This window comes from Sinorhizobium sp. BJ1, assembly GCF_002531555.1.
In the GTDB taxonomy this organism is placed as follows: Bacteria; Pseudomonadota; Alphaproteobacteria; order Rhizobiales; family Rhizobiaceae; genus Sinorhizobium; species Sinorhizobium fredii_B.
The window spans coordinates 56,155-168,841 of the sequence record NZ_NWTH01000004.1 but is presented as its reverse complement, the minus strand read 5'-3'; the positions used below and the strand labels follow the sequence as shown (position 1 = coordinate 168,841).

General features: G+C 62.9%; 107 protein-coding genes, 1 tRNA gene and 2 pseudogenes (1 of these 110 cut by a window edge). 47 read left to right on the top strand and 63 right to left on the bottom strand.

What is annotated here, in order from left to right:
• Positions 1–111: 111 nt before the first annotated feature.
• Both trpLE and CO676_RS06895 read right to left on the bottom strand, forming a co-directional pair.
• Entirely contained in the window at positions 112–156 is a 45-nt protein-coding gene (gene trpLE, locus CO676_RS35685; protein ID WP_178385068.1) for a trpE operon leader peptide TrpLE, read from the bottom strand.
• 124 nt (positions 157–280) lie between these two features.
• Positions 281–2,392: a TonB-dependent receptor gene (locus CO676_RS06895; protein WP_097520060.1), complete on the bottom strand. Its 2,112-nt coding sequence runs from the start codon at positions 2,390–2,392 to the stop codon at positions 281–283.
• A gap of 266 nt (positions 2,393–2,658) precedes the next feature.
• Between CO676_RS06895 and CO676_RS06890 the strand changes: the two genes are divergently transcribed.
• Positions 2,659–3,483, top strand: coding sequence for an extensin family protein (locus CO676_RS06890; RefSeq protein ID WP_097520059.1), 825 nt, complete (start codon positions 2,659–2,661; stop codon positions 3,481–3,483).
• Between the two features lie 5 nt (positions 3,484–3,488).
• On the opposite strand, the gene CO676_RS35140 is transcribed toward CO676_RS06890, so the two are convergent.
• Complete coding sequence (locus CO676_RS35140; RefSeq protein WP_245424271.1) at positions 3,489–3,947, bottom strand: YiiD C-terminal domain-containing protein; 459 nt, start codon at positions 3,945–3,947, stop codon at positions 3,489–3,491.
• Between the two features lie 164 nt (positions 3,948–4,111).
• Here CO676_RS35140 and CO676_RS35135 point away from each other — a divergent pair, with 164 nt between their 5' ends.
• On the top strand, positions 4,112–4,621 hold the full coding sequence (locus tag CO676_RS35135; protein ID WP_179875422.1) for a DUF1993 domain-containing protein: 510 nt from the start codon (positions 4,112–4,114) through the stop codon (positions 4,619–4,621).
• A 16-nt stretch (positions 4,622–4,637) separates the two neighbouring features.
• Here the strand turns inward: CO676_RS35135 and CO676_RS06880 are convergent, their stop codons facing one another.
• The 7 genes from CO676_RS06880 to CO676_RS06850 all read right to left on the bottom strand — a co-directional run bounded on the left by CO676_RS06880 (position 4,638) and on the right by CO676_RS06850 (position 13,955).
• Positions 4,638–6,317: a formate--tetrahydrofolate ligase gene (locus tag CO676_RS06880; protein ID WP_097520058.1), complete on the bottom strand. Its 1,680-nt coding sequence runs from the start codon at positions 6,315–6,317 to the stop codon at positions 4,638–4,640.
• An 87-nt stretch (positions 6,318–6,404) separates the two neighbouring features.
• Entirely contained in the window at positions 6,405–7,622 is a 1,218-nt protein-coding gene (locus CO676_RS06875) for a DUF2333 family protein (RefSeq protein WP_097520057.1), read from the bottom strand.
• Positions 7,623–7,625: 3 nt separating this feature from the next.
• Positions 7,626–8,915, bottom strand: coding sequence for a DUF6638 family protein (locus CO676_RS06870; RefSeq protein WP_097520056.1), 1,290 nt, complete (start codon positions 8,913–8,915; stop codon positions 7,626–7,628).
• Between the two features lie 19 nt (positions 8,916–8,934).
• A complete protein-coding gene (locus CO676_RS06865; RefSeq protein ID WP_097520055.1) occupies positions 8,935–10,851 on the bottom strand; it encodes an AAA family ATPase in 1,917 nt (638 codons plus the stop codon).
• A gap of 3 nt (positions 10,852–10,854) precedes the next feature.
• On the bottom strand, positions 10,855–12,003 hold the full coding sequence (locus tag CO676_RS06860) for a hypothetical protein (RefSeq protein WP_097520054.1): 1,149 nt from the start codon (positions 12,001–12,003) through the stop codon (positions 10,855–10,857).
• A 61-nt stretch (positions 12,004–12,064) separates the two neighbouring features.
• On the bottom strand, positions 12,065–13,153 hold the full coding sequence (locus tag CO676_RS06855) for a hypothetical protein (RefSeq protein ID WP_097520053.1): 1,089 nt from the start codon (positions 13,151–13,153) through the stop codon (positions 12,065–12,067).
• A gap of 214 nt (positions 13,154–13,367) precedes the next feature.
• Positions 13,368–13,955: a thymidine kinase gene (locus tag CO676_RS06850; RefSeq protein ID WP_097520052.1), complete on the bottom strand. Its 588-nt coding sequence runs from the start codon at positions 13,953–13,955 to the stop codon at positions 13,368–13,370.
• Positions 13,956–14,248: 293 nt separating this feature from the next.
• Between CO676_RS06850 and CO676_RS06840 the strand changes: the two genes are divergently transcribed.
• The 7 genes from CO676_RS06840 to ade all read left to right on the top strand — a co-directional run bounded on the left by CO676_RS06840 (position 14,249) and on the right by ade (position 21,912).
• Positions 14,249–15,205 (top strand): choline ABC transporter substrate-binding protein, encoded by a 957-nt coding sequence (locus CO676_RS06840; protein WP_097520050.1) that lies wholly within the window; start codon positions 14,249–14,251, stop codon positions 15,203–15,205.
• A gap of 182 nt (positions 15,206–15,387) precedes the next feature.
• Positions 15,388–16,233, top strand: coding sequence for a choline ABC transporter permease subunit (gene choW / locus CO676_RS06835; protein ID WP_014765389.1), 846 nt, complete (start codon positions 15,388–15,390; stop codon positions 16,231–16,233).
• Positions 16,230–17,279: a choline ABC transporter ATP-binding protein gene (gene choV, locus CO676_RS06830; protein ID WP_014765390.1), complete on the top strand. Its 1,050-nt coding sequence runs from the start codon at positions 16,230–16,232 to the stop codon at positions 17,277–17,279. The genes choW and choV overlap by 4 nt, the downstream gene beginning before the upstream one ends.
• A gap of 82 nt (positions 17,280–17,361) precedes the next feature.
• A complete protein-coding gene (locus tag CO676_RS06825) occupies positions 17,362–18,105 on the top strand; it encodes a HugZ family protein (protein WP_097520049.1) in 744 nt (247 codons plus the stop codon).
• Positions 18,106–18,224: 119 nt separating this feature from the next.
• The gene (locus CO676_RS06820; RefSeq protein ID WP_014765392.1) at positions 18,225–18,569 is read left to right on the top strand and encodes a metalloregulator ArsR/SmtB family transcription factor; all 345 of its coding nucleotides are present in this window, start codon (positions 18,225–18,227) and stop codon (positions 18,567–18,569) included.
• Positions 18,570–18,796: 227 nt separating this feature from the next.
• On the top strand, positions 18,797–20,125 hold the full coding sequence (locus tag CO676_RS06815) for an aspartate aminotransferase family protein (RefSeq protein ID WP_097520048.1): 1,329 nt from the start codon (positions 18,797–18,799) through the stop codon (positions 20,123–20,125).
• Positions 20,126–20,214: 89 nt separating this feature from the next.
• Positions 20,215–21,912: an adenine deaminase gene (gene ade / locus CO676_RS06810; protein ID WP_097520047.1), complete on the top strand. Its 1,698-nt coding sequence runs from the start codon at positions 20,215–20,217 to the stop codon at positions 21,910–21,912.
• 119 nt (positions 21,913–22,031) lie between these two features.
• On the opposite strand, the gene CO676_RS06805 is transcribed toward ade, so the two are convergent.
• The gene (locus CO676_RS06805; protein ID WP_097520324.1) at positions 22,032–23,678 is read right to left on the bottom strand and encodes an alpha-glucosidase family protein; all 1,647 of its coding nucleotides are present in this window, start codon (positions 23,676–23,678) and stop codon (positions 22,032–22,034) included.
• 145 nt (positions 23,679–23,823) lie between these two features.
• Between CO676_RS06805 and CO676_RS06800 the strand changes: the two genes are divergently transcribed.
• Positions 23,824–24,744 carry a sugar kinase gene (locus CO676_RS06800; RefSeq protein ID WP_097520046.1) on the top strand — a complete coding sequence of 307 codons (921 nt, stop codon included), beginning with the start codon at positions 23,824–23,826 and terminating at the stop codon, positions 24,742–24,744.
• Between the two features lie 136 nt (positions 24,745–24,880).
• Here the strand turns inward: CO676_RS06800 and der are convergent, their stop codons facing one another.
• From der to CO676_RS06785, 3 genes are all read right to left on the bottom strand, one after another.
• A complete protein-coding gene (gene der / locus CO676_RS06795) occupies positions 24,881–26,311 on the bottom strand; it encodes a ribosome biogenesis GTPase Der (RefSeq protein ID WP_097520045.1) in 1,431 nt (476 codons plus the stop codon).
• A gap of 10 nt (positions 26,312–26,321) precedes the next feature.
• Positions 26,322–26,990 (bottom strand): tetratricopeptide repeat protein, encoded by a 669-nt coding sequence (locus tag CO676_RS06790; protein ID WP_014765398.1) that lies wholly within the window; start codon positions 26,988–26,990, stop codon positions 26,322–26,324.
• A 185-nt stretch (positions 26,991–27,175) separates the two neighbouring features.
• Positions 27,176–27,763 carry an NnrU family protein gene (locus CO676_RS06785; protein WP_097520044.1) on the bottom strand — a complete coding sequence of 196 codons (588 nt, stop codon included), beginning with the start codon at positions 27,761–27,763 and terminating at the stop codon, positions 27,176–27,178.
• A 201-nt stretch (positions 27,764–27,964) separates the two neighbouring features.
• Here CO676_RS06785 and CO676_RS06780 point away from each other — a divergent pair, with 201 nt between their 5' ends.
• Positions 27,965–28,969 (top strand): hypothetical protein, encoded by a 1,005-nt coding sequence (locus CO676_RS06780; RefSeq protein WP_014765400.1) that lies wholly within the window; start codon positions 27,965–27,967, stop codon positions 28,967–28,969.
• 9 nt (positions 28,970–28,978) lie between these two features.
• Here the strand turns inward: CO676_RS06780 and sbmA are convergent, their stop codons facing one another.
• From sbmA to glpK, 5 genes are all read right to left on the bottom strand, one after another.
• Positions 28,979–30,241 carry a peptide antibiotic transporter SbmA gene (gene sbmA / locus CO676_RS06775; RefSeq protein WP_041415541.1) on the bottom strand — a complete coding sequence of 421 codons (1,263 nt, stop codon included), beginning with the start codon at positions 30,239–30,241 and terminating at the stop codon, positions 28,979–28,981.
• Positions 30,242–30,402: 161 nt separating this feature from the next.
• Positions 30,403–31,710, bottom strand: a complete 1,308-nt coding sequence (locus CO676_RS06770; protein ID WP_179875421.1) for an MFS transporter — start codon at positions 31,708–31,710, stop codon at positions 30,403–30,405.
• 108 nt (positions 31,711–31,818) lie between these two features.
• Positions 31,819–32,568 (bottom strand): type I methionyl aminopeptidase, encoded by a 750-nt coding sequence (gene map, locus CO676_RS06765; RefSeq protein WP_097520043.1) that lies wholly within the window; start codon positions 32,566–32,568, stop codon positions 31,819–31,821.
• Between the two features lie 72 nt (positions 32,569–32,640).
• Entirely contained in the window at positions 32,641–33,681 is a 1,041-nt protein-coding gene (locus CO676_RS06760) for an LLM class flavin-dependent oxidoreductase (protein WP_097520042.1), read from the bottom strand.
• 102 nt (positions 33,682–33,783) lie between these two features.
• On the bottom strand, positions 33,784–35,277 hold the full coding sequence (gene glpK / locus CO676_RS06755; protein WP_097520041.1) for a glycerol kinase GlpK: 1,494 nt from the start codon (positions 35,275–35,277) through the stop codon (positions 33,784–33,786).
• 304 nt (positions 35,278–35,581) lie between these two features.
• On the opposite strand from glpK, the gene CO676_RS06750 reads away from it, so the two are divergent.
• The 7 genes from CO676_RS06750 to CO676_RS06715 all read left to right on the top strand — a co-directional run bounded on the left by CO676_RS06750 (position 35,582) and on the right by CO676_RS06715 (position 45,669).
• Entirely contained in the window at positions 35,582–36,358 is a 777-nt protein-coding gene (locus tag CO676_RS06750; protein WP_097520040.1) for a 3-hydroxybutyrate dehydrogenase, read from the top strand.
• 20 nt (positions 36,359–36,378) lie between these two features.
• Positions 36,379–37,857: a xanthine dehydrogenase small subunit gene (xdhA, locus tag CO676_RS06745; protein ID WP_097520039.1), complete on the top strand. Its 1,479-nt coding sequence runs from the start codon at positions 36,379–36,381 to the stop codon at positions 37,855–37,857.
• A 170-nt stretch (positions 37,858–38,027) separates the two neighbouring features.
• Positions 38,028–40,364 carry a xanthine dehydrogenase molybdopterin binding subunit gene (xdhB, locus tag CO676_RS06740; RefSeq protein ID WP_097520038.1) on the top strand — a complete coding sequence of 779 codons (2,337 nt, stop codon included), beginning with the start codon at positions 38,028–38,030 and terminating at the stop codon, positions 40,362–40,364.
• Between the two features lie 445 nt (positions 40,365–40,809).
• Positions 40,810–41,769 carry a LysR substrate-binding domain-containing protein gene (locus tag CO676_RS06730; protein WP_245424269.1) on the top strand — a complete coding sequence of 320 codons (960 nt, stop codon included), beginning with the start codon at positions 40,810–40,812 and terminating at the stop codon, positions 41,767–41,769.
• A gap of 104 nt (positions 41,770–41,873) precedes the next feature.
• Complete coding sequence (gene puuD / locus CO676_RS06725) at positions 41,874–43,106, top strand: urate hydroxylase PuuD (protein WP_097520036.1); 1,233 nt, start codon at positions 41,874–41,876, stop codon at positions 43,104–43,106.
• Positions 43,103–44,419, top strand: a complete 1,317-nt coding sequence (gene guaD, locus CO676_RS06720; RefSeq protein WP_097520035.1) for a guanine deaminase — start codon at positions 43,103–43,105, stop codon at positions 44,417–44,419. The genes puuD and guaD overlap by 4 nt, the downstream gene beginning before the upstream one ends.
• Positions 44,420–44,523: 104 nt before the next feature.
• A complete protein-coding gene (locus CO676_RS06715) occupies positions 44,524–45,669 on the top strand; it encodes an alpha-hydroxy acid oxidase (protein WP_014765412.1) in 1,146 nt (381 codons plus the stop codon).
• A gap of 15 nt (positions 45,670–45,684) precedes the next feature.
• Here CO676_RS06715 and uraH read toward each other — a convergent pair whose 3' ends face one another.
• The 6 genes from uraH to CO676_RS06685 form a co-directional block, all read right to left on the bottom strand.
• Positions 45,685–46,047, bottom strand: coding sequence for a hydroxyisourate hydrolase (gene uraH, locus CO676_RS06710; protein ID WP_014765413.1), 363 nt, complete (start codon positions 46,045–46,047; stop codon positions 45,685–45,687).
• On the bottom strand, positions 46,044–46,553 hold the full coding sequence (locus tag CO676_RS06705) for an ureidoglycolate lyase (protein ID WP_014765414.1): 510 nt from the start codon (positions 46,551–46,553) through the stop codon (positions 46,044–46,046). Before CO676_RS06705 ends, uraH begins: the two co-directional genes overlap by 4 nt.
• Before the next feature lie 78 nt (positions 46,554–46,631).
• A complete protein-coding gene (uraD, locus tag CO676_RS06700) occupies positions 46,632–47,135 on the bottom strand; it encodes a 2-oxo-4-hydroxy-4-carboxy-5-ureidoimidazoline decarboxylase (RefSeq protein ID WP_014765415.1) in 504 nt (167 codons plus the stop codon).
• Entirely contained in the window at positions 47,135–48,064 is a 930-nt protein-coding gene (puuE, locus tag CO676_RS06695; RefSeq protein ID WP_097520034.1) for an allantoinase PuuE, read from the bottom strand. The genes uraD and puuE overlap by 1 nt, the downstream gene beginning before the upstream one ends.
• 78 nt (positions 48,065–48,142) lie before the next feature.
• On the bottom strand, positions 48,143–48,943 hold the full coding sequence (locus CO676_RS06690; RefSeq protein ID WP_097520033.1) for a DUF1045 domain-containing protein: 801 nt from the start codon (positions 48,941–48,943) through the stop codon (positions 48,143–48,145).
• A gap of 75 nt (positions 48,944–49,018) precedes the next feature.
• Positions 49,019–50,149 carry an FAD-binding oxidoreductase gene (locus tag CO676_RS06685; RefSeq protein WP_097520032.1) on the bottom strand — a complete coding sequence of 377 codons (1,131 nt, stop codon included), beginning with the start codon at positions 50,147–50,149 and terminating at the stop codon, positions 49,019–49,021.
• Between the two features lie 39 nt (positions 50,150–50,188).
• Here CO676_RS06685 and mnmD point away from each other — a divergent pair, with 39 nt between their 5' ends.
• Complete coding sequence (gene mnmD / locus CO676_RS06680) at positions 50,189–50,905, top strand: tRNA (5-methylaminomethyl-2-thiouridine)(34)-methyltransferase MnmD (protein WP_097520031.1); 717 nt, start codon at positions 50,189–50,191, stop codon at positions 50,903–50,905.
• A 6-nt stretch (positions 50,906–50,911) separates the two neighbouring features.
• On the opposite strand, the gene CO676_RS06675 is transcribed toward mnmD, so the two are convergent.
• Complete coding sequence (locus CO676_RS06675) at positions 50,912–51,364, bottom strand: host attachment protein (protein WP_014765420.1); 453 nt, start codon at positions 51,362–51,364, stop codon at positions 50,912–50,914.
• Between the two features lie 674 nt (positions 51,365–52,038).
• Between CO676_RS06675 and CO676_RS06670 the strand changes: the two genes are divergently transcribed.
• Positions 52,039–53,580: a DEAD/DEAH box helicase gene (locus CO676_RS06670; protein WP_014765421.1), complete on the top strand. Its 1,542-nt coding sequence runs from the start codon at positions 52,039–52,041 to the stop codon at positions 53,578–53,580.
• A 147-nt stretch (positions 53,581–53,727) separates the two neighbouring features.
• On the opposite strand, the gene CO676_RS06665 is transcribed toward CO676_RS06670, so the two are convergent.
• The 3 genes from CO676_RS06665 to CO676_RS06655 all read right to left on the bottom strand — a co-directional run bounded on the left by CO676_RS06665 (position 53,728) and on the right by CO676_RS06655 (position 55,824).
• Complete coding sequence (locus tag CO676_RS06665; RefSeq protein ID WP_097520030.1) at positions 53,728–54,291, bottom strand: cysteine hydrolase family protein; 564 nt, start codon at positions 54,289–54,291, stop codon at positions 53,728–53,730.
• Between the two features lie 10 nt (positions 54,292–54,301).
• Positions 54,302–55,231, bottom strand: a complete 930-nt coding sequence (locus tag CO676_RS06660) for a DMT family transporter (RefSeq protein ID WP_245424280.1) — start codon at positions 55,229–55,231, stop codon at positions 54,302–54,304.
• Positions 55,232–55,368: 137 nt separating this feature from the next.
• The gene (locus CO676_RS06655) at positions 55,369–55,824 is read right to left on the bottom strand and encodes an AraC family transcriptional regulator (RefSeq protein WP_245424267.1); all 456 of its coding nucleotides are present in this window, start codon (positions 55,822–55,824) and stop codon (positions 55,369–55,371) included.
• A gap of 324 nt (positions 55,825–56,148) precedes the next feature.
• Between CO676_RS06655 and CO676_RS06650 the strand changes: the two genes are divergently transcribed.
• The 3 genes from CO676_RS06650 to CO676_RS06640 are packed head-to-tail and all read left to right on the top strand — an operon-like array spanning position 56,149 to position 59,351.
• Positions 56,149–57,543, top strand: a complete 1,395-nt coding sequence (locus tag CO676_RS06650) for a circularly permuted type 2 ATP-grasp protein (RefSeq protein ID WP_041415548.1) — start codon at positions 56,149–56,151, stop codon at positions 57,541–57,543.
• 4 nt (positions 57,544–57,547) lie between these two features.
• Positions 57,548–58,489 (top strand): alpha-E domain-containing protein, encoded by a 942-nt coding sequence (locus tag CO676_RS06645; RefSeq protein ID WP_014765426.1) that lies wholly within the window; start codon positions 57,548–57,550, stop codon positions 58,487–58,489.
• Positions 58,490–58,505: 16 nt separating this feature from the next.
• A complete protein-coding gene (locus CO676_RS06640) occupies positions 58,506–59,351 on the top strand; it encodes a transglutaminase family protein (RefSeq protein WP_097520028.1) in 846 nt (281 codons plus the stop codon).
• A gap of 235 nt (positions 59,352–59,586) precedes the next feature.
• On the opposite strand, the gene araD is transcribed toward CO676_RS06640, so the two are convergent.
• The 6 genes from araD to chvE form a co-directional block, all read right to left on the bottom strand.
• On the bottom strand, positions 59,587–61,332 hold the full coding sequence (gene araD, locus CO676_RS06635) for an L-arabinonate dehydratase (RefSeq protein WP_097520027.1): 1,746 nt from the start codon (positions 61,330–61,332) through the stop codon (positions 59,587–59,589).
• A 96-nt stretch (positions 61,333–61,428) separates the two neighbouring features.
• Positions 61,429–62,862 carry an aldehyde dehydrogenase family protein gene (locus tag CO676_RS06630; RefSeq protein WP_097520026.1) on the bottom strand — a complete coding sequence of 478 codons (1,434 nt, stop codon included), beginning with the start codon at positions 62,860–62,862 and terminating at the stop codon, positions 61,429–61,431.
• Positions 62,863–62,933: 71 nt separating this feature from the next.
• Positions 62,934–63,929 carry an AraD1 family protein gene (gene araD1, locus CO676_RS06625; protein WP_179875420.1) on the bottom strand — a complete coding sequence of 332 codons (996 nt, stop codon included), beginning with the start codon at positions 63,927–63,929 and terminating at the stop codon, positions 62,934–62,936.
• A gap of 155 nt (positions 63,930–64,084) precedes the next feature.
• Complete coding sequence (gene mmsB, locus CO676_RS06620) at positions 64,085–65,299, bottom strand: multiple monosaccharide ABC transporter permease (RefSeq protein ID WP_014765431.1); 1,215 nt, start codon at positions 65,297–65,299, stop codon at positions 64,085–64,087.
• Positions 65,299–66,834: a multiple monosaccharide ABC transporter ATP-binding protein gene (mmsA, locus tag CO676_RS06615; protein WP_097520320.1), complete on the bottom strand. Its 1,536-nt coding sequence runs from the start codon at positions 66,832–66,834 to the stop codon at positions 65,299–65,301. The genes mmsB and mmsA overlap by 1 nt, the downstream gene beginning before the upstream one ends.
• Before the next feature lie 197 nt (positions 66,835–67,031).
• Positions 67,032–68,099: a multiple monosaccharide ABC transporter substrate-binding protein gene (gene chvE, locus CO676_RS06610; RefSeq protein ID WP_014765433.1), complete on the bottom strand. Its 1,068-nt coding sequence runs from the start codon at positions 68,097–68,099 to the stop codon at positions 67,032–67,034.
• Positions 68,100–68,374: 275 nt separating this feature from the next.
• Here chvE and CO676_RS06605 point away from each other — a divergent pair, with 275 nt between their 5' ends.
• Entirely contained in the window at positions 68,375–69,358 is a 984-nt protein-coding gene (locus CO676_RS06605) for a LysR family transcriptional regulator (RefSeq protein ID WP_014765434.1), read from the top strand.
• Positions 69,359–69,447: 89 nt separating this feature from the next.
• A complete protein-coding gene (locus tag CO676_RS06600; protein ID WP_014765435.1) occupies positions 69,448–69,912 on the top strand; it encodes a hypothetical protein in 465 nt (154 codons plus the stop codon).
• Positions 69,913–69,915: 3 nt separating this feature from the next.
• Here CO676_RS06600 and CO676_RS06595 read toward each other — a convergent pair whose 3' ends face one another.
• On the bottom strand, positions 69,916–70,146 hold the full coding sequence (locus CO676_RS06595; RefSeq protein WP_014765436.1) for a hypothetical protein: 231 nt from the start codon (positions 70,144–70,146) through the stop codon (positions 69,916–69,918).
• A gap of 425 nt (positions 70,147–70,571) precedes the next feature.
• On the opposite strand from CO676_RS06595, the gene iolG reads away from it, so the two are divergent.
• Positions 70,572–71,564, top strand: coding sequence for an inositol 2-dehydrogenase (gene iolG, locus CO676_RS06590; protein WP_097520024.1), 993 nt, complete (start codon positions 70,572–70,574; stop codon positions 71,562–71,564).
• Positions 71,565–71,629: 65 nt separating this feature from the next.
• Here the strand turns inward: iolG and CO676_RS06585 are convergent, their stop codons facing one another.
• Positions 71,630–73,993 carry an EAL domain-containing protein gene (locus CO676_RS06585; RefSeq protein ID WP_097520023.1) on the bottom strand — a complete coding sequence of 788 codons (2,364 nt, stop codon included), beginning with the start codon at positions 73,991–73,993 and terminating at the stop codon, positions 71,630–71,632.
• A 106-nt stretch (positions 73,994–74,099) separates the two neighbouring features.
• Positions 74,100–75,311: an ROK family protein gene (locus CO676_RS06580; protein ID WP_097520022.1), complete on the bottom strand. Its 1,212-nt coding sequence runs from the start codon at positions 75,309–75,311 to the stop codon at positions 74,100–74,102.
• Between the two features lie 233 nt (positions 75,312–75,544).
• Here CO676_RS06580 and xylF point away from each other — a divergent pair, with 233 nt between their 5' ends.
• From xylF to CO676_RS35940, 5 genes and pseudogenes are all read left to right on the top strand, one after another.
• Positions 75,545–76,582, top strand: coding sequence for a D-xylose ABC transporter substrate-binding protein (gene xylF, locus CO676_RS06575; protein ID WP_097520021.1), 1,038 nt, complete (start codon positions 75,545–75,547; stop codon positions 76,580–76,582).
• A 215-nt stretch (positions 76,583–76,797) separates the two neighbouring features.
• On the top strand, positions 76,798–78,141 hold the full coding sequence (locus CO676_RS06570) for a sugar ABC transporter permease (RefSeq protein WP_179875419.1): 1,344 nt from the start codon (positions 76,798–76,800) through the stop codon (positions 78,139–78,141).
• A gap of 15 nt (positions 78,142–78,156) precedes the next feature.
• Positions 78,157–78,942, top strand: coding sequence for an ATP-binding cassette domain-containing protein (locus CO676_RS06565; protein WP_097520019.1), 786 nt, complete (start codon positions 78,157–78,159; stop codon positions 78,940–78,942).
• 203 nt (positions 78,943–79,145) lie between these two features.
• Positions 79,146–79,222: transfer RNA gene (locus tag CO676_RS06560), tRNA-Arg, on the top strand.
• Positions 79,223–79,265: 43 nt separating this feature from the next.
• Positions 79,266–79,373: pseudogene (locus tag CO676_RS35940) on the top strand (DUF718 domain-containing protein); the annotation flags it as partial.
• A gap of 69 nt (positions 79,374–79,442) precedes the next feature.
• Here CO676_RS35940 and CO676_RS06550 read toward each other — a convergent pair.
• The 5 genes from CO676_RS06550 to CO676_RS06530 form a co-directional block, all read right to left on the bottom strand.
• Positions 79,443–80,186 carry an adenylate/guanylate cyclase domain-containing protein gene (locus CO676_RS06550; RefSeq protein WP_097520018.1) on the bottom strand — a complete coding sequence of 248 codons (744 nt, stop codon included), beginning with the start codon at positions 80,184–80,186 and terminating at the stop codon, positions 79,443–79,445.
• Between the two features lie 84 nt (positions 80,187–80,270).
• A complete protein-coding gene (locus CO676_RS06545) occupies positions 80,271–80,648 on the bottom strand; it encodes a DUF488 domain-containing protein (RefSeq protein ID WP_097520017.1) in 378 nt (125 codons plus the stop codon).
• A gap of 69 nt (positions 80,649–80,717) precedes the next feature.
• Complete coding sequence (locus tag CO676_RS06540; protein WP_097520016.1) at positions 80,718–81,122, bottom strand: EF-hand domain-containing protein; 405 nt, start codon at positions 81,120–81,122, stop codon at positions 80,718–80,720.
• 34 nt (positions 81,123–81,156) lie between these two features.
• The gene (locus CO676_RS06535; protein WP_097520015.1) at positions 81,157–82,602 is read right to left on the bottom strand and encodes an aspartate aminotransferase family protein; all 1,446 of its coding nucleotides are present in this window, start codon (positions 82,600–82,602) and stop codon (positions 81,157–81,159) included.
• Between the two features lie 74 nt (positions 82,603–82,676).
• Positions 82,677–84,116: an FAD-binding oxidoreductase gene (locus CO676_RS06530; RefSeq protein ID WP_097520014.1), complete on the bottom strand. Its 1,440-nt coding sequence runs from the start codon at positions 84,114–84,116 to the stop codon at positions 82,677–82,679.
• A gap of 227 nt (positions 84,117–84,343) precedes the next feature.
• Between CO676_RS06530 and rfbF the strand changes: the two genes are divergently transcribed.
• The 3 genes from rfbF to CO676_RS06515 are packed head-to-tail and all read left to right on the top strand — an operon-like array spanning position 84,344 to position 87,416.
• Positions 84,344–85,111 carry a glucose-1-phosphate cytidylyltransferase gene (rfbF, locus tag CO676_RS06525; RefSeq protein ID WP_041414584.1) on the top strand — a complete coding sequence of 256 codons (768 nt, stop codon included), beginning with the start codon at positions 84,344–84,346 and terminating at the stop codon, positions 85,109–85,111.
• On the top strand, positions 85,108–86,178 hold the full coding sequence (rfbG, locus tag CO676_RS06520) for a CDP-glucose 4,6-dehydratase (protein ID WP_097520013.1): 1,071 nt from the start codon (positions 85,108–85,110) through the stop codon (positions 86,176–86,178). The genes rfbF and rfbG overlap by 4 nt, the downstream gene beginning before the upstream one ends.
• Before the next feature lie 5 nt (positions 86,179–86,183).
• Positions 86,184–87,416, top strand: a complete 1,233-nt coding sequence (locus CO676_RS06515; RefSeq protein ID WP_097520012.1) for a class I SAM-dependent methyltransferase — start codon at positions 86,184–86,186, stop codon at positions 87,414–87,416.
• Between the two features lie 78 nt (positions 87,417–87,494).
• On the opposite strand, the gene CO676_RS06510 is transcribed toward CO676_RS06515, so the two are convergent.
• Genes CO676_RS06510 through CO676_RS06500 form a run of 3 tightly spaced genes read right to left on the bottom strand, consistent with a single transcriptional unit; the run spans position 87,495 to position 89,610 of the window.
• Positions 87,495–88,277, bottom strand: coding sequence for a cephalosporin hydroxylase family protein (locus CO676_RS06510; protein WP_097520011.1), 783 nt, complete (start codon positions 88,275–88,277; stop codon positions 87,495–87,497).
• A gap of 14 nt (positions 88,278–88,291) precedes the next feature.
• Positions 88,292–89,122: an SDR family oxidoreductase gene (locus CO676_RS06505; protein WP_097520010.1), complete on the bottom strand. Its 831-nt coding sequence runs from the start codon at positions 89,120–89,122 to the stop codon at positions 88,292–88,294.
• Complete coding sequence (locus CO676_RS06500; RefSeq protein ID WP_097520318.1) at positions 89,122–89,610, bottom strand: acyltransferase; 489 nt, start codon at positions 89,608–89,610, stop codon at positions 89,122–89,124. Before CO676_RS06500 ends, CO676_RS06505 begins: the two co-directional genes overlap by 1 nt.
• 104 nt (positions 89,611–89,714) lie before the next feature.
• On the opposite strand from CO676_RS06500, the gene rfbC reads away from it, so the two are divergent.
• Positions 89,715–90,248: a dTDP-4-dehydrorhamnose 3,5-epimerase gene (gene rfbC / locus CO676_RS06495; protein WP_041414585.1), complete on the top strand. Its 534-nt coding sequence runs from the start codon at positions 89,715–89,717 to the stop codon at positions 90,246–90,248.
• 75 nt (positions 90,249–90,323) lie between these two features.
• Here rfbC and CO676_RS06490 read toward each other — a convergent pair whose 3' ends face one another.
• Genes CO676_RS06490 through CO676_RS06465 form a run of 6 tightly spaced genes read right to left on the bottom strand, consistent with a single transcriptional unit; the run spans position 90,324 to position 96,665 of the window.
• Positions 90,324–91,079, bottom strand: a complete 756-nt coding sequence (locus CO676_RS06490) for an ABC transporter ATP-binding protein (protein WP_097520009.1) — start codon at positions 91,077–91,079, stop codon at positions 90,324–90,326.
• The gene (locus tag CO676_RS06485) at positions 91,076–91,909 is read right to left on the bottom strand and encodes an ABC transporter ATP-binding protein (protein WP_097520008.1); all 834 of its coding nucleotides are present in this window, start codon (positions 91,907–91,909) and stop codon (positions 91,076–91,078) included. Before CO676_RS06485 ends, CO676_RS06490 begins: the two co-directional genes overlap by 4 nt.
• Positions 91,906–92,838, bottom strand: a complete 933-nt coding sequence (gene nikC / locus CO676_RS06480) for a nickel transporter permease (RefSeq protein ID WP_097520007.1) — start codon at positions 92,836–92,838, stop codon at positions 91,906–91,908. Before nikC ends, CO676_RS06485 begins: the two co-directional genes overlap by 4 nt.
• Positions 92,835–93,878, bottom strand: a complete 1,044-nt coding sequence (locus CO676_RS06475) for an ABC transporter permease (RefSeq protein ID WP_097520006.1) — start codon at positions 93,876–93,878, stop codon at positions 92,835–92,837. The genes nikC and CO676_RS06475 overlap by 4 nt, the downstream gene beginning before the upstream one ends.
• 41 nt (positions 93,879–93,919) lie before the next feature.
• On the bottom strand, positions 93,920–95,560 hold the full coding sequence (locus tag CO676_RS06470; RefSeq protein WP_097520005.1) for an ABC transporter substrate-binding protein: 1,641 nt from the start codon (positions 95,558–95,560) through the stop codon (positions 93,920–93,922).
• 49 nt (positions 95,561–95,609) lie between these two features.
• Positions 95,610–96,665 (bottom strand): dipeptidase, encoded by a 1,056-nt coding sequence (locus CO676_RS06465; protein ID WP_097520004.1) that lies wholly within the window; start codon positions 96,663–96,665, stop codon positions 95,610–95,612.
• Positions 96,666–96,698: 33 nt separating this feature from the next.
• Between CO676_RS06465 and CO676_RS06460 the strand changes: the two genes are divergently transcribed.
• Both CO676_RS06460 and CO676_RS06455 read left to right on the top strand, forming a co-directional pair.
• Positions 96,699–96,950, top strand: coding sequence for a hypothetical protein (locus CO676_RS06460; protein WP_097520003.1), 252 nt, complete (start codon positions 96,699–96,701; stop codon positions 96,948–96,950).
• 72 nt (positions 96,951–97,022) lie between these two features.
• Entirely contained in the window at positions 97,023–98,246 is a 1,224-nt protein-coding gene (locus CO676_RS06455) for an alpha/beta hydrolase (protein ID WP_041414589.1), read from the top strand.
• 34 nt (positions 98,247–98,280) lie between these two features.
• On the opposite strand, the gene CO676_RS06450 is transcribed toward CO676_RS06455, so the two are convergent.
• Positions 98,281–98,622, bottom strand: a complete 342-nt coding sequence (locus CO676_RS06450) for an SMR family transporter (protein WP_280952000.1) — start codon at positions 98,620–98,622, stop codon at positions 98,281–98,283.
• Between the two features lie 50 nt (positions 98,623–98,672).
• The gene (locus CO676_RS06445; protein WP_097520001.1) at positions 98,673–99,233 is read right to left on the bottom strand and encodes a TetR family transcriptional regulator; all 561 of its coding nucleotides are present in this window, start codon (positions 99,231–99,233) and stop codon (positions 98,673–98,675) included.
• Between the two features lie 140 nt (positions 99,234–99,373).
• Between CO676_RS06445 and CO676_RS06440 the strand changes: the two genes are divergently transcribed.
• Positions 99,374–99,766: a globin gene (locus CO676_RS06440; RefSeq protein WP_097520000.1), complete on the top strand. Its 393-nt coding sequence runs from the start codon at positions 99,374–99,376 to the stop codon at positions 99,764–99,766.
• Between the two features lie 7 nt (positions 99,767–99,773).
• A complete protein-coding gene (locus CO676_RS06435) occupies positions 99,774–100,142 on the top strand; it encodes a DUF423 domain-containing protein (protein ID WP_097519999.1) in 369 nt (122 codons plus the stop codon).
• 21 nt (positions 100,143–100,163) lie between these two features.
• Here CO676_RS06435 and CO676_RS06430 read toward each other — a convergent pair.
• From CO676_RS06430 to CO676_RS06410, 5 genes and pseudogenes are all read right to left on the bottom strand, one after another.
• Positions 100,164–100,463 (bottom strand): annotated as a pseudogene (locus CO676_RS06430) (antibiotic biosynthesis monooxygenase); the annotation flags it as partial.
• A gap of 5 nt (positions 100,464–100,468) precedes the next feature.
• A complete protein-coding gene (locus CO676_RS06425; RefSeq protein WP_097520316.1) occupies positions 100,469–100,741 on the bottom strand; it encodes a hypothetical protein in 273 nt (90 codons plus the stop codon).
• Between the two features lie 58 nt (positions 100,742–100,799).
• Positions 100,800–101,219, bottom strand: coding sequence for a DUF2325 domain-containing protein (locus CO676_RS06420; protein ID WP_097519998.1), 420 nt, complete (start codon positions 101,217–101,219; stop codon positions 100,800–100,802).
• Between the two features lie 223 nt (positions 101,220–101,442).
• Positions 101,443–102,354, bottom strand: a complete 912-nt coding sequence (locus tag CO676_RS06415; protein WP_097519997.1) for an energy transducer TonB — start codon at positions 102,352–102,354, stop codon at positions 101,443–101,445.
• A 41-nt stretch (positions 102,355–102,395) separates the two neighbouring features.
• Positions 102,396–102,827, bottom strand: coding sequence for a hypothetical protein (locus CO676_RS06410; RefSeq protein ID WP_041415577.1), 432 nt, complete (start codon positions 102,825–102,827; stop codon positions 102,396–102,398).
• A gap of 255 nt (positions 102,828–103,082) precedes the next feature.
• Here CO676_RS06410 and CO676_RS36970 point away from each other — a divergent pair, with 255 nt between their 5' ends.
• The 7 genes from CO676_RS36970 (at position 103,083) to CO676_RS06375 (ending at position 108,185) form a co-directional block, all read left to right on the top strand.
• Complete coding sequence (locus tag CO676_RS36970) at positions 103,083–103,196, top strand: hemin uptake protein HemP (protein WP_026186841.1); 114 nt, start codon at positions 103,083–103,085, stop codon at positions 103,194–103,196.
• An 11-nt stretch (positions 103,197–103,207) separates the two neighbouring features.
• On the top strand, positions 103,208–104,269 hold the full coding sequence (locus CO676_RS06400) for a ChuX/HutX family heme-like substrate-binding protein (RefSeq protein WP_097519996.1): 1,062 nt from the start codon (positions 103,208–103,210) through the stop codon (positions 104,267–104,269).
• Between the two features lie 11 nt (positions 104,270–104,280).
• Positions 104,281–105,228, top strand: a complete 948-nt coding sequence (locus CO676_RS06395; RefSeq protein ID WP_097519995.1) for a hemin ABC transporter substrate-binding protein — start codon at positions 104,281–104,283, stop codon at positions 105,226–105,228.
• The gene (locus CO676_RS06390) at positions 105,215–106,336 is read left to right on the top strand and encodes an iron ABC transporter permease (RefSeq protein WP_097519994.1); all 1,122 of its coding nucleotides are present in this window, start codon (positions 105,215–105,217) and stop codon (positions 106,334–106,336) included. Before CO676_RS06395 ends, CO676_RS06390 begins: the two co-directional genes overlap by 14 nt.
• Position 106,337: 1 nt before the next feature.
• The gene (locus tag CO676_RS06385) at positions 106,338–107,126 is read left to right on the top strand and encodes a heme ABC transporter ATP-binding protein (protein ID WP_097519993.1); all 789 of its coding nucleotides are present in this window, start codon (positions 106,338–106,340) and stop codon (positions 107,124–107,126) included.
• Positions 107,127–107,274: 148 nt separating this feature from the next.
• Positions 107,275–107,637, top strand: coding sequence for a DUF883 family protein (locus CO676_RS06380; RefSeq protein WP_097519992.1), 363 nt, complete (start codon positions 107,275–107,277; stop codon positions 107,635–107,637).
• A 116-nt stretch (positions 107,638–107,753) separates the two neighbouring features.
• Positions 107,754–108,185, top strand: a complete 432-nt coding sequence (locus CO676_RS06375) for a hypothetical protein (protein ID WP_097519991.1) — start codon at positions 107,754–107,756, stop codon at positions 108,183–108,185.
• Between the two features lie 13 nt (positions 108,186–108,198).
• On the opposite strand, the gene CO676_RS06370 is transcribed toward CO676_RS06375, so the two are convergent.
• The 3 genes from CO676_RS06370 to CO676_RS06360 form a co-directional block, all read right to left on the bottom strand.
• On the bottom strand, positions 108,199–109,698 hold the full coding sequence (locus CO676_RS06370) for an HWE histidine kinase domain-containing protein (RefSeq protein WP_014765549.1): 1,500 nt from the start codon (positions 109,696–109,698) through the stop codon (positions 108,199–108,201).
• Positions 109,699–109,844: 146 nt separating this feature from the next.
• Positions 109,845–110,396 (bottom strand): RNA polymerase sigma factor, encoded by a 552-nt coding sequence (locus tag CO676_RS06365; RefSeq protein ID WP_014765550.1) that lies wholly within the window; start codon positions 110,394–110,396, stop codon positions 109,845–109,847.
• Positions 110,397–110,404: 8 nt separating this feature from the next.
• Positions 110,405–110,563 carry a NepR family anti-sigma factor gene (locus tag CO676_RS06360; protein WP_014765551.1) on the bottom strand — a complete coding sequence of 53 codons (159 nt, stop codon included), beginning with the start codon at positions 110,561–110,563 and terminating at the stop codon, positions 110,405–110,407.
• Between the two features lie 176 nt (positions 110,564–110,739).
• On the opposite strand from CO676_RS06360, the gene rsiB1 reads away from it, so the two are divergent.
• Complete coding sequence (rsiB1, locus tag CO676_RS06355; protein WP_014765552.1) at positions 110,740–111,534, top strand: PhyR-type response regulator RsiB1; 795 nt, start codon at positions 110,740–110,742, stop codon at positions 111,532–111,534.
• Between the two features lie 298 nt (positions 111,535–111,832).
• On the opposite strand, the gene CO676_RS06350 is transcribed toward rsiB1, so the two are convergent.
• A protein-coding gene (locus CO676_RS06350) for an FGGY-family carbohydrate kinase (RefSeq protein WP_097519990.1) crosses the window boundary here: on the bottom strand, positions 111,833–112,687 show its 3' portion. Its footprint extends 729 nt past the window's final position; the window shows 855 of its 1,584 coding nt (coding positions 730–1,584); its start codon lies beyond the right edge, outside the window; its stop codon occupies positions 111,833–111,835.

The window sequence follows — 112,687 nt, the reverse complement described above, 5'->3', positions numbered from 1 at the left end:
CTCGCTCCGTAAATAGCCCGGTCATTCCACGCGGCCCGAATACGAAAAAAGCCGCCTCGAAATCTCCGGGCGGCTTCATGTCTCAATCACGCATGACTGGTCAAGGCCGCCTCAGCGAGCCCACCACCAGATTGAAATGTTCTGCGTGTTTGCCATGAGCGAAGTGTTAGCCTGCCTTTCGGCGGCACGCAAGCGGGAAAAACGACACCAAATGCTCGCCGAAAGAAGAGAGGCGGCCCTTTCGAACCGCCCCCTATGCAGTCGTCGAGGCAACGAAAGCTTAGAACTTCGCCTTCGCCGTGACGAGGAACGTCCGGCCCCGGCCAGTGTCGACCGTGCTGCCGGCGATCGTGCTCGACGCCGGCGTGTAGGTCTTGTCGAAGACGTTCGTCACGCTGCCGGTCAGTTCGAGACCGTTCTCGAACTTGTAGTTCGCGAAGAGATCGACAAGGCCGTAACCGGGCACGGTGGCGGATCCGCTTGCCCCCGCGTTCTCCTCGCCGATGAAGGCGTTGGAAACGGCATAGATACGCGTGCCTACCGTCAGGCGCTGTTCCTCGAGAAAACGCGCCCCGAGGGTCGCACTTACGATGTCGTCGGGAAGGAAGCTCTGTACGCCAAAGCCGTTGACCTGGGACGGTAGGTCGCTCTCCGTATGCGTGTAGGCAAGGTCGCCGAACACGTAGCCGGCATCATAGGCTGCCTGCAGTTCAAAGCCCTGAACCGTGGATATTCCGGGATTGTTGACAAAGAATATTTGCATCCCGCCGTTGGCCAAAGCCGCAGTGATATAATTGTCCACCCTGTTGTGGAAATAGTTCGCCTTCAGGCGGAAGCTGTCTCCCGTAGCGATGAGGTCATCCAGATTGATGTTCGCGCCGATTTCCCAACCCTTGGATATTTCCGGCTGGAGGAACGGGTTGGGGAAGAACATTTGGAATCCACCGGGATGCGAACCGCCGACGAAGATTTCGTTGACCGTCGGAGCGCGCAAGGTCTCCGCATAAGTCACGTAGGGCTGCAGCCATTCGGTGGCATTGACGGCGAGCGTGACACTCGGATTGAGGCGGCCGTCCGATTCGTCGACGCTATAGGCGCCCGCGGGCATGCCAAGCGGATTGCCGGCGCTCACCGAGCCGGAGCCGTCGATGTTGAAGTGGTCGTAGCGCAGGCCGGCGGTCAGGTCGACGATGCCATAAGTGAAGGTCGTTGAATTGAAGATGCCGGTCGTCGCATTCTTGCCGCTGCCGTTGACGCCGCCGGTCGGCTGCGCCGCGCTGTTGATGACATCGTAGTCATCCTGGAAATATTCGACGCCATAATTGGAGCGCATGGCAACCTCGCCGAGGTCGATTGTCGAGGTGTTCGAAATGTCGAACCCGATGCCGGTGTCGGTAATGCGCCGTCCCTTGGCCGAACCGGCGCCGCTGACATTGCCGTCATATTTCATCTTCACGCGGTTGTAATAGGCGTTCGCGCGCAGATCGATCAGTTCGTTGTCGGGCGTGTAGGCATAGTTCGCGCTGACCGTCTGGTTCGTCACGTTCTGGAAATAGGAGTTCGCGAAGAAGTCATTGTCGTAGGACATCGCGCTGAACTTGAACGAATGGTCCTTGTCCGGCGTGATCTTGGCCTTCAGGAGGCCGGAGAGCAGATCCTCCTCGGTGAATGGAACTTCGACACCGTCGCCATTGTCGTAATTGCCCGGATCGCTCTTGCTGATACCGCCCAGCACCGAGACGACGTCGTTGAAGCGATAGGCGCCGAGCAGCGATTCCGACCAGCCACCGCCGTTCGTGCCGTAGGTGGCGACGGCCTGGCCGCCATAGGTCTTGCCGTCCTGGATCAGGTCCTCGATGTCATAGGTCTTGAAATTGACCGAGCCGGCCAACGCGCCGCCGCCGACGCCGGTGACGGCGCCGCGGGTCAGGTCGATCTCGGAAAGGAAGGCGGGATCGACATAGGCGAAGCCTTGGGCCTCGTGGCCGGTGAAGCGGAAATTCTGACGCACGCCGTCGATCATCATGTTGACGCGGCCGGAGCCTTCGAAACCGCGAATGTTGACGGCAACGCCGGGGTTTTGCGGGTTGTTGGCCGTCGAGGTGCCAGGCACGCTGCGGAAGAGATCGTCGGTCTCCTGGCCGGCCTGGAGTTCGATTTCATCCGTGCTGACGACGCTCGAAGGACCGGGCTTCGCATAGGGATCGGCTTCGCGCCCGCCCTTGACGACAATCGGCGAGAGATAGGTCTCACCCTTCTTTGCAGCTTCCGCTTCTTCGGCCTCCGTCTGCTGAGATGCTGTCGCGCTTTGCGCGAAGCTGTCGGAAGCGACTGACAAGGCGATTGTCGCAGTGCATGCGAGAAGAGCCAGGCGATGATGCCGGTTGAGCATGGACCAGTCCTTTGAAATTGTTGGCCGGGCTTGCTGTTGAGCGGCAACTCAAGGGCTGGCTGGGCAGGTGTCGGAATGGGCGAGACGGACACGTCATCGCCTTGTTTAGGCCACATAAAAAACATGAGTAAAAAAGTCAATATAAATATAGGGGCACCCGCGAGCACACTCTGTGCCGCGACCCAAGCCTCTCCTCAGTTTCAGCATAATTTGAAACAGGATTGCCTCTCGTGCGTTTCGCCACAACGGAAACGGGAAGGACCTGCATGCGCGCTTTCGGAATGATTCTGGTGTCTGCCTTGGTGCTTTCCGGGGCGACGCTTCCAAAAAAAGGGCCGCTGCCGGTGGCGAGGCCCGCAAGTCAGGGCGAACAGCCTACGCCCACGCCGAAACCCGCACCGCAGAGTGGAGGTCAAGCGACCGACAAAGAAAAATCGGACGCCCAGCCCCGGCAAGCCTTACCGCCGGGCTGGAAAGACGATGCTCTCCGTCCCGGTGCGGCGGAAGCGATCCTTGAGATCGAAAAAGAGGACCCGAAAGCCTACGCCTCCTGCCTCGCCGCACTGAAGGACATTGGCAGCACCTTTGCGGAAACCGCCCGCGTCGATGACGGCAAGGGCTGCGGGATCGACAAGCCGATCGGGGTAAGTGCGGTATTGCCGGGCGTCACCCTCAAGCCGGAAGGCGTGATGCGCTGCGAAACGGCCCTGGCGCTCGCCCGCTGGGTAAAGGAGACCGCGACCCCGGCGGCAAAGGCCTCTTTCGGGCCCGACGTCCGCATCTCAGCCCTGAATCAGGCTTCGACCTATGTCTGTCGGCTACGGAACAATGCAAGCACCGGCAAGATTTCCGAACACGCGCGCGGCAACGCGGTGGACGTCGCCTCCTTCAGCCTCGCCGACGGCAAGACCATCGAGATCCAGCCGCGCGACGACGACGGCACCCTGACCGGCGCCTTCCAGCGCGCTGTGACGGCGTCCGCCTGTCTTTATTTCAGGACCGTGCTCGATCCGGGCAGCGATGCGGCGCATGAAGACCACCTGCATCTCGATGTCATCGAACGAAAGAACGGTTATCGCTACTGCCGCTAGCCGCTTCAGCCGTCCTGCGCCGTCTTATATCCAAGCGCGACGAATTCGCCGGAGAAAAGACCGGCGACCTCACCCTCGGCCATGAGTTCGGCCGTCACCGTCAGACGCGCCCTGCCCCGCCGTGCGAGCAAACGCATGAAGCCTGGCCATTGATCAGCGTCTACGAGACTCGAACGGGCCGAGAAGGAACCGACCATCGGTCTCAGATAATCCATGCGGTTGCTTTGGATCACCAGTCGGCTGGCGACGCCGCTCGAGCGAAGCCGGACATGCAACAGCGACCAGGCGGCGAGAATCGAAAGTGCCGAAGCGCTCCCCCCGAAAACCGTTTCGCGATGATTGATGTTCGGCGCCAGTGGTGCCTGAAGGAGGACATGTTCCCACTCCACCGACGCCACCTCCACCTGCATGGCAGCGGACAGAGGGATATGCGCATGAAGGTAGGCCTGCAATTCAGAAGACATCATTGTGATTCCAAGGTAGTGCGCCGGGGGCCAATCAAGCAAGCTCAGTACGAATTCTCTTTCGGATCGGCAAAGATATCCGCTGACGATTGAACCTATCGCCAATCGATACGATCTATCAGCGGCACTGTCCGCAATCACCGCCTTAAGCGAGGAACAATTCCATGCCTTTGACAATGTATACGCTCTCCATCCCCGTCTTCGCGCGCGGCTTTTACGCGCTCGGCGGGCTCCTCGACAAGGCCGAGGCTTTTGCCGTGGAATCGGGCACGCCGCTCGACGACTTCTTCAATGCGCGGCTCGCGCCGGACATGCTGCCGCTGTCGGGCCAGATCCAGCGGGCGAGCGACACCAGCAAGAACGCGATCGCCCGGCTGACGACGCTCGAAGTGCCGCGTTTTCCCGATGACGAGCAGAGCTTCGCCGATCTGCGCAAGCGGATCGCCAAGACGGTGGCATTCTTCGACACGGTTACCCCGGAACACCTCGAGGGCAGTGAGAAGCGCGAAGTAACCCTCAGCTTCCCGAATCTGAAGGTGACCTTCAGCGGCGACGACTACCTCTTGAAGTTCGTGTTGCCGAATTTCTATTTCCATCTGACCACCGCCTACGACATCCTGCGCCACAGGGGCGTGCCGATTGGCAAGACGGACTATATCGTCGGGCTCGATTGACGAGGGTGCGGTTGCTTCAGAACAAGCCCTCTATATAGCCCGCTTCGTTGAGGCGAATCTTCTCCGAGGAGGGTACCTTCGGCAGGCCCGGCATCGTCATGATCTCGCCCGTGATGACGACGACGAAGCCGGCGCCGGCCGCAAGGCGGACTTCGCGGATCGGCACCGCGTGGCCGCTCGGAGCGCCGCGCAGATTGGGGTCGGTGGAGAAGGAATATTGCGTCTTCGCCATGCAGATCGGCAGGTGCCCGTAACCCTGGTCTTCCCAGGTCCTGAGCTGATCGCGCACCACCTTGTCGGCAATGACCTCACTGGCGTGATAGATGTCCTTGGCGATCGCCTCGATCTTGTGGAAAAGCGGCATGTCGTCCGGATAAAGCGGCGAGAACTGTGAGTGTCCGGCATTGGCGAGATCGACGACCTTGTGCGCAAGTTCCTCGATGCCGGCCGACCCCTCGGACCAGTGCCGGCAGAGGACGGCCTCGGAACCAAGCGTTCGGACATAGTCCTTGATCGCCTCCACCTCGGCCTCCGTATCGGACGTGAAGTGATTGATCGCGACAAGCACCGGCACGCCGAATTTCTTGACGTTCTGCACATGGCGCCCGAGATTCGCGCATCCCTTCCGGAGCGCCTCGAGGTTTTCTTTGCCGAGGTCATCCTTCTTCACGCCGCCATTCATCTTGATTGCCCGGACGGAAGCAACGACGACGGCGGCATCCGGCTTCAGGCCGGCCTTGCGGCACTTGATATCGAAGAATTTTTCGGCGCCGAGATCCGCGCCGAAACCGGCTTCGGTGACGACGTAATCGGCAAGCTTCAGCGCCGTCGTCGTCGCCACGACCGAATTGCAGCCATGCGCGATATTGGCGAAGGGCCCGCCATGAACGAAGGCCGGGTTGTTCTCGAGCGTCTGCACGAGATTCGGCTGCATCGCGTCCCTGAGCAGGACAGCCATCGCCCCGTCCGCCCTGATGTCCCGCGCGTAGACCGGGCTCTTGTCGCGCCGATAGCCGATGATGATATCGCCGAGACGCTTTTCCAGGTCCTTTATATCGGCGGCAAGGCACAGGATCGCCATGACCTCCGATGCGACGGTGATGTCGAACCCCGTCTCGCGCGGATACCCGTTCGCGACGCCGCCGAGCGATCCGATGATCTGGCGCAGTGCCCGGTCGTTCATGTCCATCACCCGCCGCCAGGCGATGCGGCGGATATCGATTGCCTGTTCGTTGCCCCAATAAATGTGATTGTCGATCAGCGCGGCGAGCAGGTTATGCGCCGAGGTGATGGCGTGGAAGTCACCGGTGAAATGAAGGTTGATGTCCTCCATCGGCACCACCTGGGCGTACCCGCCGCCGGCAGCACCCCCTTTGATGCCGAAGCAGGGGCCGAGCGAGGCTTCGCGGATGCAGACGATCGTCTTCTTGCCGATGCGATTGAGGCCGTCGCCGAGGCCCACCGTCGTCGTTGTCTTGCCCTCGCCGGCCGGCGTCGGATTGATCGCCGTCACCAGGATCAGCCGGCCGTTTCTCTTCTCCTTCTGCGCCGCTATGAATTCGGCGCTCACCTTCGCTTTGTCATGGCCGTAAGGAAGCAGATGTTCCGGCGGAATGCCGAGCTTCGCGCCGATCTCCAGGATCGGTTTCTTCCGCGCTGCGCGCGCGATCTCGATATCGGGCTTGACCTCCGGCATGCTGCTCCCCCCTTCAAGCCCGCGCCTTCGCCTCCTCCGCGAAATGCGCCGCTCTGTTTCTTTTTGCTTACGCTGACACGGCCGCCGTCAACGGGCAAGGATATCGCGCATCTCCACGAGGTTGGACCGCACGCGAAGAATATAGAAGCCCATCGTCGCCAGATGCGTCGGCATGATCCAGCCGTCCTCGCGGCCGTTCGAGATGATGAGCGGCTGGATGCGCAGCGCCGAGCGAAGCTGCTTCATCGTTTCCGTGTAGATCGGCGTCAGCCCGCGCTGCGCGACGACGTTCTGGAAATCCGCCCCGGCCGCCGAGAGGATGCCGTAATAGCCGTAGAGCTGGCCGAAGGCGAACCAGAAGCGGTCGTCGGCGCGGGTATCGAACCAGCCGCCATTGTGGAATTCCGAGCGCTCGCGAATGATCGCCGACGTGTTGCCGAGGTCATTGGCGATGCGGTCGAGGAACTCCACCATGTTGTCGGACCGGCCGTCGAAGATCGCCTCGCACTTGCCGAGCGAAACATTGAATTTCCTGAGATCGCGCATGGCGGCGCGATAGAAGCTCGGGGTCGGGGTCTTCGGGCCGAAAGGATTGATGCCGAAATACCAGGTTTCCTCGTCGAACTGGATATTGCCGCGGGCGCTCTGCAGGTCGTTGTTGACGCCGGACGTGCCGCGCACGCGTCCGAGTGAGTCGACCAACTCAACGGTGGTGCGCCGGATTGCCTGGTTGATGCCGCGCTGGAACGACGCCTTGTTGTCGAGCCAGGGCGTGTCGTCCCAGTCGAGCCCGAACAACCCGAGCTTGTAGGCGATCATCGAGGAGATCCAGGCATTCTGATTGACGTTGAGGTCGATGAGATCGGCCGCCACGTCGACCACCGCCGAGGTCTGGCAGACGGTACCGGCCGGCAGTTGCGCCATGTCGAGCGCTTCGGTCGTCGATGCGTCCGAGGGGACGACGGCAGCCTGGCTCGTGGTCGGCGCGCTGCCGGATTGTCCCGTCGTGGCGCCGGGGCCGCTGATCGGCGAACCGGCCGGCACCTTGCGCTGGGAAAGCTTGTAACGGTCGACATAATCCGGATCGAAATTGGTCCAGGCCTGCGTTTGCCAGATGAAATAGCCGTAGAAGAAGATCAGGCCGAGCAGCACCAGACCGATCGGGCCCTTGATGATCCAGCTCCTTCCTCGATACCAGTTGGCGAGCGCCACGAATGGCCAGAGGAGCCAGGAAACCGCCAGGCCAATGCCGCGGCCGATCGCCGTGAACACACGCTGAAAAAACACAACGATCGGATCGAGCATGTCCTATTCCTCTTTGAGACCGTAGAGCTTGTGGCGGAAGCCGGCCTTGTCTTTCAGATATGTGCCCGTCAACGTCGCCACAACGTATTCGCGGAACTTTTCGCCGTAGCGCTCGTAGGCACCATAGAAGCCTTGCTTGTCGAACACGAAGCGCGAGACGAAGTCGCGCGGAACGAGCTGCGAGATGAGCTGGTTGACCAGCCATTTGTCCGGATGGTCGGGGGTTGCCCTGATCAGCAGGAAGCGGCTTTCCGGCGCGACCTCCTGCATCTTGATCGTGCCCGTCGCGGCGATCGCGCGCGACATTTCCTGAAGGAAGGGATAGCTCCCGTCGCGTGCGACGAGAGCGGCATTGCGATGGATCCAGGTCTGCAGCCAGATCCGGTCGGTACTGAGGAGATCCGCATCCGGTTCAGCCTCGTTGATTAGCCCGCGGATAGCCATGTCGGCCCGGTGCTGGAACAGCCCCGACTCCTGCACCCAGGAGGCCTGCGGCAGCTGCAGCCGGTTCGTCGTCGCCAGGAAATCGTAGATGCGCGCATGATCGGTTATGGCGATGTAGCTCACCTGCCATGGCCGCGAGCGGCGGAAGCCGGGTACCGAGGGATCGCAGATCACCGTCGTTGTCTTCTGGTCGAGGAAGACATAGACGCCGCCGAAGTGATTGGCCCAGAAGGCCTCGTGCCGGAAGACCAGCTCCTCGGGAACCAGTGCATTCTGCCGAATGTCACCTGTCAGCTTGGCGAGTTCCACCATCCGGTTCAGCATGGCGTCGTCGGACCATGCGTTCGGCACCTTCTTCAGACGGTCGACGAGTTCCCGGAGCTCCGCCGCCTTGCCGAGCATATCCTCGGCGGAGAGCACCCGGAAGCGTACCTCGTTGATCGACAGGAGATCGTCGATGTCCTCGACCACCGAGACCGAATCCTCGATCTCGCCGTAGAGCGCATCCTTGATGGTGACGGCGTTGATCGCGCGGCTGTTGGCATTGAAGAACTCATGCATCAGCGCCGCGGTGTTGGAAAAGCTCGTGTGGACGACCGGCAGTTCCGCCTGGGCGGGCGTCAGGACGATGAAACGCCGGTTGACCCGGTTCGGGTCGAGGTAGTCGCGGTCGCCCAATTCCTGCGCGATCTCCGGCGAGAAGCCGGTCATATCGATGCTGAAGCGCTCCAGCGCCGTCGGCTTCAGCCCGAAGCCTTCGAGCGCCTTGTTGTAGCGCGCGACGAGGTGTGGCTCGGAAATGTCGAGCAGCCGTCCATAGATGAGTTCGGCTTCGAGAAGGCGTTTCATGCGGCAGTGTTCTCTTCGCTCATCCCTGCCACCGGCCGTCGCGCTTCATCGTCTCGATCTCGCGGATCGCCTTCTCGCGCTGGCGCTCGCGGCGGATGATGTCGGCAATGGCGGCGTCGTCCGATTTGTCGGTGTAGCGGAATTCGCTGTCGGCGTAACGGTTGATTTCCTGCAGCGCCATGTCGAGGGTGATCGGGCCGCGCAGTTCCTCGATCATCGCCTTCTTCTCGTCGTAGGACTTGTGCATGAAGGAGGCCGCGTCCTTGAACCAGTCGTCCGGCAATTCGACGTCCATCGCCCGCATCTTGATCGCATCGGTGATGTTCCTGATCGCCCGGCCGGTGAAGCGCGGCTCCGCCTCCTTGATCATGTGCAGATAGGCGCCAACATCGGCGAGCGTGGCGATCTTGCCCTTCTCCTTCTCGTAGCGCTCCCAGACGGCGGCGAGCCCCTCCTCCTGCGGCTGCGCGTGCGCCGCATAGGATTGCGAAACGGCGCGCTTGATCTCCTGGCCGGCATAAAGCTCGTGCTGGCCGAGCGGGATCTTGTGGTTCTTGCCGACGAGCAGCGCGAAGATGTCGATGTAGTCGCCTTGCGTCTGCGGCCCGTCGACTAGCCAGCGCGCGCCGGCTCGCTGGCGCAGCGCATCGTCGACATTCTCCGGATAGTTTGAGAACATGCCGAAGGTGCAATTGCCGCGTACCACCGTCGAGGCGCCCGCAAAACTCTCCATCAGCACCGCCGTCACCTCGTGCTGGCCGGCCGAGGCGCGGTCGTCGGAGCGCTTCGCCGCCACTTGGTCGACGTCGTCGATCGTGCCGAAGCCGATAGCCCGCGGGTTGATGACGTTGTTGACGAACTCCTTGCAGTTCTGGCCGGATTTGCCCTGGTAGGAGGAGATCTGGTCGACGCCGAAATTCTCGTAGTGGAAGGCATAGCCGGCCACGCCGCAATAGTCGTGCAGCATGCCGGCAAGCATCTGGATCAATATCGTCTTGCCGGTGCCCGGCATGCCGTCGCCGATGAAGGTGAAGAGGAAGCCGCCAAGCTCGACAAACGGATTCATCTGCCGGTCGAAGTCGTAGGCCATCAGCATCTTGGCGAGTTTCAGCGCCTGATACTTGGCGATGTGATTGCCGATGATTTCGTCCGGCTTCTTGAAGGTCATGACCAAGGGCTTGCGCTTCTGCCCGGGCGCAACATCGAAGCCGTTCAGCGTGAAGTCATCCTGGTCGAGCCGGATGTGAATATTCTCGAAGTTCTGCAGCCCGGTGAAGCGCGCCTTGCGGGCGAGCAATCCCTCGATCGCGACGCGGGAGAACGCACGGCTGCGTGCAGTCAAGGCCAGATCGTCCGGGGCGCCGGTGATGCTGCGATCGAGTGCGGCGATCATGCTCTTCAGCGCGTCCTGAGAGGTATCGAAGAGGAAATCCGGTTCGGCGGCATCGTCCACCGGCTCCCCCTCGCCCTGCAGCGTCGCGCCGAGATAGGCGGCAAGCGTGAAGGCGGCGATATAGGCGGCTGCTGAAAGCAGCGCCTTGAAATGGCTCGCCTCCTCGCCGGCAAGCGGGGTGCCGGCGTTGCGCGCCTGCAATTGTTCGAGGTTCGTCTGCCGCGCGAACACGTCAGAAACCGCCAGCGCCACCTGGATACCGCGCCGCGCGCGGTAGAGGACGCCATGCTGTGCCGGCGAAAGCAGAGGATCGGCGCCACGCACCGACTGGATGGTGCGGGCGAGTTCGACCTCGCGCGTCCGCCGCTGGCCGCCGGTCGAGACGGTCGAGACGAAGCGGCGGCCGGTGCCTGCAAGCGGCGTGCCCGCCGTGGCCTCGTCGCGCTCAAGAATGACAAGCTTGGTTACCAGGCTTTGCGCGACCGCCTGATGCTTGGCGATGTCATCCTCGTGCAGCGTCGTCAGGCCCGTATTCAGCGTCATCGCTCAAACCTCGCTCACCACCTGATTGCCGGAGATCACATGCACCTTGTAGTCGCCGAAAACCTGCGCCGCCTCGCCGGCCGCGTAGAGCGCCTGATAGGCGTCGTGCGGCACCAGCGCATGTTTCTCATAGGCGCTCACACCCATGCGCGCGGCTTCGAGATTGTCGGTATCGATATGAAATTCCTCCTGCGCCGGCGTCGAGGACCAGAAGCCGCGCTCCGCGGGCCGCTCGGCCTTGGAGAAGACCTCCTGCACCGTCCAGGTCAGGAGCCAGGCATTCTCCGTCTTGCGCACCTTCGAGAGGATGTCGTTGATCCGGGCATTGTTCTCGGTGATTCCGGCCGAATAGAATGGCCCGAGCACGATGCGCCTCAGCTGCTTCGGATGCAGTTCCGGAAAATCCTTGTCGAGATTGGTGGCGATCGTCACCGGCGTCAGCGAATAGGCGCTGTTTTTCGAGGCGAAGTCGTCGAAACGGCTGGCCAGTTCCGGATTGAGCAGCCCGCCGACCGGCAATGGGATATCGATCTCCGGATTGAGCTTGCCGTCTTTGGTCACCAGCATCTCGACGACATTCTCCGAGGAATCCTCGACCGTCGCCATGTAAATCATCGGAAGCGTCTGCGTGCCATCGAAGGCGCCCCAGGCGACGACGTAATAGGGCCGCATCGTCTTCGGATTGACGGCAACCCGGATCGTCTCCGGCAGGATGAACGGGGAGAATATCTCACCCTTGCCGATCTGCTCGAGATAGAGCCGCTCTGCCGTGCGGGCCTGCAGCGCCTCCGGAAACGCCTTCTGCCGCAGGATGAAATCGACCATCTCCTCCCGCAGCGCATCGGCGGATGGGATGCTCGCCAGCCGCTTCTCCGCGCTCTGCCGGTCGTTTTCGAGCTCCAACACATTCTGGAAGACCGGAAATCCGCTCTCGGCGCGCGAGATCCGGAAGTGCTCGACGAAGCCGATGCGGTTTTCCCAACAGGCAACCGATGCCTTGAGCCGCGCCAGATAGGGAACGATGACTTCGCCGACGACCGTGTTGCGATAAAGCGGCGAATTGCGATCGCCGAGAAACAGTTCGAGCCCGGCCAGAGCGGACCGGATCGAGGTGAAATATTGCCTGACGGCAGGAGATACACCGGTATTCATCAATATCCCTCCGGCAATTGCCGAAAGGCGGTCGGAAAGCTGGTCATTGCCGCTTTGCCGATCACTGCTTCACGTAGTTTGCGGCATTGTGCTTGTCCATCACCGTCTGGAAGCGACGGGCGAAGGCGTCGTCGGCCAGTTTCTTGCGCCGCTGGATATCCTGCGTCGCGAGCATGTTCTTTTCATGCATTTCGAGCAGGTCGCCAATATGGCGCTGGGCGGCGGCGCCAATTCCAGCCATCGTCTCCTCGGCGGCGGTGTCGACCTGGCTGCCGAGCGTGTTGATCTTGTGCGCCACATCCTGCTGCGCCGCCGTCTTCAACGAATCCTCGAGCGACTTGTAGAGCACGATGCGCTGTTCCGTATCGATCGTCAGCTTGTTGATCAGCGTGTTCTGCGCGGCGATCTGGTTGTTGAGCGAATCGACAAAGGTCTGGAACATCGCGGTGTAGCGCTCGAGCGTCTGGCTCTCGGCGAGCAGTTCCTGTTCCTTGGCCTGCTTCTCGTTGTATTCAGTGGCGAGCCGCGAGCGCTCGGCCTCGAGGTCGGTGCGGGTCGTCTGATCCGTGGAAGCCGCGATCCGGTTCTCGATGTCGAGCAGCAGCGGATTGAGCTCCTCGATCCGCTTCTGGGTCTCCACGAGCGCGGCCATCGTGCCCTTGCGGCGCTCGATCACCTGGATGAGGCTCTGCTCGGAAGTCTTGTAGCGCTGGTCGAGGATCGCCTTCTGCTCCTTGAGGATACCGACGATGGTGTCGGACTTGACGAGCAGTTCCTGGAGGTTGCCGGCGAGCGACATGTTGCGCACCCGGTCGGTGCGCAGGCGCTGCATCGACTGCTTGGAGAAGATGCCGATGAACTTCTCGTAGCCGGTATAGCTCTTCATGCTCTCGAATTCGGCACCGAAGACGTTTGTCGCGTCTTCCAGCCCGATAATCAGATCGGCGATATTGGCTTCCATCGCCTTCTGCTGCTTGAGGACGTCCTGGATGCGGGCGTTCTCGATATCGAAATTGACGTCGCCGAGCTTGGTGTCAGCCTTGGCGAACTGCTCGAGGACGACGCCGGACTGCTCGAGCTTGCCGCGCATCTCGTCAACGACGCTGCGCGTCTTCGCGATCTCGGCGTCAAAGTTCTGAAGAGTCGCCATTTCCTTATCCCCTCCGTCCATCCGGGCAGCCGTGGCCACGAACCGAATTGTTCAGCCCTTAATTGCACTTATATAAAGGGTGTTTAGCAAGTCAGGACAAGAGACGCCGACCGGCTTTTTTTGGCCGACCGGCGAGATCGGGCGGCTCTTGCATGGTCCGGCAGCGGGATGCTCGATTCACGGCGCTTGCAACGAATGCATTGCGAGACGGTCGTCAGCCGTCGCGCATTTTGTCTTCCCAATGGCGGCGGCAGTAGGAGACGTATTTCTCGTTGCCCCCGACATCGACCTGCGCACCCTCGCGCACCACATTGCCCTCGCCATCGAGGCGCACGACCATCGTCGCCTTGCGTCCGCAATGGCAGATCGTCCTGACCTCGCGCAGCTCGTCGGCAATCGCCAGCAGCGCCATGGAACCCGGAAAGAGCTTCCCCTGGAAGTCCGTTCTCAGGCCATAGGCCATGACCGGAATGCCGAGGCGATCGGCGACGCGTGCGAGCTGCCACACCTGATCCTCGCCGAGGAACTGCGCCTCGTCGACGAAGACGCAGGCGATCTCGCCGGAGCCGTCGCCGTTCAGCCGCTCGACGAGTTTGAAAAGATCGTCCTTCCCATGGAACGGGATCCCCTCCGATTGGAGCCCGATGCGCGATGCGATGCGCCCCGTGCCGGCCCGATCGTCGAAGGCGGCGATCAGCATCACGACGCGCATGCCGCGCTCCTGATAGTTGTAAGCTGCTTGCAGGAGCAGCGTGCTCTTGCCCGCATTCATCGTCGCGTAGCTGAAGTAGAGTTTGGCCATAATCAGGGTTCCCGGGCGTCGTCTGCGCTAAATGACCGTGCGAACGGCCGATGACCAGAGCGCGTCGGCGCGACCCACAGATTTTCGCCCTCGCCGAAATTGGTCCGGCCCGCGTCGCGCGTGAGCCTATCGCTGTTTTTGGAGCGCCATTTCGCAGGCATTGCGACATTCAGCGTCGTTTTGTGCATCCCCTTAATGGAATGAGACAATACACTTCCCTCGACGCCAAGGCCTTGAATTCGGGGCGCATTGGTGTTTGGCTAAAAAAGAACACAGGCAGGGGAACGATAACGATGACAAGGACATTCTCGCTCAAATTCATGCTGGCGGGTGCCATCTGCATGGCGGCCTTGACCGCCGGCAATGCGGCCGCGGCTGAGGCGGAAAGCTGCGGCACTGTCCGCTTCTCCGACGTCGGCTGGACGGACATCACCGCAACGACGGCGACGGCAACCACCCTTCTCAAGGCGCTCGGCTACGAGACGGACGTCAAGGTGCTTTCGGTCCCCGTTACCTACACGTCCTTGAAGAACAAGGATATCGACGTCTTCCTCGGCAACTGGATGCCGACGATGGAAGCCGACATCAAGCCGTACCGCGAAGACAAGTCGGTCGAGACCGTCCGCCAAAATCTCGAAGGTGCCAAATACACGCTGGCGACCAACGCCAAGGGCGCTGAGCTCGGCATCAAGGACTTCAAGGACATTGCCGCCCAGAAGGATGCGCTCGATGGCAAGATCTATGGCATCGAGCCGGGCAACGACGGCAACCGCCTGATCATCGACATGGTCGAGAAGGGTACGTTCGATCTCAAGGGCTTCGAGGTCGTCGAATCCTCCGAGCAGGGCATGCTGGCGCAGGTGGCACGCGCCGAGAAGGATGGCGAACCGATCGTCTTCCTCGGCTGGGAGCCGCATCCGATGAACGCCAACTTCAAGCTCACCTATCTCTCCGGTGGCGATGATATCTTCGGCCCGAACTTCGGCGGCGCCACCGTGCACACCAACGTGCGTGCCGGCTACACGACCGAATGCCCGAATGTCGGCGCCTTGCTCAAGAACATGAACTTTTCGCTCCAGATGGAGAACGAGATCATGGGCAAGATCCTGAACGACGGCGAAGATCCGGAAAAGGCCGCTGCCGCCTGGCTCAAGGACAACCCCTCTGCCATCGAGCCGTGGCTTGCCGGCGTGACCACGAAGGATGGTAGCGACGGACTGGCTGCGGTGAAGTCCGCGCTCGGTCTCTGATTGCCGTAGCGCCGCGCGTTCATCGAGACGCGCAAAGATCGCTGCGGCACTTCGAATTGCTGCGTGCTTCCATCCTGAATCGGCACTGATTCAAGGAACATGCGGTCGGGCGGGGAAACTCCCCGCCTTTCCCACCGCTTCATGCGATCCAGTGTTTGACCCTGACAAGAGGGATCCAGTTCGTGGAATTTCTGACTGAAAATCGCATCCCGGTTGGCGGCTGGGCCAAGGCGTTCGTCGATTGGCTGACAACGAATTTCGAGCTGTTCTTCGACCAGCTCGCAAATCTGCTCTCGGGGATTATCTCCGTTCTGCTCTACATTCTCCAGACGCCGCACCCGCTTATCGTCATCGCGATCGTGACCGCCCTTGCGTGGTGGTTCCGCCGTTCGATCGGCATCGCCGCCTTCACCTGTCTTGGGCTGCTCTTGATTGTCAATCAGGGCTACTGGCAGGAAACCACGGAGACGCTGGCACTGGTGCTCGCGGCGAGCTTCGTCAGCATGGCCGTCGGCGTGCCCCTCGGCATAGTGGCTGCGCGGCGTGCCTGGGTTTACTCGATCATGCGCCCGATTCTCGATCTGATGCAGACGATCCCGACCTTCGTCTATCTCATTCCGGCGCTGATCCTTTTCGGTCTCGGCATGGTGCCCGGTCTGATCGCCACCGTCATTTTTGCTATCCCCGCGCCGATTCGCCTGACGCGTCTCGGCATCATCTCGACGCCGCCGTCGCTGGTCGAGGCGGCCGAATCCTTCGGCGCTACGCCATGGCAGGTGCTGCGCAAGGTGGAGATTCCCTTCGCCATGCCGCAGATCATGGCCGGGCTGACGCAGACCATCATGCTGTCCCTGTCGATGGTGGTCATCGCCGCGCTCGTCGGTGCCGACGGCCTCGGGGTGCCCGTCCTTCGGGCGCTGAACACGGTGAATATCGCCAGGGGGTTCGAGTCCGGGCTCTGTATCGTCATCCTCGCCATCGTCCTTGACCGTCTTTTCCGCTCGTCCGATGAAGGAGAAGGCGCATGACCGAAGCCGTCCTTTTCAAGAATGTCGATATCATCTTCGGCAAGAACCCCCAGCCTGCCCTGCAGATGGTCGACCAGGGCAAGACCCGCGACGAGATCGGCGCGGCCACGGGCCACGTGCTCGGCGTTGCCGGTGCCTCGCTGGCGATCCACGAAGGCGAGATCCTCGTGCTGATGGGCCTGTCCGGCTCCGGCAAGTCGACGCTGCTCCGAGCCGTCAACGGCCTGGCCCCGGTCGTGCGCGGCGAGGTCGAGGTAAAGACCCCGGGCGGATCGCTGAACCCATATCGGTGCAATGCCAAGGCCTTGCGCGACTTCCGCATGCACATTGTGTCGATGGTCTTCCAGCAATTCGCCCTGCTTCCCTGGCGCACGGTGGCCGACAATGTCGGCTTCGGCCTCGAACTGGCCGGCGTTGCCGACGCCGAGCGAAAGAAGCGCGTCGGCGAGCAGCTTGAACTCGTCAATCTGGCCAAATGGGCAGACCGCAAGGTGAACGAGCTTTCGGGCGGCATGCAGCAGCGCGTCGGCCTGGCGCGGGCTTTCGCCACCGGCGCCCCCATCCTGTTGATGGACGAGCCGTTCTCGGCCCTCGACCCGCTGATCCGCACGCGCCTGCAGGACGAGTTGCTCGAGTTCCAGCGGCGACTGAAGAAGACGATCATCTTCGTCAGCCACGACCTCGACGAGGCCTTCCGCATCGGCAATCGCATCGCCATCATGGAGGGTGGCCGGATCATCCAGTGCGGCACGCCGCAAGAGATCGTCAAGAACCCCGCCAATCAGTACGTGGCCGACTTCGTCCAGCATATGAACCCGATCACCATGCTGACGGCGAAAGACGTGATGCAGACCGGCGTCGAGCGGACCGCTGCCAATACCGGCGTGACGGCAACGGCCAAACCCTCGACGCCGCTGGTCGACATCCTCGACGCCATGTCCCGCCAGCCGGGCAGCATCGGCGTCGTCGATAACGGCGCGGTGGTCGGGACCATCGACGCGCAGAACATCGTCGAAGGCCTGACGCGCCACCGCAGCAAAGATTGACGCGAGAAACCGAGCGGTTCAAAAGAAGCCTGGAGCAGCCGCTCCGGGCTTTTTTGATACGGCTTGCGGCGAGGAACGCATCATGAGCGACAAACCGAATGTCTTGCGTGACACCGACGACGACGCGCGCAAGCTTGCCCGCGTGTTGCTCCGATCGGCACGCAGCGGCGCGCTCGCAGTGCTCGAGCCTGAAGGCAATGGCTTCCCCTTCGTCAGCCGCGCGTTGATCGGCATCGACATCGACGGAACGCCGGTCATCCTCGTCTCGCGGCTTTCGACCCATACCCAGGCGCTGCTTGCCGACCGGCGCGCATCTCTGCTGACGGGTGAGCCCGGCAAGGGCGATCCCCTCGCCCATCCGCGCCTCACCGTCCAATGCGAGGCCGAGGAGGTTCAGCGCGACAGCGCCGCGCATGGCCGCATCCGCGAACGTTTTCTTCGCCGCCATCCCAAGGCTCGGCTCTATGTGGATTTTCCGGATTTCGGCTTTTTCCGCCTGGTGCCGCTGCGCGCCAGCCTCAATGGCGGCTTCGGCCGCGCCTATGTGCTGACCGACGAGGATCTCGCCATCGCTTCGCCCGCGATCGCCGCGCTCGCCGAGATGGAGGGCAGCGCCATCGAACATATGAATGCCGATCACCGAGACGCCGTGAAGCATTATGCGACAGTCCACTGCCGTGCGGGGGACGGCGACTGGAGGATCGTCGGAATCGATGCGGCCGGTCTCGACCTTTCCGACGGAGAAAGATTGCGACGTCTCGAATTTGAGGCGCCTATCGAAGACACGGTGCAGTTGCGGCCAATTTTGAAAAAACTTAACGGTTAATCGGCACTTAGCTACCCCCAATTCTTGCAGTGGGTGGTTGCCCTTTTATGCATCACGGCTAATTATCGTGCTTCGTAAAACATAACTACGTGTGATGTAATTCTCGCATGGAGCACGCAATGCAGCCTCTTTCGCCTGAAAAACATGAGGAAGCCGAAATAGCAGCCGGTTTCCTCTCGGCCATGGCAAATCCAAAACGCCTGCTCATTCTCGACTCTCTGGTCAAGGAAGAAATGGCGGTAGGCGCATTGGCCAACAAGGTCGGGCTGAGCCAGTCGGCTCTTTCCCAGCACCTCTCGAAGTTGCGTGCCCAGAATCTGGTTAGCACCCGTCGCGACGCGCAGACGATCTACTATTCGAGTTCGTCGGATGCCGTCATGAAGATTTTGGGCGCACTCTCGGAGATTTACGGCGCGGCCACGAGCGTCGTGATAGAAAAGCCCCTCGTGCGCAAGTCGGCCTGACTCCCAAGACGCCGACAAGAGCTGCAAGTCCAAAGCCCCGCCGAGCAATCGCGGGGCTTGTTTTTTGCGCAGAAGCGAAAAGCCTTAAGACGCCGGCAGACTTGACGCTCACATCGGCAGGCTTGACGCTCACAGGGGCGCTGATAATTTGACCAACGGGTAAAAGAATGCGGATCCGGTGAGTTGCTCGCGTCGCCGGCAACAAGATTCGCCGAGGAGAACAGGACATGTCGAACCGTCTTAACACCACCCCGAACGATCTGCGCGCCTTCTGGATGCCGTTTACCGCCAATCGGCAGTTCAAGAAGGAGCCGCGCCTCTTCGTCGGCGCCAAGGACATGTATTACACCACCCATGACGGGCGCACCGTGCTCGATGGAACGGCGGGGCTGTGGTGCGTCAATGCCGGCCACTGTCGGCCGAAGATCACCGAGGCGATTCGCGAACAGGCGGGCGAACTCGACTATGCGCCGGCCTTTCAGCTTGGCCATCCAAAGGCGTTCGAACTTGCCAACCGGCTGGTCGATATCGCGCCGGAGGGCCTGAACCATGTCCTCTACACCAATTCCGGCTCGGAATCGGTCGATACCGCTCTAAAGGTGGCGCTCGCATATCACCGCGCCAAGGGTAACGGCTCGCGCTTCCGCCTGATCGGCCGCGAACGCGGCTATCATGGTGTCAATTTCGGCGGCATTTCGGTCGGCGGCATCGTCTCCAACCGCAAGATGTTCGGCACGCTGCTGACCGGCGTCGATCATCTGTCCCACACCCACCTCCCGGGGAAAAATGCGTTTACCCGTGGCGAACCCGAGCATGGCGCCGATCTCGCGAGCGAACTGGAGCGGATCGTCACCCTCCACGACGCCTCGACGATCGCCGCCGTCATCGTCGAGCCGGTCGCCGGCTCCACCGGGGTACTTATCCCGCCGAAGGGCTATCTCCAGAAGCTGCGCGAAATCTGCACCAAGCACGGCATCCTGTTGATCTTCGACGAAGTCATCACCGGCTACGGCCGCCTCGGCACGCCCTTTGCCGCGCAATATTTCGACGTCAAGCCGGATATCATCACCACCGCCAAGGGCCTGACCAACGGCGTGATCCCGATGGGGGCGGTGTTCGTCACCTCGGAGATCCACGACGCCTTCATGACCGGGCCGGAGCATCTCATCGAGTTCTTCCACGGCTATACCTATTCCGGCAATCCGATCGCCTCGGCCGCCGCACTCGGAACGCTCGACACCTACAAGGAAGAAGGGCTGCTGACGCGCGCCGCCGAGCTCGCCCCCTATTGGGAGGAGGGGCTGCATTCGCTGAAGGACTGCCCACATGTGATCGACATCCGCAACATCGGGCTGATCGGCGCGGTCGAACTCGAGCCGATCGCCGGCGAGGCGACGAAGCGCGCCTTCTCCGCCTTCCTGAAGGCCTACGAGAAAGGGCTGTTGATCCGCACGACCGGCGATATCATCGCGCTGTCACCGCCGCTGATTATCGAGAAACACCAGATCGACGAACTCTTCGACAAGCTGCGCGACGTTCTGAAGAACAATATCTGAGAATTCTGCCTCGCGTTTCTCGAACCCTTTCCCCGCGCGCGGGGAAAGGGTTATTCTCATCAGCAAAGCAGCAGGGGCGAGGTGCAGGCATGTCCGAGGCGCTGGAACGTTTGATCGATCAGGGCGTCGGCCGAAAGCCGGCCGACATCGTGCTCAAGGGCGGGCGGTTCTTCGATCTCGTCACCGGCGAACTCGTCGCGTCCGACATTGCCGTATCCGGCGACAGGATCGTCGGCACCTGCGGCGACTACGAGGGACGCGAGGAGGTCGACGTCTCTGGCCGCATCGTCGTCCCCGGCTTCATCGATACGCATCTGCACATCGAATCCTCGCTCGTCACGCCGCACGAATTCGACCGTTGCGTGCTGCCGCTCGGGATCACGACGGCGATCTGCGATCCGCACGAAATCGCCAACGTGCTCGGCACCGAAGGTATCCAGTTCTTCCTGGATTCGGCGATGGAAACGATCATGGACATCCGCGTCCAGCTGTCCTCCTGCGTGCCGGCAACGCATCTCGAGACGGCGGGTGCCGATCTGCCGATCGAGCGGCTCACGCCCTTTCGCCATCACCCCAAGGTGATCGGCCTTGCCGAGTTCATGAATTTCCCCGGCGTCATCCACAAGGACCCCGTCTGCCTCGCCAAGCTCGAAGCCTTCCAGGGCGGCCACATCGACGGCCATGCACCGCTCTTGCGCGGCAAGGAACTGAACGGTTACCTCGCGACCGGCATCCGCACCGACCACGAATGCACGAGCGCCGAGGAAGCGCTCGAAAAGATCCGCAAGGGCATGCACATCCTCGTGCGCGAAGGCTCGGTGTCGAAGGACTTGCATGCATTGATGCCAATCATCACCGAGCGGCTGTCACCCTATCTGGCGCTCTGCACGGACGATCGCAATCCGCTCGATATCGCCGAACAGGGCCATCTCGACCATATGATCCGCACAGCGATCGCCGCAGGCGTCGAGCCCCTGGCGATCTATCGCGCCGCCTCGATCTCGGCGGCGCGTGCATTCGGGCTCCGCGACCGCGGCCTTGTGGCGCCCGGCTGGCGTGCCGACCTCGTCGTCGTCGACAGCCTGGAGAACTGCAAGGCGGAGATGGTCTTTTCGGGCGGGAGACGCGTGACCGACGCGCTCTTTGCCCTGCGCAAGTCGATCGATCCGGTGGGGCTCGACAGCGTCAAGGCCGGTGAGATCAAGGCCGCCGATTTCGGCGTGCCCTATGCGGAGGGCGAAACGTCCGTGATCGGCGTGCTGCCGGGCAAGATCATCACCGAGCACCGCCGCTTTCGCCTTCCCGCAGAAGGCAACCAGACTGGAGTCGATCTCGGTCGCGACATCATCAAGGTCGCCGTTATCGAGCGCCACGGCATCAACGGCAACCATGCCAACGGCTTCGTCCAGGGCTTTGGCCTGAAGAAGGGCGCGATCGCCTCCACCGTCGGCCATGACAGCCACAATATCTGCGTCGTCGGCGTCAACGAGGAAGACATGGCGATTGCCGCAAATCGCCTCGGTGCGATCAGAGGCGGCTTCGTCGTCGTCGAGGACGGCAAGGTGACCGGGGAGATCGCATTGCCGATCGCCGGGCTGATGAGCCTCGAACCTTACGAGCGGGTGCGCGACATCCTCCACCATCTGCGCCAGGCCGCCTTCGCCCTTGGCGCGACGCTGGAGGAGCCCTTCCTGCAGCTTGCCTTCCTGCCGCTACCGGTCATTCCGCACCTGAAGATTTCCGATCGCGGCTTGGTCGACGTGGACAAGTTCGCGCTGATCGGGTGAGTTGCTGACCGTGCGACCGGCGAGCATCCCGCTACCGTCGTCATCCTCGGGCTTGACCCTGGGCTTGACCGAGGATCCACTCACAAGCCGCTAAGGGCAGAGCAGGCAGCCTAACCTCCTCACCGCAACCTTCCGCAGAAGGCGTCGTAGCCGGCAAACGTGATCGCGTTGTCGGCAAAGGCGGGCGCGAATCCGGGCATCGGCAGAACCTGGGCGACGGCCATGTCGGCGGCAATCTGAACCGTCTGCGGCTCCCCTGTCAGGTTGAAGACGAAAAGCAGCGTCTCGCCGCCTTTCTTCCTGGTGAAGGCCAGCAGATCCTGATTGGTCGCGAGGAACGCCATGTCGCCATCGACGAGCGGCGCATGCGCGCGGCGGAAAGCGAGCGTCTGGCGGTAATGCTCGAGCACCGAGCCGGCGACACCCTCCTGCGCATCGACCGCCAAGGCGCGCTGTTCCTCGCGCACCGGCAGCCAGGGAAAGCCGGTGGAGAAGCCTGCATTCGCCTCGTCTCGTTCCCAGACCATCGGCGTCCGGCAGCCATCGCGACCCTTGAAGGCCGGCCAGAAGCGGATGCCGTAAGGGTCGCGCAACTCCTCATAGGTCAGTTCCGCCTCCGCCAGACCCAGTTCCTCGCCCTGGTAGAGGCAGATCGAGCCGCGCAGGCTGGCAAGCAGCGAGACCGCGAGCTTCGCGACCCGTTCCCTGTCGGCCTGGCGCAGCGCAAAGCGGCTGACATGGCGCATGACGTCATGGTTGGAGAAAGCCCAGCACACCCAGCCGTCTGTGACGATCGCCTGGAAATTTTCGACGCATCGGCGGATGTGGCGTGCCGAGAATTCCGGGCCGAGCAGGTCGAAGGTGTAGCACATGTGGAGCTTGTCGGCGCCGCTCGTATAGGCAGCAACGGTTTTCAGCGACCGGGCGCCGTCGCCGACCTCGCCCACGGTCGTGCGGCCGCCATATTCGTCGAGCAAGGCCCGCAAGCGGCGCAGGAAATCGACGTTCTCCGGCTGGGTCTTGTCGTAGAGATGGTCCTGCATACCATAGGGGTTGACCTCGGGGGCATCGCTGCTCGTCGCGTCCGGATCCGGAATGAGCGGCGGGTTGTCCCGCAAGTGCCGGTCGTGGAAATAGAAATTGACGGTGTCGAGCCGGAAGCCGTCGACGCCTCGATCCAGCCAGAAGCGCACCGTAGCCAGCAGCGCCTCCTGGACCCCGGGATCATGAAAATTGAGGTCCGGCTGCGACGTCAGGAAATTGTGCATGAAATATTGCCTGCGCACCCCGTCCCACTCCCAGGCCGGGCCGCCAAAGATCGAAAGCCAGTTGTTCGGCGCCGTGCCGTCCGGCTTCGGATCGGCCCAGACATACCAATCCGCCTTGGCATTGGTTCGGCTCGAACGGCTCTCGACGAACCAGGGGTGCCGGTCGGAGGTGTGCGAGATCACCTGGTCGATGATCACCTTGAGCCCCAGCCGATGCGCCTCCGCCATCATCGCATCGAAATCGGCAAGCGTGCCGAACATCGGATCTACGTCGCAATAGTCGGAGACGTCGTAACCCATGTCCGCTTGCGGCGATTTGAAGAAGGGTGACAGCCAGATGGCGTCGACCCCGAGCGAGCCGATATGCGAAAGACGTTCGGTGACACCGCGCAGGTCGCCGATGCCGTCGCCATCCGTATCCTGGAAGGAACGCGGATAGACCTGATAGATCACCGCGCCGCGCCACCAATCGTCGCCAAATCCCGAACCGCTCGCCATCCGCATACCCCGCCGTTCCAACTGCTGCCCGAAAGATGTATCGCTGCAAATTCACCGAGTAAACGGCACGCGCAACATTCGCTTGCTGCGAAGTCGACAGATCGCTAACCCATTGGCGGCGACACGGATGGAGGAGGAAGAGCGAATGGCAGGCAGCATGCTTTCAATCGGCGAATGCATGGTCGAACTGATGCAGGCGGAAGGAGGCATGCTGCGCAAGGGCTATGCGGGCGATACGTTCAACACCGCCTATTATGCGCGCCTGTTCGTGCCGGCCGGATGGAACGTCGACTATCTGACCGCCGTTGGAACCGACGTGGTATCGGAGGAGATGCTCGCCTTCATCGAGGACACCGGGGTCGGTACGGCGCATGTCGCCAGAATCGAGGGCCGCATGCCGGGGCTCTACATGATCCATCTCAAGGACGGTGAGCGCAGCTTCTCCTACTGGCGCTCCACCTCGGCCGCGAAGCTGCTCGCCGACGACCCGGATCGACTGCGGGCAGCGATCGAGTCGGTAGACCTCGTCTTCTTCTCCGGGATCACGCTCGCAATCCTTGCTCCAGATGCGGCGGAAACCCTGCTGGCGGAACTGCGGCGGGCAAAGGCGGGCGGCAAGCGCGTCGTGTTCGATCCGAATATCCGCCCGCGCCTTTGGGACGACGCCGCACGGATGCGGGCGACGCTGGAAGCCGGCGCGCGGGGAGCGACGATGCTGCTGCCAAGCTATGACGACGAGGCAACGCACTTCGGCGATGCGTCGGTCGGCGCGACGATAGAACGCTATCGCGGCCTCGGCGTCGAAGAGATAGCGGTCAAGGACGGCGCCAATGGCGTCACGCTCCAGTTCGGCGAAGGGGAGCGCCTGCATGTCCCGGCCGCCCCTGTGTCTCGTATCGTCGACACTACCAGCGCCGGGGACAGCTTCAATGGCTCGTTCCTCGCGCGCCTGGCCGCCGGCGACAATCCGGCCGATGCAGCCGCCTTCGCCGCACGCGTCGCCGCAGCCGTGATCGGCCATAATGGCGCGCTGGTGGAACGGGAGAAGTTGCCAGCGGCTCGATAGATGGACTTTTCAGCACATCGACGGGCGCCGCTCGAACCCTTCTACCTCGCCGCCACTGTTCTCCCCTCATTCCTCTGCTCGTAACAGGAATCCAGCCACGGCGCGTCCGTGCCGTGAAAGACACTCGAGGGTCAGATCACCGCCTCTTGCGCGCCTTCGATTCGAAAGGATTGTCCGAAGCGCGGAAATGGATGCGGATCGGCACGCCCGGCATGTCGAAATCGTGGCGCAGGCCGTTGATCAGGTAGCGGACATAGGATTCCGGCACCGCCTCGGGGCGGGTGCAGGAAATCATGAAGCCGGGCGGGCGGGCCTTCACCTGGGTCATGTATTTGAGCTTTAGGCGACGGCCGGAGACGGCTGGCGGCGGGTGCTGCACCTGCTGCGATTCCAGCCAGCGATTGAGGCGTGCCGTCGAGATGCGCCGGTTCCAGACCCTGTCCGTCTCGATGATCGCCTGCATCAGCCGGTCGAGGCCATAGCCCGTATGGCCGGAAATCGGCACCGCGCGGATGCCGCGGGCCTGCGGCAGCAGCCGTTCGGTCTTCTCGCGTAGATCCGCAAGCACCGCCTGCCAGTCCTCCACCAGATCCCATTTGTTGAAGGCCAGGACCGCCGCACGGCCTTCGCGCAGCACCAGATCGACGATCTGCAGGTCCTGTTTCTCGAAGGGGATCGTGGCGTCGAAGATGATGACAACCGTCTCGGCAAAGCGAATCGCTCGGAGCGCGTCGGCAACCGAAAGTTTTTCCAGTTTCTGCTGCACCTTGGCCTTGCGGCGCATGCCGGCCGTGTCGAACATCTTGATCGCGCGACCGCGCCAGTCCCATTCGACCGAGATGGAATCGCGGGTGATGCCGGCTTCGGGACCGGTCAGCAGCCGGTCTTCGCCGAGGAAGCGGTTGATCAGCGTCGACTTGCCGGCATTCGGCCGGCCGACAATTGCGACGCGCAGGGGCTTCGTTTCGTCATAGGCAGGCTCGGCCTCTTCGTCGTCCCCCTCGTCTGCACCGGTCGGACGGATATCGACATCGGTCTCGGCGACGTCTTCCGCTGGTGGGAAGGCCCTTTCCTCGCCGAGTGCGGCGACGATCGCGTCGCGCAGGTCGAGCATTCCCTGGCCGTGCTCGGCCGAGATCGGGCACGGCTCGCCAAGCCCGAGCGTGAAGGCGTCGTAAAAGCCGCCGTCCGAGCCGCGCGCCTCTGACTTGTTGGCGACGACGATGACGGGTTTGCCGCGCCGGCGCAGCATTTCGGCAAGGGTTTCGTCGGCCGGCGTCAGGCCGGCTTTGGCGTCGATGACGAACAGTGACAGATCCGCCTCGTCGATAGCCTGTTCGGTCTGCGCCCACATCCGCCCCTGCAGGCTGTCGGGTGCCGATTGCTCGAGACCGGCCGTATCGATGATGCGAAATTTCAGGTCGACGAGCTTCGCGTCGCCGGGGCGGCGGTCGCGCGTGACCCCGGGCGTGTCATCGACGAGCGCCAGCTTCTTGCCAACCAGACGGTTGAACAAGGTCGACTTGCCGACATTGGGACGCCCGACGATGGCGACGGTGAAACTCATATCAAAGGCCTCAGGCTTTGCCGCTCGCTGCAATCACATCAAGCAGCATCTGTGCCCGGTTGACGACGCCGCGCGGGCTTTCGGTATCTTCGGCGATCTGCTGAAACCAGCCCTTCGCCTTGGTGAAATCACCCGCCTTGTAGGCGGCAAGGCCGAGCGCCTCGCGAGCCGAATGGCGCATGGCATTCTGCGGCACCGCCAGTTGTTCGACCTCGGCCGAGACCTGATCGTAGGTGCCGGCATCGATGAGCAGGTAAGCGGCGCGCAACCGCGCCGCATCGCGCAGCGCCGCCGGAATGCGGGTGTCCTTGCCGATCTCGGAGAACGCCGCGACGGCCGCTTCGGTTTCGCCCTTCTGCGCGTTCAGCGTCGCCGCGCGCAGCCGCGCGAGAACCGGATAGGAACCGTAACCCTCCTGTTCCAGCTTCGTGAGTGCGGCGAGAGCCTCCTCCGGCTTGTTTTCCTTGGCGAGATCGAGAGCCACGAGAAAGGCGTCCCCCGACTGCGACGAGGAACTCTCCTGCCAATAGTCATAGCCGACCTTGCCGACGGTGCCGAGAACGATGAGCGCCGCAATCCCGATGATGATGCCGCCAAACCGCGTCCAGATGGCCTTCATCTGGTCCGAGCGGAGTTCTTCGTTGACCTCGCGGATAAAGCTGTCGTCCTGGTTTGCCATCTATCGCCCCGGCCTTCTGCACGCTGGCGCGTAGCCCCGACAATCAACACCGATGTCCGGAGGGGATACGCGCAATCTCAAACTGTTCGAGCACCCGTTGCGCGTCCGACGGGACGCGCAACGCTCTTTGTGGATTTTGCGCCTTCTACCCGATTTTGCGCCGCTTGTAAGGGGGCCGGCGAGATTTAGCCCATAACGACGGGCGCGACGCCGATCAGCCAATCGTGCAGCTTCCAGATAAAGAGCACAAAGACCACGAGCCCGAGGACGATCGCTAGCGCGTCGTTGCCCGCCGACTTGAACACCGGCAGCACGGCTTCGCCGGCACGCTCGCGGCGCTTCAGCGAGATGCGCAGGATCACCGCCCAGGCGAGAAAGGAACCGAAGAGCAGGACCGAGGACGTCTCGCCATTCGCAAGCAGGTGTGCCAGCGCCCAGATCTTGATCGAAAGGATCTGCGGATGCTTGACCGCGACGGCGATGCGCCCCGCCGGCAGGAAGCCTGCAGCAAGGAAGACGAAGGCAAAGAGCATCAGCAGAAGGGCGATATGGCGCAGGAACACCGGTGGGTTGTAGAGGATTCCCGTTTCGCCGCGCGCCTGGCCGAAGCCGTAGATGATGAGACAGAGACCGACGAGGCTGACGAGGGCATAGAGCCCCATCCATGTGCCCATGCCGCGGCTCTCGATGACGCCGGCACGAATACCGGGCGCAACCACACGGACGAGGTGCATGCCGAGAAAGATCACGATACCCAGAAGCAGAAGCGCCATATCACACCCGATCTTGAAACGTTGCCCGTCTAAAGCGAGCGCAAGAGCTGCACGCTCGTCCCGCTTTAATACTTTGTTCACCATCGCATAACGGTATCCCCCGCGAATTTCCAGTCAGATCAAAGGATTGCCGCATTGTTGAAGAAGGGACGACGCGAACAATTCGTCGCAGTTCCTCCGATTCTCCCAAGAAGTTATTGAATGACCCGCAATATTCTCGCGCTCTCGCTTTGTCTTTTGCCCACGCTCGCGCTTGCCGATCCGCCGTCGGCACCCGCGACCGCAAGGAATAAGCAACTCGTCATCGTCTCCTTCGACGGTGCGCACGACAATGCGCTTTGGGAGAAGAGCCTCGCCATGGCAAAGCGCACCGGCGCGCACTTCACCTATTTCCTTTCCTGCACCTTCCTGATGACGAAGACAGACGGCAAAGAGAGCTACAGGGCGCCGGGCCAGAAGTCCGGCCGCTCGAATGTCGGCTTCGCCCAGAGCCGCGAGGAGATCGCCATTCGCGCCGGCCATATCTGGGAGGCGCATCTCGAAGACCACGATATCGGCAGCCATGCCTGCGGCCATTTCGACGGCAAGGGCTGGAGCAAGGCGGCCTGGGAGAGCGAATTCGCTGCCTTCCGCACGGCACTCGTCGACGCCTGGAAAAAGGCAGGGAAGCCGGAGGCCGAACCGCAGGGCTGGGCGGAGTTCGCCCGCAGCGGCATCAAGGGTTTCCGCGCGCCCTACCTGTCGGTGAGCGAAGGACTCATGCCGGCGCTCGAAGTCTATGGTTTCAGCTATGATGCGAGCCTCGTCACCAAAGGTCCCGGCTGGCCGATCGCGCCGGACGGAATGCCGCGCTTCGGCCTGCCGCTCATCCCGGAAGGCCCCTCGCACCGGCCGGTGATCGGCATGGACTACAACCTCTTCATCCGCCACTCGATGGGCGTCGAAAACCGGAAGGACAGCGCCCGCTTCGAGGAACGAACGCTTTCGGCCTATCGCGAGGCATTCCGCAAGGAATATGACGGCGAGCGCATCCCGCTGCAACTCGGCTTTCACTTCGTCGAGATGAATGGCGGCGCCTATTGGCGGGCGCTCGACCGCTTCCTGACGGAAACCTGCGGCAAGCCGGACGTCGCCTGCGTCAGCTATGCGGACGCCTTGCCGATGATAGAGGACGCCAGAAAGAAGGCGGATCGCTCCGCCTTCTGATTGCTGCCGTCACAGAGCGAGTTCTTCCTTGCCGCCTGCCTCGATGAACTGCCGGTCGATGTCGGGCAGCGGCGCTTCGTCGAGCACGGACTCGAAAGCGCGGAGACGTTTGTAGATAGAAAGAAGCTCGACGATCGTCGGCCAGGAATTGACCAGATATTGGAAAGACGAGCTCACCTGGCCAAACGCACCGGAAATCTGGTTTAGCGCACCAAGCGAAATCTTACCCGCGATAATCGACGGCGCGAGGATTAGCAGCGAGAAGATGTTGTTGATCTGCAGATAGAAAATGCGGGCGATATTGAAGTACAGATAGTGGAAATACAGCCGGAAATAGTTCATGCGCACGTTGCTGAAAAGCTCCGTAACGGTTTCCGGCTGGGCGCGATCGATGTGATCCTCGCCGTAAACCAGCTCCTTGCGATAGGCGGCTTCCACACGCTGGTTGCGAAATTCCAGTCCCGGCAGCTTGATCCCGACCAGGGCGAGGAACACGGTACCGAAAAGCGACCACAGGACGGCTGCCGTGACCAACGGGTAGGGAATGCTGCCGACGATCGGTAGTTCGGTGACGTTCTCCGAAAGCCTGATCAGAACAGGCGTGAAGGCGATCAAAGTCATGACACTGTCAATTAGGCTGACGCCGAGCCCTTCGACCGTCGAGGAGAAGCGCATCGTATCTTCCTGTACGCGCTGCGATGCACCCTCGATGTGACGCAGTTTGCCCCAGTTTTCCATATAGTATTCGTTCATCGCCGTACGCCAACGGAAGATGTAATGGCTGACGAAGAAACGCGTCATGACCGCGACTGCCACGGCGACCATGGCGATTCCGAGGAAGGTGCCGATCTGTGCGTAGAACTCTTCCGCCGTGACAACAGCCGCCTTGGAAACCGCGGCCTGGATCAAGTCCCAGAAGGGTCCATACCAGTTGTTGATCGCCACGCTCACCTGCACTTGGAAGTAGGTGACGAAAAGGATGAGAGCGGATCCCCAGATAGACCAGCTCTGCCAGCGATGCGGAGCGTAGACCTGCCAGAAGGTGGCGAAAATTCCCACCACCAAAGCAAAGTAGATATAGAACCAGAGGAAGGCAGGCGACCAGAAGGCCGAGATACCGACGATCGGCGGGGCATCGGCCGGCACGGGCGGCAGGCCAACGAAAGCGCCGAAGCTTTCACCCCAGCCGTACCAAAAGCCAACTGCAACCAGCGACCAGATAATGACGGAGATGAAAAACTGCTTCGGCTTGGGGAAGAAGGATTGGAACAAGGGACGGCACTCGCGTTTCTTGGAGGTCAACGACTTGCCTCCTGATGCGGCCGAAACTAGGGCAAATTGCGTGCGGCAACAATTACGCAATCTGAATGTTACTGTTATTTCATGAATCTCTGGCGCGGAAACGCCGTCCCGGGCGCCCGAAAAGCTGCGCTTCACCGATCCAGCGCGACCCTGATCCTGCGCAGTTCCAGGACCACCACCATCCCGCAGCAGAACAGGACGACGGCGGCCACCAGCGTCGGCAACGCGAAACTTCCGGTCCGCTCAGCAAGCCAGCCGGCGACGAGCGGCCCGACGATCTGGCCGATGCCGAAGGCGGCGGTCATCAAGGCGAGTGCCCGGCGCGGGCTTTCGGGTGCGAGCTGGCGGCCGATCTGCACGCCGTAGGCGGTGACCATCATGAAGGTGGCGCCGAGCATCAGCCCGCCGACGAGAGGGGCCACGGCCACTGGCAGCGAAACGGTCAGCACGAGCCCGACGGCCTCGACCAGAAGCCCCGCGGCATAGACGCCGGTCAGGCCGAGGTGCGGCACGGCGAAACGCCACAGATAGACGGAGAGCGCACCGCTGACGCCGGTGATCAGCCAGGCGAGGAACTCGACGCTGTGGCCGCCGCTGGCATCGCGCGCCATGGCGACCAGGAAGGTCGCTGTGATCACGTAGCCGAAGCCGAAGAAGCCATAGGTGAGCGTGACCGCGGTCAGCGGCCGGGTCCAGGTAAGCGGCGCCTCCCGCTCAGCCCCGTTCCCCACGTGATGGCTCGCCGGCAGGAGCGCGGCAACAAGAGCCGTCCCCAGCAGCGCCACAATCGCGCCGGTGAACCAATCCGCCTGCGAGGCCGAAAGGCCGGTGACGCCCGCGAGCGGTGCCGCCCAGACGCAGATCGACGAAAGCGCGATGCCGAAGCCGACGCCGCCGAAATGCACCGAGGGCACGTGTTCGGATGTCGCGCGCAACCCCTGCCCCAGCACGATCCCTGATACGAAGATCATCGCGAAGGCGCTCGCCAGACCGGCAAGGAAACGAATGATGCAATAGACGAGAACGGACGACGTGAGCCCCATAGCCGCCAGCAACAGCGTCGTTGCGAAAAGTGCCGCAAGGCCGATCCGCCGCTCGTGCCCGTGCGCCCAGCCATAGGCGGCGAGCACGGCGCCCGCGAGATAGCCGACGAAATTGGCCGAGGCGATCAGCCCGGCATCCGCCGGCGAAAGCCCCGCATCCGCCATCATCGCCGGCAGGATGGGCGTGTAGGAGAAGCGGCCGAAGCCCATCGCGACGGCCATGGCGACGGCCCCGGCAATCGCCGTCGCGGCGAGGCTGCTGCCTGCGGCCACGTCGAGCGTAGAAGACGAAATCTTTGCTGCTTGTCCCTTGCGAGATGGATCAGCGCCGTCGCTCTTCTCGGCTTGCCTCGTGTGGCTGTCCTCGCGATCCGGCAATCTGTGGAGCGTGCTCATGTCTCCTTTATTGCATCGCAGCAAGAAGGCGACAAATCATAATAATTGAAGCTTCGATTGATGGAATCGAACGATCGCGGCCGTGGCCGCACGACCCGACGCACTTGCTCAGCCCGGCAGGGTCACGACCAGCGGCCCGCCGCGCGTCACGACGACCGTGTGTTCGTACTGCACGGTCGGGGCACGCGGCTCGCTGTAGAGCGTCCAGTCATCCTCGCCGCCTTCGGCCCAGTGCGCGCCCATCGATAGGAACGGCTCGACGGTGAAGACCATGCCCTCCTTCATCCGCCGACGCTCGGATGGATCCGGCCAGGTGGCGATCTCGGCCGGCTCCTCGTGCAGCGACCGGCCGATGCCGTGGCTCGCCAGGTTGGTGACGAGCGAATAGCGGTTCCTGCGGGCAAATTCGCCGATGGCGTTGCCGATCGCCGCCAGCGTCTGGTCCGGCCGCACTTGCTTCAAGCCCACCCACATGGCCCGCTTGCCGTCGCGGCAGAGCCGGTCGATCGCCGCGGTCACCGGCGGGACCGGGAAGGAAGCGCCCGTATCGGCAAAGAGACCGTCCTTTTCGGCGGAAACGTCGATATTGACGAGATCGCCGGCGCGGATCACCCGGTTTCCGGGGATACCATGGGCGATTTCCTCGTTGACGCTGATGCAGGTCGCACCGGGAAACTTGTAGCAGAGCTCCGGTGCCGAACGGGCGCCCGCCTCCCCGAGCACCTTGCGGCCGATCGCGTCGAGTTCCGCCGTGGTGATGCCCGGTTCAAGCGCCGCGCCCATCGCCTGCAGCGCATTGGCGCAGATGCGGCCGATTTCCTTCAGCCGCTCAAGATCTTCGTCGTTGTTGAGGGTCATGGTGTCTCGCTTTCGCAGCCACATGTAGCGTGCCGGCGCGGGCGATGCCAGTGCCGCAGGTCGCTGCAGCCCCTACTGACGCTCTGCCGCCAGCATCTCGCGCACCATCGGCGCGACCTTGGTGCCGTAGAGTTCGATGCCGCGCATGATCTCACCGTGCGGCATCGGACCGATCGCCATCTGCAGCAGGAAACGGTCGTTCCGGAAGAGCTTCTGGTGGGCGACGATTTTTTGAGCGACAGTCTCGGGATCGCCGATGAACAGGTTGCCGCTCGGGCTACGCGCCTGGTCGTAATGGGCGCGGTTCGTCGGCCCCCAGCCGCGCTCGCGGCCGATACGGTTCATCACCTCCGCCTGCGGCCCGTAGAATTGATCGGCGGCCTCATCCGTCGTGTCGGCGATGAGGCCGTGCACATTGATGCTCGTCTTCAGCTTCAGAGGATCTTGCCCGGCGCGCCGCGCCGCTTCGCGATAGAGGTCGAAGAGCGGCGCGAACCGCCGCAGTTCGCCGCCGATGATCGCAAGCGCCATCGGCAGGCCGAGCGCGCCGGCACGCGCGACCGACTGCGGCGTACCGCCGACGGCGATCCAGAGCGGCAGCGGGCTCTGCAGCGGCCGCGGATAGACGCCGCGATCGTTGATCGGCGGCCGCATTTCACCGGACCAGGTGACCTTCTCGCTGTCGCGGATTGCCAGCAACAGGTCCAGCTTCTCGGCGAAAAGCCGGTCGTAGTCCTCGAGAGACTGGCCGAAGAGCGGGAAGGATTCGATGAAGGAGCCGCGCCCGGCCATGATCTCGGCACGGCCGTTGGAGATGAGATCGAGCGTCGCGAACTGCTGGAAGACCCGCACCGGATCGTCAGAGCTCAGCACCGTCACCGCACTCGTCAGCCGAATGTGACTGGTGCGCGCCGCGGCGGCCGCGAGGATCACCGCCGGTGTGGAGGCCGCATAGTCGGGCCGGTGATGCTCTCCGAGCCCGAAGACATCGAGGCCGACCTGATCGGCAAGCTCGATCTCCTCGAGCAGATTGGCAAGGCGGCGCCGACCTTCCGCACCCTTGTCGGCCGCATCCGGATCCACATCCGCAAAAGTATAAAGCCCGAGCTCCATGACGCCATCCTGTTGTCGATCGCCCAGAGATAATTGGCGGTCGACCGGTCCGCAAATGCGGGTTCGGAAACACACCGTTTCCTATCGCGGAGAAACGGCGACCTAAGCCGCCATCAGCGTCCGCTTCACCGCGCTGCGCCAGCCTTTGAGTTTCCCCTTGCGGGTCGTCCCATCCATCTGCGGCTCGAAGCGCCGGTCGCGGGCCCAGGACTTGGAGAATTCCTCCTGGTTGGGCCAGACGCCGGCACGGCTGCCGGCAAGCCAGGCGACCCCGAGCGCTGTCGTCTCGAGGATAACCGGGCGATCGACGGGGGCATCGAGAAGATCGGAGAGCCTCTGCATCGTCCAGTCGGATGCGACCATGCCGCCGTCGACGCGGAGCACCGTATCCTTGCCGTTGCTGCGCCAGTCCCTGTGCATGGCGTCGAGCAGATCGCGTGTCTGGTAGCAGACAGATTCCAGAGCGGCGCGGGCGAACTCGGCCGGACCGGTGTTGCGCGTCATCCCATAGATCGCGCCGCGGGCATCCGGATCCCAATGCGGCGCGCCGAGCCCGGTAAAGGCCGGCACGAGATAGACCTCCTGCGTCGGATCGGCGCTCTCGGCAAGCGTGCCGGTGTCGGGCGCCGCCTTGATGACCTTGAGCCCGTCGCGCAGCCATTGGACGGCAGCGCCCGCAACGAAGATCGAGCCTTCGAGCGCGTAGGTCGTTTTGCCATTGAGACGATAGGCGATGGTGGTCAGCAGTCGGTTCTTGGAGCGAACGATATCCTTGCCGGTGTTGAGCAGCGCGAAGCAACCGGTGCCATAGGTCGATTTCAGCATGCCAGGCTTGAAGCAGGCCTGGCCGATCGTCGCCGCCTGCTGGTCGCCGGCAACTCCGAGGATCGGGATCGCCGCCCCGAGGAGGGACGCCTCCGTGATGCCGAAGTCGGCGGCGCAATCCTTCACCTCCGGCAGCATCGCCCGCGGAATGCGCAGGATTTCGAGGAGCTGGTCGTCCCAGCTATTGTCGACGATACTGTAGATCAACGTGCGGGAAGCATTGGTCGCATCGGTCGCGAAGGATTTGCCGCCGGTGAGCCGCCAGATGAGGAACGTGTCGATGGTGCCGAAGCACAGCTCGCCCTTTGCGGCGCGCGCCTGCGCTCCCTTCACATTGGTAAGCAGCCAGTTGAGCTTCGTGCCGGAAAAATACGGATCGAGCAGAAGTCCCGTTTTTTTGGTGAAGGTCTTTTCGAGACCTTTCTTCTTGAGCTTGTCGCAGAACGAGGCGGTGCGGCGATCCTGCCAGACGATCGCGTTGTGGATCGGCTTGCCGGTCTCGCGATCCCAAACGACCACCGTCTCGCGCTGATTGGTGATGCCGATCGCCGCTAGATCGCTTGCGGCAATGCCGGCTTTCTCGATCGCCTGCCGAACGGTGAAGAGGACCGTTTCCCAGATTTCCTCCGGGTCGTGCTCGACCCAGCCCGATTTCGGAAAATATTGCCTGAATTCTTTCTGGCTGGCGCCCGCGACCTGCTGCTTGCCGTCGAAAACGATCGCCCGCGTGGACGTCGTACCCTGATCGATTGCAAGAATATATCCGCCCATATGCCCCTCCTCGGCAAGCAACAGAGGCTGCCCTTCCTCTACAGGCAGTCTTCGAAAGACTTCAATACGATGGGAAAACGAATGTCAAACGAAAACAAAACGCTACTCTTCCGCCCGTCGAAGCATGCCACCAACTCTGCGTCGCCGGCCGGAAAAACACAATTGTCACCGCCGCGCTTTTGCGCGTAGGCTGAGGCTGTTGCGTCGCAATACGAGCGCGCGCGACGAGTAAGAATGCGGCATGGTCTTGCGCCTTGTCCCAACGCATGATGGGACGGGATCTGCGGCCGAGGAGAGATCGAGAATGACGAAGACAGCGGTCATAACGGGTTCGACGAGCGGCATCGGGCTGGCCATCGCCAAGGCCTTTGCGAAGAGGGGCGCCAATATCGTGCTGAACGGTTTCGGTTCGGCTGACGAGATCAGGACGGTGACGGACGAGGTCGCAGGCCTCGGTTCCGGCACGGTGCTCTATCACCCCGCCGATATGACGAAACCGGCAGAAATCGCCGACCTGATGGCAACCGCCGTCTCGCGCTTCGGCGGAGCCGACATCCTCGTCAACAATGCCGGTGTCCAATTCGTCGAAAAAGTCGAGGATTTCCCCGTCGAGCAATGGGACCGGATCATCGCCATCAATCTCTCCTCCTCCTTCCACACGATCCGGGCGGCGATTCCTGCCATGAAACAGAACGGCTGGGGCCGCATCGTCAATATCGCCTCGGCGCACGGCCTCGTCGCCTCGCCCTTCAAGTCCGCCTATGTGGCAGCCAAGCATGGTATCATGGGTCTCACGAAGACCGTGGCGCTCGAGGTGGCGGAAAACGGCATCACCGTGAACTCGATCTGCCCCGGCTATGTGCTGACGCCGCTTGTTGAAAAGCAGATACCGGACCAGGCGAGAACGCGCGGCATCACCGAGGAGCAGGTGATCAACGAGGTGATGCTCAAGGGCCAGCCGACGAAGAAGTTCATTACTGTCGAGCAGGTCGCCTCGCTGGCGCTCTATCTTGCCAGCGACGAGGCAGCCCAGATCACCGGCACGCATGTCTCGATGGACGGCGGCTGGACGGCGCAATAGAGCGGGATCAAGAAGGACGCATGGCACAAGCATCCGATAGCATCCGCTTCATTCTGAACGACACGGAGGTCGCTCTTTCGGACGTCGCGCCGGCCGCCACGCTCCTCGACTATCTGCGGCTTGAACGCGGCCTCACCGGCACCAAGGAAGGCTGCGCCGAGGGCGACTGCGGCGCCTGCACGGTGCTCGTCGGCAGGCTCGCCGGCGACAGCGAAAACCTCGTTTACGAAACCGTCAATTCCTGCATCCGCTTTGTCGGCTCGCTGAACGCGACGCATATCGTCACCGTCGAGCATCTGGCAGCAAGCGACGGGACGCTGCATCCGGTGCAGCAGGCGATGGTGGATTATCACGGCTCGCAATGCGGCTTCTGCACGCCCGGCATCGTCATGTCGCTCTATGCGCTGTGGCTGACGAACGACAATCCGAGCCGCGCCGCGATCGAAAAGGCGCTGCAAGGCAATCTCTGTCGCTGCACCGGCTACGAGCCGATCGTGCGCGCGGCCGAGGCCGCGGCAAGGGAACGGCCCGCCGCCCTCTTCGACCCCATCACGCGGACACGCGAAACGGTAACGACCCAGCTCAAGGCGTTACGGCCGAGGCAAACGATTGTCATCGGCAAAGGCGAGGACTGTCTTATCGTCCCGGCGGATGCTGCCGGTCTCGCGACGGTGCTTGCAGAACGTCCCGCGGCCACGATCGTTGCCGGTGCGACCGACGTCGGGCTGTGGGTGACGAAGCAGATGCGCTCGATCAATCCGGCCGTGTTCATCAGCGGCATCGCCGAACTGCAGCGCATCGAAAGCTCTGGAGCGGGCCTGACCCTCGGTGCCGGCGTCAGCTATACATCAGCCTTCGAAGCCCTTTCCTCGGCCTACCCAAGCTTCGGCGGGCTTCTCGACCGCCTCGGCGGCGAGCAGGTGCGCAACATGGGCACGATCGGTGGGAACATCGCCAATGGCTCGCCGATCGGCGACAGCCCGCCGCCGCTGATCGCCCTCGGCGCAACGGTGAAGCTGCGTTCGACGGACGGTACGCGGTCGCTGCCGCTCGAGGATTTCTTCATCGCCTATGGCAAGCAGGATCGACGCCCGGGCGAATTCGTCGAGAGCATTTTCGTTCCGGCGCTGCCGGCAGGCGACCGCTTTGCCGCGTACAAGGTCACAAAACGCCGCGACGAGGATATTTCTGCGCTGCTCGGCGCCTTTTGTTTGTCGCTCGAGGGCGGCCGGGTGAAATCCGCCCGCATCGCCTTTGGCGGCATGGCCGCAACGCCGAAGCGAGCGAAGGCGGTCGAAGCCGCGCTGCTCGGACAGCCCTGGACCGAGGACACGGTGCGCGCAGCGCAGGCTGCCTTCGAGACGGATTTCCAACCGATCACCGACTGGCGGGCCACTGGCGCCTACCGCATGCTGGCGGCAAAGAACCTGCTGATGCGTTTGTTCCTGGAGAGCATCGGCGAGAAGGCCCAGCTCGAGCGCTTCGAGGATGTAGCATGAGCGCTGGCATTGAAGTTTGCGCCTTGAGACTGCCCCTCACCCGTCCCCTCTCCCGGCTGGCGGGGAGAGGGAACGGAGGCGGCGTGGCATATCCCTTCTCCCCGCCCGCGGGGAGAAGGTGGCCGGCAGGCCGGATGAAGGGCAGTTCCTTCGGCAGGAGGCACTAAGCGATGGATAAGTCCAGCTTCGGCGAGCCCACGACCATCGCCGGTCCCATGCACGCCGAACTCCGCCACGACAGCGCCCACAAGCACGTGGCCGGGACCGCCGACTATATCGACGACATGCCGGAACCCGCCGGCACTCTGCACGGCGCACTGGGACTGACCGACCGGGCCCATGCAGAAATCCTTGACTTGGACCTCTCCGCGGTCGCCGCCCTTCCCGGCGTCGTCCTGGTGCTGACCGCCAAGGACATGCCGCATTCGAACGACATCAGCCCCACCCACCTGCACGACGAGCCGGTGCTTGCCGACGGTCGCGTGCAGTTCCATGGCCAGCCGGCCTTTGCGGTGATTGCCGAGACGCGCGACACTGCCCGCCGTGCCGCGCGGCTTGCGAAGATCACCTATCGCGACCTGCCCCACATGATCGATGTCGCCGATGCAATGGCCGGAGGCGGCGAGCTCGTCACCCCGCCGCTGACGCTGCAGCGCGGCGATGCGGAGGGCGAACTGGAGCGCGCACCACGCCGGCTGAAGGGCCGGATGCGGATCGGCGGCCAGGAGCACTTCTACCTGGAGGGACATGTCGCCCTGGCGGTGCCTGGCGAAGACGACGATATCACCGTCTGGTCCTCCACCCAGCATCCAAGCGAGATCCAGCGCATGGTCGCGCATGTGCTCGGCGTCCCGGCGAATGCCGTCACCGTCAATGTCCGCCGTATGGGCGGCGGCTTCGGCGGCAAGGAAACACAGGGCAATCAGTTTGCCGCACTCGCTGCAGTTGCCGCGCGCAAGCTGCGCCGTGCCGTGAAGTTCCGGCCCGACCGCGACGACGACATGATCGCCACGGGGAAGCGGCACGACTTCCTCGTCGACTATGATGTCGGCTTCGACGATGACGGTCAGATCCTGGCGGTCCAGGCGACTTATGCCGCGCGCTGCGGTTTTTCTGCCGATCTTTCCGGACCGGTGACCGACCGGGCTCTCTTCCATGCCGACAACGCTTACTTCTATCCGCATGTGAAGCTGACCTCGCAACCGCTGAAAACCAATACGATTTCCAACACCGCCTTCCGCGGTTTCGGTGGGCCGCAGGGCATGGTCGGCGGCGAGCGGATCATCGAGGAGATCGCCTATGCGCTCGGCAAGGACCCGCTCGAAATCCGCAAACTGAACTTCTACGGCGACAAGGGCTCGGGGCGCGACATCACGCCCTACCACCAGAAGATCGAAGACAACATCATCCGGCAGATCGTCGAGGAACTGGAGGCGAGCGCCGAGTATCAGGCGCGGCGTACCGCGATCATCGACTTCAACAGGTCGAGCCGGGTGATCCGCAAGGGCATTGCGCTGACACCGGTGAAGTTCGGCATCTCCTTCACCCTCACCCATCTCAATCAGGCGGGTGCGCTCGTTCACATCTACACGGACGGTTCGGTCCATCTCAATCACGGCGGCGCGGAGATGGGTCAGGGCCTCTACACCAAGGTGGCCCAGGTACTCGCCGATAGTTTCCAGATCGATATCGATCAGGTGAAGATCACCGCGACGACGACCGGCAAGGTGCCGAACACGTCTGCGACCGCCGCCTCTTCGGGTTCCGACCTCAACGGCATGGCCGCCTTCGACGCCGCCCGCCAGATCAAGGAACGCCTCGTCGCCTTCGCCGCCGAGCGCTGGCAGACGACCGCCGAAAATGTGACTTTCGTGCCGAACCACGTGAAGATCGGCGAAGAGCTCGTGCCCTTCGCCGAGTTCATCGGACAAGCCTATGCGGCGCGGGTGCAGCTTTCCTCGGCCGGCTTCTACAAGACGCCGAAAATCCACTGGGACCGCGCCGCCGGCCGAGGCACGCCCTTCTATTATTTCGCCTACGGCGCTGCGGTCTCCGAAGTGTCGATCGACACGCTGACCGGCGAATATCTGGTCGACCGGGTCGACGTGCTGCACGACGTCGGTCGCTCTCTCAATCCGGCGATCGACCTCGGCCAGATCGAGGGCGGTTTCGTGCAGGGCATGGGCTGGCTGACGACGGAGGAACTCTGGTGGGATGAGAAAGGGCGGCTCAGGACCCATGCCCCCTCTACCTACAAGATTCCCCTCGCCTCCGACCGGCCGAAAATCTTCAACGTGCGCCTCGCCGAGTGGTCGGAAAACGCGGAAAAAACCATCGGCCGTTCGAAGGCGGTAGGCGAGCCACCCTTGATGCTGCCGATCTCGGTGCTGGAGGCCCTATCGATGGCGGTCGCCAGCGTCGCCGGCTATCGCGAGTGCCCTCGCCTTGATGCACCGGCGACGCCGGAGCGCGTCTTGATGTCGGTGGAGCGTCTCAGAGGACTCTAAGAGCTGACTTGTCGAAGATAGCCCTCCCCATTCTGACATGGAGAGGGAGGCAGTGCGGCACGTCCGCTTCGCCCCGCTCGCGGGGAGAAGGTGGCCGGCAGGCCGGATGAGGGACAACCGCAACACCAGAAGCCGCCATCTATCGCAGCATCTGATCGTCGCAGCGAGGCATGCGCCCATCGAGGAATCCCAGGTCCTTTTTCATGTAGTCGGACGTGGATTCGAGGTCGAGTTTCAAGTTCCGGCCTCTCATGCGGCGAACCGCGAACGCGGCGAACCGGATTGCGCCGCCGAACGACAGAAGCGGCTTTCCTTCAGCATATTCCAATACATCGCAAGACATCTGAACACCTTTCGGATGCGGTGAAGTTGACTTGCAGCGTGCCGCCGAACGTGCTCGAATTCCAATCGAACATCCGTCTGCATGCATCAAGAGAGCTTATCCATGAAGATGTCGAAGCAGTTCCCCCTGAATGCGCTGAGGGTTTTCGAGGCGGCCGCCCGGCTCGGCAGCTTCACCAAGGCGGGCGAGGAGCTCGGCATGACCCAGACGGCGGTCAGCTACCAAATCAAGCTCATTGAACAGAATGTCGGCGAGCCGCTGTTCCTGAGGCGTCCCCGCCAGGTGACCTTGACGGAAGTGGGCCAGCGGCTGGCGCCGAAGGTGACGGAAGGCTTCGCGATGCTGCAGGACGCAGTCGCCTCGGCACGCGACGACGCGCAGACGGCCCTTCTCATCAGTTCGACTGCGACCTTTGCGTCGCAATGGTTCGCCCGCAATATCGGCACGTTCCAGCTCGCCCACCCCAACATTGCCGTTCGCCTCGCGGCAAGCGACTCGATGGTCGATTACAGCAAGGAGGGGGTGGACGTGGGGATCCGGTCGGGCACGGGTTCCTGGCCGGGTCTCGTCAGTCATCGGCTGATGACGGTCGAATTTACGCCCATGCTCAGTCCGGCGCTCGCTGCGACGATCGGCGGAGTGAATGAACCGCGCGACCTTCTGAAGCTGCGTATCATCGGTCCCCAAGATCCCTGGTGGCCTTTGTGGTTCCGAGCGGCGGGCGTCGAGGATCCGGACCTCGACGGTCGGCCGGCTACCCGGCTTGGTGCACAGTCCTTCGAAGCGGGTGCCGCAATTGCGGGGCAAGGCGTGGCGATCCTGACGCCGGACTTTTATGCAGACGACGTCGCGCTGGGCCGGCTCTATCAACCCTTCGACCTGCGCTGCAGCGATGGACACGATTACTGGCTCGTCTACCCGCACGCGCGCCGCAACGTCGCGAAGATCCGCAGCTTCCGCGACTGGATCCTCGGAGAGTTCGAACGGCGCAATGGCATTGGAGCCGCGGCAATGACCAGCCCGGTGGCCGGCGAGGCTTACCCTTTGGATTCAACGGATTAAGATCCGTGTCGCCGCGCGTGGAAATGCATTCTAACGTATAAAACGCCTCTTCCCCCCTCTCCTTTTTTCTCGCAAGGTGAGCGAACGGAGAAAAGGGGACCTGAATGTACGAATTCGCCATCGCCTGGGAATGGCTGGCCTTTGCCGTCCGCTGGCTGCATGTCGTCACCGCCATCGCCTGGATCGGCTCGTCCTTCTATTTCGTCGCGCTCGACCTTGGCCTGGTGAAGCGCGAGCATCTGCCCCCGGGCGCCTATGGCGAGGAATGGCAGGTGCATGGCGGCGGTTTCTACCATATCCAGAAATATCTGGTGGCGCCGGCCATGATGCCGGAGCATCTCACCTGGTTTAAATGGGAGTCCTATTCGACATGGCTCTCGGGCTTTGCGATGCTCTGCATCGTCTATTACGGCGGCGCCGATCTCTTCCTGATCGACCGGCATGTGCTGGATATCTCCGCCACGACGGCGATCCTGATCTCGCTTGCTTCGCTCGGCGTCGGCTGGATCCTCTATGACCTTCTCTGCAAGTCGCCGATCGGCAAGAACACCTGGGGCCTGATGGCCCTCCTCTATGTCGTGCTGGTCGCGATGGCCTGGGGCTACACACAGGTCTTCACCGGCCGTGCCGCCTTCCTGCATCTCGGCGCCTTCACGGCGACGATCATGTCCGCCAACGTCTTCTTCATCATCATCCCCAACCAGAAGATCGTCGTCGCCGACCTGATCGCCGGGAAGACACCCGATCCGAGGCTCGGCGCTCAAGCCAAGCAGCGTTCGCTGCACAACAACTATCTGACGCTGCCGGTCATCTTCTTCATGCTGTCTAACCATTACCCGCTCGCCTTCGCGACAGCCTTCAACTGGATCATCGCGGCATTGGTGTTCCTGATGGGCGTGACGATCCGCCACTGGTTCAACACGACGCATGCCCGCAAGGGCAAGCCGACCTGGACCTGGCTGGCGACCGCGATCCTCTTCATCCTGATCATGTGGCTGTCGACCGCGCCGAAAATCCTGACCGGACAAGAGCGGGCCGAGGCTGCGCCGGCTTTCAAGCGCTTTGCCGAGAATGCGCATTTCCCGGCAGTCAAGGACACAATCGCGACCCGCTGCAGCATGTGCCACGCAGCCGAGCCCGTCTACGAGGGCATTGCCCGCGCCCCGAACGGCGTCATACTCGAGAGCGACGCCGAGATTGCCGCCCTGGCACGCGAAATCTATATCCAGGCGGGGCGCAGCCACGCCATGCCGCCTGGCAACATAACCGACATGACGGCGGACGAACGCAGGCTGCTGACGGCCTGGTTCGAGAGCGCCGTCGGGGAGACAAGATGACAGCCACCCTGATCCGCGGCCGCACGCTAAGCTTCAACCGTGCTCCGCAGAGCATCGACGACAGCGCCGCCTACACCTATGAGAGTGACGGCGCGCTGCTCGTCGAGGATGGCGTGATCAAGGCTTCCGGTCCCTATGCGACCGTCAAGGCTGTAGCGCCGGAAGGAGTGGAGGAGACCGACCATCGGCCGCACCTCATCCTGCCGGGCTTCATCGACACGCATCTGCACTTCCCGCAGATGCAGGTCATGGCCTCCTATGCGGCCAACCTGCTCGAGTGGCTGAATACCTATACCTTTCCCGAGGAGTGCCGCTTCGTCGAGACGGCGCATGCGGAGCGCATCGCCGCCCGCTTCTTCGACGAAATGGTTCGCCACGGCACGACGACGGCAACGGCCTATTGCTCGGTGCACAAGGCGTCCGCCGACGCCTTCTTCGCCGAGAGCCTGAGGCGCGGCATGTGCATGGTCGCCGGCAAGGTGATGATGGACCGCAACGCCCCACAGGGCCTGCTCGACACGCCCGAGATGAGCTATGACGAGACGCGCGCGGTTATTGCCGACTGGCACGGCAAGGGCCGCAACCATGTCGCCATCACGCCGCGCTTCGCCATCACCTCGACGCCGGAGCAGATGGAGATGGCGAAATCGCTCGTCCGGGAGTTTCCGGACCTCCACGTGCAGACGCATCTTTCGGAAAACCGCGACGAGATCGCGTTTACCTGCGAACTCTATCCGGAGGCGAAGGACTATACCGACGTCTACGCCCGCTATGGCCTGCTCGGTCCGAAAAGCCTGTTCGGTCATTGCATCCATCTCTCGGAGCGCGAGGCCGATGCGATGAGCGAGACCGGCTCGGTCGCGGTCTTCTGCCCGACATCGAACCTCTTCCTCGGTTCCGGCCTGTTTCCGCTCCGCACGCTGACGCGGCGCGAGAAGCCGGTGCGCGTCTCGGTCGCTTCCGACATCGGCGGCGGCACCAGCTATTCGATGCTGAAGACGCTCGACGAGGCCTACAAGATCCTGCAGTTGCAGGGCGAGCGGCTGAACCCCTTCGACAGCTTCTACATGATGACCCGCGGCAATGCCGAGGCGCTCTCGCTTTCCGACCGCATCGGCACGCTGGAGCCCGGCACCGATGCCGATCTCACAGTGCTCGATATGGCGGCCACACCCGCCATGGCGCTCAGGGCCGAAGTGGTCAATTCGCTCGCCGACGAGCTCTTCCTGCTGCAGACCATGGGCGACGACCGGTCGATCATCGAGACCTATGTAGCGGGCACGCCAGCGAAATCGGCGCTCGTAGCCGCCTGAGCGAAAAGAGGTCAATTTTTTTGACCTCTTGCCTTCCGCGACTATTACACCCCCTTTGAAAACGTGATAAGGCGTCCGTAATCTCCATTCGATGAGGGCGATCCATGACGCAAATCCTCGACATCCGCGACCTGAAGGCGCTCGCCAAGCGGCGGGTTCCGAAGCTCTTCTTCGACTACGCCGATAGCGGCGCCTGGACGGAGGGTACTTATCGGGCGAATGAGGAGGATTTCGCGAAGATCAAGCTGCGCCAGCGGGTGCTGGTCGACATGACCAATCGCTCGCTCGAAACGACGATGATCGGCCAGAAGGTGTCGATGCCGGTCGCCCTTGCCCCGACCGGCTTGACCGGCATGCAGCATGCCGACGGCGAAATGCTGGCGGCCCAGGCGGCCGAGGCCTATGGCGTTCCGTTCACGCTCTCGACCATGAGCATCTGCTCGATCGAGGACGTCGCATCCGTCACGACGAAACCCTTCTGGTTTCAGCTCTACGTCATGCGCGAGCGCGAGTTCGTGCTCAACCTCATCGACCGCGCCAAGGCTGCTAAATGCTCGGCCCTCGTCCTGACGCTCGATCTGCAGATTCTCGGCCAGCGCCACAAGGATCTTCGCAACGGGCTATCGGCACCGCCGCGCATGACGCCAAAACATCTCTGGATGATGGCGACCCGGCCCCGCTGGTGCATGAAGATGCTCGGCACGAACCGGCGCACCTTCCGCAACATCGTCGGGCACGCCAAGAGCGTCACCGACCTCTCCTCTCTTCATGCATGGACTGCGGAGCAGTTCGATCCGCAGCTCTCCTGGAAAGACGTCGAGTGGATCAAGGAGCGCTGGGGCGGCCCGCTCATCCTGAAGGGTATTCTCGATCCGGAAGACGCGAAAATGGCCGCAAAGACCGGGGCCGACGCGATCATCGTATCGAACCATGGCGGCCGCCAGCTCGACGGAGCGTCGTCTTCGATCAGCATGTTGCCGCGCATTATCGATGCCGTCGGCGATCAGATCGAGGTTCATCTCGATGGCGGCATCCGCTCCGGCCAGGACGTGCTGAAAGCCATCGCGCTTGGTGCCAAGGGCACCTTCATCGGCCGCCCGTTCCTTTACGGCCTCGGTGCGATGGGCAAAGACGGCGTGACCCTCGCCCTCGACATTATCCGCAAGGAGATGGACACCACCATGGCGCTTTGCGGCAAGCGCAACATCAACGACGTGGGTCGCGACGTCATCGACGATTACGCGATCTAGCGCGCGCCCGTCGGCTCAACTGCCGCGATAGGTGGAATAGCCGTAAGGCGAGAGCAGCAGCGGCACGTGGTAATGGCTGGTGGGGTCGGCGATGCCGAACCGCAGCGGGACAAGGTCGAGGAAGGCTGGTTCCGAAATCGCCACCCCGGCTGCGCGCAAATAGTCGCCCGCGTGAAAGACCAGCTCGTATTGCCCCGCCTTGAAGAGCTCGCCCTCCGCGAGCGGCCCGTCGACGCGGCCGTCGCTGTTTGTGCGAACCGTCACGACCAACTGTCGCTCCTCGCCGTCCAGCCGATAGAGGTCGATGCGCAGCCCTTCGGCCGGCTTGCCGAGTGCGGTGTCGAGAACATGGGTCGTCAGGCGGCCGCTCTTGCTCATCGGACGCTCTCCTTCAAACCGGGAATGACGAAAGGCTTTTCGTAGAAGAATTCCTCGAGATTGTTGCCCGGTCCGCCGCGATCGACGACGATGAAATCGCTGGCGTCATCGATCGCCATCAGCGGATGATGCCAGACATTGCGACCATAATTGACCCCCTGCCGGCCGCTTGCCAGAAAGACCCGCGGCCTGCCCGGCCGACCGCCTTCGTCCGCGGCGACAACCGCCAGCCAGGGCCGATCGTCAAGTGGCGAGAAACTCTGGCTGCCGAGCGGATGACGCTCCATCATGGCAAGGCTGTAGGGAAAGGCTCGCGGCTGGCCGCGAAAGATGTTGATGATCACCCGAGCGCCCTCCCCAACGACCTCGACTTCAGCAAGCGCATGAAACCGCTCGGTATTGCCGCCATTGATGAGGCGCGCCGACGCCGGGTCGGGCTCGATGACGCTGCCGAACGGGGCGAAAGCCTCCTTCGTCAGAGGCTCGATTGAAATGAGATGCGACATCAGGCCTGGGTCCCGGCTCTCCGGCCATTGAGACCAGGGCGCGAAACGGCGCCGGCGGGCAGTTCGGGAACTGTATTGTCAGGCATTATCTTCTCCCGGAAGCATGGAACCGAGCCGCAGCCGGGCGATCTGCTCCACCTGCGCGCAGGCGGTTTCAAATTCCTCTTCCACGGAATTGTCAATCCGTTGCTCGAAGGCCGCGAGGATCTCCTCCTTCGACAGCCCCTTCACCGCGATGATGAAAGGAAAGCCGAACTTCTTCGTATAGGCCGCGTTGAGCTCCGTGAAGCGCGCATGCTCCTCCGGCGAAAGCCGGTCGAGGCCCGCCGATGCCTGCTCGGACCTCGAGTCGATGGTGAGCTTGCCGGCGACGGCCAGCTTGCCGGCGAGATCGGGATGCGCGCGCAAAACCGCGAGACGTTCTGCGGGCGACGCGGCACGAAAGGCATTGCAGAGCGCCGAATGGATATTGCCGGCCGTCAAACCCGACGAGGCGGCACGATCGAACGCACGCTCCGCCACCCAGGGCGAATGCTCGAAGATGCCGCCGAAGCGGCGAACGAAATCCTCGCGTTCCGACATCAGCGCAATCCTTCCGGTGTGTGGTGTTCGTACCAGTGACGGGCAATGTCGATGCGCCGTGGTATCCATACTTGGTCGTGGGACATGACGTAGTCGATGAAGCGGGCGAGCGCCGCTGCCCGGCCGGGTCGGCCGACGAGGCGGCAATGCAGGCCGACATTCATCATCTTCGGGCTGCCTTCCGTGCCTTCCTCATAGAGCACGTCGAAGGTGTCCTTGAGATAGGTGAAGAACTGGTCGCCGGAATTGAAGCCCTGGTTGGTGGCAAAGCGCATGTCGTTGGCGTCGAGCGTGTAGGGAATGATCAGATGCGGCTTCTCGGGGGTCAATCCGGGAACCCAATAGGGGAGCTCGTCCGCATAGGAATCACAGGAATAGAGGAAGCCGCCCTCTTCCAGGACGAGCTTCAGCGTGTTGACCGAGGGCTTGCCCTGATAGATGCCGAGCGGCCGCTCGCCCGTCAGCTCCGTATGCAGCCGCACCACCTCGCGAATGTGCTCGCGCTCGACTTCCTCCGGAAAATCCTTGTATTCGAGCCAGCGCAGCCCGTGGCTGGCGATCTCCCAGCCGGCGTCCTTCATCGCTGCGACCGCCTCCGGATTGCGCGCCATGGCGCGCGTCACGCCATAGACCGTCAGCGTCACGCCGCGGCTGGTAAACATTCGCCACAGCCGCCAGAAGCCGGCCCGTGCCCCGTATTCGTAGATGGACTCCATATTGAGGTTGCGCTGACCCGGCCAGGGCTGCGCACCGACGATCTCGGACAGCAGGCATTCCGAAGCCGGATCGTTATCGAGAATGCAGCTCTCCCCGCCTTCCTCATAGTTCAGAACGAACTGCACGGCGATGCGCGCATCGTCCGGCCAATGCGGCTTTGGCGGCGTGCGCCCATAGCCAACGAAGTCGCGCGAATAGGAAGTCTCGGCCATGAAATCACCTTCGATTTTTCCGGAACGGTAGCACCGCGCACCGGATTGTCGAGATGAAAATGGCGGCGATAAAGGTCCTTAGCGTATCGCGGCAAGGGAATTGGCGACGTGTGCCAATGGACCTCCAGCATCACCAGATATCTGGCGCTGCGGCCCGGGCCGGATCGTCCTTTCGCCTCGTGGACGAACGGAAATTTTGCCGAGCGGATGCTGAGAATGGACGCGCATCGGCGCACCCGTGTCCGGTTCGACGAACAAGGCAAGGCTGTCGACCACGAGCGGTTTCGTCAGGTGCGGTTCGAAGACCTCCCGCAGCGGCGGCTCCAATCGCCGCCCGGCATCGGCACCCAGAGGGCCGGTGAGCTTCAAATGGAAACGGTATTCTTCCATCACGAAGGGGTCGCCCCAGCGATGCAGGTTGGAGAATTGCGGCGCCGTCAATCGATCGGGATCGGAGCGTTCGATGTCGTCCTCGCTGAGCGGGGCCCGAAATCGGTCGAATGCCTGCAGAACCCGCGCGGCGAGCATATGCATCGCCTGGCTCGGCACCGTCGGCAGCAAGCCCAAGCACTGGCTTAGGCGTGCCACCTCCAGCCGCTCGATCGCAAATGGCGTCTCCGCGCTGGTGAAATGCATCAGCGCCCTCAGCAGCTGCGCTTCATCGATGCCGTCGGCAAGGCGAAAGGGGGCCATGATCATGGCGTGAAAGCCGAAGCGGCGCGGAAGCGCCGTATGGAAGGCGATCTCCGAGACGCGAAGTCCGGCGATCGACGGCGGCTCCACGGGCTCGCCCGAATAGACGCTGCGGCCGAGCCAGCTCGCCGCCGCCGCGGACAGCGGGTCTCCCATCGGCGGCGTAAAACAAATGGCATAGCGCATTGCGGGCTCCAAAACTCCAGTCGATAGCCGCCTCTTAGGTGATTTGCGTGACAGATTGACGAAGTCGGATGGGGGCTATTGCAGGCCGGCGATATGGGTTTCGCATCGGAACGATTGCGGCAATTCGATGCTCGTCCGCCCGACAAGTTCGTCGATGACGAAGCCCGCCAGAACATGCGCCATGCCAAAACTGACCTTAAAGCCGCCCGTCAACACCGACAGCCGCTGATGATCGGGATGTCGGCCGACCATCGGCTCCCGCCCCGTGGCCTTGGGGCGTAACCCCGCCCAGCGCTCGACCACCGGCGCGTCGCGCAGGATGGGCGCCAGAGCCACGGCGCGATCGATCAGCGCATCCAGTTGCGCGTCCGTGGCGAACGGCTCGTCGAATTGGTTCTCGCTAGTACTGCCGACGGCCACGTGACCGTTTTCATGCGGAACGATGTAGAGGCCTTCGGTGAAGATGATCGGTGAGCCCGGATTGATGTCGGCGCGAAGCAGTGCCGCCTGCCCCTTGACGGCGCCGCCGCTCGGCGCCTGCGGCCGCACCGCCAATCGGTCGATCAAGGGAAAACTCGCAACGCCTGCGGATAAAATACAATGCCCGAACGTCAACGCACGTCCATCGGCAAGCACCAGCCAGCCATGCTGCGGGTCGATCGTGGTCACCTCGACGCCCTCCTCGACACGGACATGAGGAAAGGCGGCGAGTGCCGTCCGGAGCGTCGCGAGCAGGCTTCGCGGCGACACGCGGGCGGCCAGCGTATCGTGGACGACCCCGAAAGATGCAGCATCCGCCGCCGGCCAGCTATCGATGCCGGCGTCACGGACGTGCCAATGGAACCGTCGGTCGCCAGCGATCCAGTGCCGCTCCGCGTCCTGCTCGTGGCCGAGTGCTATCTCGCGCAGATGCTGTCTGCCGAGCGGCATGATCCGGCCCGAGCGGCGATAGCCCGCCGAAAGCCCCGTCTCCGCTTCCAGCCGGGCAATTTCCGTCTCAAGCGAAACAAGAGCATCGAACTGGAACTGTTTCTTGCCGTTCCAGCGGTCGGGCATATGCGGCATCAGCGCGCCGAGCAGACCGCCGCTCGCTCCTGCGCCGATGCCTTTCCGCTCGAGGAGGCGCGTCTCGATACCGGCGCGACCGGCCATGAGTGCCGCCCAGAGCCCCATGATACCACCGCCAACGACCAAAACTTCGCTCATCGATTGACCTTATCTGGCTGGAAGACTATCGGCACTGCCATGACAGAAACCGACCCCCGCCAGAACCAGCCGCCGGCACAGCAGAGCCTTGAATGGCATGCTGGCGATATGCCCTATTCGCTGGAATTTGGCGATCACTTTTATTGCCGCACCGAAGGCCGGCTGGAATGCGGCCACGTCTTCCTCGCCGGCAACAGGCTGCCGGCGCGTTGGAACGCAGGCGGAGCCTTCACGATCGGCGAACTTGGCTTCGGCACCGGCTTGAATTTCTGCGAAACTTGGCGGCAATGGAAACAGGCGCAGGTCTCGAATGGCCGGCTGCACTTCGTCTCCTTCGAGCGCTTTCCGATGCGCGCCGACGAGATCGATCGAGCCCTCTCCCATTGGCCGGAGATCGCCGCGGAGCGCCAGGCGCTCGTCGGCACTTGGTCGAATAGGCCCGCAGGCCGCATCGACATTGACTTCAACACCGTACGCCTGACCGTGGTCTGCGGCACGGCGCTCGACGGCGTCTCCCAATGCCGGGAAAGCTTCGACGCCTGGTACCTAGACGGCTTCGCACCCTCCCGCAACCCGGACATGTGGTCGTCGCGTCTCATGCAGGCAGTCTTCGACAGGACGGTCCGCGGCGGTACCTTCGCCACCTATGCTGCGGCGGGTTTCGTCCGCCGCAACCTCGCTGCCGCCGGCTTTGCTGTCGAACGTCTTCCAGGCTTTGCCGGCAAGCGCGAGATGCTGCGGGGCGATAAGGCTTGAACGTGTCTATCCGGGAAAGACCACGGACTTGACCGTCGCAATCAGCTGATCGGTCGGCACGGCTACGCAGTTGCGGTCGATCTCGGCAACGGTCTTTTCCTTGACGTGATGGGAAAGCAGCTTCCGGAGGTCGCCCAACGTTCTCGGCGCAGCGCAGATCACCAGGTTGTCGAAGGCGTTCTCCAACGCATAATGGTCGAGCTTCTCGGCAATCTCCACTGCGAAGCGGTGTTGCTCTTCGCGCACCGGATCGCTGCTATATTCCATGGCCGAGCGACCGTGGCCGACGGACGAATGGCTGCGGCCCGGTTTGTCGGCCATGATGTCCTGAGCTCGTCTGCCTTCTATCTGGTACGTCTCCACTTCCGGCTGCTGTCGGCCGTCCTTGAGCAAGTTGACGTCCTTGACGATCCGCGCTGCGTTGCCGTCGGCGGTCAGTATCCAAATCCGGTCTCGCACGAGTTCCTCCCCTGTGTCTCGGTTGGCAGATAGGTCGGCAAAGGCTCAAGGAATGGAACGGTTGAAGTCGCGTCAGGTTCCCAATCGCCCAGGGTCCTTTTTCGTCCAGTGTCACGCGGCTTGGCTACAAGCGGGCAAGGCAGGCATCGAAACTGGGTTCCGGTATCGGCAGGTATCGCTCGCTCCTGCCGACTTGGAACCACGCTATTTCCGGCACTCTTCGCACCAGACCTCCAGCCGTAACGTGCCCGGAATGCTGAGGCCGAGCCGCGGAATTGTACGCTCCGGCGCTTCTTCTGCAAGGCTTTCGTGCGCGATGTTTGATCGCCGCTTCCCTTCAAGATTTCCCTCGACAGCGCGCCGCGCTCAAAGCTGAAGCGGAAGACTAATTTCGCACCCGCAAAAGATGCAGCTTGACTTTTCGAAGCAAAACCCCGACATGGAGGCGCGTCACCTTCCGGCCGCCGCGTGAGCGTGCCCTCGGCAACCATATTGAGCTGGGAAGAAGGAAAAGCGCGATACATTGCCGCAACCGGCGGCAGCACACAGGCGCTTGACGATTTTCTCTTAACCCACAAGTTCCCAATTCACGCGGGGTTCTTGACGCCAGACGACACCGGAATTGCAAGAGGCGATTCCGGCGACAGCGTTTGGCGCCCCGAAAGGTATATGCATTGTCCACTTTCAAAGAGCTCGGTCTCTCGCAGGACATCCTGGCGACCCTCTCCGCCAATGGCTTCGAGAAGCCGACGCCCATCCAGACGCAGGCCATTCCGCTTGTCCTCAAGGGTCATGACCTCATCGGTCTCGCCCAGACCGGCACCGGCAAGACGGCCGCCTTTGGCCTGCCGATGATCGAGAAGCTCGTCGCCGACGGCAAGCGCCCGGACCCGCGCAACATCCGCGCCCTCGTGCTTGCCCCCACCCGCGAACTCGTCAACCAGATCGCCACCAACCTCAAGCTCTTCGTGAAGAAGAGCCCGCTGAAGGTCGGCGTCGTGGTCGGCGGCGTCTCGATCAACAAGCAAACCGAACAACTGGCCCGCGGCGTCGACATTCTCGTCGCAACACCTGGCCGCCTGCTCGACCTTATTGCCCGTAAGGCCGTGACGCTGACGCAGGGCCGCTACCTCGTGCTCGACGAGGCCGACCAGATGCTCGACCTCGGCTTCATCCACGACCTGCGCAAGATTTCGAAGCTGGTACCGAAGAACCGCCAGACGCTGCTCTTCTCGGCAACCATGCCGAAACTGATCGCCGAGCTTGCCGGCGAGTACCTGACCGATCCGGTCAAGGTCGAGGTCACGCCTCCCGGCAAGGCCGCCGACAAGGTTGAGCAATATGTCCATTTCGTTCCGGGCAAGGACCTGAAAACGACGATCCTGAAGCGGACGCTGACCGACAATCCCGATGGTCTGTCACTGGTCTTCAGCCGCACGAAGCACGGCGCCGAGAAGCTGATGAAGCATCTGGACCATGTCGGCTTCAAGGCCGCCTCGATCCACGGCAACAAGAGCCAGGGTCAGCGCGAGCGGGCACTGAAGGCGTTCCGCGACGGCGAGATCCGCGTCCTCGTCGCGACCGATGTCGCCGCCCGTGGCATCGACATTCCGGGCGTCACCCATGTCTACAACTACGATCTGCCGGAAGTTCCGGATGCCTATGTGCATCGCATCGGCCGCACCGCCCGCAACGGCCGCGACGGCATCGCGATCGCCTTCTGTGCGCCGGACGAAATCCGCCTGCTGCGCGATATCGAAAAGCTGATGGGCATCCAGATCGCCGTCGCCAGCGGCGATGCGCCGGCCGACCAGGCCCGCCCCTCCAAGGGTCGCGGAGGTCGCGGCAATGGCCAGCAGCGCGGCAATGGTGGTGGTCAACATCGCGGCAATGGCGGTGGTCAGCATCGCGGCAATGGCGATGGCCAGCGCCCGAAACGGCCCGCGCGTGAACCGGCCGTGGCCGGTGGGTTTGCCGGTGACGAGCTACTCCGCGACGACCGCCCGCAGAAGAGCGAGCGCCGCGACCATCGCGCCGCAGCCCCCGGGCATCACGACGGCCGGTCGGAAGGCAACCGCAACCACGAGAACCGGAAGCACCATGGCCGCCCGGGCGCGAAGCAAGAGGGACGCCGTCATGGCGACGGCCAGCCCGGCAATCGGGGCGAGCGTGGTCAAGGCGTGCGCCGCGCAGACAATGGCGGCCGGCAGGGCTGACGCTCTACGATGACATTGTGGGCGGCCGCCGAAGGCCGTCTTTTGATAACATCCCGATCTAGGCGAGCTCGGCCGCGGATTTTCTCTGCGGTCGAGTTTTTGCAATGAAGATCCCCCGCCAATATCGATAGCTGCCGCTCGGTCCTATCACGTCGGAAAAGTTATTTCGGCAGCGGGCCGAACCTCGACCCTCGCTCTACCTGCATCGAACCCATCAAGCGTTTCGTTGTGGTGCGCAACGATCTCGGGAAATGCGAGAGCGCCCGAATCCGCCGTCGTGTGTCCGTCGGCAACCAGCGTCACAGCATATCCGAGCGAAACCGCCCGCCTCACGGTGGTATCGACACAGAACTCGGACATGCATCCGCCGATAACCAGATGCGTGACGGAACGCTCCTCAAGGCGCGTGGAGAGGTCGGTCTCGAAAAACGAGTCACAGCTTTTCTTGTGAACGACGACGTCGCCTGAGGCAGGCGCGATCTCGTCGCGAATGGCCCAGCCATGCGTCCCGACTGCCAATCGATGCTTCTCGTCCCCGTCGTGCTGGACCAGCACCACCGGAACACCTGCGGCTCGGGCCCTGTCTTTTAAGGCGCAGAGCCGCGCGACGGTTTCGTTTAACGCCGCATCGACAAGCCTTTGTCGGTCTTCTCTACCTTTTCCTGAAAGGATGGCGTTCTGTATGTCGACGATCAGCAGTGCCTTGGTCATTGAGGCGCCTCTATTTCACTGAACCTGCCGCAACATTGATTGCGCGCTCTCCTGCAGGCGCCGCACCCCTTGTCTTGCGATTGGTGAGGTAGACGCCGGTGACCGCGATGATCGTGCCGACGATCATCGGCCAGGTCAGGGCTTCGCCGAAGAAGAGCGCCGCCTGAACCGCCGCGAGCGGCGGCACCAGATAGATGAGTGATGCGGCGCGCGACACCTGGCCGCGACGGATGAGATAGAGCAGCAGCGCGATCGCCCCCATCGACAGGCCAAGAACGGACCAGGCAAGGGCGGCGAGGAGCTGAATGTTCCAGGTGACGCGCAGATCTTCGAGCATCAGGGCCAGCGGCACGGTGACGATCAGGGCGCCGACATATTGCAGGGCGGCGATCGACCGAATGTCGCCGTGCTGCAGATACCGCTTCTGGTAAAGCGTACCATAGGTCACCGCCGCCATCCCGAGCACGTTGACGGCCACCGGCAGCAGATGGATGGGCGTCGATTCGGTGTCGATTGCCAGCGTCTTCGGCAAGACGGCGAGCGCGATGCCGCAAAAGCCGAGCACCAGCCCGAGCCGCTGCTGCCGGCTTAGATTCTCGCCGATCAGGAATGGCGCGACAGCTGCGGTCATCAACGGCTGCAACCCCGCGATGATGCCGGATATGGCCGCAGGCACCCCCTGCCCGATCGCCCACCACACCGCCCCAAGATAAAGACCGTGTAGAAATATCCCGGACATCACCGCATGGCCGACCACGCTCCAGGAGCGCGGCCAGCGCGCACCGGTTGCTGCGCAGAAACCGATGAAGAGCACGATCGCCACGCTGTAGCGCAGCGCCAGGAAGGTCAGTGGATCGGCAAAGAACGCGGCGTATTTTGCGACCACCCAGCCCGTCGACCAGAGCAGCACGAAAATGGCCGGGGCCAGGCGGGCGAGCATCATCGGCGTTTCCCCAGTGAGGCGGGTCCAGTGAGGCGGGTCAGGCAAGGCGGATCACCAGATCCGGAAGAGACCGTCGCCCGGGGCGATAGACCGCGTACCTCCCTTGGTCAAAGCAATTTTTCTGATGGTTGCGATCAGCGAATCGGAACCATCAGGCGGAGGGCGGAAGCAGAGGAGGATACGAAGCCGGCCCCATATTCCTCGCGATAGTGAAGATGGGTCTGATCCACGGCATACCCCTTCGCTTCGATCCAATCGAACATCTTGCGGTACTGGACGAAGACATCCCCTCCTTCGGGGTGGTGCATCGTCGTAGCGAAGCGCATCGCCGGCAGATTCGTGTGCTCGGACGCGGCGAAGGTCGCGTGATCCTCGCCCACATAGCCGATGAGACAGCTGAAGCCCTCCGGCCGGACGTCCCAGGAAAGGCCGATGAGGGCGGCATGATCCCGCGGATGGGTGCGCCGGCAATGCTCCTGCGTCTCGGCAATCAGCCTGTGATGGCGCCGTCGGCGGCTTCCACGAATGTGCCATGCCAGAGGCGACCGGCGCTGCGCCGGCCGTTCGGCAATCTCGTAGAGTGCGTCCATTCCGTCTCTGCCTCGGGGCGACTATCCGCCAGCGCGGACATTTTACGCCTGCCCGATCGACGAACAAGACCGGCAAAGCGAGGCCGCCGGCGCGACGACAACCTGTGGTGGGCCGCCGAATATTCAGGCATCTGCCCGTTTACGGACCAGCAGGAGAAATCCGGCGGCAAAGACCGTGCGCCTCAAGGAGCGAAAGCGCTTTCAAATTATGGATCGGGGCAGGCCGAAAATTTCATCGGCAAACGTGCACGCTTCTTGCATTGCGGCAAACGTTGTACTCAAATGGTCAAAAATAAGGGGACCACGCCTTTGGCATTTGATGAAATGATCAATGCGGACAGCAGTCCGCGCCAGCCATATTCGACGTATCATCAATGGTATGCCAGCCAGGACAGAAACCGGCTCATAGCGAAATCGAAAGAAGCGGAGAACATCTTCCGCAAGACGGGCATCACCTTCGCGGTCTACGGACACGCCGATTCTTCCGAAAAGCTCATCCCCTTCGACCTCATTCCCCGCATCATCTCCGGCCGCGAATGGCGCCGCCTCGCTCAGGGAATCGAACAGCGCGTGATCGCGCTCAATGCCTTCCTGGATGACATTTACCACAAGCAGGAGATCATCCGCGCCGGCCGAATTCCACGCGAACTGATCGAGAAGAACGACGCCTTCCTGCCGCAGATGATCGGTTTCCGGCCGCCCGGCGGCGTCTACACCCATATCGTCGGCACCGATATCGTGCGCACCGGCGAGGACCAGTTCTACGTCCTGGAAGACAATGCCCGCACGCCCTCCGGTGTCAGCTACATGCTGGAGAACCGGGAAACGATGATGCAGATGTTCCCGGAACTCTTCCATCAGAACCGCGTGCGGCCTGTGGAGAACTATCCCTATCTGCTCCGCCAGAGCCTGTCGTCGCTGGCGCCGCCCGGTTGCGCCGGCAAGCCGCGCGTCGCCGTGCTCACCCCCGGCATCTACAATTCCGCCTTCTACGAGCACGCCTTCCTCGCTGACATGATGGGCGTCGAACTGGTTGAAGGGTCGGACCTCAGGGTCATCGACGGCAAGGTGAAGATGCGCACGACGCGCGGCTACGAGGCGATCGACGTGCTTTACCGCCGCGTCGACGACGATTTCCTCGATCCCCTCACCTTCCGCCCGGATTCGGCACTTGGTATTCCCGGTATCATGGACGTCTATCGCGCCGGCAACATCACCATCGCCAACGCGCCCGGCACCGGCATTTCCGATGACAAGGCGATCTATTCCTACATGCCGGAGATCGTCGAATTCTATACCGGCCGCAAGCCGCTGCTCGAAAATGTACCGACCTGGCGCTGCTCGGAACCGCAGAGCCTCAAATACGTGCTCGATCATCTGGACGAACTCGTCGTCAAGGAAGTACACGGCTCCGGCGGCTACGGCATGCTCGTCGGGCCGACGGCGACCAAGCGGGAGCGCGCCGCCTTCGCCGAAAAGCTCAAGGAGCGTCCCGGCAACTATATCGCCCAGCCGACATTATCGCTCTCGACCGTGCCGATCCTCGTCAACAAGGGCATCGCACCGCGGCACGTCGACTTGCGTCCCTATGTGCTCGTTTCCGACAAGGTGCAGATCATTCCCGGCGGCTTGACGCGCGTCGCGCTGAAGGAGGGTTCCCTGGTGGTGAATTCCAGCCAGGGTGGCGGCACCAAGGATACCTGGGTACTGGAGGACTGAGGCCATGTTGGGAAGAACTGCGAACGGCCTCTACTGGATGTTCCGCGATATCGAGCGCGCCGAGAACGGCGCCCGGCTGATCGACGCGGGCCTGCGCATGTCGCTGACCCGCAGCGAGTCGACCGAGGGCGACTGGGACGGCGTGCTGCAGAGCGCCGGCGTCCGCGAGCTTTACGACGAAGTGCACGACACGTTGACGAGCGGCGACGCCATCGATTTCCTGCTGCGCGACCGCGCCAATCCGTCGAGCGTCCTGTCATGTATCGAGGCGAGCCGCCACAATGCCCGCATGGTTCGAACGGCGCTGACTCGCGAGACCTGGGAAGCGACCAACGAATGCTGGATCGAGATGAAGGCAATGCTCGCCAAGAAGGTGCGGCCGGCCGACATGCCCGAGATCATCGATGCCATCAAACGCCGTGCGGGTCTGATCCGCGGCGCCTTCCACGGCACGATGCTGAGGAACGAGATCTTCAACTTCTCGCGCATCGGCACCTTCATCGAGCGGGCCGACAACACCGCCCGCATCCTCGATGTGAAATACTACGTACTGCTGCCGGCCGTCTCGGCCGTCGGATCGTCGATGGACAACGTGCAGTGGGAATCGATCCTGCGCTCCGTCTCGGCGCACCGCGCCTATGGCTGGGTTTACGACGCGGAACTGAAGCCGTCCAACATTGCCGACTTCCTGATCTCGAACGGCCGCATGCCGCGCTCGCTCGCCTATTGCTACGAAAAGATCGTCAGCAATCTCGGCTATCTGGCGCGCGAATATGGCGAAAGGCATTCTGCCCACGAGACCGCCGAAGTGACGCTCGCTTCTCTGCGCAGCCAGTCGATCAGCGACATCATGGATCGGGGCCTGCATGAATATCTGGAAGAATTCATCAGCCACAACAACCGTCTGGGCCAGGAAATAACCGACGGCTATCGATTCTACCACTGAGGCCCAGGAGGTTGGAATGCACCTGAAAATCAGCCACACGACCGAGTACCATTACGACGAGCCGGTCCCCTATGCGCTGCAGCGGCTGCGCCTGACGCCGACGACGCAGCCCGGCCAGACGGTGTTGAACTGGAGGACGCTCGTCGATGGCGCCGGGGTCGAAGTCAGCTACGACGACCACTTCGGCAACCGCACGCATCTCGTCAGCATCGACGCGGATCGGACGACCTTCCGGATCGAGGCGAGCGGCGAAGTGGAGACGGAGGACAAGGCAGGCGTCTTTGGCCCGCACCAGTCCTACGTGCCGCTCTGGCTCTATGCCCGTGAAACCTCGCTCAGCAAAGCGGGCAAGCTGATCCGCGAGCTTGCGAAATCCGCAGAAGGCGCAACGGACCTCGAGCGCATGCACGCGTTGATGGACATCATTCACGAAACCGTCGCTTACGAGCCGGGCGAGACCCATGCCGACACCACCGCCGAGGAGGCACTCGAGCGCGGCAAGGGCGTCTGCCAGGACCACGCCCACATCCTCGTCTCGGCGGCGCGCACCCTCGGCCTCCCCGCCCGCTACGTCTCAGGCTATCTGATGGTCGAAGGCCATCCTGAGCAGACAGCAAGCCACGCCTGGGCCGACGTGCACTTACCCGGCCTGGGCTGGGTCGGCTTCGATCCCGCCAACAAGATCTGCCCCGACGACCGCTATATCCGCATCGCCACCGGTCTTTGCTATCGCGATGCCGCGCCGGTCTCCGGATTGGTTCATGGCGTCGCCAGCGAGACGCTGAAGGTGGCGGTCACGGTGGAGCGACAGGGGCAAACGCAGAGCCAGAGTCAAGGGCACGGCCAAAATCAGAGCCAGTGAGCCACAGACGGGGAAAATCGCCGCAACTGCCCTCATTCGGCTTGCCAGCCACCTTCTCCCCGCAAGCGGGGCGAAGGAGACTCGCGGAAACCTCCTACTCCTAAATCGCAGCCAACCTAGGAAACATGCAGCGAAGCTGCTGTAGTCCCCTCTCCCCGCCCGCGGGGAGAGGGTTAGGGTGAGGGGTAATTCGCAAGGCAGCCGGGAGCAAAAAGGCAATTGCCCCTGCTGCCCCTCAATGGCTGTCGCGGTCCATCGGGATGCGGTCTCCGCGCGTGCCGACCAGGAAGTCGAGGTCGGCGCCTGTATCGGCCTGCATCACGGTTTTGATGTAGAGACCGCCATAGCCGCCGTTGAGGGGCTTGACCGGCGACACCCAAGCGGCACGCCGACGGGCGAGCTCATCGTCGGATACATGAAGGTGCAGCGTCCGGTTCGGGATGTCGACCTCGATCAGGTCGCCGTTTTGGACGAGCGCCAGCGGCCCGCCCTCGGCGGCTTCCGGTGCGGTGTGGAGGATAACGGTGCCATAGGCCGTGCCCGACATGCGCGCATCGGAAATGCGGATCATGTCGGTGATCCCCTTCTTCAGCACTTTGGGCGGCAGGCCCATATTGCCGACCTCGGCCATGCCCGGGTAACCCTTCGGGCCGCAATATTTCAGCACCATGACGCAGTTCTCGTCGATGTCGAGATCGTCGCGGTTGATGCGGGCGTGGTAGTCCTCGATGCTTTCGAACACGACGGCGCGGCCCTTGTGCTGCATCAGATGCGGCGAGGAGGCGGAAGGCTTCAGCACGGCGCCCCTTGGCGCCAGATTGCCGCGCAGCACGGCGATGCCGCCGGACTTCGTCAGTGCCTTTTCCTTGGGAAGGATGACGTCTTCGTTGTAGTTGGTAACACCCTTGACGTCATTCCAGATCGTATCGCCGCTGACTGTGATGGCGTCGTTGTGGAGCAGTCCCATCTCGGCGACCGCCTTGATGACCACCGGCAGGCCGCCAGCGTAATAGAACTCCTCCATCAGATACTTGCCGGAGGGTTGCAAGTTGACGATGGTCGGCACGTCGCGGCCGAGCCTGTCCCAATCGTCGAGCGAAAGGTCGACGCCGACGCGGCCGGCAAGCGCCAAAAGGTGCAGCACGGCATTGGTCGAACCGCCGACCGCGCCGTTGACGCGGATGGCGTTTTCAAAGGCCTGCTTGGTCAGGATGTCGGAGGGCTTCAGGTCTTCCTTGACCATCTCGACAATGCGACGGCCAGTGAGTTGCGAGATCACCCGGCGACGGGCGTCGACGGCCGGAATCGCAGCATTGCCGGAGAGCGTCATGCCGAGTGCCTCGGCCATCGACGCCATAGTCGAGGCGGTACCCATGGTCATACAGCTTCCCGCCGAACGGGCCATGCCCTGCTCGGCATCCATGAATTCGTCCAGCGTCATTTCGCCGGACTTGACCATTTCCGAGAACTGCCAGATCGCGGTGCCGGAGCCGACATCCTTGCCGCGCCATTTGCCATTCAGCATCGGGCCGCCGGACACGACGATCGCCGGGATATCGACGCTCGCCGCGCCCATCAGCAGGCTGGGCGTGGTCTTGTCGCATCCGCCGAGGAGCACGACGCCATCGACCGGATTGCCGCGGATCGCCTCTTCGACATCCATGGCCGCGAGGTTGCGGAACATCATCGCCGTCGGGCGAAGCGTGCTCTCACCGGTCGAAAAGACCGGGAATTCCACCGGGAAGCCGCCCGCCTCGTAGACGCCGCGCTTCACGCGCTCCGCGAGGTCGCGCAGATGCGCGTTGCAGGGCGTCAGCTCGGACCAGGTGTTGCAGATGCCGATGATCGGCCGTCCGTCGAAGGTATCGGCGGGGAGCCCCTGGTTCTTCATCCAGGAGCGGTGCATGATGGCATTCTTGCCCGTACCGCCGAACCACTCCTGCGAACGGAGCTTGCGCGGCCACTCAGCTTTCTTCTTCATTTCTTCTTTCCTTCGGGCCCGTGGGGCGGGCGGGGACACGTCGGCTTCAGAGCGGGATGAGGCAGCTATCTGGCTGTCCGCATCCCGCTCGGGGGCTTAAGCCAGCGTGTAGGCTGTCTTGACGGTTGTGTAGAATTCGGCGGCGTATCTGCCCTGTTCGCGCGGGCCGTGGGAGGAGCCCTTACGGCCGCCGAACGGCACGTGGAAATCGACGCCGGCGGTCGGCAGGTTGACCATCACCATGCCGGCCTCCGAGTTGCGCTTGAAATGCGTCGCATGCTTGAGGCTCGTCGTGGCGATGCCGGAGGACAGCCCGAACGGCGTGTCGTTGGCGACGCTGAGCGCCTCGTCATAGTCCTTCACCCGGATGACCGCAGCGACCGGACCAAAGATCTCCTCACGGGAGATGCGCATCTGATTGGTGGCCTCTGTGAACAGCGCCGGCTGCAGGTAGAAGCCGGGCGTGTCGCGCGAAATAAGCTCGCCGCCGAAGGCAAGCCTGGCGCCTTCCTGCTTGCCGATGGCGATATAGTCGGTGTCCTGGTTCAACTGGCTCTGGTCGACGACCGGACCGATATGGGTGCCGGCCTTCAGCGCGTCGTCGACGACGAGACCCTTGATCCGCTCGCCCATCGCCGCGACGAACTTGTCGTGGATACCCTCGGTGACGATGACCCGCGACGAAGCGGTGCAGCGCTGACCGGTCGAGAAGAAGGCCGAATTGACCGCCGCTTCGACCGCCACCGCAACATCGGCGTCGTCGAGCACGACGAACGGGTTCTTGCCGCCCATCTCCAGCTGGAACTTGCGATTGTGCTCGACCGAGGCCATCGCGACGCGTTTTCCGGTGCCGGTCGAGCCGGTGAAGGTAATCGCCTGCACGTCGGGGCTGTCGAGCATCGCCTGGCCGACCACCGAGCCCTTGCCCATGACGAGGTTCAAGACGCCTTTCGGCAGGCCGGCGCGGTTGAGGATGTCGACGATCGCCCAGGAGCAACCCGGTACCAGCTCGGCGGGTTTAAAGACGACGGTGTTGCCGTAGCAAAGCGAAGGCGCAATTTTCCAGGCCGGAATGGCGATCGGGAAGTTCCACGGCGTGATGATGCCGACGACGCCGACGGGTTCGCGGCTGATCTCGACGCCGATGTTCGGACGCACCGAGGGAATGACTTCGCCCGCCAGTCGCAGGCACTCGCCGGCGAAGAAATCGAAGATCTGCCCGGCCCGCACCGTCTCGCCAATGCCCTCGGCGAGCGTCTTGCCTTCCTCGCGCGACAACAGCCGGCCGAGTTCGTCCTTGCGGGCGAGGATCTCGTCGGCAGTCTTCCTCAGGATGGCGTGGCGCTCGAGGATGCCGGAGCGCGACCAGGCCGGAAAGGCCGCCTTCGCCGCGGCGATCGCCGCTTTCGCATCATCTGCCGTCGCGCGGGCATATTCGCCGACGACATCATTGGTGTTCGAGGGGTTGACGTTGGCGATGCCGTCGCCGCCGACCCATTCGCCGGCAATCAGGTTCTGGTGAAGTGTCATGGCTTCAGCCTCCTTGTTTTCTTGTCGCAAGCGGCCGCCCGTCGCGGCCGCTGGTTGCTATAACAGATATATCAGAGCTGATGTATGGCGATCTCTTCTTCCGCGGCAATTGCCAGCGGATTGCGAAGCGCAAGCCCGAAGTCCTTGGCCTCGATCTCGAAGACGTCCCCTGCTTCGGTGCGGATGCCGTCGCCGAAGGAAAGCGTCGCCGTCCCGAACATGTGCACATGCACGTCGCCCGGGGCGCGGAAGAGGCCGTACTTGAAATGGTGATATTCCAGGTTGGCGAAGCTGTGCGACATGTTGGCCTCGCCCGAGAGGAACGGCTTTTCCCACAGGACCTTGCCACCGCGCAGGATTCGCGACGTGCCGCGGATGTCGTTCGGCGCCGCGCCGATGCGGATTTCCGGCCCGAAGCTCGCCTGGCGCAGTTTCGAATGCGCCAGCCACAGATAGTTGACCCGCTCGGTCTTGTGGTCGGAGAATTCATTGGCGACCGCAAAGCCGAGCCGATAAGGCGCGCCCTTGTCGGAAATCACGTAGATACCGGCCATTTCCGGCTCCTCGCCGCCGTCCTCCGCAAAGGAGGGCGAGGTCAGCGGCTGGCCCGGTGCGACCGCGGCCGTACCGTTGCCCTTGTAGAACCATTCCGGCTGGACGCCCTTTTCGCCCGGCTTCGGCTTGCCACCCTCGAGCCCCATCCGGAACATCTTCATCGAATCGGTCAGCGTTTCCTCGGCCGCCTCGGTGGTCTTCTTGTGCATCGCATCACGCGTCGCGGCGGAACCGAGATGTGTCAGCCCGGTACCGGTCAGGTGCAGGTGCGCCGGATCCGGATGGGTGATCGGCGGCAGCATGCGCCCTTCGGCATAGGCTTCATCGAGATCGATCGTCTCTCCGAGTCCTCTGGCGTCGATGACCTCCTTGAGGCCCTTGCCGGCATTCGCCGCTTCCATCGCCAATGCGTAGACGCTTTCCGCGTACTTGACGACCCGCGCCGTTTCACCCGGCGCCCGCACTGCGACTGCAATCGATCCGTCTTCTTTCCTGACTTGCGAAATCAGCACGTCTCTATCCTTCCTGATCGAGTTGGCTTCGGGCATTCGTTTCCATGAGGAAAGGCAATGCTTCGCCTCGAGAGTGGCTCGCACCACCCAGCTATGGCAGCCTCGGTCGGCCGCCCATTCATGATGTGGTCAATGGGAGCTGACCGGAAATCCGATCAGCCCTTGCCTTTGTTCTTGTTGTAGACGTCGAAGAACACGGCCGCGAGCAGTACGAGGCCCTTGATGAGCTGCTGGTAGTCGATACCGATGCCCATGATCGACATGCCGTTGTTCATCACGCCCATGATGAAGGCGCCGATCACCGCACCGGTGATCTTGCCGACGCCGCCCGATGCCGACGCACCGCCGATGAAGCAGGCCGCGATGACGTCGAGTTCGAAGCCGACGCCTGCCTTCGGGGTGGCCGAGTTCAATCGCGCCGTGATGATCATGCCGGCGAGTGCCGCGAGCACGCCCATGTTGACGAAGGCGTAGAAGGTCAGCCGCTCGGTATTGATGCCGGAGAGCTTGGTGGCCTTCTCGTTGCCGCCCATGGCGTAGACCCGGCGACCGATCGTCGAGCGCGTCGTGATGAAGGTGTAGAGGGCGATCAGCACGCCCATGACGATGAGCACGTTCGGCAGGCCGCGATAGGTCGAAAGCTGGAAGCCGATGAACAGGGCGACGACGCCGATGACCGCCATCTGGCCCGCGAAGAACACGAACGGCTCGTTCTCGGTACCGTGCTGCTCATTGACGCGGCGATTGCGCAGGCCGGCATAGATCGCATAGCCGACCAGCGCCAGCACCGCCACGAGCGCCACCATGTTCTTGATGATCTCGGGGCTCGGGCTGAGGAAGTAGAGAAAATCAGGAACGAAGCCTGTCGAGAGAATCTGGAAATCCTTCGGGAACGGCCCGATCGGACGGCCGCCGAGGACGACGTAAGTCATTCCGCGGAACACCAGCATGCCGGCGAGCGTGACGATGAAGGACGGGATCTTCTGATAGGCCACCCAATAGCCCTGCGCCGCCCCCATGATGCCGCCGACGACAAGACAGGCGGGAACGACGACGAGGGCCGGCAGACCCCATTTGACGAGCATGATGGCCGAAATCGCCCCGACAAAGGCGACGATCGAACCGACCGACAGATCGATGTGACCCGCCACGATGATCAACAGCATGCCCAGCGCCATGATGACGATGAAGGAGTTCTGCAGCACCAGGTTGGTGATGTTGACCGGCCTGAAGAGAACGCCGTTGGTGACGAACTGGAAGAACAGCATGATGATCACGAGCGCGACCAGAAGGCCGTATTCGCGGATGTTGTTCCTGAGGTAGTCCCCGATCGAGGGTTTGGTGGGATGGGTGCTCGTATCGGCGACCATTAGTGTTTCTCCCCTGAACGCATGATGGCCCGCATGATGGACTCCTGACTTGCTTCCTCCTTGGAAAGCTCCGCCACGATGCGGCCCTCGTTCATGACATAGATGCGATCGCAGGTTCCGAGCAGTTCCGGCATTTCCGACGAGATCATCAGAATGCCTTTACCCTCGGCTGCGAGCTGGTTGATGATGGTGTAGATCTCATACTTCGCGCCGATGTCGATACCGCGGGTCGGCTCGTCGAGTATGAGGACTTCGGGATTGGTGAACAGCCACTTGGACAGCACGACCTTCTGCTGGTTGCCGCCCGAAAGATTCACCGCCTCCTGATAGATCGAATGCGAGCGGATCCGGAGCTTCGCGCGATAGTCGGCGGCGACCTTCCGCTCCTTGCGCTCGTCGATGATGCCGCTCGGAGCTACCGCGCTCAGATTCGCGAGCGTGGTGTTCTCCTTGATGTTGTTGATCAGCACGAGGCCCAGTTGCTTGCGGTCCTCGGTCACATAGGCGAGACCCGCCTTGATCGCCTTCGGGATCGTGCTGACGTCCACCGGCTGACCGCGCATCGTCACCTCGCCGGTGATCTTGTGTCCCCACGACTTGCCGAAGATGCTCATCGCCGTTTCGGTGCGGCCGGCGCCCATTAGCCCGGCGATGCCGACGACCTCGCCGGCCCGAACCTTGAAGCTGACATCGTGCAGAAACTGCCGGTCGCGGTGATGCTGATGGAAGACGTTCCAGTTCTTCACCTCGAGCAGCGTATCGCCGATCTTCGGTTCGCGCGGTGGGTAGCGGTCTTCCATCGCCCGGCCGACCATCCCCTTGATGATCCGATCCTCGCTGATGTCTTCCTTGTCACAGTCGAGCGTCTCTACCGTGCCGCCATCGCGCAGGATGGTGATCTGGTCGGCAACCTTTTTGATCTCGTTCAGCTTGTGCGAGATGATGATCGAGGTCATCCCCTGATTGCGGAACTCCATGAGCAGCTTCAGGAGCGCGTCGGAGTCGTTTTCGTTGAGCGATGCGGTCGGCTCGTCGAGGATCAGCAGCCGCACCTTCTTGGATAGCGCCTTGGCGATCTCGACCAGTTGCTGCTTGCCGACGCCGATATCGGTGATCAACGTCGCGGGAGACTCGGTTAGGCCCACCTTCTTGAGCAGTTCCTGCGTCCGGGCAAAGGTCTGCGGCCAATGAATGACGCCCTTGTCGGCGATCTCGTTGCCGAGGAAGATGTTCTCGGCGATCGACAGCAGCGGAACGAGCGCCAGTTCCTGGTGGATGATAATGATGCCGAGTTCTTCGCTGTCGGCGATCGTGCTGAAGCGACGCTCCTCGCCGTCGTAGTGAATCTCTCCCTCGTAAGTGCCAGCGGGATAGACGCCACTCAGCACCTTCATCAGGGTCGATTTGCCGGCACCGTTTTCGCCGACCAGGGCATGGATCTCGCCTTCGCGGACCTTGAACGAGACATTGTCCAGCGCCTTGACGCCCGGGAACGTCTTCGTGATGCCCCGCATTTCAAGAATGATATTGTCCATATTCAGCCATTCCAGCGGCAATCTGCAAGAGACTGCAGGCTTCCACCCGCCGCATGGCCCCCGGATCGGTCGAGATCCGGGGAACCCATGAAGCAGTTCAAATTATCATAGCGACCATGGTGCGTCTGCAAAGATGCAAGATGCACGTCGCGTCAGGCGAAAGGGCCTGCGGCCAGCCGCGGACCCTTCGAGCCAGATCAGTTGTTGATCTGATCTTCCGTGTAGTAGCCGGAGCCGACGAGCACGTCCTTGGCATTGGTCTTGTCGACCGAAACGGGCTTCAGCAGGTAGGAGGGAACGACCTTGACGCCGTTTTCATAGGTCTTGGTGTCGTTCACTTCCGGCTCCTTGCCGTCCATGATCGCGTTGACCATGCCGACGGTCACCTTGGCGAGTTCGCGGGTGTCCTTGAAGACCGTGGAGTACTGTTCGCCGGCCATGATCGACTTGACCGAAGGCAGTTCCGCGTCCTGACCGGTAACGATCGGCATCGGCAGGTCGCCCGAGCCGTAGCCAACGCCCTTCAGAGCCGAGATGATACCGATCGACAGGCCGTCATAGGGCGACAGAACGCCGTCGACCTTGGCATCGGTGTAGGTGGACGACAGCAGGTTTTCCATGCGCGCCTGGGCAACCGCACCGTCCCAACGCAGCGTGCCGACCTGGTCCATACCCATCTGGCCGGACTTCACGACGATCTTGCCGCTATCGATCAGCGGCTGCAGAACGGACATCGCGCCGTCATAGAAGAAGAAGGCGTTGTTGTCGTCCGGCGAGCCACCGAAGAGTTCGATGTTCTTCGGCCCGCTGGCGCCGTCGAGCTTCAGGCCTTCGACGAGCGAGGTCGCCTGGAGCACGCCGACCTGGAAGTTGTCGAAGGTGGCGTAGTAGTTGACGTTGCCGGAATCGCGAATCAGGCGGTCATAGGCGATGACCTTGACGCCGGCGTCGGCTGCCTTCTGCAGGATGTCGGAGAGCGTCGTGCCGTCGATGGCGGCGATGACGAGAACCTTCGCGCCCTTCGTCACCATGTTCTCGATCTGCGCGAGCTGGTTCGGAATGTCGTCGTCGGCGAACTGCAGGTCCGGCGTGTAGCCGGCTTCCTTGAAAAGCTTCTCCATGGTTTCGCCGTCGGAAATCCAGCGGGTCGACGTCTTCGTCGGCATGGAGATGCCGACCGTGCCCTTGTCCTGGGCGAATACCGGCGCAGCGAAGGCTGCGACGGACATCGCGGCGGCTGCGAGAAGCGAAGTAATCAATTTCATCAGATCTCTCCCTGAGTGTTGAAGCCGGCGGCCGGAGCCCCCGTCATATGCGCAGCGATTCACCGGCCCGGAGAATTCGTCCCCGACGGCGTTTCAAGATAAAGGAAGGTCCTCCCTGTCTTAGCATACTCCCGCATGCGCTGCCGCACATGGCTGGAAACTGGAATCAATTGCCATAACTGTCAAATACAATATCGCTTTGTGTACATACCAAAATTGGTATACGACCCTCAAAGAGTGTGATTTATGAATCTCTTGAATAGCAGGGCCGGAAAATGACCCTCGACAGTAAACCGAGTATCGCGACCCCGCCGGGAGACACCTTCGACACCGGCCTTTTCCGGTCCGGGCTGAAGATCAACCACCTGCGGCTCATTCTGGCGATCGACGATTATCGCCGTATCAGCGCCGCGGCCGAATCGCTCGGCGTGTCCCAACCGGCCGCCTCGCGCATGCTCGCCGAAATCGAGGCGATCGTGAAGGCCCCGATCTGCGCGCGGGTGGCCCGGGGCGTCGAATTGACCCGTTACGGTGAAGCGCTCGCCCGGCGGTCGCGGACGATCTTTCTCGAACTGCGCGAGGCCGCCCGCGAGATCAGCGAACTGAAGACGGGCAGCGGCGGGTCGGTTTCACTCGGCTCCGTCACCGGCCCTGCGCTCAATCTCGCCGTGCCGGCCATCCGCCAGGTTTCGACGGCCTATCCCGGTATCGAGATCAATGTACAGATCGACAACAGCAACGTTTTGACACGCGAACTGCTTGCCGCGCGCCACGACTTCGTGGTCGGCCGCATCCCGGACGACCTCAATCCCCGTCTTTTCAACCTGGTCGAAATCGGTTTTGAGGAAGTCTGCCTGATCGTTCGCCAGGGCCACCCGCTGCTCGACCACGCTTCCGCCAGCGCCGACGACCTGCCGGGTTATGATTGGGTGTTTCAGCCGCCAGGCACCCTGCTGCGCCGCGCCGTCGAAGACAGTTTCATCTCGGCCGGCGTCCGACTGCCTTCGACCGTCATCAATACATCCTCGATCATCCTGACCCTGTCGATCGTCCGCAATACGAATGCCATCGCCCCCGTCGCGCTCGACGTGGCGAAGCTTGTCGCCGGAAACGGCACCCAGGCCGGCGAAATCCGGATCCTGCCGACTGAGTTCCCGATCCGCATCAAGCCCTACGGCCTGATTACCGCCGAGGGCCGGGCCCTCCCCCCGAGCGCGAAACTGCTTTACGACCTGATCCTCAAACAAAGCCGGACGTGATCAGGCCCGCATAATCCTCGATGGGCAAGATCGTCCCGGCTCGCACGGCGTTTCGCTTAATTTGCGCGCGGCAGATCACGGGAGACGCCATGTTCGGCATGTCGGTGTTTCAATCGGTGCTCGAGCGCCTGAAGGCCGAGCAGATTATGGATGGGGACACGGACCCCGAGCGGGAACAGGCGGCGCGCGGTTTCATGCAACCGCCGATCGGCCGTTCGCCGGCTTTTGTCGTCGAGACGCCGGCACGGACGAGCGCCGCATTCGGCACCGTCGAGAAAGCCTACCGGGATCTGGCCGCTGCCGAACGGGCCGAGGAACCGCGCGTGGTGCCCGACCACCTGCAGCGCACGAGCCTTGCCGATGTCGCGGCCGAACTCGATCTCGGTGATGGGGAAACCGGGCTGACACTCGCTGCCAAGCGCCGGCGCTTTGCCGCCGCGAACCATCCCGACCGGCTGCCGCCGGAGTTCCGGGCGAACGCCACCATCCGGATGAAACTCGCCAACATGCTCATCGACGAAGCGTTGCGAAGGCTCGGACAGTCCGCGACCTAGCCTCTACTTCGTCTGGTCGCCCGCTTCGCTCCCTTTTTCGTCCGGCTGCTTCGGCTTGTAGAAGATCAGGAGAGCGGCTCCGGCATAGGTGGTCACGACAAGGAAGATCGTCGCCCACATCGTCTGCCCGCCATAGAACTCGACAGCCGTCCACACTGCACACAGGGCAACGATGAGCAGGCGTATCCACAGGGGCCGATAGAACGGGTGATCCGGGTCGATGAATTTGATCATGGCATTGCCTCTGAGGAAACTGCGCACCTTGCCTCTCGTCTATCGCATAATTCTTCAAATCGATACCGGTTAAAGGCCATAATTGTCCGGCAATCCCGAGCGGCACGGAGCGCGCCACAAAGACATGCGGCGTCGGCGACAAGCGTCGCCACCGGCTTGACGTCGGAGCGGCAAATGGAATAAACATTCTGAAAACGCATTTCGTGGCCGTTTCATTCCGATTTGACGAACATCTGCCGAAAGACAGGACTGGAATCTGTGTGACGGCATTGGGGAGAGGCACAAGGGCGCGGGAGGAATCGGCCACTGCCTCTCTCATTGATCTGCTATTCGCGGACGTAATCGCCCGCAACGCCTCTGCGCGATGAGCGTCAATATCATCGCGCACCCACCCGGTCTGGAACCGGAATTCGAGAGAGACGAAGATGACAGTGAGATTTGGTCTTCTGGGCGCCGGACGTATCGGCAAGGTTCACGCGAAAGCCGTCAGCGGCAATCCGGACGCCGTCCTTGTCGCGGTTGCCGATGCCTTTCCGGCCGCCGCGGAGGCGATCGCCAAGGCCTATGGCTGCGAGGTCCGCACCATCGCGGCGATCGAGGCGGCCTCCGACATCGATGCCGTCGTCATCTGCACCCCGACCGACACCCATGCCGATCTGATCGAGCGCTTTGCACGGGCCGGCAAGGCGATCTTCTGCGAAAAGCCGATCGATCTCGACGTCGATCGAGTCAAGGCGTGCCTGAAGGTGGTCGCCGAAACCGGCGCCAAGCTGATGGTCGGCTTCAACCGCCGCTTCGACCCGCATTTCATGGCCGTGCGCAAGGCAATCGACGCCGGCACGATCGGCGACGTCGAAATGGTGACCATTACCTCGCGCGATCCGGGCGCGCCGCCGGTCGACTATATCAAGCGGTCGGGTGGCATCTTCCGCGACATGACGATCCACGATTTCGACATGGCGCGCTTCCTGCTCGGCGAGGAGCCGGTTTCGGTGACGGCGACCGCCGCCGTGCTCGTCGATAAGGCGATCGGCGAAGCCGGCGACTATGACAGCGTCTCCGTCATCCTGCAGACCGCATCCGGCAAGCAGGCGGTCATCTCCAACTCGCGCCGCGCCACCTACGGCTACGACCAGCGCATCGAGGTGCATGGCTCCAAGGGCGCCGTTTCGGCCGAGAACCAGCGCCCGGTCTCGATCGAAATCGCCACCGGCGACGGCTACACGCGCCCGCCGCTGCACGACTTTTTCATGACGCGCTACACAGAAGCCTATGCCAACGAGATCGAGAGCTTCATCGCCGCGATCGAGAAGGGTGCGGTAATCACGCCGTCCGGCAAGGATGGTCTCGCGGCGCTTGCCCTTGCCGACGCGGCCGTCCGGTCGGTCGCCGAAAAGCGCCAGATCAGCGTCGCCTGACGCTGGAGCGATCTTGAACGCCAAAAGGCCGGGCGTCCCCCGGCCTTTTTTGTTGCTGAGGCAGACTACGCCTCGGCATGTCGGAGCGCCGGGGCGTCCGACGACGAGATCGCTCCGGCACTCGGCGCAAGTCCCGGCCGGCCGGTGAGGAAGCCCTGTATCTGCCGGCATCCCTCCTCGACGATGATCTGCTTCTGCCGCTCGGTCTCGACACCCTCGGTCACGACCGGCAGGTCAAGGCTATGGCCAAGCGCGATGATTGCGCGGATGATCGCGTGCGCGGCGGGGTCCTTGTCGAGTGCCGCGGTGAAGCTGCAGTCGATCTTCAGCTTGTCGAACGGGAAAGTCTGCAGGTTGGCGAGGGACGAATGTCCCGTGCCGAAGTCGTCCATGACGATCCTGACGCCGAGCAGCCGCAGCCGGACGAGCGCCGCCAGCACGTCTTCCCGGTTGTGCAACAGCGCCGCTTCGGTGAGTTCCAGTTCCAGGCGTCGAGGCTCGAGGCCGGTGCGCCGCAGGATGCCGGCAATCTGATCGAAAAGGCTCGGCACGAGGAACTGGACCGGCGAGATGTTGACCGAGACGGGCAGAGGGTCTGCCCAGCGGACCGCTTCGGCGCAGGCCTGTTCGAGCACCCATTCGCCGATCTGGATGATCGAGCCGCTTTCCTCGGCGATCGGAATGAAGACGTTCGGCCCGACGATCCCACGCTCCGGGTGTCTCCAGCGCAATAGCGCCTCGTATCCGACCACTCGGTCGTCATGGACGTCGACGAGCGGCTGGTATTCGAGGAACAGCTGACGCCGAAGGATCGCATGCCGGAGATCGCTTTCCATCTGCCGGCGCGAGCGCAGTGTCTCGTCCATTTCCGCATCGAAGAAGCAGGCGATGCCCTTGCCCGACCGCTTGGCCCGGTAGAGCGCCGTATCGGCATTGTTGCAGAGCCGCTCGGCCGTCGCGCCGTCACCGGGATAGATCGCCACCCCCATGCTGACGCCGACGGCCATCGGATCGCGGTGGGTATCCATCTCCTCGGCAAAGAGCCGGAGGATGCGGTCCGACAATTGCCGCGCCGCCTCCGGCTGGACGGCACCGGTCTGCAGGATCGCGAATTCGTCGCCGCCGAGCCGCGCGATCGTATCGGCCTCACCCGCCGCGGCGCGGAGAATATCGGCAACCTTGCGCAGGATCCGATCCCCCTCGCCATGGCCGAAGATGTCGTTCACGGCCTTGAAGCGATCGAGGTCGAGGCAGAAGACGGCGAGCTGTTCGTTCCTTGCAGCCGCGACCGCTAGGGCCTGTCTCATCCGTCTCTCGAAGGAACTGCGGTTGGAGAGATCCGTCAGCCCGTCATGATGCGCCAGATGCTCGATGGTCCTTTCGGCCTCTTTGCGGGCGCTGAGGTCTCGCACGAAGATCACGTCGGATTGGCGGCCGCGATACTCGATCGTTCGGCAGACGTGCTCGACCGGCACACGCCGTCCGTCGGCGCAGATCAGCTCGACCTCGGCGGGACCGTTGTCGATCTGGCGCTCGCGCGGCTCGTGACCCTGCGGTGACGCGAAGAGCCCTTCGGGCTTTCTGCCGATAAGATCGGCCACCTTCGCGCCGCAGAGGTTGACAAACCGTTCGTTCGCATCGACGACCCTGCCATTGCAGACGATCACCATTCCTTCGAGCGATGCGTTGGCGAGACCACGCAGGTCCGTCAGATGCCGATCGATGAAGAGCGCGCCCAAGGCGGTGAGGATCAGCGTGGTGGAGGCGACGACGACACCGCCGGCGAGCCAGACGGGATCGAACGCGTCCGCTGCCGCCACGCTCGGGTCCGGCACCAGGGTGACGCCGCTCATCGAGGTGAAGTGCAGGACGCATATTGCAAGCACCAGCAGCAGCGTCGGAGCGACCAGCTTGTGCGCGCCTCCGAAAGCCCGAAAGGCATGGAGCGCAAGGGCGGCGATCAGCGGGCCGAATAAGACGGCGGCGAAGCTCATCTGCGGATCGAAGTCGATTCGCCCCTGGGTCTCGATGGCGCGCATGCCCGTTACATGCATGGCGGCGATGCCGAGGCCGAGGAAAATTCCGGCACCGGGGAAAGCATAGCGGGAGGTGCCGACAAGGGCCGTCGCAAAGGCGATCCAGGACGCGGCCACCGCAACGAGCGCGGAAAACAATGTGCCCCAGGCGTCGTAGGCGATCGGCACGCCACCGTCATAGGCGAGCATCGCAATGAAGTGCGTCGACCAGACGCCGACGCCGCAGGCAAAGGCGCAGGCCGCGGTCCAGAGGTGCCGCTGCCAGCCTTCGCTGCGCTCGGCGCGCTGCAGGAGCAGCATCGTCGCCGCGCTGCCGGCCAGACAGACGATCGCCGCCACTGCAACCAGACGCCAGTCGTGACGATCGCTGATGCATGCAAGTACTGAGAACATGACTGTCTCCCGCCTCGGAAAACAGCTTGGCAAGCAGACGCTAAATAACTGTAAATTGTACTAGTATGATAATTCGCCTCGGAATGTTTGACCGTGAGGTCCCCTCTCAGGCATGCCCGGCGGCGATGATATCGCTGTCGATAGCGCTCAGAGCCCGGTCGACATGGCCGTCGAAGACAAGCCGCTGCTCGTCGCCGACCACGGTGATCTCCGGCAGGCCTTCGAGGCGCACCTGCAGCGATTGCGCAAGCCCCTCCTCCACGCCCTTCTGGAGGAGATCGAAGTAGCGCGTCCCCTGACCCGTGACGAAGATCGGCATCGGCTCGTAGAGACTCAAGAGGCGGGAAATGCCGTTGCCGAGCGCGATGCCAGCCTGGCGGAAGGCATAGCCGGGCATGCGCTGGCCCTGCCGCGCACCGGCGGCGATCTTGTCCATTTCGGCAAGCGGCACGAATTTCGCCGGGATCGCATCGGACGGCACCTCGAAGGCGGCGCGCAGGATGCCGTAGAAGCCGGCGGCAGCTTCGATGCAGCCAAAGGAGCCGCAGCGACAGAGCCCGGCGGACGCGGCGTGCAGCATGTGACCGAAATTCGGCGCGGAAACGTCGAGTTCGCCCGACCGACCCTTTCTGGCAAGGCCGAGACCGATGCTGTGGCCGAGCGAGATGGCCGCCAGCCCCTTGAAAGCCTCGCCCTTCTCCTCCGCTTTGGCCGCCAGCGCCTGGGCGACGAGCAAAGTCTCGGTGCTGAGCATGATCCGGGCGCACCAGTCGTCACCGAGCAGCTTCACGAAATCGAGCTCCTCACTGCCGAAGACCGGCGACCAGAGGAGCCTCGCACCGTCGCCCGCTACCAGCCCCTTGCTGCTGATGGAAATGGCAAGCACCCGGGCCTTCGCGATGCGCGTGCGCTGCAGCAGACGCTCGAGCGCCGCGACGCAAACCTGTCCGAAGGCCGCCGTGCCGCCGGCGTTGCGGCCGCGCGCCTCCTCGAAGCGATCGAGCAGCACGCCGCCATAATCGGCGAGCGAATATTGGACGATGTCGGAGGAGATGCGCACGATGATCACGTAGCTGCAGTCCCGTCGCGGCGCAAAAAGGACGCGCGGCCGGCCCCGGCCGCCCTGCACATGCTGCTCGGTCTTGGCGATCGTCCCCGATCGCTCCAGTTCCGCCGTGATGACCGAGATGGTCGCCGAGGCGAGACCGGTCTGCTCGGCGATTTCCGTGTGGGAGAGCGGACCCCTTCGCCGAAGCGCCGAAAGCACCAGGGCGCTGTTTTGCTGACGCACGACTTCGGTGCTGGATTTGGTCAGCATTTACACGTCCCTGGCCTTGGCGGATTGCGCGATCACCTGCCCTCTCAAAGCACCTGTTGAATGGCGAAACAAGGCCTTGTTGACAGCCTTCTAAAACTCTGACATTTATTTTCTCGACTGTCGAGAAAAAAGCCGTGCAGGAGCGGCGGCGAGGTTTGCGACAGCAATTCACGGCTCGTTGGGGATGCGTGCGGGAGGTTCGTGCGCGCGGCGTAGCCACTTGGGAGGATAGAATGAAATCCATTTTGAAGCTGATGGCAGGGGCTGCCATCATCGCGTCCATGCATTCCGCAGCGGTCGCCAAGGACCTCGTCGTCGGCGTTTCCTGGTCGAACTTCCAGGAAGAGCGCTGGAAAACCGACGAGGCGGCCATCAAGGCAGCACTTGAAGCCTCCGGCGACAAATATATTTCCGCTGACGCACAGTCTTCGGCTGCCAAGCAACTCACCGACATCGAATCGCTGATCGCCCAGGGCGCCAACGCGCTGATCGTGCTGGCGCAGGATTCCGACGCGATCGCCCCGGCGATCGAAAAGGCCACCGCCGAGGGCATTCCGGTCGTCGGCTACGACCGCCTGATCGAGAACCCGGCCGCCTTCTACATCACCTTCGACAACAAGGAAGTGGGCCGCATGCAGGCCCGCGAAGTGTTCAAGGCGAAGCCTGAGGGCAACTTCGTCTTCATCAAGGGCTCCTCCTCCGATCCGAACGCCGACTTCCTCTTCTCCGGTCAGATGGAAGTGCTGAAGGAAGCCGTCGACGCCGGCAAGGTCAAGAATGTCGGCGAGGCCTATACGGATGGCTGGAAGCCGGAGAACGCCCAGAAGAACATGGAACAGTTCCTGACCGCCAACGACAACAAGGTCGACGCGGTCGTCGCCTCCAACGACGGCACCGCCGGCGGCGCGATCGCAGCGCTTGACGCGCAGGGCCTTGCCGGCTCGGTTCCGGTCTCCGGCCAGGACGCCGACAAGGCGGCACTGAACCGTGTTGCGCTCGGCACGCAGACCGTTTCGGTCTGGAAGGACTCGCGCGAACTCGGCAAGCGCGCCGCCGAGATCGCCGCCGAACTGGCAAGCGGCAAGAAGATGGAAGAAGTCGCCGGCGTGAGCACCTTCAACGGCGGACCGAAGGGCGTCGCCATGCAGTCGGTCTTCCTCGCACCGCTGCCGATCACCAAGGACAACCTGAACGTCGTCATCGAGGCCGGCTGGATTTCCAAGGAAGAAGCCTGCCAGGGCGTCAAGGGTGACATCGCCGCGTGCAAGTAAGCCGCAGCGACCGGGCTAAGCTCTAAATTGTCGAGAGCGCCGCAACGCACCCCGTTGCGGCGCTTGCGCAAGGTGCGAGGCGGACCGACAGGCCGCACCGAAGCAATCCAATGAGCGATCGATGCCCGTCGCCGTCACCGGACTTGTCGCGTCCACCGGCTTTTTGTGCCATCGACGCGACGACATCGAACACATGAGTGGGGGAAGGCATGTCCATGGCCGACATCACACAAGTCAACCAGACACAGGGCAACCAGACACAGGGCGCGCATGCGAACCGCGCCCGGACGGCGGACGAAAACCCGGTGAAACGCTTCTTCCGCGCCACCGAAATCGACACCCGGCTGCTCGGCATGGTCGGCGCGCTCATCATCATATGGCTCGGCTTCCAGGTGATGACCGGCGGGCTGTTCCTGACGCCGCGCAACCTGTGGAACCTGACGGTCCAGACCTCATCCGTCGCCGTGATGGCGACCGGCATGGTGCTGATCATCGTCACCCGCAACATCGACCTTTCGGTCGGCTCCGTGCTCGGCTTCTGCGGCATGACCATGGGCGTTCTGCAGGCGCAGGTCCTGCCGCAATATCTCGGGCTCGGTCACCCCGCCATCTGGGCGATTACCCTGGCCTGCGGCATCGCGGTCGGCGGCGCCATCGGCGCGTTTCAGGGATCGATCATCGCCTTCCTCAACGTTCCCGCCTTCATCGTGACGCTTGGCGGCCTGCTCGTCTGGCGCGGCGCTACCTGGTTCGTGACGAGCGGCCAGACGGTTGCGCCGATGGACGCCACCTTCCGCCTCATGGGCGGCGGCACCGAGGGGTCGATCGGCGCCACGGCGAGCTGGATCGTCGGCGGTCTCGCCTGCATCGCCATCGTCGGCGCCATCCTCAATTCGCGCAAACAGCGCAAGCGCTTCGGCTTCCCGTTGCGTCCCGTCTGGGCGGAGTATTTCCTGGCAATCCTTGGCTGCGTCCTGGTGCTTGGCGCGATTGCGGTTGCCAACCACTATTACTGGCCGGTCAACATTGCCCGCAAATATGCCGATGCCAACGGCATCGCCTGGCCCGACGGCGGCCTGCAGATCTCGCACGGAATCGCCATTCCCGTGCTGGTCGCCGTTGCCGTCGGCATCGCCATGACCTTCATCGCCACCCGCCTCCGCTTCGGCCGTTACGTCTTCGCGCTCGGCGGCAACCCCGAAGCGGCTGAACTCGCCGGCATCAAGACGCGTTGGGTCACCGTCAAGATCTTCATGCTGATGGGCGTGCTCTGCGCGATCGCCGCGGCGATCTCGACGGCGCGTCTCAACGCGGCCACCAATGCGCAAGGGGAACTCGACGAGCTCTACACGATCGCCGCGGCCGTCATCGGCGGCACCTCGCTCGGCGGCGGTGTCGGGACCGTAGCCGGCGCCATGATCGGCGCGCTCGTCATGCAGTCACTGCAATCGGGCATGGTGCTGCTCGGCATCGACTCGCCGTTCCAGCGCATCGTCGTCGGTGTGGTCCTCGTCGTCGCCGTCTGGCTCGACACCGTCTACCGCGCCCGCGCCAAGTAAGAAGGAGTTCGAACGATGACTGAACACCGCACTCCGCTCGTGGAAATGAAGAACATTTCCATCTCCTTCGGCGGCATCCATGCCGTGGACAATGCCTCCGTCGATCTCTACCCCGGCGAGGTCGTGGCCCTGCTCGGCCACAACGGCGCCGGCAAGTCGACGCTGATCAAGATTCTCTCCGGCGCCTACCGGCGCGATGCCGGCGAGATCCTGATCAATGGTGAAGCGGCCGACATCCACAATCCGCGCGACGCCAAGAAATACGGCATCGAGACGATCTACCAGACCCTCGCCGTCGCCGACAATGTCGATGCCGCCGCCAATCTCTATCTCGGCCGGGAACTCCGCACCCCCTGGGGAACGCTCGACGACGTGGCGATGGAGGCGAAGGCGCGCGAGGTGATGGGCCGCCTCAACCCCAACTTCCAGCGCTTCAAGGAACCGGTGAAGGCGCTCTCCGGCGGCCAGCGGCAATCGGTGGCGATCGCCCGCGCCATCCTCTTCAACGCCCGCATCCTGATCATGGACGAGCCGACGGCAGCACTCGGGCCGCAGGAGACGGCCCAGGTCGGCGAACTCATCAAGCAGTTGAAGCGCGAGGGCATCGGCATCTTCCTGATCAGCCACGACATCCACGATGTCTTCGACCTCGCCGACCGCGTCTCGGTGATGAAGAACGGCCAGGTCGTCGGCCACGCCCGCACCGAGGACGTCACCAAGGACGAGGTGCTCGGCATGATCATCATGGGTAAGGTACCGGCCAAGGCGATCCCCGGCCCCGGCGCCATGCAGATGGCTTGAACAATCGTCACGCGCTGTGCATAAGCGATGCCGCATCCCCGGATGCGGCATTTTTCTTGACCCGCGCGCGATGCGCCGCGACCACAGCCGCGAAGCGGAAAGCGCGTTTCCCCCACAATCTCTTGCAATTGACCATTGAAGCGGCACGCAAGCTAGGCTAAGAACCGCTACAGCCTGCTTCGGCGGCCCTGCCGCCAACGGATGCACCCGTAGCTCAGCTGGATAGAGTGTTGGATTCCGATTCCAAAGGTCACAGGTTCGAATCCTGTCGGGTGCGCCATTTTACTTCTGTCCGACCCGGAGATAGGTAACATCATCTTTTCCAGATGGTTGCCACGCTCGACAGCTTCCGCGACTCCCTGGAGGATCTGGGTGGTGGCTTGGGCGTTACCGACCCGGTGTCAGGGCCGGTTGTCTTTTCGATAAAATAGAGGCCGGAGGGCTTGGAAGCGATCCGCGCAATTCGGGCGCGAGTCCGAAGCCATTGTGATCGGAAGGTCTCAGCTCTTGTATAAGACGTGCGCCACCACGGGATGCTCGATGCCCTTGAGCTTGAAGGCGCGCGTTTGTGTGCCGGCCATCCGTTCCGGCGCCTGCGCCGCAGCTTCGACCGAGACCAATATCTCGCCTGCAGCAGCTTGGGATTCAAGCCTTGCGGCCAGATTGACCGCACTGCCAATTGCCGTGAAGTCGCTGCGGAAGGTTGAGAACTCGCCAATCTCGACCTGACCGGTATGAACCCCGACGCCGACGCCGAGCGCCTCGACCGAAGCTTCATCGATGCGCAAGTCCAGGCTCTTGAGAGCCGACGTGCAAGCTCGCTGAATATCGAGTGCTGCCGCGACGGCGGCGTCAGCATGATGCTTGATCTTGATCGGAAAGTTGAAGATCGCCATCAGGCCGTCGCCCATCTGCTTGTTGACGATTCCGTCGTGACCCCAGACCGCCTGAGCACATCGATCCTGGAAGACGCTGACGATTTCACTCAAAGTTACCGGGTCCATCCGCTCCGAGAGGTTAGTGAAACCGCGGATGTCGGCGAACAGTATGGTGGCGGTGGCAGAGATATGGCGCTGCTTCTTGACGTATCGAAAGGAACGCTCGCAGATCGTGCAGATATTCGGGTTCATCTTGCTCCGGGTGATGCCGAAAGCACGAAACGGAAGCGCAAGCGGGCCCCGAATCGGGATTGGCATGTGCATCTGATCCCAGCAGCCACGGCAGATGCGAGCGGTCGATTCCATCTGAACGATTCTCCAGGCTTGTTCGGCAAGTTTCGGCTAGCACTGGTGTGATGGCCGTCTGCTTCGTTTGTGCGATCCGTACACCTAGGCCGATGAGCTCCCTCCCCGATTCTTCTCCAGCCACGCCTTCAGCGCAACCGCATTGTTGTGGCTCTCATCCCGTGCCGCATAAAGCAGCGTCACCGGGCCTCCTCTGAGCTGTTCGCGCAGTTCTTCCAGCGACGCCTGTGCCGCCTCGCCTTCAAGCTCCTCGGCATAGGCGTCGCAAAACGCATCCCAATCCTCCGGCTTGCCATGAAACCGCTTGCGCAGCGCGTCGCTCGGGGCGATGTCCTTCAGCCAGAGGTCGATCCGCGCCTTGTCCTTGGCCATGCCGCGCGGCCATAGGCGGTCGACGAGAATGCGAGTGCCGTCCGACGCTTCCGGCGCCTCGTAGACGCGCTTCAACTTCAGTGATGCCATCCGATCCCCGCAAGCATTCCGGGCGGGCCATCACCACCCCCGGAACAGGACAAACTTAGCGGACCTCCACTAGTTGTGGAAGTACGTCTGAATTTCTTCGGGCGTGACCTTGCCGTCGCGGTTGACGTCCACCTTGTCGAAGATCCGCTTGTGGATGGTGCTGATCTCCTCGAAGGAAAGCGCGCCGTCATTGTCCGCGTCGGTGATGGCGAACATGATCTTCATCATCTGCCGGTGCATCCCTCCGCGCATCCGCATCCGCTCGCGCATGCGATCCCCGCGCCGGCCATCGCGCATTCCGTCGCCGCGGTCCATATCCGGTCGATCCGCTTGCGCGTCCTGGTCCTGGTCCTGGTCGGGCGTTTGCCCGGCCGGTGGAACCGGTGCGGGCGTCTGCGCGGCAGCGAAGCTCGCTGGGCTGACGATCATCAGCGCGGCAAGGGCGGCCACTATTGGCAATCGCATCGATGACATGGCATTCCTCCTTTTCGATGCAGGCCCGACGGACTTACGGTACGGTTTCGCACCCGGTGGCGGCGTCGCCCGTGTCGCTCACCGCCCGCCAGGCGGCGACAATGGCATCCGCCGCCATTTCTCCGGCGCTGTCATCGGTCAGCCACGAGATGACCGAAACACGCATTACCTTTCGCCCACGCCAGTTCGCGCCGCCGGCGAAGCAGACGCCGTCGGCCTGCAGCCTCTCGACAGTCCGTTGCGTCAGCCGGTCGGCCTCCTCGTCCGCTCGGCCCGCGCCGAAGCGGACCATGAACTGGTTGAGCACGACCTCGTTCAGAATGGCGATCCCTTCTTCGCCGCGCAGACGATCGGCCATCTGACGGGCGATCCGGCAATGACGCTCGACCATCGCCGCAATGCCCCTTCGGCCGAGATGCTTGATCATCGCCCAGGTGGCGAAGCCACGGGCGCGGCGCGAAAGCTCCGGCACGAAATGGCTGGGGTCCCGCTCGCCCTCATGGCTTGGCGGCAGATAGCTCGCCGCGATCGTCATCGCACGGCGATGGGCGTCCGCGTCACGGATGATGGCATAGCCGCAATCATAGGGCGTCTGCAGCCATTTGTGGCCGTCCGTCGCCCAGGAATCGGCTTCATCAACGCCCTCGGCCAGCACCCGCTTCCGGGCACTGGCGCAGGCCCAGAGCCCGAAGGCGCCATCGACATGGACCCAGGCGCCGATGCGCCTGGCGATCGGCATGAGTGCGGCGAAATCGTCGAAGGCGCCGGTGTTGATCTGCCCGGCCTGCAGGATGATTATCGATGGGCCGGAGACCCTGGCCGCCGCCTCGCCGAAATCCGATGTGCTGATGCAGCCCATCTCGTCGGTCTTCAGGCGAGTGACGCGGTCGTGTCCGAAGCCGAGAAACTGCAGTGCCGAGAAGACCGTCGCGTGCGCGTCGTCGCCGATCAGCACGGTGACCGGCGGCGCGCCGAAAAGACCTTGCGCTTCGGCGTCCCAGCCGACGCGCCTCAGGACCTCGCCGCGCGCCGCGGCAAGGCAGACGAAGTTCGCCACTGTCGCGCCGGTCGCGAAGCCGACGGAACTTTCCCGCGGCAGGTCGAGAAGGTCGAGCAACCAGCCGGCGGCGACGGCTTCGCTTGCCGCCGCAGCCGGTGCGGCATGATGGTTGCCGGCGTTCTGGCCCCAGGCGCTGGTCATCCAGTCTGCCGCCACCCCGACCGGATGCGAGCCGCCGATCACCCAGCCGAAAAACCGCGATCCCGTCATGGCGTGAAGGCCGGGCTCCGCTTTGGCGGCAAGCGCATCGATCACCTCGGGGCCGGACGCCCCCTCCTCCGGAACCGGCTCGCGGAACGCCTCCAGCGAGCCGAGATAGGAGACCTGCGGCCTTTGCTGACGATCAGACATTGTGTCGCGGAACCGCGCGGCATGATCTGCCGCGCGGCGAAAAAGGTCATGGACAGATCCGTCATCCATGCGGCGCCTCTCCTCCAACTGTGGGTCACGCGCCGCGCGTGACCCATGCGCCCATCAATGAACTCGGGTCCCGTTCACGCCGCACCGCGCAGGCCGGTCGGACGGACGTTCTGGTTCATCCGGAACAGGTTCTGAGGATCGTAGCGGTCCTTGACCTCGACCAGACGCCGGTAGTTGCCGCCATAGGCCGCCTCGACCCGGTCGACTTCGTCCTCGGGCATGAAGTTGATGTAAGCAGTGCCGGCGGCATGCGGCTTGGCAGCCTCGAAGAGCCGTCGCGCCCATTCGGTGCAGGCCCGGTCCATTTGCGGTTCTTGCCAGCGGGCGTGAACATTCATGATGAAATGTGAATTGCGCTGCGGGAAGGCGGTCTCCTCCACTGCGACACGGCCGGCGGCCCCGCCGACATGGGCGATGAAGATCTCGCATTCCGGCCCCGGCAATTGTCGGACGGCATCGAGCAGGATGCCGATCGTCTGATCGGAAAGCTCCATGAAATCATGGCTCTTCCAGTAGTTGCGGGCGCCAGGCGCGAGCAGCGGATCGAAGGCCTGCTGCCAGGCGACAAAGGGAACGGGACCGACGACATCGGCGATAGGCTCACCGATGGAACGCAGGTCTGCGGTTGGCTTCTCGCCTGCTTCGGGGTCGCCGCAATAGCACATGGCCAGCAGCAGAACCTCCCTGCCGTGCCACTCGGCAGGAAGGAAGGGCAAGGGCGGCGCCTGCCGCATCACGGCCCAGCAGGTGAGTTCGTCCGGTGCGGTCTCAAGCGCCTGCCGGTATTGCTTGAGCACACTTTCCGCTTCGGCGAAGGGATGCACGACCAGCCCCGCGACAACGTCCGGGCCAAGTTCATTGAGCGCGAATTCGAAGGCCGTGACGACGCCGAAATTGCCGCCACCGCCGCGGAGCGCCCAGAAGAGGTCGCGGTGTTCCGTCGGGCTGGCACGCACCAGCTCGCCGCTCGCCGTCACCACATCGGCCGAAAGCAGGCTGTCGATCGTCAGACCGAATTTGCGCGCGGTCCAGCCGAAGCCGCCGCCGAGCGTCAGGCCGGCGATGCCGGTTGTCGAGTTGATGCCGGTCGGCAGCACCAGGCGGAAAGCCTGGGTTTCCTTGTCGACGTCGGCCAGCGGCGCGCCGGGCTCGACCCAGGCCCGTTTCGTCGTCTGGTCGACGCGCACCGATCTCATCGGCGAGAGATCGATCATCAGGCCGCCGTCACAGACGGCATTGCCGGCGATGTTGTGACCGCCGCCACGCACGGAAACCAGCAACTGGTTCTCCGCCGCGAAGCGAACCGCATTGATGACGTCGGAGGCGCCGGCGGCGCTGACGATCAGGCCGGGCCGGCGGTCGATCGTCGCGTTCCAGATGGTGCGCGCCTCGTCATAGGCCGGGTCGCGCGCGTCCAGCACTCGGCCGCGCAACCTCCCCGCGAGAGCCTCGATGGCCGCGGCGCTGATCGTTGTCTTTCCTGCTTGCAGATCGGTGAGGCTCATATCGTTCATGATTCGATCCTCCCTCGTGAACCATGCCCCAGCGGGCGGCATTCTGCGCCTTTGCCGGGCGGTCGGCAAGCGACGCCGGCCGCCGCGACCTATACTCCTTTGGGGTTAGCCGGCGGCAGCGCGGCACCGCGATTGTTGCAATCGTCCAGAAAATGCTCCAATGAAACGCGGGCTCAGCGGAGTGCGAGGCCACGCAAGGAAGCAGCTTTGGAGAGTCAGCTTTGGGCATGAAGGTCGTCATTCTCGCCGGCGGATACGGCACCCGCATCTCCGAGGAAAGCCACCTCCGACCGAAGCCGATGATCGAGATCGGCGGACGCCCTATCCTCTGGCACATCATGAAGATCTACAGCCACTACGGCTTTTCCGATTTCGTGATCTGTCTCGGCTACCGCGGCTACATGATCAAGGAGTATTTCTCCAACTACATCCTGCACTTGTCCGACGTCACCTTCGACATGACGACGGGCGAGACGATCTACCACTCGAGCAAGGCTGAACCCTGGCGAGTGACCCTCGTGGACACAGGGCCCGAGTCCATGACCGGTGGACGCCTGAAGCGCGTCGGCAGCTATCTCGGCGACACCTTCTGCCTCACCTATGGTGACGGGGTGGCCGACATCGACATCCGCGCGCTCACCGATTTCCATCTCCATCACGGCCGCGAGGCGACGGTCACCAGCGTCGTGCCGCCGGGACGCTACGGAGCGCTGGCGATCGAGTCCGGCCAGGTCAAAAGCTTCACCGAAAAACCGGCCGGCGACAACGGCCGCATCAATGGCGGCTTCTTCGTGCTGAACCGTTCCGTGCTCGACCGCATCGGCGGCGACCACGTCGCTTTCGAAAGCGCGCCGCTGGAAGGACTGGCGCGCGACGGTGAGCTGATGGCCTTCCCGCATGACGGCTTCTGGCGTCCGATGGATACGCTGCGCGACAAGAACCAGCTCGAGGAACTCTGGCAGCAGAACCGCGCACCCTGGAAGCTCTGGTCATGAGCCGCCTGCCCGATCCGGATTTCTGGGCGGAGAAGCGCGTCCTTCTGACCGGCCATACCGGCTTCAAGGGCAGCTGGGCGGGCCTCTGGCTCGAGAAGATGGGCGCTGAGGTCACCGGCTATGCCCTGCCCCCCGCATCCGACCCATCGCTTCATGCGCTTCTGCATGCGGGCGGCCTGCCGGACGGGCAGTTCGGCGACATCCGCGACGGCGAGACGCTCGCCGCGATCACGCGCAAGAGCGAGCCGGAGATCATCCTGCACATGGCGGCCCAGCCGCTGGTGCGCGAGAGCTATGCGACGCCCGCCGAGACTTTCGACGTCAACGTTATGGGCACGATCCGCCTGCTCGAGGCGGCACGCGCCGTGCCTTCGGTGAAGACAATTCTCGTCGTGACCACCGACAAGGTCTATCGCAACGACGAGAGCGGACGGCATTTCCAGGAAGGCGACACGCTCGGCGGTCACGATCCCTATTCTGGCTCGAAGGCCGCCTGCGAGGTCGCGGTGGCGACCTGGCGCAGCGCCTATTTCAACGAACGTGGCATCCGCGTCGCCACCGCTCGCGGCGGCAATGTGATCGGCGGCGGCGACTTTTCCGCCGACCGGCTCGTTCCGGACATCGTCCGCGCCGCCCTTTCCGGCACCAGGCTCAATATCCGCAGCCCGTTTGCGACGCGTCCCTGGCAGCACGTGCTCGATTGCCTGAACGGCTATTTGCTCTTTGCCGAAGCGCTCTGCAAGAACGCAGGCGATATCGACGCCCTGAACTTCGGCCCCTCGCCCGGCGAGCCGCAGATCCCTGTGCGCGATGTGGCGAGTGCCATTCAGGCCGCAATGGGCCTCTCTCGCGAATGGGACGACGTCTCATCGCTGAAGCAGCCCCGCGAGATGCAGACGCTCGGCCTCGACCCGGCGCTCGCCGGCGAGAGACTGGCCTGGCGCGCGCGCTTGACGCAAAGCGAGGCGATAGAATGGACGGCCCAATGGTACGACGGCTGGCGCCGGGGCAAAGCTCCGCTCGAGCTGACGCTTGACCAGATCGAAGCATTCACGAAAGGCGATTGACCACCATGACTCACTCCTGCCGCTTCTGCTCGACCCCGCTTGCAACCGTCGTTGCGGACCTTGGCGCGACACCCTGGTCGAACTCGTTTCTCGAGCCGACCGAGGAAGCGGTCGCACGGGAGAAGGCATTTCCGCTGAAAGTGATGGTCTGTTCGGAATGCCTGCTCGTTCAGACCACCGAGACGGTGCCGGCCGACGAAATCTTCAACGCTGACTACCACTATCTGTCGTCCTTCTCGACGAGCTGGCTGGACCACTCCCGGCGCTATGCAGAGAAGATGACCGAGCGCTTCGGTCTGGACAGCACGTCGCAGGTCGTCGAGGTCGCCTCGAACGACGGATATCTGCTGCAATATTTCGCCGCGAAGCAAATTCCCGTGCTCGGCATCGAGCCGGCCGGCAATGCCGCAAAGATTGCGGAAGGCCGTAACGTCCCGACCCATGTCGCCTTCTTCGGCCGCGACACGGCGACTGAACTGGTCGGCCGGGGCATCCGAGCCGACTTGACGGCCGCCAACAATGTGCTCGCCCATGTGCCGGACATTGCCGACTTCGTCAGCGGATTCGCTATTCTTCTAAAAGCCGACGGTGTCGCGACGTTCGAGTTCCCGCACCTGTTGCGGCTGATCGAGGGCATCCAGTTCGATACGATCTATCACGAGCACTACTCCTATCTCTCGCTCGTCGCCGTCGAACGGATCTTCGCCGCCTGCGGGCTTAAGGTGTTCGACGTCGAAGAGATACCTACCCATGGCGGCTCGCTGCGCGTCTATGCCCAACCGCTGACCGGCACTCGGGCCGAGACAAGCGGGCTCGTCAAGGTACGGGCCGATGAGGCAAGAGCCGAGCTCACCGAAATGGCGACCTATACCGCCTTCGGCGAACGGATCGCTGCCGTTTGCGAGGGTTTCCGCGCTTTCCTGCGAGACGCCAAGAACGAAGGCAAGCGGGTGGCCGCCTATGGCGCCGCCGCCAAGGGCAACACGTTTCTGAATGTCTGCGGCGTGACCGCGGCCGACATCGACTTCATCGTCGACCGCAATGACCTGAAGCAGGGCAAGCTCTCGCCCGGCAGCCATATCGCGATCCACGAGCCGGCCAGGCTCGAGACTGAGAAGCCCGATTACGTCGTCATCCTGCCCTGGAACCTGACCGACGAGATCGTCAGGGCGAACGACCATATTCGCACCTGGGGCGGCCGCTTCGTCGTTGCCATACCGGACGTGCGGGTGATTTGACCTTTCAGACGCCAATGGAAAAAGGGGCGCTCGCATTCGCGAACGCCCCTTAGACCTTGAGACCCGCTCCGCTGCCGATTAGCGATCGAGCCTTTTCAGGAAACCGTCCGGCGCAACGGTGACCATCAGCTTGTTCTGAACCGACCGGTCGATCTCGAATTCCGGGTGGGATTCGAGATAGCTGTGCACCGCGGTTTTCGGATTGTCGCCGACGTCCCAGGGGCGATCCTCGAAGAAGCCGGCGGGCATGTCCTCCACCAGCGTGTCGAACACGACGCAGTAGCAGCCTGGAGTGACCAGCGGCGCATAGGCCTCCAGCTCGGCAAGCACATGCGCGTGGGTGTGCATGGAATCGAGGCAGACCATGACGCGCTCGTAGCCTGCCGACGCCTCACGGACCTGTTTCACGACGTCGGTATCGATGGCTGAACCCTGGAACATCTGGATGCGGCTTGCCATCGGATGGGCTTCGATCGCCGCGCGATTATGGGCGCGAATGTCAATATCGACGCCGATCACCTTGCGCTTTGAATGGCTCGGATCGAACGAAACGCCCGTCTCGATCGCGTCGCACATGTCGAGCATGGCGAGCAGCGAGGCGCTGAGGATCAGCGAGCCTCCATGGGCGATCCCGGTCTCGATCACCAGATCGGGACGCGTTGCCCAGATCAGTTCCTGCATCGCCACGATATCCTGCGGATACTGGATGATCGGACGGCCGAGCCAATCGAAATTATAGACGTAGCGCTTCGCCATCGAGGCTTCGCGCCATTGGTCGGAAAGCGCCTGGAATTCGCCGTCGCGGCGATAGCCGTCAATCGCGGCTGCCCGTTCGGCGCGGAATTGTTCGATAGGGTCCATGTCCGGTCCTGTCTTCATGTGGAAGGCCGCGGATCGAGATTCGGCTCCGATCCGCTCATGCCCAGGATTTCAGAAATGCGCTCTAGCACAGGTGTGGCCGCAAAAGCGAATTCCTCTTTCACCCGCCCGTTGAAGATCGGTGCAAGAGAAACGGCCGGCGCCTTGTCGTTGACGGCAAGGGTGCATGTGGTCCGCGATTGAATTGCCGCACACCATTCCGCATGACTGGTCTGCCTGCCGCTCGCCACGTTATAGACCGAGTGCCGCCCTTGCTGGGCGATCCGGAGCAGCAGATCGACGGCGTCGTCGATCCAGATATAGTCCTTGCTGGACTCGAGCGCCGTCTGAAGCTGGATGTGCCCCGCGCTGGCCTCTCGGCACAGCGCCCCGAGGAACGTATCCGCCTGTGCTTCATCGGGACCGACGACGTTTGACAGCCGCGCCACCCGCACGTTCTGGCGCCCAGAGGCGAGACAGAGCGCCTCCCCCGTCAACTTCGAAAGATTGTAGAGGTCCGATGGATTGAGCGGCGACGCCGACAGAAGGGCAGTTTCGCGCGTGTCCTGACCATTGGTATAGACGCGCGTCGATGAAAGATAGAGGAAAGAGGAAAACGCGTTCTGGCGCAGCACGTCCGCCGCGAGCGAAACGTGGGCCTCGATCGTGTCGAACGGCCGGGTGCGAAAATCGGCGGTCAGGCCGATAGCATAGATCACATGGCCGAGGTCCTGGCCTGCGAGCGGCAAGTCGGCACGGCCGGGTGCATTGACGACCTGTCCGAGTTCGCGCAACCGCCGCACCAGATTGCGCCCGATGAAACCGGAACCGCCGAGAACCGTGAACATCACGACCTCTCGCCGAGCCGGCGCAGCGGATTGCCGCCGCAGATCGCATAGGCCTCGACCTCGCCGCGCACGATCGAGCCTGCGGCAATGACGCACCCCTTTCGAAGGATGGCGCCGTCGAGGATCACCGAATTCGCCCCGATCCAGACGTCCTCCTCGACAACGATGCCGCCGCGGCTCGGCTCGAAGCCTTGCTCGCGGATCGAACGGTCCTTGTCCTTGAAGGCGTGGTTGACCGGCGCAAAGGTGCAATTGGCGGCGATCAGCACATTGTCGGCGATGCTTATGCCGTTGCCCGTGTAGAAGACGCAGCCGCTGTTGATATAGCAGAAACGGCCGATCTCGAGGTCGCCAAAACCGCCGGCCGGCTTGATCTTGACGAAGCTGTCGATGACGGAGGCCTCGCCCACAACGATCCGGGTCCCGCGAACGGAATCCTCGATGTCGCTAAGCGGGCTGATCCTCGCCGTCGGGTGCAGGTCGATCATGGTGGCTCCAAAGTCGTCCGGCATTCTTTTCCAGTTAGCGCTTGCCGCGTCAACGCTTGATCGTGCAAGAAGCGCTCCGGGAAATTGCATCCTTGGGGAATGTCATGTCGCGCTTCAATCGCCTCTCCACGCCGCTTCCGGGCCTGATCGTCATCGAGCGAAAGCAGGCCGGCGACGAGCGCGGCTTCTTCTCGCGCTTCTTCTGCCGCGACGAGCTGCGTGATTTCGGAGCTGACGGATCCATCGCGCAGATCAATCACACTTTGACGCGCAACGAGGGGGCGATCCGCGGCATGCATTTCCAGCGGCCGCCCCATGACGAGACGAAATTCGTCTCCTGCCTGTCCGGCGCTGTCTTCGATGTCGCCGTCGACCTCCGGCCGGATTCGCCCACCTATCTCAAATGGCATGGCGAAATCCTGAGCGCGGAAAACGCCCGCTCGATGATGATCCCCGGCGGCTTCGCCCACGGCTTCCAGACGCTGGCAGAGGACTGCGAGCTTCTCTACCTGCACGACAAGGCTTACGCGCCGGACGCCGAAGGCGGGCTCAACCCGCTCGATCCGCGCCTCGCAATCGCCTGGCCGCTCGCGGTGACCCAGATGTCGGAGCGCGACCGCGCTTTCGGCTTGCTCTGATCGGAAGCGGATGTCGTTACCCTGCCCTGCCGGGCAGAGGGGTTCCTCGGCCTCGCATCGATCCAACCAGAGGGTTTACGCCGTCTTTCGCCGGAACCCTTTGCTGGCCACCATCAGATTGCGCGTATAGTCCTCGGCAATGCGGCCCGCGACGAGGTCCGCCGAAGTGAGCCGCTCGACCACACGCCCCACCTGCATCACGGCAAGGCGGTCGCACATATGGGTGACGACTCCGAGGTCGTGGCTGACCATGAGGAAAGTCAGCTTGCGGTCGCGGCGCACCTGTTCGAGAAGATTCAGCACCTCGGCTTGTACCGACGCATCGAGCGCCGAGGTTGGCTCGTCGAGCAGCAGGATCGAAGGTTCGAGGATCAGCGCCCGGGCGATTGCGACACGCTGGCGCTGACCCCCGGAAAGCTGATGCGGATAGCGGAAGCGGAAGCCCGAGCCGAGGCCCACTTCGTCGAGCGCCTTCAGGATGCGGCGTTCGCCGTCACTGATGCCGTGGATCGCCAGCGGCTCCATCAACTGCCGGTCGATGGTCTGGCGCGGATGCAGCGAACCATAGGGATCCTGAAACACCATCTGCACCGCGCGGTAGAACGCCTTGTCGCGACGCGCGCCGCGAAGCTCGCGCCCCTGGACGCGGATCGCACCCTTGCTGACCGGGGCAAGCCCGGCGAGCGCCCGGAGCAGCGTCGATTTGCCCGAGCCGGACTCGCCGACGAGACCGAAGGATTCGCCGGCGTCCACGTCTATGCTGGCGGCGTCGAGCGCCCTGAAGTCGTCATAGACGACGCTGAGATTTTGAACGGAAATAGTCGCCGTCATAGGGCCCACTCCGGCTTGCGGTCGAGAACGGGCAAGGGATGGCGATCGGCACCGATCACCGGCATGCAGTTCAACAGCCCCTGGGTATAAGGATGCCTGGCGTTGGCGAGTTCCGTGGCAGCGATTTCCTCGACGATCCTGCCGGCATACATGACGAGTACACGATCGCAGAAGGACGAGACGAGCCTCAAGTCGTGCGAGACGAAGATCAGCCCCATGCCGCGCTCGGCGACCAGCTTGTCGAGAATCGACAGCACCTCGAGTTGCACCGTTACGTCGAGGGCTGAGGTCGGTTCATCGGCGATCAGGAGCTCCGGCCCGGCGACCAGCATCATGGCGATCATCGCCCGCTGGCCCATGCCGCCCGAGACCTCGTGCGGATAGAGATCGAAGACGCGCGCGGGATCGCGGATCTGCACCGCCGCCAGCATGTCGAGCGCCCGCTTGCGCGCCTGCGCACGGCCGATCTTCTCATGGCGTTGCAGCGTCTCGACGATCTGCCGGCCGATGCTCATCACCGGGTTCAGCGAGTATTTCGGATCCTGCAGGATCATGGCGATGCGCTTGCCGCGAAGATCGCGCCGCAGCTTCGGTGGCGCCGAGATGAGGTCGATGCCGTCAAAGGCGAGCCGCTTCGCCGTCACTTCCGCATGTGGCGGAGTCAGGCCCATGATCGCCCTGCCCGTCTGCGACTTGCCGGAGCCGCTCTCGCCGACGATGCCCAGACGCTCGCGTCCGAGCGTGAAGGAAACGCCGCGCACCGCCTCGACGACACCGGTGCGGGTCGGGAAGCGGACGCGCAGATCTTCGACAGTCAATAGCGTGCTCATTGGCCGCTCTCCCGCGGATCGAGCGCGTCGCGCAAGCCGTCGCCGAGCAGGTTGAAGCCGAGGCTGACGATCAGGATGGCAACGCCGGGCATGGTCGCGACCCACCATTGATCGAGGATGAAGCGGCGGCCGGAAGCGATCATCGCACCCCATTCGGGGAGCGGCGGCTGCGCACCGAGGCCGAGAAAGCCAAGGCCTGCCGCCGTCAGGATGATGCCGGCCATGTCGAGGGTGACGCGCACGATCAGCGACGACATGCACATCGGCATCACGTGGCGGAATACGATGCGCGCCGGCGAGGCGCCCATCAGGCGGACGGCGGCGATATAGTCGGAGTTGCGCACCGTCAGCGTCTCGGCGCGGGCGATGCGCGCATAGGGCGGCCAGGAGGTGATCGCGATGGCGATAACGGCGTTTTCGATGCCGGGCCCGAGCGCCGCGACGAAGGCGAGCGCCAGCACAAGTTTCGGAAAGGCGAGGAAGATGTCGGTGATGCGCATCAGGATCGCATCGATCCAGCCGCCGGCGTAGCCGGCGACGGCGCCGACGATCAGGCCGACGGGCGCCGCGATGACGGCGACGAGAACGACGACGGCGAGCGTCAGCCGCGAACCGTGGATCAGCCGCGACAGGATGTCCCTGCCCTGGTCGTCGGTCCCGAGCAGGTAGCCCTCGCTGCCGGGCGGCAGCAGCCGCGCGCCGGCGAGATTGCCGATATAGGGCGAATGCGGCGCGAGGAAATCGGCGAATGCGGCGACGAAGCACAGGCCCAAGAGAATTAGAAGCCCGACCACAGCGAGGCGGTTCGCCGAGAAGCGGCGCCAGGTCATGTAGGCGCGGCCGAGGCGCGCCTGCAGCCGCGACTGCGGCCGGTCGGAGAGCAGCCATTCGCGGCGCGTCATGGGGCGAGTTTCCGTGGCAAGGCTCATCGGGCACGCGTCCTCGGGTCAAGCGTCCGGTAAAGCAGGTCGGACAGGAGATTGATGCCGATGAAGACCGAACCGATGATGAGCGTTCCGCCGAGAACGGCGTTCATGTCGGCATTCTGCAGCGAATTGGTAATGTAGAGGCCGAGCCCCGGCCAGGAAAAGACGGTCTCGGTCAGCACCGAGCCTTCAAGCAGCCCTGCATAGGAAAGCGCGATCACCGTGACTAGCGGCACCGCCGCGTTGCGCAGCGCATGGCCCCAGATGATCCGCGCCTCCGATAACCCCTTGGCGCGAGCCGCGACGATGTATTCCTGCTGCAACTCGTTGAGCATGAAGCTGCGGGTCATCCGGCTGATATAGGCGAGTGAGAAATAGCCGAGCAGCGAGGCCGGCAGGATGATGTGACGGAAGACGTCGCGGAAGACGTCCCACTGCCTCTGCCAGAGCGCGTCGATGAGGTAGAAGCCGGTGGTCGGCGAGAAGGTATATTCGTAGACGATGTCGATGCGGCCGGGATAGGCGACCCATCGCAGCCGCGCATAGAAGACCAGCAGTGCCAGCAGCGCCAGCCAGAAGATCGGCACGGAATAGCCGACGAGGCCGATGACGCGGACGATCTGGTCGGCAATGCTGCCGCGCTTGACCGCCGCAAGGACGCCGAGGGGAACGCCGATCAGGGCGCCGATCAGCGTGCCGAGCGTTGCAAGCTCGATCGTCGCGGGGAAAACGCGGCGGATATCGGTCATCACCGGATTGGTCGTCAGCACGGAGACCCCGAAGTCGCCGGAGAGCGCCTGCCGGCAGTAGATGAAGAATTGCTCATAGAGCGGCAGGTTGAGCCCCATTGCCTCGCGGGTCCGTTCGACCACATGGGAGGGTGCCCGATCCCCCAGCACAGCGAGCACCGGATCGATCGGTATCACCCGGCCGATGAAGAAGGTGACGGCAAGAAGGCCGAGATAGGTGGTCGCCACGACGACGAGAAACTGCAGCGCCGTGGCAATCGCCCTGCGGGAACGGGCGCGCCGGCGCCCGCTCATTCGCACTATATCGCTCATGCTCAAGGGAACGGTCCTTTCGACTATTCCTTGGAGACGTTCCAGACGTAGTTGGTGTCGAAGCTCGGTCCGAGCTTGAAGCCCTTCAGAGTGCCGCGCAGCCCGGCGACCTCGGTCTGCTGGAAGATGATCACAAAGGGGCTGTTGTCGAGAACGGTCTTCTGCAGGTCCTTGTAGATCTCCGCACGCTTGGCGCTGTCGCGCTCGAGAAGCGCTTCCTTGGTCTTCTTGCTCAGTTCCGGAACGTCCCAGGCGTTGCGCCAGGCGAGCGTCTTGTTCGTACCCGCGTCGGAATTGTCAGGATTGTTGGTGAAGGTATCGGCGTTCGAATGCGGATCGAAATAATCCATGCCCCACTGGCCGATATACAAATCGTGGTTGCGGGCGCGGTACTTGGTCAGCGTCTGCTTGCCGTCACCGGGAATGATTTCGAGCTTCACGCCCGCCTGCCCCAGCGTCTGCTGGAAGGATTCGGCAATGCCGGTGGACGGCTGGGTGTTGCGTACATCCATGGTGACGGTGAACCCGTCCGGATAACCGGCTTTCGCCAGCAGTTCCTTCGCTTTGGCGACGTCGAATGTATATGGGTTCTCGTTCAGCGCGCCGAGAACGCCCTTCGGCAGGAAACTCTGGTGGATCTCGCCGATCCCCTTGATCAGGGTGGTGCCGATCGCGTCATAGTCGACCAGATATTTGAACGCCTTCTGGACCTCCGGCTTCGCCAGCTTCTCGTTCTTCTCATTGAGGCTGATGTACCAGACCGTGCCCTTCGGCGCGCTGGTCGTCGCCAGATCGCCATTCTTGGAAACAGCCTCGTAGTCGCCCGGCTCGAGATTGCGCGCCACATCGATATCGCCGGCTTCGAGTGCGAGCCGCTGGCCGGAGCTTTCCTTCATGTGCCGGTAGATGACCCGGGCGAGCTTCGCCGGCTCGCCATAGTAGTTATCGTTCCGCTCCAGCGCGACGACTTCGTTCGCCCGCCACTCCCGCAACTTGAACGGCCCCGAGCCGGCATAGCCGGTCTTCAGCCATTCATTGCCGAAATCGTTGTCGTATTTGTAATCCTTCGTCGGTTCTACGGACTTGACATGCTCGAGCACCAGCTTCTTGTCGACCACCGAAGCCACGGTCGCGGTCAGGCAGTTCAAGACGAAGCTCGGCGCATAGGGCTGGTCGACGGTGAAGACGAAGGTTTGCTCGTCCGCAGCCTTGGCCTTTTCGGCGACGTTGTCGCCGGTGAGCCCGAACTGGGTGAGGATGAAGGCCGGGCTCTTATCGAGCTTGACGGCACGCTCGAAGGAATAGGCGACGTCCTCGGCGGTGATCGGATTGCCGGAGGCGAATTTCATATCCGGCTTCAGCTTGAACGTATAGGTCAGGCCGTCGTCCGATACCGTCCAACTGTCGGCGAGATCGCCGACCACCTTGGACGTGTCGTTGAGGTCGAGACGGACGAGCAGGCTGTAGGTGTTGCTGGTCATCTCCGCGGTCGAAAGCTCGAAGGCTTCACCCGGATCCATGGTGATGATGTCGTCGAACGCGAAGCCCTCGACCAACGTGTCTTTCGGCGTCTCAGCCAGAACCGGCTGAGCGACGCCCATCGCGAGCGCAAGCGCCGCGGAAGCAGTCAGAAGCCGAAAACGTCCATTGAGCTTATGCATCATTTTTGCGCTTCCCTCTTTTTAGCCCTTGGCGGGCTCTTCTTCATGGGGTTCAGGCGGCCTCGTGCCAAGCCTTCCCCAGAACTCTCAGCCAGTTCTCGCGGCATATTTTTCTAAGCTCGCGGTCACCATATCCGGCGCTCCGCAGCGCGGCAACGAGCTTCTGATTGCCTGCAGCATCAGCGATTTCTTCCGGTATCGTCGCGCCGTCGAAGTCCGACCCGAGCGCGACGCAGTCGATGCCGACACGCTCGACCATATAGTCGACGTGGCGCACCATATCGGAAAGCGGCGTGGCTGCATTTTCCTGTCCGTCGGCGCGCAGCATGGTCGTCGCATAGTTGAGCCCGACCAGGCCGCGGCTCTCGCGGATGGCATCGAGCTGCCTGTCGGTGAGGTTACGGGCGACCGGCGTCAGCGCATGGGCATTGGAATGGCTGGCGACGAGCGGCTGATCGGTGGTCTCCGCCACATCCCAGAATCCTTTCTCGGTGATGTGGGCGAGATCGATCAGGATGCCGAGCCGATTGCACGCCCGCACGAGTTCGAATCCGGCCTCGGTGAGGCCGGGCCCCGTGTCCGGCCACGACGGATAGGCGAAGGGCACGCCATGGCCGAAAACATTGTGGCGGCTCCAGACCGGCCCGAGCGACCGCAACCCGGCCGCATGGAAGGTCTCGAGCCCGGCAAGGTCGGGGCCGATGGCTTCGCAGCCTTCCATATGCAGGACGGCCGCAAAGATGCTGTCTGCCATCGCGTCACGGATTTCGCCGGTCGAGCGGCAGAGCCGCCAGGCCCCGGCCCGGTCAAGCCTCATGGCAATGTCGGCGAGCTCGATCGCCGTCGCTAGCGACGGCAGGCGGTCGAGCGGCTCCGACAGCGGCGTCACGTAGTGGCCGTCCTTGTCCGGCGTTCGCAAAACCAGATCACCCGAGGGAATGTAGATGGCACACAGTCCGCCGGCGAGACCGCCCGCCCTGGCACGCGGCACATCGATATGACCTTTCTCGGTCCCCTCGATGAATTCGGCTATCGGGTCGCTTCCACCGCGCGCATGCTGCCAAAGGCGCAAAAGCACGTCGTTATGGCCGTCGAAAACCGCCTGCATTCCCAATTTCCTTCGCCATTTCAGGGAGATCGGATGGATCATCCGCTATTGCCGCATCCAATCGAGGACGTGGCGATGCTATTGAAAGACATCCGCCATTTCAATGAATATCCGGGGGATTTCCTGGTCAAGCCCTGTAGCGAAATGTTGCATGCACGCCGCAGTCGCACGGGCGCCGCAGTGCAGGGCAATCCGAAAAAGCGTCAGGCAGGCTGTCCCGACAAACAAAAATCTGCCATTGGTTCCGGGGACGAGCGAACACTGTCCGATAGTCGCCGGTCATGACGATCGGTGCGAGTAGTGCTCAAGAGGGGGCTCGGGGTGCCGTCGATCGCTGGTGCAAGCCTGACCGCGCGGATGGTTCGCGCCTTATTTTGCGTGGGACTGTTGCTTTGCCTCTCCAGTTGCGGCGGGCGACCGGTCGGCGTCCTTGTTCCATCCGGCACCGCCGCGGGCGCCTCGGAAGTGGACCTCCTGGTGGCGACCACCCGGGCCCAGGCCGATGAGCCGGGCGTCCTCTTCACCGGCGAACGCGCCCCGGAGCTTTCGCTGACCGAAATCGTCGTCTCGATTCCCCCCGAGAAGAGCCGCAAGGTCGGCCAGGTCCAATGGCCAAAGAAATTGCCGGCCGATCCAAGCCGCGATTTCTCGACCGTCAGCGTCAAACCGCTGGAGGCCGGACCGGAGACGCAGGCCTGGCTCAACGGGCATCTGCCGAAGAGCCGGCGCGTGCTGATTTTCGTCCACGGCTTCAACAACCGCTTCGAGGACGCCGTCTACCGCTACGCCCAGATCGTCCACGATTCCGGCGCCGATGTCGCACCGGTGATCTTCACCTGGCCGTCACGCGCCAGCATCTTCGATTACAATTACGACAAGGAAAGCACCAACTATTCGCGCGACGCCCTCGAAGAGCTGCTGCAGCGGGCCTCGAAAAACCCTTCGGTCGGCGAAATCACGCTGATGGCGCATTCCATGGGATCGTGGGTTACCGTCGAAGCGCTCCGCCAGATGGCGATCCGCGACGGCCGCGTCGCTCCCAAGATCACCGACGTCATTCTCGCCTCGCCCGATCTCGACGTCGATGTCTTCGGCAAGCAAATGGAGGCCATGGGCAAGTCGCGGCCGAAATTCACGCTCTTCGTCTCTCGCGACGACCGGGCGCTGACCGTCTCGCGGCGGATTTCCGGCAACATCGACCGGCTCGGACAGATCGATCCCTCGGTGGAACCCTACCGGAGCCGTCTTGAGGAGGCCGGTATCACCGTGCTCGACCTGACGGCACTCAAGGGTGGCGACAGGCTCAATCATGGCAAGTTCGCCGAAAGCCCGGAAGTGGTGCGGCTGCTCGGCAACCGGCTGATTGCCGGACAGACCGTGACGGATTCGGATGTGGGCCTTGGCGAACGCGTGGGAGCCGTTGCGCTTGGAACGGCGCAGACCGTCGGCAGCGCCGCCAGCGTCGCCGTGTCGACGCCGATCATGGTCTTCGATCCACGCACGCGGCGAAATTACGACGCTCAGCTCCGTCGTTTCGGCCAATCGATGCAGAACACCGTCGGTTCGGCCGTCACGCCGTAGATCACATGTGCCGCACCAGAGCGGTCGCGATTGCCTAATGGAACGTCGACTTCGAGAAGAGATTGAGAACCAGCACGCCGGCAATGATCAGCGCCAGGCCGAGGATCGCCGCCAGATCGAGTTTCTGGCCGAAAGTGAAGTAGCCGACCGCCGAGATCAGCACGATGCCAAGGCCGCTCCACAGCGCATAGGCGATTCCGACGGGAATATAGCGTAGCGTATAGGACAGGAAGAAGAAGGCGACGGCATAGCAGACCACCGTCAGCACGGTCGGCGCGAGCCGCGTGAAGTGCTGCGCCGCCTGCATGGCCGAGGTGCCAAGCACTTCGAAGACGATTGCGATCACCAGGACGGTGTAGAGCATGGCGGGGTTCACGGCACGCCTCCGAAAAGTTCGAGTGAGATGGATGCCGATTGCCGGCGACTTCACCGCAGTGAAAGGGCTTTGAGCTTCTGAAGCAGCGCCGCCCGCGTGGACGCATCGATATCATGGCTCTGCATCAGGTCGGCAAGCCAGATGCCGTCAGCGGCAAACCGGGCAAGCAGGCAATTCGGCGAGCCGTCGGTCGCTGCGAACTCGGCTGATCGTCGCTCCACCCATTCCCGCCAGCGCGCCTTGAGATGCGGCTCCGCAAGCAGCGCAATCGTCAGCACCTGCCAGCCCCGCCCTTCCGCTTCCGCGTCCAGTGCAAAGCAGACGGTGAGATAGGCGCGGGTAAACCGCCCCTGCTCCACCCCATCGTCCGCCATCGCCGCCTCGATCGTGCGGTCGAATCGGCCGATCAATTCGTCGAACAGGCCGTCGAGCAAAGCGAGCTTGTTGGGAAAATGGTGCAGCAACCCGCCCTTGCTGACGCCGGCCGCCTGCGACACTTTTTCGAGCGTCATTGCGGTGATCCCTTGCTCGAGCGACAGCCGTGCGGCGACATCCAGCAATTGCTGGCGAACCCGCTCCGGCTGCTTCTTTCTGTGATAGGCGTTCGTCATACCGCCTAAAGATACCGTCTGGACGGTTTTGTCAAGTCCGCAAATGAGGCGACCTGCAACGCGATGAAACGCCGCAAGGCACGTGCGGACATTGTGCCCGGTGCGGAGCCGCTATACGAAGTCGGTCAAAGGACACGGTCATGACGGAAACGAAAACCACGACGCTCTACGAAGCGATTGGCGGCGATGCCGCGGTCCGCGCACTGACGCAGCGCTTCTATGAACTCATGGGCAGCCTGCCCGAGGCGGCCCGCTGCCGCGCCGTGCATCCGGCGGATCTCTCCGGCAGCGAGGAGAAGTTTTACGAATATCTGACCGGCTGGCTCGGCGGGCCGCCGATCTATGTGGAAAGGCGCGGCCATCCAATGCTGCGCCGGCGACACTTCGTGGCCGAAATCGGCTCGGCCGAACGCGACGAATGGCTGCTCTGCTTCACCCGCGCCCTCGAAGAAACGGTTTCCCACCCGCAGTTCCGGCAAGTCATCCTCGAACCGGTCACCCGGCTCGCCCATCACATGCAGAACAAGGAATGATTATCCAATGCCGAACCGCGGAATGCGTGGCAGCGTGCTTTTCATCGCCGGACTGATGGGCGTTTTCGGTGTCGCCGCCGCGGCGGCGGCCTCGCACGGCGCTGACCCGAGGCTGCTAGGCGGAGCGTCCGCCATGTGCCTCGCCCATGCGCCGACACTCGTCGCGCTGCATGCCGGATGGAGAGATTTCCGCACGGCGGCCGTCGCCGCACCGCTGCTCGCCGCCGGCACCGCCGTCTTCTCTGCCGACCTCGCCATCCGTCATTTCGCCGGCGACGGTCTCTTTCCGATGTCGGCGCCGCTCGGCGGCCTTATGATGATGGCTGGATGGCTCGCCGTCGCGGTGGGAGCGTTCCTGCCCCGCAAGGCTGGCTAAAGAGGACTCAAGCCCCCTCGACACGGTATAGCCTTCGAATTTCGGCGGGCCCAGATACATGGCGCGATTGTCGGCGGCGTTACGGTGCGCCGCCCGGAAGTTTTCCGATTTCGTCCAGGCGACGAAGGCGTCCCTGCTTTCCCAATTCGATTTCGAGATGAACGGCGTATATCCCTCTTCCGGCAGGCTCTCGCCGCGCAGCAGATGGAAGTCGATGAAGCCCGGCATTTCCGCAAGGCTCGAATCGCGCCCCTTCCAAACGGCCTCGAACGCCTCTTCCTGACCGACGGCGACGTGGAAACGGTTCATGGCGACAAACATGGGGGCTACCTTTCACGTGCCTTCTTTTCCGGGGTCCCGACTTCACTCCGCGGGAACGGCAGGATAACGGCGCTCGACGACGGTGCAAGCGCGAACGGCTCGCGGACCGGATGGCGGGCCTGCCACTCCGGAAACTCGCTCACATTAGGGTTGTCCTCCAGCATGCGTGCGCGGCGCGTCAGCACCTCGTAGAGTTCCGGCACCAGACCATCGCCGAGCTGCGAGGCAAGCTTGTGAAGACCGATCATCATCATTTGATCGGGACGTTCGTCGTTCATCATCGATACTCCGTGCGACGGAGCCCGGGGAGAAGGCTCGTCGTCCCTCGCCAAAAGTTCAGTTCTCGCCGCCGCTGGTGGACAGGTCCTGAAGGGCTCGCTCCAAGCTCGACTTCGAGCCATTGCGCAGCGGCACGAAGGCCTTGCCCCACTTCTTGCAACCCGTCTTCACGCGCAGACATGCATCATGGCTGATGCAGTCGATAGGGCAGAAGACGCAGTCGACCGAGGGAAGAACCCGATCGATGCGCGATACGGCCTCTCGTAAACCGCCGTCGTGGTGGATGAGTTCCGCGCCATAAGAGCTGGCGATCTCGCGCAGATGGGCAACCTGGCAATCGCGGCCGCCGACATAGAGGAAGCTCCGCCCCTCGAGCGTGATCCTGCCACTGTTGGGTTGCGTCGGGCTCGTTTCGTCCCTTGCCTTGCCCTTGCCCTTGCCGCCCTTGCCCGCATTCTGGTGCCGCTTGCCGCGCATGCGTGTTCTCTCCGTCTTGCTTCGGCAATGGGCTTTTCGGCCACCAATCGCCATCAGAACTTTCCGTGGGCACACACCGAACGGTTGTGCGACGGCGGCAACTTATAAAACTTGATAGTTAGAGTAAAGTATAAACATGAGTGTCAAGTCATATTTCATGGGATGATCCGGCCGGCATTTTTTGCCCTGGACCTCAGGCCGATTCCGGGCGGAGCCGCTGAATTCAGCGACTGAAAGTGAGCGGAATGGTGAACATCCAGCTGTCTCGCCCCGCATCCGCAGGGATCGCCGGGAATGGGGCGGCACGACGCACCGCATCCAGCGCCGCTTCGTCGAGAATGGGCGAACCGGCGCTCTTCGCTAGGCTGACGCTCGCGACACCGCCCCCGGAAGCTACGGTGAAGCGGACATGGGCGACACCGCGCAACCGCTGCCGCTTGGCCTCGGAGGGGTAGCGAAAGGCGCGGTTGAGCTTGCTCCTCACCTTGCCGGGATAGTTCGAAACGGCGGCATTGCCCGACTGCCGAGCGGTGGCCCCCTTTTCTCCCTTGGCATTGCTCGCCGACGCATTTTCGGCACCGTCCGCCTGTCCCTTGACCTGCGAGCTCGCCTGTTCGCCCCCTTCTCCGGCTTTCTTCCGCGTTACTTTCTTTTTCTTGACCGGCTCCTTCTTGGGTTCCGGTTTCTCGACCTTGGGTTTCTCTGGTTCCGGCTTCTCTTCCGGAATGACGGTTTCGACCGGTGCCACGCTGGCCGCGACTGGAGCTTCAGTGACCTCTGTCACCGGCATCTCCTCTGCCGGCAGAAGCACGTCCGCTTCGGTCGGCGTCACGTCGGTTGGCTGTTCCGAGGCGATATCGGGCATTGTCGGATCGACCGCTTGGACGACCTCTTCGGTCGGCTGGATCTCGGTCGGCTTCACTTCTTCTGGGGTCTCTTCCGTCGGCTCGGCGAGGTCGGACGGATCGCCCGCCTGCAACGTCTCCTCGAAGGCGTTGCCGAGCAGCGTCACCTCCATTGCGGTGCCGCCAGCGACCCGAACCTCTTCCTCACCCGGTGCGAACAGCATTGCGCCGCTCGCATGCGCCAGCAGAGAGAGGCCGATCGCCCCGGTCCATTTCACGATGTGCTTCATACGCGCCTGCCTTCCATCGGCACTTCAGCGATCGGGCTGTCTCAGCCCTTGAGTTCGACCGCCGATTTGGAGCCGGTCTTGAGCCCCGTCATGCAGGCGCTTTTGTCGATGCCCACGCCGACGCAGGCGGGCGCATCGTTGATCAGCAGGCTTTTCACCGCCTCGCATTTCGTTCCCGACAGATCGAACTGGCGGACCTTCGTCTTGCCGGCCGGCAGATCGCGAAAATCGAGTACCGCCATTCGTTCGACCAGCCCCTTCTGATCGAAGAGAACGAATTCGAACGAAACCTTGGAGAGCGATTGCTGCAGGCCGTTGCCTGCGACGAAAGTGAGCTTGCAGCCCTTCTGCGACGGCGCGATCTCGTTGAGTTCGATCGTCAGCCCGCTTGCAGCGTCCTGCGCCAATGCCGGCGCGGTTACCCACAGAGCCGCGACTGCGGCCGAGAAAGCGAAACGGGAAAGACAGACCATCATAACACCACCCATGCTCCGCATCCGAGCCGCCTGGCAACGGAGGCGATCAATTAACTTGATTGTAATCATCCGGTATTGCGTCCATAAAGAAATATGAGTAATGCAGTCAAGATACTAATTGGAATGCACGAGAGGAATGAGGCGATATCGCCTTGCTTCCGCCCCTCGTGAACTGGCCGAACCGTGACACCGAAAGACACCGATACCCCCCGATCCTCGCCGGCGCCGAGCGCGACCAACCGCTCGCAGCCGATTGTGGAAAGCCACGAGCTTTTCCGCGGCGCCAGCGAGATCCTGATTTCCCATGACGGCGCGATCTACCGGATGAGGATCACCCGACAGGGCAAGTTGATTCTGAATAAATAGCGAGACCACCGATGATCGACAGCACGCGCCCTACTCCGACCGAGATCCGCGCCTACCGTGCGGCGCACCCGACGCTGCGCGAGCGCGACATAGCCGCCCAGCTCGGCATTTCCGAAGCCGCCCTCGTCGCCGCCGAATGCGGCCTGACGGCAATCCGCGTCGATGCCGACGCCAATCGCTTCCTGGCGCGCGCCGAGGAACTGGGCGAGGTCATGGCGCTCACCCGCAATGAATCTGCCGTCCATGAAAAGATCGGCGTCTACGAGAACGTCAAGACAGGCCCGGCCGCAAGCCTCGTGCTCGGATCCGAAATCGATCTGCGTGTCTTCCCCTCCGCCTGGGTGCACGGCTTTGCCGTGTCGAAGACCGAAGCCAATGGCGAGGTCCGCCGCAGCCTGCAATTCTTCGACAAATGGGGGAATGCGGTTCACAAGGTCCATTTGCGTGCGAAGTCGGACCTTGAAGCTTACGACAGGATCGTCGCGGACTTCCGTCTCGAGGACAAATCGCAGGAATTCGTTGCCGAGGTCGGCGCACCGGCGGGCGACGGCGCGCCGGCCATCGCCGTCGATACGGAAGCGCTGCGCGAGCGCTGGACGAAGCTGACCGACACCCATCAGTTCCACGGCATGTTGCGCAACCTGAAGATCGGCCGGCGCCAAGCCTTACATGCCGTAGGTGACGATCTGGCCTGGCAGCTCGATGCGAGTGGTATCGAGGGCATGATGCGAGCCAGCGCCGCGATCGAGTTGCCCATCATGTGCTTCGTCGGCAGTGCCGGCGTCATTCAGATCCACTCCGGCCCCATCGCGAATATCGCAACCATGGGGCCGTGGCTCAATGTCATGGATCCGACATTCCACCTGCATTTGCGAACGGATCATATCGCCGAACTGTGGGCGGTGCGCAAACCGACGGCAGACGGCCATGTGACCTCGCTGGAAGCTCTCGATGTCAAGGGTGAATTGGTCATTCAGTTCTTCGGCAAGCGGAAGGAAGGTCTTGCCGAAAGACCGGAGTGGCGCAGCCTGGTCGAGGCGCTGCCGCGCCTCCATAGCATCGCCGCAGCTTGAGGAGACGCAGAATGAACGGCTTCGATTTTCGCCGTCTGCGCCGCTGGGAATTGGCGATCGCGGCCTTCGCACTCTCGACTCCCCTGTTGCTGCCAGCGCTCGCGCCTGGCTCCTCGTCCCTTGTCAGTCCGGCAATGGCCGAGACCGTCGAGCAGCCGGACACCTCCCGGATCGTTTCGATCGGCGGCGCAGTGACCGAGATCATCTATGCGCTCGGCGAGGAAAACCGGCTCGTCGGCCGCGACTCGACGAGCACCTTTCCCGAGGCAGCGACGAAGCTCCCCAATGTCGGCTATATGCGGCAATTGGCACCGGAGGGGATCATCGCCGTCAATCCGGCGGCGATCGTGGCCATCGACGGCAGCGGCCCGCCCGAGGCGCTTGCGGTGCTGAAGCAGGCGAACATTCCCTTCACGACGATTGCCGAGACCTACGACAAGGCGGGCATCGTCGCCAAGATTCGCGCCGTCGGCGCTTTCCTCGGCGTTCCCGACAAGGCCGAAGCCCTGGCCCGGTCAGTCGAGCAGGACCTGGACGCCGCACTCGCCGCCAGCGCTGCGCGCCCCGAGAACGAACGCAAGCGCGTCCTATTCATCCTCAGCACCCAGGGCGGCAAGATCATGGCCTCGGGCACCGGTACGGCCGCCAACGGCATTATCGAACTTGCCGGCGCGATCAACGCCACCGGGAATTTTCCCGGCTATAAGCCTCTGACCGACGAGGCGATCATCGAGGCAAAGCCGGATGTCATCCTCATGATGGATCGGAGCGGAGGCCATGCGACAAGCCCCGACGAACTCTTCGCCGTTCCGGCCTTGAGCCTGACGCCGGCGGCGAAAAACAAGGCGCTCATCCGGATGGACGGGCTGCACCTGCTCGGTTTCGGCCCGCGCACTGCCAGTACGATCCGGGAACTGACCACGGCAATCTACGGAAAGAAGACCAATGCCTCGCAATGAGGCGATTGGTAGCGCGCGCGGATCTGCCTTGGCTGCCAGAGTCACCCACGCGCGGCAGAAAGGCGACCGATCCGGTCTGGCGCGGGTGCTTATCGCCGTCCTCGCGGTGCTCGCCGTCGGCACTTTCGCGACCTCGATCATGACGGGCGCCGCCGACGCTTCACTTGGCAATGTCTTGCGCTGGCTTGTCGGCGAAACGGCAGCCGAGCAGGCCTTGAGCACGCGCGATCGTATCATCATCCTTGATATCCGCCTGCCGCGCGCCGTGCTCGGCATGCTGGTCGGCGCCGCCCTCGCCGTCTCCGGCGTCGTCATGCAGGGGCTGTTCCGCAACCCGCTGGCCGATCCCGGTCTTGTCGGCGTGTCTTCCGGCGCGAGCCTCGGCGCCGTCCTGCTGATCGTCCTCGGCGGCACCCTGTTTGGACCGGTATTTGCGCTCCTCGGCTTCCTCGCGCTGCCGCTTGGCGCCTTCTGCGGCGGCCTCGCCACGACCATGCTCCTCTATCGCATCGCCACACGCGGCAGCCAGACCTCGGTGGCGACGATGCTGCTTGCCGGCATCGCGCTTGGCGCTCTCACCGGCGCGGTCACGGGCGTGCTCGTCTTTGTCGCCGACGACAAGCAGCTGCGCGATCTTACCTTCTGGGGACTCGGCTCCCTGGCCGGCGCCAATTGGACGAAGATCTTGGCCGCTGGGCCGATCATCCTCCTGGCGCTTTCCGTCGTACCCTTCCTGGCGCGGGGCCTCAACGCGATCACGCTCGGCGAGGCGGCCGCCTTCCACATGGGCGTGCCGGTGCAGCGCCTCAAGAACATCGCCATTTTCAGCGTCGCCGCTGCAACCGGCGCCTCCGTCGCGGTCAGTGGCGGCATCGGCTTCGTCGGCATCGTCGTGCCGCATCTCCTGCGGCTCGTCATCGGCCCGGATCACCGTTACCTTCTGCCCGCGTCGGCGCTGCTTGGAGGCACGATGCTGATCTTCGCCGACATGCTGGCCCGCACAATCGTTTCTCCCGCCGAGCTGCCCATCGGCATTATCACCGCCTTCGTCGGGGCGCCGTTCTTCCTGTGGGTTCTGCTCCGCGGCCGCTCGAACATGGGACTCTGACGTGATCCGCGCCTCCGACATCTCCGTTAGCCTTGCCGGCCGACCTGTGCTCCAGAGTGTCTCGTTCGATGCCGCGCCCGGAAGGATGACGGCGATCGTCGGCCCGAACGGTTCTGGCAAGACGACGACCTTGAAGGCGATCTCCGGCGAGCTTAGCCCTTCCAAAGGCAAGGTGACCATCAACGGTCATGACATAACCCGGCTGAAGCCCTGGGAACTGGCTTTGAAGAGAGGCGTGCTGCCGCAATCGACGGTCATCTCTTTCCCATTCACGGTCAGGGAGATCGTCGGTCTTGGCCTTTCGACCGCCGGTGCCGATCTGGCCGGCGGTGGCCGTATCATCGACAATGCACTCGAAGCCGTCGACCTCGCCGGCTTTTCCGGCCGCTTTTACCAGGAGCTGTCGGGCGGCGAGCAACAGCGTGTCCAGCTTGCCCGCGTGCTTTGCCAGATCGCCGCACCCGCGGGCGACGGCGAGCCCCGCTACCTCCTGCTTGACGAGCCGGTGTCGAGCCTCGACATCCGCCACCAGCTGACCATCATGCAACTGGCGCGGCAGTTCTGCGAACAAGGCGGTGGCGTCATAGCGGTGATGCACGACCTCAACCTGACGGCGATGTTTGCCGACCGGATGGTGATGATGAAAGCCGGCCGCATCCGCGCCCTCGGCGCGCCGAAGGACGTCCTCACCGACGAGACCATGGAAGCGGTCTTCGGATGCCGGATGCAGGTCGGCATCGCGCCGGCACGAGATGTTCCCTTCGTGCTGCCGCAAACGGCATCGCTCTGATATCTGGACATCGTTGTCGCGCGGCAACGTCAAGATTTACCGAAACAAATTTCTCCCTCATGCGTTGATCCGGGGCGTGCCACGTCCGGTGCGGCGCCGAGAATGCGTTCGGCCTCCGGGCCGGCATGACAGCGAAGGGAGCGACAAAATGGCGACGGGTCTGTTTTCAAGTTCGAGCAGCAGGAAGCGCAACGGCGAAGCGGCCGACGCATCGATCGAGGACCAGCTTAACGACATCCGGGAAGACATCGCGCAACTCGTATCATTGATCGCCGATCGGGGCATTGCGGCTTCGCGAGATGCCAAGTCCAAGGCCCGCAGCACCCGGGAGCAAGCCGAGTCGGACCTGCAGGACCTGCTGGCGAGCGGTGAGCAGATGATTTCGGATCTGCGCCGCCGCTATGCGGGCACGGAAAGGGAGGTCCGCCGGGCGGTGCGCGAGCATCCGGTCGCCACGTTCGGCGTCGCAGCGGCCATCGGCCTCATCGCGGCAGCGCTTTTGCGGCGATAGCAAGCTCCGCCCATGGGTCGAGTTGTCAACAAATGCCGGCGCCGAAGCGAGCGCGACAGATTGCAAGCAGGGGGAATTCACCCGCTCTTCGTCCGGTGTGAAGGGGAGACATTGGCATGCAGTCCCTAGGGGCCGTTCTAACCGCTTTGCTTGCAGTCGATTTCGGCGCCGCAGCCTCGCGCTTCAAGCGCAATGCGCTGTTGTGGGGAATCGCCGCCGTGCTCCTCGTCACCGCCTATATTTTCGCGCTCGTGGCGGTTGCACTTGTCCTCGCCGATTATTATTCGCCCATCGTTGCCTCGGTGGCGATTGCCGTGGCGCTGTTCGCAGCCGCCCTGGTTGTCATTGTCGTTGTGGCAGCACGAAACGCACGCGACCGGCGTCTCGTCGACGAACGGCGCCGCCGCTCATTGCTTCAGACAAACCTGGCAATTGCCGCGGCCACAAGCATCCTGCGGAAGCAACCGCTCATCGGAGTCGGTACGGCGATCGCCGTGGGGCTCCTGCTCGGTCTCGGTAAGGGAAGGCGCCGCAGCCGCCGGGATTGATGAGCCGAGAGGCTCAAAGCGGCAGGCGGATCAGCGCGGTGACGCCGGCCGGCATATATTCGACCTTAACGGAACTGCCGATGATCTTGTCCAGGCTCCGCTCGATCAGCAGCGAGCCGAAGCCGCGCCGGCGCGGTTCGCGAACCGGCGGTCCGCCGACTTCCGTCCAGGTCAGATGCAGCACCGCCCCGCCTTCCTCCACGACGCCGCGCGCCGTCAGGACGATCTTGCCCTTCGGGACCGACAGCGAGCCATACTTCACCGCATTGGTCGCCAACTCGTGCAGCACTAGGCCGAGCCCCACCGCCTGGTCCGGTCCGAGCAGGACCTCGTCCTTGTGGATCTCCACCTGCTCGGCATAGTCGCTGACATAGGGCCTAAGCTGCTTGGAGATCAGTTCCGCGAGGCGGATCGTTCCCCATTCGTAGTCCGAAAGCAGCCCATGCGCCTCGGATATCGCCTGCAGCCTGCCGGCAAAGGCTGTCATGAATTCGGCCGGATCGCTGGTTTGCCGAAGGGTCTGGCGCGCGAGCGATTGCAGCATTGCAAGGGTGTTCTTGACCCGGTGGTTCAATTCCTTCAGCAGCAGCCTGGTCCGCTGCACGGAAGCCTGCTGTTCGGAGACATCGATCGTCATGCCGAGAAAGGTCAGCGCCGCACCCTTGCTGTCGCGATCGTGCACCCGGCCGCGGCCAAGCAGCCAGCGCCCGTTGGCGCGAATCCGGAACATGCCGTCATATTCCTCATTGGCCGCCATCGCCTGTCTGAGCTTCGAAAAGGTCGGGCCGCGATCGTCCGGATGGATCGCCCCAAAGACGGCTTTGGCGGTCAATGTCCGTTCCGCCGGCAGCCCGAACATGCGCGTCATCGCGCCATTGCCCGCCACGGTCCCGTCGCGAATGTCCCAGAGCCAGCTGCCGACATTGGCGGCGTCGAGCGCCATGGCGAGGCGTTGTTCCTCGCGCGAAAGCGCCGCCTCCTTGAGGGCACGCCGACGCGCCTCGTCCTTCAGCTTGAGCAGCGAGGCAGCGGCGTCGGCGATCCCCTGCAATGCGTCGAGCTGTTTCGCCGCGACCTCGGCGCGCGGTACCCGATCGAGGACGCAGACGGTGCCCACCGCCTGCCCTCCCAAAACGATCGGCGCCCCAGCATAAAAACGAAGGAAAGGCGCTTGCGCGACCTTTCGGTTGTGGCGCAGGACCGGGTGTAAGGACGCGTCGAGCACAAGAAACGTGCCGCCATCGCCGATCGCATGGGCGCAGAAGGACTCGTCGGATCGCGTCCGCGTTTCCGTCGTGCCGACAGCCGCTTTGAACCATTCCCATTCGTGATCGACGAGCGTAACGAGAGCGATCGGCGCCTCGAAAAGGCAGGCGGCCAATTTCGCAAGCGGTTCGAAATCGGCATCGGCGACCGCCATGTCCGGTGCGGCCGCATGCAAGACACTGAGTCGCTCTCGCGAACCAAGTGTTTCAGCCACTGCGGGAAGCATCGCTTCTGCCCTCTCGTCCATTCGGCCCGAACTCCAATCCCGCTTCCGCCGGCAAGCCCGATTGGGAATTATGCAGCAATTCAAAACGCTGCCGCAATTCTTGCTTCGAGTAAACGCGCATAGCAAAGCAGAAATATGGAAGGAAGTGTCGTGGCAATGAGGATTTGTCAGGACACGAAAGCACGCGAAGTAATGGGCGCCGAAGTTTCATCCGGCCCATAGTCGTTCTCGCCGTGGATTTGGAGAATCTCCTGGAGGCGCTGGCGTGCACGGTTAACGCGGCTCTTGATCGTACCCAGCGCGCAGCCGCAGATCGTCGCAGCCTCTTCATAGGAGAAGCCCGAAGCGCCGACGAGAATGATCGCCTCGCGTTGATCCGGGGGCAACTGGTCGAGGGCCCGACGGAAATCCTGTAGATCAAGCGAACCGTATTGCTCCGGATGGTGCGCCAGCGTCTCCGTGAAATGACCGTCGCTATCCTGAATTTCGCGGCCGCGTTTGCGCATCTGACTATAGAGTTCATTGCGCAGGATCGTGAAGAGCCAGGCTTTCATGTTGGTGCCCATCTCGAAATGGTCCTGCTTGGCCCATGCTTTCATGATGGTGTCTTGCACGAGATCGTCGGCCCGGTCGTGGCGCCCAATGAGCGACATGGCGAAAGCGCGGAGGCTCGGCAAGGCCGCAAGCATCTCACGCTTGAACTCTTCGTTTTCCGACATCCCGTCGCTCACTCCTTGCCATCCAGCATGGATCGCTTTTCCACGGCCTCTAGCTTTTCCAGAAGATCGAGGAAGCGAGTGGGAATTCCCTCTTCCTGTACCGACAGGTAAAGTGCTTTCAGTTTTGCCGCGATCTGCGTGTTCGGATCGTCAGACTTCGGTCGCATGCTGACCGTCCGCCCTGCCCCTGAAGTATATCTCATCGTATGACTTGCCGCCCTTGAAACTTCGCCTGCACCATAACGCCGCGGAAAAATGAAATGTTCCGCCCCGGAACCTTTTTTTCGCCGGGACGTTTCCGCAGCGGAACAAAGCTAAAAGACACGGATCGAGGGAGTCCTGCATGACACTGTCCACCCGCATCGCTCCATTTCTTCCCTATCTGCGCCGCTACTCGCGCGCCCTGACCGGGTCTCAGACATCGGGGGACGCCTATGTCGCGGCGGTGCTCGAAGCACTGATCGCCGATACCTCCGTCTTCCCAGATGCCAGCAGCGACCGGGTCGCCTTGTTTCGTCTCTTCACCTCGCTGTTCGGTTCTTCGTCGGTCCTCGTCCCCGAACCCGTTTCGCCCTTTGCCTGGGAGCAGCGCGCCTCCGTCAATCTTGCTGCCGTCTCTCCGGTCGCGCGCCAGGCTTTCCTGCTCGTATCCGTCGAAGGCTTCACTCCTCAAGAGGCCGCGGAAGTCCTCGACGTCGATGCGGCCAAGCTGACCTCCCTGCTCGACCGTGCTTCGCAGGAAATATCCCGCCAGGTTGCAACCGACATCATGATCATCGAAGACGAGCCGCTGATCGCCATCGACATCGAACAGATGGTCGAAAGTCTCGGCCATCGGGTGACGGGCATCGCGCGGACCAAGGACGAGGCCATTGCGCTTTTCAAGACGACCGAACCGGGAATGGTGCTCGCCGATATCCAGCTCGCCGACGGCAGTTCCGGTATCGATGCGGTCAACGAAATCCTCAAGACCAGCGCGGTACCGGTGATATTCATCACCGCTTTCCCCGAGCGGCTTCTGACCGGCGAAAGGCCGGAGCCGACATTTTTGGTGACGAAGCCTTTCAATCCCGAAATGGTCAAGGCGCTGATCAGCCAGGCGCTGTTCTTCAACGAATCGACGAAGGCTGCTGCCTAACGGCCCTCACTGGGAAAGAAGGACTCTGCCGAAGCGTGTTTCGGCGGAGTTAAAGGCCATGCCTGCGTCGCATGTCGCCGAGCCGACCGACAATCTATCAAAAAATGCGTTGCAAATGAAAACAGCCAGTGCCGAGGGAAGGGCACTGGCTGAGGTTATGCAACTCACTGAGGGGGATGTGAGTTGGCAACCGGCGGTATGCCTCCGACGTCACATTGGGGGCGATGTGCGTCACCGCTCGGTTATCGCCAATAATGCGCGAGAGAACAAAAGGTTCCGTGAAAAATTCAACTTTCAGCTATTCGATCGACTCCAGCTCGGCCCGGTGGCGATAGAGCGCCAGAAAGCGTCGATAATCGCGGTTATAGAGATCGCGCCGCGCCGGATTCGGAAGCCGCTCCTGCCCGGCCGAGGCCATCGCACCACCCGCATGCGCGAGGTCGGGATAGAGGTTGCCAGCCACCGCGGCGGCCATGGCCGTCCCGAGCAGAACGGCATCCGGCGCCTGGGGCACCACCACCCGGCAGCCGGTGGCGTCGGAGTAAAGTTCCATCAAGAGAGGATTGCGCACGTGGCCGCCGGTCACGTGCAGCGTATCGAGGTCGTAGCCCGCCTCCTTCATCATCTCGAGGATGTGGCGGATGCCGAGCGCGATGGCCACGCACGTGCGCCAATAGAGGCGGCAAAGTGCGTCGAACGACGAATCGAGCGCCAGGCCGCTGATGACGCCCAGCGCATGCGGATCGGCAAGAGGCGAGCGATTGCCGTGAAAATCGGGAAGGACCTGCAAGCGATCGGCGAAGACGTCGCCGTGCTCGTCGCGCAATTCCTGCACGCGCTCAATGATCTTTTTGTGGGTTTCGGCCGTCGGCTGCAACCCGCCCCCGTGCAGCCGCACGACGTGATCGAGCAACGCGCCCGTCGCCGATTGCCCGCCCTCGATCAGCCAGAAGCCGGGCAGCACCGCCTCAAAATACGGCCCCCACATGCCGAAGCCCGGCTTCATGTCCGTCGAGAAGGCGACGATGCAGCTCGACGTGCCGGCGATCAGTGCCAACTGACGTTCGAGCTTCGCCGGATCGCCGGCGAACTCTCCGAGCACTCCAAGCGCGCCCGCATAGGCGTCGATCAATCCCGGCGCGACGCAGCATTC

What these genes read in the sequence shown, in the direction of transcription:
- CO676_RS06895 (WP_097520060.1), bottom strand. Translation starts at nt 2,392, where the DNA reads ATGCTCAACCGGCATCATCGCCTGGCTCTTCTCGCATGCACTGCGACA.
- CO676_RS06890 (WP_097520059.1), top strand. Translation starts at nt 2,659, where the DNA reads ATGCGCGCTTTCGGAATGATTCTGGTGTCTGCCTTGGTGCTTTCCGGG.
- CO676_RS35140 (WP_245424271.1), bottom strand. Translation starts at nt 3,947, where the DNA reads ATGTCTTCTGAATTGCAGGCCTACCTTCATGCGCATATCCCTCTGTCC.
- CO676_RS35135 (WP_179875422.1), top strand. Translation starts at nt 4,112, where the DNA reads ATGCCTTTGACAATGTATACGCTCTCCATCCCCGTCTTCGCGCGCGGC.
- CO676_RS06880 (WP_097520058.1), bottom strand. Translation starts at nt 6,317, where the DNA reads ATGCCGGAGGTCAAGCCCGATATCGAGATCGCGCGCGCAGCGCGGAAG.
- CO676_RS06875 (WP_097520057.1), bottom strand. Translation starts at nt 7,622, where the DNA reads ATGCTCGATCCGATCGTTGTGTTTTTTCAGCGTGTGTTCACGGCGATC.
- CO676_RS06870 (WP_097520056.1), bottom strand. Translation starts at nt 8,915, where the DNA reads ATGAAACGCCTTCTCGAAGCCGAACTCATCTATGGACGGCTGCTCGAC.
- CO676_RS06865 (WP_097520055.1), bottom strand. Translation starts at nt 10,851, where the DNA reads ATGACGCTGAATACGGGCCTGACGACGCTGCACGAGGATGACATCGCC.
- CO676_RS06860 (WP_097520054.1), bottom strand. Translation starts at nt 12,003, where the DNA reads ATGAATACCGGTGTATCTCCTGCCGTCAGGCAATATTTCACCTCGATC.
- CO676_RS06855 (WP_097520053.1), bottom strand. Translation starts at nt 13,153, where the DNA reads ATGGCGACTCTTCAGAACTTTGACGCCGAGATCGCGAAGACGCGCAGC.
- CO676_RS06850 (WP_097520052.1), bottom strand. Translation starts at nt 13,955, where the DNA reads ATGGCCAAACTCTACTTCAGCTACGCGACGATGAATGCGGGCAAGAGC.
- CO676_RS06840 (WP_097520050.1), top strand. Translation starts at nt 14,249, where the DNA reads ATGACAAGGACATTCTCGCTCAAATTCATGCTGGCGGGTGCCATCTGC.
- choV (WP_014765390.1), top strand. Translation starts at nt 16,230, where the DNA reads ATGACCGAAGCCGTCCTTTTCAAGAATGTCGATATCATCTTCGGCAAG.
- CO676_RS06825 (WP_097520049.1), top strand. Translation starts at nt 17,362, where the DNA reads ATGAGCGACAAACCGAATGTCTTGCGTGACACCGACGACGACGCGCGC.
- CO676_RS06820 (WP_014765392.1), top strand. Translation starts at nt 18,225, where the DNA reads ATGCAGCCTCTTTCGCCTGAAAAACATGAGGAAGCCGAAATAGCAGCC.
- CO676_RS06815 (WP_097520048.1), top strand. Translation starts at nt 18,797, where the DNA reads ATGTCGAACCGTCTTAACACCACCCCGAACGATCTGCGCGCCTTCTGG.
- ade (WP_097520047.1), top strand. Translation starts at nt 20,215, where the DNA reads ATGTCCGAGGCGCTGGAACGTTTGATCGATCAGGGCGTCGGCCGAAAG.
- CO676_RS06805 (WP_097520324.1), bottom strand. Translation starts at nt 23,678, where the DNA reads ATGGCGAGCGGTTCGGGATTTGGCGACGATTGGTGGCGCGGCGCGGTG.
- CO676_RS06800 (WP_097520046.1), top strand. Translation starts at nt 23,824, where the DNA reads ATGGCAGGCAGCATGCTTTCAATCGGCGAATGCATGGTCGAACTGATG.
- der (WP_097520045.1), bottom strand. Translation starts at nt 26,311, where the DNA reads ATGAGTTTCACCGTCGCCATCGTCGGGCGTCCCAATGTCGGCAAGTCG.
- CO676_RS06790 (WP_014765398.1), bottom strand. Translation starts at nt 26,990, where the DNA reads ATGGCAAACCAGGACGACAGCTTTATCCGCGAGGTCAACGAAGAACTC.
- CO676_RS06785 (WP_097520044.1), bottom strand. Translation starts at nt 27,763, where the DNA reads ATGGCGCTTCTGCTTCTGGGTATCGTGATCTTTCTCGGCATGCACCTC.
- CO676_RS06780 (WP_014765400.1), top strand. Translation starts at nt 27,965, where the DNA reads ATGACCCGCAATATTCTCGCGCTCTCGCTTTGTCTTTTGCCCACGCTC.
- CO676_RS06770 (WP_179875421.1), bottom strand. Translation starts at nt 31,710, where the DNA reads ATGAGCACGCTCCACAGATTGCCGGATCGCGAGGACAGCCACACGAGG.
- map (WP_097520043.1), bottom strand. Translation starts at nt 32,568, where the DNA reads ATGACCCTCAACAACGACGAAGATCTTGAGCGGCTGAAGGAAATCGGC.
- CO676_RS06760 (WP_097520042.1), bottom strand. Translation starts at nt 33,681, where the DNA reads ATGGAGCTCGGGCTTTATACTTTTGCGGATGTGGATCCGGATGCGGCC.
- glpK (WP_097520041.1), bottom strand. Translation starts at nt 35,277, where the DNA reads ATGGGCGGATATATTCTTGCAATCGATCAGGGTACGACGTCCACGCGG.
- CO676_RS06750 (WP_097520040.1), top strand. Translation starts at nt 35,582, where the DNA reads ATGACGAAGACAGCGGTCATAACGGGTTCGACGAGCGGCATCGGGCTG.
- xdhA (WP_097520039.1), top strand. Translation starts at nt 36,379, where the DNA reads ATGGCACAAGCATCCGATAGCATCCGCTTCATTCTGAACGACACGGAG.
- xdhB (WP_097520038.1), top strand. Translation starts at nt 38,028, where the DNA reads ATGGATAAGTCCAGCTTCGGCGAGCCCACGACCATCGCCGGTCCCATG.
- CO676_RS06730 (WP_245424269.1), top strand. Translation starts at nt 40,810, where the DNA reads ATGAAGATGTCGAAGCAGTTCCCCCTGAATGCGCTGAGGGTTTTCGAG.
- puuD (WP_097520036.1), top strand. Translation starts at nt 41,874, where the DNA reads ATGTACGAATTCGCCATCGCCTGGGAATGGCTGGCCTTTGCCGTCCGC.
- guaD (WP_097520035.1), top strand. Translation starts at nt 43,103, where the DNA reads ATGACAGCCACCCTGATCCGCGGCCGCACGCTAAGCTTCAACCGTGCT.
- CO676_RS06715 (WP_014765412.1), top strand. Translation starts at nt 44,524, where the DNA reads ATGACGCAAATCCTCGACATCCGCGACCTGAAGGCGCTCGCCAAGCGG.
- uraH (WP_014765413.1), bottom strand. Translation starts at nt 46,047, where the DNA reads ATGAGCAAGAGCGGCCGCCTGACGACCCATGTTCTCGACACCGCACTC.
- CO676_RS06705 (WP_014765414.1), bottom strand. Translation starts at nt 46,553, where the DNA reads ATGTCGCATCTCATTTCAATCGAGCCTCTGACGAAGGAGGCTTTCGCC.
- uraD (WP_014765415.1), bottom strand. Translation starts at nt 47,135, where the DNA reads ATGTCGGAACGCGAGGATTTCGTTCGCCGCTTCGGCGGCATCTTCGAG.
- puuE (WP_097520034.1), bottom strand. Translation starts at nt 48,064, where the DNA reads ATGGCCGAGACTTCCTATTCGCGCGACTTCGTTGGCTATGGGCGCACG.
- CO676_RS06690 (WP_097520033.1), bottom strand. Translation starts at nt 48,943, where the DNA reads ATGCGCTATGCCATTTGTTTTACGCCGCCGATGGGAGACCCGCTGTCC.
- CO676_RS06685 (WP_097520032.1), bottom strand. Translation starts at nt 50,149, where the DNA reads ATGAGCGAAGTTTTGGTCGTTGGCGGTGGTATCATGGGGCTCTGGGCG.
- mnmD (WP_097520031.1), top strand. Translation starts at nt 50,189, where the DNA reads ATGACAGAAACCGACCCCCGCCAGAACCAGCCGCCGGCACAGCAGAGC.
- CO676_RS06665 (WP_097520030.1), bottom strand. Translation starts at nt 54,291, where the DNA reads ATGACCAAGGCACTGCTGATCGTCGACATACAGAACGCCATCCTTTCA.
- CO676_RS06660 (WP_245424280.1), bottom strand. Translation starts at nt 55,231, where the DNA reads ATGCTCGCCCGCCTGGCCCCGGCCATTTTCGTGCTGCTCTGGTCGACG.
- CO676_RS06655 (WP_245424267.1), bottom strand. Translation starts at nt 55,824, where the DNA reads ATGGACGCACTCTACGAGATTGCCGAACGGCCGGCGCAGCGCCGGTCG.
- CO676_RS06650 (WP_041415548.1), top strand. Translation starts at nt 56,149, where the DNA reads ATGATCAATGCGGACAGCAGTCCGCGCCAGCCATATTCGACGTATCAT.
- CO676_RS06645 (WP_014765426.1), top strand. Translation starts at nt 57,548, where the DNA reads ATGTTGGGAAGAACTGCGAACGGCCTCTACTGGATGTTCCGCGATATC.
- CO676_RS06640 (WP_097520028.1), top strand. Translation starts at nt 58,506, where the DNA reads ATGCACCTGAAAATCAGCCACACGACCGAGTACCATTACGACGAGCCG.
- araD (WP_097520027.1), bottom strand. Translation starts at nt 61,332, where the DNA reads ATGAAGAAGAAAGCTGAGTGGCCGCGCAAGCTCCGTTCGCAGGAGTGG.
- CO676_RS06630 (WP_097520026.1), bottom strand. Translation starts at nt 62,862, where the DNA reads ATGACACTTCACCAGAACCTGATTGCCGGCGAATGGGTCGGCGGCGAC.
- mmsB (WP_014765431.1), bottom strand. Translation starts at nt 65,299, where the DNA reads ATGGTCGCCGATACGAGCACCCATCCCACCAAACCCTCGATCGGGGAC.
- mmsA (WP_097520320.1), bottom strand. Translation starts at nt 66,834, where the DNA reads ATGGACAATATCATTCTTGAAATGCGGGGCATCACGAAGACGTTCCCG.
- chvE (WP_014765433.1), bottom strand. Translation starts at nt 68,099, where the DNA reads ATGAAATTGATTACTTCGCTTCTCGCAGCCGCCGCGATGTCCGTCGCA.
- CO676_RS06605 (WP_014765434.1), top strand. Translation starts at nt 68,375, where the DNA reads ATGACCCTCGACAGTAAACCGAGTATCGCGACCCCGCCGGGAGACACC.
- CO676_RS06600 (WP_014765435.1), top strand. Translation starts at nt 69,448, where the DNA reads ATGTTCGGCATGTCGGTGTTTCAATCGGTGCTCGAGCGCCTGAAGGCC.
- CO676_RS06595 (WP_014765436.1), bottom strand. Translation starts at nt 70,146, where the DNA reads ATGATCAAATTCATCGACCCGGATCACCCGTTCTATCGGCCCCTGTGG.
- iolG (WP_097520024.1), top strand. Translation starts at nt 70,572, where the DNA reads ATGACAGTGAGATTTGGTCTTCTGGGCGCCGGACGTATCGGCAAGGTT.
- CO676_RS06585 (WP_097520023.1), bottom strand. Translation starts at nt 73,993, where the DNA reads ATGTTCTCAGTACTTGCATGCATCAGCGATCGTCACGACTGGCGTCTG.
- CO676_RS06580 (WP_097520022.1), bottom strand. Translation starts at nt 75,311, where the DNA reads ATGCTGACCAAATCCAGCACCGAAGTCGTGCGTCAGCAAAACAGCGCC.
- xylF (WP_097520021.1), top strand. Translation starts at nt 75,545, where the DNA reads ATGAAATCCATTTTGAAGCTGATGGCAGGGGCTGCCATCATCGCGTCC.
- CO676_RS06570 (WP_179875419.1), top strand. Translation starts at nt 76,798, where the DNA reads ATGGCCGACATCACACAAGTCAACCAGACACAGGGCAACCAGACACAG.
- CO676_RS06565 (WP_097520019.1), top strand. Translation starts at nt 78,157, where the DNA reads ATGACTGAACACCGCACTCCGCTCGTGGAAATGAAGAACATTTCCATC.
- CO676_RS06550 (WP_097520018.1), bottom strand. Translation starts at nt 80,186, where the DNA reads ATGGAATCGACCGCTCGCATCTGCCGTGGCTGCTGGGATCAGATGCAC.
- CO676_RS06545 (WP_097520017.1), bottom strand. Translation starts at nt 80,648, where the DNA reads ATGGCATCACTGAAGTTGAAGCGCGTCTACGAGGCGCCGGAAGCGTCG.
- CO676_RS06540 (WP_097520016.1), bottom strand. Translation starts at nt 81,122, where the DNA reads ATGTCATCGATGCGATTGCCAATAGTGGCCGCCCTTGCCGCGCTGATG.
- CO676_RS06535 (WP_097520015.1), bottom strand. Translation starts at nt 82,602, where the DNA reads ATGGATGACGGATCTGTCCATGACCTTTTTCGCCGCGCGGCAGATCAT.
- CO676_RS06530 (WP_097520014.1), bottom strand. Translation starts at nt 84,116, where the DNA reads ATGAACGATATGAGCCTCACCGATCTGCAAGCAGGAAAGACAACGATC.
- rfbF (WP_041414584.1), top strand. Translation starts at nt 84,344, where the DNA reads ATGAAGGTCGTCATTCTCGCCGGCGGATACGGCACCCGCATCTCCGAG.
- rfbG (WP_097520013.1), top strand. Translation starts at nt 85,108, where the DNA reads ATGAGCCGCCTGCCCGATCCGGATTTCTGGGCGGAGAAGCGCGTCCTT.
- CO676_RS06515 (WP_097520012.1), top strand. Translation starts at nt 86,184, where the DNA reads ATGACTCACTCCTGCCGCTTCTGCTCGACCCCGCTTGCAACCGTCGTT.
- CO676_RS06510 (WP_097520011.1), bottom strand. Translation starts at nt 88,277, where the DNA reads ATGGACCCTATCGAACAATTCCGCGCCGAACGGGCAGCCGCGATTGAC.
- CO676_RS06505 (WP_097520010.1), bottom strand. Translation starts at nt 89,122, where the DNA reads ATGTTCACGGTTCTCGGCGGTTCCGGTTTCATCGGGCGCAATCTGGTG.
- CO676_RS06500 (WP_097520318.1), bottom strand. Translation starts at nt 89,610, where the DNA reads ATGATCGACCTGCACCCGACGGCGAGGATCAGCCCGCTTAGCGACATC.
- rfbC (WP_041414585.1), top strand. Translation starts at nt 89,715, where the DNA reads ATGTCGCGCTTCAATCGCCTCTCCACGCCGCTTCCGGGCCTGATCGTC.
- CO676_RS06490 (WP_097520009.1), bottom strand. Translation starts at nt 91,079, where the DNA reads ATGACGGCGACTATTTCCGTTCAAAATCTCAGCGTCGTCTATGACGAC.
- CO676_RS06485 (WP_097520008.1), bottom strand. Translation starts at nt 91,909, where the DNA reads ATGAGCACGCTATTGACTGTCGAAGATCTGCGCGTCCGCTTCCCGACC.
- nikC (WP_097520007.1), bottom strand. Translation starts at nt 92,838, where the DNA reads ATGAGCCTTGCCACGGAAACTCGCCCCATGACGCGCCGCGAATGGCTG.
- CO676_RS06475 (WP_097520006.1), bottom strand. Translation starts at nt 93,878, where the DNA reads ATGAGCGGGCGCCGGCGCGCCCGTTCCCGCAGGGCGATTGCCACGGCG.
- CO676_RS06470 (WP_097520005.1), bottom strand. Translation starts at nt 95,560, where the DNA reads ATGATGCATAAGCTCAATGGACGTTTTCGGCTTCTGACTGCTTCCGCG.
- CO676_RS06465 (WP_097520004.1), bottom strand. Translation starts at nt 96,665, where the DNA reads ATGCAGGCGGTTTTCGACGGCCATAACGACGTGCTTTTGCGCCTTTGG.
- CO676_RS06460 (WP_097520003.1), top strand. Translation starts at nt 96,699, where the DNA reads ATGGATCATCCGCTATTGCCGCATCCAATCGAGGACGTGGCGATGCTA.
- CO676_RS06455 (WP_041414589.1), top strand. Translation starts at nt 97,023, where the DNA reads ATGGTTCGCGCCTTATTTTGCGTGGGACTGTTGCTTTGCCTCTCCAGT.
- CO676_RS06445 (WP_097520001.1), bottom strand. Translation starts at nt 99,233, where the DNA reads ATGACGAACGCCTATCACAGAAAGAAGCAGCCGGAGCGGGTTCGCCAG.
- CO676_RS06440 (WP_097520000.1), top strand. Translation starts at nt 99,374, where the DNA reads ATGACGGAAACGAAAACCACGACGCTCTACGAAGCGATTGGCGGCGAT.
- CO676_RS06435 (WP_097519999.1), top strand. Translation starts at nt 99,774, where the DNA reads ATGCCGAACCGCGGAATGCGTGGCAGCGTGCTTTTCATCGCCGGACTG.
- CO676_RS06425 (WP_097520316.1), bottom strand. Translation starts at nt 100,741, where the DNA reads ATGAACGACGAACGTCCCGATCAAATGATGATGATCGGTCTTCACAAG.
- CO676_RS06420 (WP_097519998.1), bottom strand. Translation starts at nt 101,219, where the DNA reads ATGCGCGGCAAGCGGCACCAGAATGCGGGCAAGGGCGGCAAGGGCAAG.
- CO676_RS06415 (WP_097519997.1), bottom strand. Translation starts at nt 102,354, where the DNA reads ATGAAGCACATCGTGAAATGGACCGGGGCGATCGGCCTCTCTCTGCTG.
- CO676_RS06410 (WP_041415577.1), bottom strand. Translation starts at nt 102,827, where the DNA reads ATGGTCTGTCTTTCCCGTTTCGCTTTCTCGGCCGCAGTCGCGGCTCTG.
- CO676_RS06400 (WP_097519996.1), top strand. Translation starts at nt 103,208, where the DNA reads ATGATCGACAGCACGCGCCCTACTCCGACCGAGATCCGCGCCTACCGT.
- CO676_RS06395 (WP_097519995.1), top strand. Translation starts at nt 104,281, where the DNA reads ATGAACGGCTTCGATTTTCGCCGTCTGCGCCGCTGGGAATTGGCGATC.
- CO676_RS06390 (WP_097519994.1), top strand. Translation starts at nt 105,215, where the DNA reads ATGCCTCGCAATGAGGCGATTGGTAGCGCGCGCGGATCTGCCTTGGCT.
- CO676_RS06380 (WP_097519992.1), top strand. Translation starts at nt 107,275, where the DNA reads ATGGCGACGGGTCTGTTTTCAAGTTCGAGCAGCAGGAAGCGCAACGGC.
- CO676_RS06375 (WP_097519991.1), top strand. Translation starts at nt 107,754, where the DNA reads ATGCAGTCCCTAGGGGCCGTTCTAACCGCTTTGCTTGCAGTCGATTTC.
- CO676_RS06370 (WP_014765549.1), bottom strand. Translation starts at nt 109,698, where the DNA reads ATGGACGAGAGGGCAGAAGCGATGCTTCCCGCAGTGGCTGAAACACTT.
- CO676_RS06365 (WP_014765550.1), bottom strand. Translation starts at nt 110,396, where the DNA reads ATGTCGGAAAACGAAGAGTTCAAGCGTGAGATGCTTGCGGCCTTGCCG.
- CO676_RS06360 (WP_014765551.1), bottom strand. Translation starts at nt 110,563, where the DNA reads ATGCGACCGAAGTCTGACGATCCGAACACGCAGATCGCGGCAAAACTG.
- rsiB1 (WP_014765552.1), top strand. Translation starts at nt 110,740, where the DNA reads ATGACACTGTCCACCCGCATCGCTCCATTTCTTCCCTATCTGCGCCGC.